Genomic DNA, 115,343 nt, shown 5'->3' on the forward strand with positions numbered 1-115,343 from the left:
AAAATCAATGCTAAATTTTTCTTTTTTATACATAAAAAATGCCCCTAAAAAGTGTCTAACTTTTTGGGGGCAGTCTATTCCGGAGACAGCGCCATTGAAATATCCGAAAGAAGGAAAATTAAAAAATAAGGTAGCATTAATTACTGGAGGAGACAGTGGGATAGGAAAGGCGGTAGCTTTGTTATTTGCAAAAGAAGGAGCTGATATCATTATTGCTTATCTAAGTGAAACAAAAGATGCCAAGCAGACCCAAAAAGAAGTTGAAGCATTCTCCAGAACATGTACTTTGATTAAAGGTGATTTAGGAAAAGAAAACCATTGCAAAAAAGTAATTCAAACTGGTATTAAAATCCATAAGAAAATTGATATCATAGTCAATAATGCAGGGCTTCATTGGGAAGCGGAATCTATTGAAAAAATTACCACAGAACAATTGCTAACGACTTTTCAAAATAATTTTTTCTCCTATTTCTGGATTACAAAATATGCAATGCCTTATCTTAAAAAAGGAGCAAGCATCATTAACACTTCTTCGGTTACTGCTTACAGAGGAAGTCCTAAACTGATCGATTATTCCGCAACCAAAGGAGCAATCATTTCTTTCACCCGAAGTTTATCTGCAAACCTTATTGAAAAAGGAATCAGGGTAAATGCTGTGGCACCCGGACCGGTTTGGACCCCATTAATTGCTTCCTCATTTAAACCTAAAAAAAATTCTGAGTTCGGAAGTGATTCACCCATGAAACGAGCAGGAATGCCCAACGAAATTGCACCTTGTTTTTTGTTTTTGGCCTGCGATGATTCACGTTTTATCAGTGGTCAGGTTCTGCATCCTAATGGTGGAGAAATTGTAAACGGCTAAATTGTTAAAGCAAAGTTTTCAGGTAAAATAGTAAGTATACTCTTTCTTTTAAGATAAAAGCTTGGGAATATAACTTATGATTGTAATCATAAATTTTGATATTGTCTTTATCTATTTTTGAAGCTCAATAAAGAAACGTTATTGTTGAATTAGTCAACGTTTGCATAACTATCCAGAATGCAATTCTAATGTTTTCGTTTTATATAATTAATAATAAAACTTTTAGCCTTCAAAAAATGATATTTAATGAAGAACTTTTGCTTTCATTAGGAGCAGAAATGCAGACTTATAAAGCAAATGAGGTAATATTCAGAGAAGGTGGACAGCCTAATTATTTTTATCAAATAATACATGGAAGCGTAAAACTGAATAATTACCATGAAGATGGCAGAGAATTTATTCATAGTGTTCCCTTCAAGGGGCATTGTTTTGGAGAAACGTTTTTATTTTCAGAAGTTCCATATCCCATCAATGCTATTGCTTTGGAAGATTCAGGCATCCTGAGATTTCCCAAACTGAAATTTCTAGATTTTTTAAAAAAATGTCCCAAGTCTTTATGGGAATTGTATAAATATACCGCGGAGAGAATGTATTATAGATATATTATGCTTAATAATCTTTCGGTAAGCAATCCCTTGTATCGGGTGAGACAGGTGATGGATTGTTTGAAAACCTATCATCAATATGAAGAACCTTTTTCTTATCAGATTCCGTTTACAAGACAACAATTGGCTTCATTAACCGGGCTAAGAATCGAGACTGTAATACGGGTGGTAAAAAAAATGAAAAAGCAAAAAATGGTAAAAATAGAATTGGGCAAAATATTCTATTAGCTTTTCAGGATTATGGTTTTTTAGATTTTAATATCGTTATTTTTAATGCTGTTTTTATGATCAGGATCATAAGATAAATGGAAAATAATGAATTAAATTTGTAAATCACACCGCAAAATTTATTATTATGAAATCAGTATTGTTTCAGCCTTACTTTTAAGTATGCTGCTAAGTCTTACATCCTAACCTTTATTTTATTTACGTTTTATAACTTGATCTAATTTGTTGAATTATATTAAGTTATATAACTTGTTGATTTTAGTGTTTTGATAAACTGTATTAATGATAAGCTGACAACAATATACTTTTTATGTTTTTCCTTTTTTAATGATTTAACTTTAATTAACAGCATGAAGGTTTAATATTTGTACTCATATCTATAAGTTTCCGGTAATATTTTTTATTAAACGTCAGAAAACATTAAAAAAAATAATTATGGTTATTAAAGAAAATCTGTTGTATGCAATGGGAGCCAGTACTTATATGTATTCAGCTGGAGAAACGATTTTTTCAGAAGGAGCCTGGCCTGCATTTTATTACCAGATTATAAAAGGAGAAGCAAAACTGAATAATTATAATGAAGAGGGAAAAGAAACCATACAGATTATCATAGAAGATGGTCAGAGTATCGGAGAATCTTTATTGTTTATGGAAAAGCCGTATCCTATGAATGCGGTTGCGATCACTGAATGTGAAATCGTAAAACTTCCGCGAAAGGCATTTGTCAATTTATTGAGAGAAGATGCTGAAATTTCTTACGAAATGAATAAATGTCTGTCTCAAAGGCTTTATTTTAAACTGATTATGACTCAGAATCTTTCCTCCCAAAGCCCTATGCTGAAACTTATGGCACTTATGGATTATCTGAAAAGCTTTGCAATAGATCAGAAACAATATTCCTTTAAAGTTCCCCTTACAAGACAACAAATGGCGGGTCTTACAGGGCTTTGCGTAGAAACTACAATACGAACCATCAAAGGAATGGAAAGAGCAATGATGCTGAGGATAAAAGATCGTAAAATCATGTATTAATACTTTTTCATAGCCAAAAAACCTTATTTTAAACTAGAAACCATGAAGACAACAAGTTGTATGAACGTAGACGAGTCGCTTTTGTATTCATTGGGCGCAGAGTTGAAAACCTTTAAAAAAGGAGAAATGGTCTTTAGAGAAAGAGATCAGGTTTTATATTACTTTCAGATTGTGGAAGGAAAAATGAAGCTTAATACTTATAATGAAGAAGGCAAAGAGTTTATTCACAATATTCTTGGGAAAAAGCAGAGTTTTGGCGATTCCCTTCTTTTTTTGGATAAGCAATATCCTATGAATGCGATCTGCTTATCTCCAACAGAAATAATAAGACTTCCAAAAAATAACTTTATGAAAATGCTGGAAAAGTATCCGCATATTTCAATGGAAATGAATCATTGTTTGTCCCAGCGGTTATATTATAAGCTGGTGATGATTCAGAATATGGCTTCACTAAACCCTTCCGTAAGATTAAAAGGCCTATTAGATTATCTCAGAAGTTTTCATGATGATGACTGTGAGCATTGCTTCCCTGTAGAACTTACCAGACAACAGATTGCCAATTTGGTAGGTCTCCGCGTAGAGACGGTGATCAGAGCCTTGAAAAAAATGGAACAGGAAGGTAAAATTAAAATAGAAAACAGAAAAATTCTATACTAATAATCATTCAATATGACTGGAGTCATAAATAAGTGAACTATTAAGCTGTACATTTGAATTACAAATTATTCTAAACCCTGTTTGAGGGATCATTTTACGAAGCAATGCTTCGGTTTTCAATATCAAAAAAAACTCAACTGATTGCTGTCTAATACTAGTCACGGCCAGCAATAGCCATCACTAAATATTAATTATAAAAATTCAGTTATGAACACTAGAAATTCAAAAAATCGAAGTTCAAGAGGACGCTCATCCAGTAATCTTGAAGAAGTATATCAATTAGGGTATGACCATGGATATAACGATGCATCAAGAGATGAAGATTATGATGATGATTTTGCAGAATATGAAGATTATTTTGACGAAGATGATGATGACGATGACAATTATCATAATAGCTATGACAATGATTATGACGACGATGATTATGATGATGACGAGGATGACGATTACGACGATAATAGACGCCGTGGCAGAGGAAATAGCGGAAACCAACAAAGAGACAGCCAAGGAAGATTTACTTCTGGCGGAGGAGGTAATTCCCGAGGACGTTCTAATTCCGGTTCGGGATCAGGATCAGATAATAGAGGCCGTTCTTCCGGTAATTCAAATTCCTATTCTGGTTCAGGAAGATCAGGAAATGGAAGAAATTCTAATTCAAGATCAGGCAGTAGTAATAGTTCCAGTCGTAGTTCAAATTCCAACTCAGGAAGATCAGAAGGAAACAGTAGTTCCGGCTCAAGCACATCAAAAAGAGGATTTGCTTCAATGAGTAAAGCAGAACGTACAAGAATCGCAAGAATGGGCGGACAGGCATCCCACGGGGGTGGAAGAAGCTCAGGCCGTTCAGGATTCGGAGGCAGACGTAATTCATAATTCTTTTTCCTGGATTACCTCTTTAAACATATATAAAGGGGTAATCTTTTTCAATATAAACACCATTCACACCATGCCCAATAAAATATTAGAAACGGACAGTACTGTTCCTGCGAAGAAAGGAACGGGAGATAAGCCAACCATCAACAAAGATGAGATGAAGAATGCCCCGCTCCACAAATTCTTCGTGAGTGCCCTGAAAGACATTTACTATGCGGAAAATGCCATTCTTGAAGCATTGGAAAAGATGCAGGAAGCCGCTACAACAGAAGAACTGAAGGATGCTTTTGAAGATCATCATCTTCAGACCCAAAAACACGTTAAGCGTCTGGAAAAAGTCTTCCAACTCGTTGACGAAAAGCCTGAAAAGAAGGAATGCAAGGCGATTAAAGGAATCATCGAAGAAAGTGAAGAAGTGATCAAAGCCACAGAAGATGGTTCTGCAACAAGAGACGTAGCATTAATTATTGCCGCACAAAAAGTAGAACATTACGAAATTGCCACGTACGGCGGGTTGGCTCAGCTAGCCATTACCATGGGACATGACAAGGCGGCGGATCTTCTTGAAAGAACCCTTCAGGAAGAAGAAGATACAGATTCTCATCTTACGGATATTGCGGAGACATCCATCAATTTTGATGCAGAACAAGAAGACTAAACTATATAATGAGCCATGTAGTCTTTTCTACGTGGCTTATTTTAATCATGAAATCAAAATATATGGACTGTCAGAAGATTATAAGAACACTGAAACACAAAAATTTTGTAAAAGTAGCCCATACGGGAAAGTGTTTCGAAGATGGAGCTGCAATTTATGCCAAAGAGATCAGAGAGAATATCTTCCTTTTATTTATTATTCTGAAAGATATTGATATCGAAAATATACAGGCGTTAATTGCTCATTTCGACTGTTTCGGCAGTATTGGATTAAAAGAACCGGAACAGATCATGTTTTATTTATCCATAAAAGATAAAAATGACCTTCATTATTTTGAACAATATCTGAGAGCTTCCCATAACTAATACCATTTTTTGAATATGACATTTGAAAACGACACTTTGCAACATTCCGGTTTAAATGATAAAAATAATGCAATAGAGAATCAGTCTCTATTTCCGCCTATCATCAACTCTTACGGAGTTACAGCTTTTCTGATCAAATCATTGGAAAAGATTAAAAACAATGCTACCTGTGAAGTTCTGAAAGGAGTAATAGATACTTATCTGGAAGAATATATACTTAATATCCGTGAGTTTCATTCTAAAAATACAACAGAAACTACAGATATGGATGCTGAAATAAGATTTGAATCTCCAGCCTTTACTTTGTATGCTAAAACAGCTTATTATAAAGTTTTGAAAGAAGAGGAGTATATCAACAGGCTTCTAAAAATTCTGGAGAGCAAAGCAGATTAGTTCCGCAGTATTGCTTTATTAACTGCTTTAACAATACACCAACCACAAAAAGATTATGAATATGAAAACCAATGAACCTAATCAAAAAGCAGAGCAGCTGGATGTACACACTACTTCCAATGAAAATGAAAAGCTCACCACTAATCAGGGATTAAAAATTAATAACAATCAGGATTCTTTAAAAGCAGGAGAGCGTGGACCTTCATTGCTGGAAGACTTTATTCTGAGAGAAAAGATTACCCATTTTGATCATGAAAGAATTCCTGAAAGAGTAGTTCATGCAAGAGGTTCCGGAGCTCATGGTGTTTTTAAACTTAACAAAAGTCTTGCAGGCTACACCAAAGCCAGATTTTTAACAGAACTTGGAAAAGAAACTCCGGTTTTCGTGAGATTTTCAACCGTTGCGGGAAGTAAAGGAAGTACGGACCTGGCAAGAGATGTAAGAGGTTTCGCAGTAAAATTTTATACTGAAGAAGGAAACTATGATCTTGTAGCCAATAACATGCCTGTATTTTTTATTCAGGATGCCATCAAATTTCCTGATCTGATACACGCTGTAAAACCCGAACCTGATAATGAAATTCCACAGGCTGCTTCCGCCCACGATACATTTTGGGATTTTATTTCACTCATGCCCGAAAGTATGCACATGATTATGTGGGTAATGAGTGACAGAGCTATTCCTAGAAGCCTCAGAATGATGGAAGGTTTTGGTGTACACTCTTTTAAATTCATCAATGAAGAAGGAAAAGTTCATTTTGTGAAATTTCATTTTAAACCCAGATTGGGAGTGCACTCCGTAGCCTGGAATGAAGCCCAGATTCTTTCAGGAGTAGATTCTGATTTTCATAAAAGAGACCTATGGGAAGCCATCGAAAATGGTGATTATCCTGAATGGGATTTCGGAGTACAGCTGATCCCTGAAGAAGATGAACATCAATTTGATTTTGACCTTCTTGATCCTACCAAATTGATTCCTGAAGAAGAAGTTCCTGTAGAAATCGTTGGAACTTTAACGCTTAACAGAAATCCGGATAATTTCTTTACAGAAACAGAACAGGTTGCTTTTCATCCGGGACATATTATTCCGGGAATTGATTTTACCAATGATCCACTGCTGCAGGGAAGATTGTTTTCATATACAGATACTCAGCTTTCGAGACTAGGATCTCCCAATTTTCATGAAATACCCATCAACAGATCCATCAATACCATTCATAACAACCAGCGAGATGGTCACATGAGGCAGCAGATTGTCAAAGGAAAAAGCAGTTATGAGCCTAATTCTATCGGCGGAGGCTGCCCTTTCCAGGCCATGATGTCCGAAGGTGGATTTACTTCCCAGCAGGAAAGAATTTCTGGAGAGAAAGTGAGGGAAAGAAGTAAAAGTTTTGTAGATCATTATTCACAGGCTAAACTATTTTATAACAGCCAGTCAACCCCAGAAAAATTACACTTGCAGAATGCTCTGATTTTTGAATTGTCTAAAGTCACACGTCCCGAAATCAGAGAAAGAATGGTAGGGCAATTGGGTTACGTTGATATGTTCCTTGCATGGAGAGTAGCAGAGAAAGTAGGCGTGGAAGTTAAAAAACTGGAATGGCCTAATCAGAGCCTGCTGGCAGACAGCAATATTATTGAGCTTCAGAGTGAGGAAAGAGAACCTAAAATAAAAATTTCCGAAGCTCTGAGTATGCAGAATACGGTTAAAAATACGATTCAAAGCAGAAAGATTGGGTTTATCATTGCTGGAGGTGTAGAGGCAGGAGCGACTAATGATTTGAAAGTAAAACTAGAAGAAAAAGGAGCAAGGGTGGAACTTATTGCTCCGAGTTTAGCACCGGTGCTAACCAATGATGGCTCAACTTTACTTCCGAAACATTCGCTGACAAGTACGGCAAGTGTTTGCTTTGATGCTTTATACATTGCAGGGGGAGAAGACGCTGTTAAAGAATTATTAATCCCGGAAAACAGACACTTAGTATTACATTTTATTAATGAAGCCTATAAACATTGTAAAGCCATTTATTTCGGGACAGATACTCAGGTTCTTTATAATAATTCCAATGTATCAGCGAAACAGCATGACGATCCGGGAATTATAACATGGGAAGATGGGGAGCAGACAGATAAATTCATTACCGCCATAGCCAAACATAGAGTTTGGGACCTTGAAATGGAAAGAAACGCTTAAATCATACACATCCTTCATACCACACACAATCACTTTAAGTATTTTAATATGAAAGCAATGCTGTAATCTATTCATTCAGCAGCTTTTTTAAGCTTTCTTTTTTTAACCTCATTAAAAATATACTATTATGGATTTTCAACAGAATCTTCTTGAATATATAAGTCAGTCACTTATGACCATCGGTGAGAGCATTTCCATTGCAGAAAGTGTTACGTCAGGATGTTTGCAGCTGGCTTTTTCACAGATGCCCAATGCATCAATGTTCTATAAAGGAGGAATGACAGCCTATTCCTTACCTGAAAAAGTGAGACTGTTAAAGGTCAACAGGAGGGAAGCAGAAGAATGCGACTGTGTTTCTGGAAATATTGCAGAAACAATGGCATTGAATGTAGCAAAACTGTATGAATCTGACTGGGCTATTGCCACAACGGGCTATTGTACACCCAGCAGGAATTCCGATTATAAAATTTTCGCTTATTTCTCATTTTCCTATAAAGGTGAGATTATTCTGACTAAAAAACTGGAACTGCATCCTAAAACGCAGGCCCTAAATGCTCAGCTATACTATACGGAATTCATTCTGGGATGTTTTAAAAGTGAGTTAAACAGGCTTTTAATCTTAAAATAAAATTTGTGAACGAAACAATCAATTTAGTATGGACTGCTCCTAGAATGACATAAATACCGAAATCTACACACAGAAAAAGAATAAAAAGAGTTTGAAATGGGAAAATTAGATACCAGATCTGTTTTGATTACCGGGGCCGACAGCGGAATCGGTAAAGCTGTAGCACTTCTTTTTGCATTGGAAGGAGCAGATATTGCCATTATTTATCATTCAAGTGATAAGGATGCTGAAAAAACAAAAAGAGAAATTGAACATCTGAATAGAAAATGTATCATCTTTCAAGGAGATATCAATGATTATGATTTTTGTGAAAAAACGGTAAAAGAAGTTATTTCAGGCTTTGGAAAAATTGATATTCTCATTAATAATGCTGGGGTTCAGTTTCCTTCAGCTAGTATTGAACAGCTTGAAGAAAAAAACATCAGACAGACCTTTGATTCTAATATTGTGGGAATGATTCTATTAACAAAAGTCGTATTTCCTTATCTGAAAGAAGGAAATTGCGTGATCAATACCACATCGGTTTCTGCATATCAGGGTCATCCTGAACTCCTTGATTATTCTGCCACAAAAGGAGCTATTGTTTCATTCACCCGTTCATTGGCATTACAGGCTAAGCCAAAAGGAATCCGTATTAATGCCGTTGCTCCGGGGCCTGTGGCTACACCACTTACTGAAGAAACATTTGATGAAAAAGAAGAAAACCCTAACATACCTCCTCTGGAAAGAAATGCAACTCCGGAAGAAATAGTCTCCAGCTTTCTGTTTTTGGCAGGTTCAGATGCCTCACAAATAACAGGACAGGTACTTCATCCCAATGGTGGATTAATTATAAATGGTTAAAAGGTAACCCATCAAAATATTTAAAATATGAAAACAACAGCATTTATTTTAGGAGTACTCAGCTTATTTGCTTTTGCTTCGTGCAGATTTAATATTGATGAAGAGGAAAACAAAAAAGGGGACCAAAAGAACAACCAGCCTAGTGCCGGTAGAACAGGTCTTTCTGAAAATGATACATTGAGTATCAGATAAATTAACAATTAAAACATTCTTATTATGTACAGAGACGGTGCAAGAAAAAGTATATGGCAGGAAGAGGTCAGGAAATTTTCTACAGAAACTAATCTCGACTCATTATTTGATGTGGCCATAATAGGGGGTGGAATTACAGGAGTTTCAACAGCGCTGAAACTTCAGGAATCCGGAAAAAAATGTATTATTCTGGAAGCTGCCAACATTGGTTTTGGAACAACTGGTGGAACAACTGCTCATTTAAATGATTTCTTTGATACTCCCTTTACACAGGCTATCAGTAATTTTGGTTTGGATAATGCTAAACTCTATGCAGAATCCGGAAGAGAGGCTATTGAAATAATTGAAGATCATATTGACAGATACAAGATTAGTTGTGATTTTACAAGAAAATCAGCCTACCTCTTTGCATTGGATGAAAATCAGGAAGAGCGATTGAAAAGTATCGTTGAAGGAGCTGAAAACGTTGGTCATGAAATGAGTTATGTCAATGAAATTCCTTTTCCGATTCCCTTCAGAGAAGCAGTACTTATTCCCGGACAAGGACATTTTCATCCCATAAAATATATCAAAGGACTTTGTGATGCTTTTATCAGACTGGGTGGTTTCATTCAGGAAAATTGTCTTTGTGAAGGTCATGATGAACAGGAAGATCATGTTATTTTAAAAACTTCAAAAGGAGAAATAAAAGCACAAAATCTTGTTTATGCCACTCACATTCCTCCCGGAGTCAATCTTTTGCACTTTACCAATGCACCTTACAGAAGCTATGTTATGGCATTTACCTTGAAAAATGATAAATATCCTTGGGAGTTAGGTTATGATCTCTGTGAACCTTATCATTATTACCGTATTCAGAATATTGATGGCGAAAATTTATTGATTGCAGGAGGTGAAGATCACAAAACAGGACATGCGGAAGATACCGGAGAATGTTTTTCAAGACTTGAAAATTATGTAAGGAAATACTTTGACGTTGAAACCGTATTTTACAGCTGGTCCAGTCAATATTATGAACCTGTGGACGGTCTTCCTTATATTGGAAAACTACCGGGAGCTAAAGAAAGAATTTTTGTGGCTACAGGCTTCAGAGGAAACGGAATGATCTTCGGGACACTTTCATCGCAAATAATACATGATCTGATCATTACCGGGAAAAGTAAATATGGAGACTTATTTAATCCTTCAAGAATCAAACCCGTTGCAGGATTTTCAGATTTTGTGAAGGAAGCAGCAACTGTGGCCTTTGATTTTGTGAAAGACAAAGTTTTCAAAGATACAATTGAATCCTTTTCAGAAGTTGGAGAAGGTGAAGCAAAAGTAATCCGCTACGATTCAGGATCCTATGCTCTTTACAAAGAAATTGACGGGACTTTACATTTGCTTCGGAGTACATGTCCACATGCAGGATGTGAAGTTCGGTGGAATAGTGCGGAACTAAGCTGGGACTGCCCATGTCATGGCTCCCGATTCAATGTCAACGGAAAAATCCTTACCGGACCTACCATAAAGAATCTGGAGAAAGTATTTCCTTATCAAAAACGCGATTCGTAAGTATTTAACTGTCAATTTTAAACCCGAAAATATGTTACGCCCAAGTTTCTTTTATCGCAACAGCTTAAGTATTGTCTTGCTCACTCTGATGATCATTTTTCTTACAGGGCAGTTTTTTACAGGCTTGAAAACTGAAAACAAAGAATTGATGGAAAACGGGCAATCAGTTTTAAAAATCAGTGAATACATTCATAGCGGACATTTTATACAGGCTACTTTTGAAAACTGGGAAAGTGAATTTCTTCAGATGATGCTGTATATTTTATTAACGGTTTCTCTCAGGCAAAAAGGTTCCAGTGAGTCAAAATCTATGACAGATAAAGAAAAGGTTGACGAAGAGCCTGTGGCACATTCCAGAGCACCATGGCCTGTGAAGAAAGGAGGAATTTGGCTGAAACTCTATAAACATTCCTTATCACTTGCTTTTGCAATCCTGTTTCTGGCAAGCTTTGTTTTCCATTTCTATGGCAGTTTTACAGCTTTTAACGATGAACAGATGATAAAAAGCAAGCCGGCTGTAACAGCATTACAGTATATTTCAGAATCAAGGTTCTGGTTTGAATCTTTTCAGAACTGGCAGAGTGAATTTTTAGCTGTGGCATCCATAGTGATTTTATCGATATGGCTCAGGGAAAAAGGTTCTCCGGAATCTAAACCGGTTGATACGCCTTATGACGAAAATTAAAAATGATACCTATGAAACCTAAAGAAATGTTCGGTGTTCCCATTCAGAAGAAAGGAAGTTACCACGACACAGAATCTAAGAAAAAGTATGTTGCCCCTGAGCGTGTTGATCAGGTTTTTAACACACTGAGAGAAAGACTCATGTTAATCAATAATTGGAAAAGCTACTGTGGTGAGGGGTTTGCAGATTTTAAACTTTTCGACCCGGATGGTGAAATGATCAATAGATACCCTTTAATCGGGGATTATATCAGGATAGATATTCCGGGGCCGGGAACCGTAGAAGCCAGGGGTTTCGACTGGGTTGAAATTGTAGATCTGTTTGAAGAGCAGACCCATGGTATTTGTCTTGATTTTGTAATGATGACTTGCAGGCCTTCGAAAAGCCCTCAGGAGAAAACATCTGAACATATAGTACATTTTTATTCTGATCAGGCAACCTCTACTTTTGGAATATTTAAAGGAAGAGACTTTATTCAGGCAGGAATATACGGGAGAAATGAAACACCTAATATGGATGCCCAGTTTTTGGACAAAGCCAGAAACCTGTTGATTGCAGCCGGTGGAATGATTGGGGTTTCAAAAATTGAATGGAAAACACTTGTGAATGGTTTGCTGGATTTTTAATTATTTGAAAATAAGGATGTTAAATTACTTATAAAAATATCCCAATAAATATTATTTACATCAATTTGGAAAAGGTTTTGTACTCTAACAGCTAAAAACAAAAAATATGAGAGCGATCTGGAATGGAGCAATAGGTTTTGGATTGGTAAATATACCGATCAAGCTGTACTCGGCCAGTGAATCGAGTACATTAGATCTGGATATGCTGGATAAAAAAGATCTCAGCAATATCAAATACAAAAGGGTAAATGAAAATACCCACAAAGAAGTAGCCTGGGAAAATATAGTAAAAGGGTATAAAATAGAAGATAAATACATTGTATTGGAAGATGAGGATTTTCAGGCGGTAAGTCCTGAAAAATCAAAAATTCTCAGTATTTTACAGTTTGTAAAAGAAGAAGAAGTGGATCCCGCTCTTTTTGAAACCCCTTATTTTTTAGAACCTCAAAAAAATGGAGAAGCTGCCTATAAATTATTGCTGAAAGCCTTAATGAAAACAAAAATGGCAGGAATAGGTTCCCTTATTTTAAGAGAACGAGAAATTCTTTGCATGATTCGTCCTTATCAGGATGAAATTCTCATGGTAAACCGAATGCGGTATCCGGAAGAAATGAGAATGTATGAAGACCTGAAAATTCCATCAGGAAAAGCACCGAAAGCTGAAGAACTTAAAATGGCGGAAACATTAATTAAATCTTTAGCAGAGACTTTCGACCCTTCGAAGTACAGGGATACATACAATGAAGACCTTCTGAAAATTATAAAACAGAAAGCAAAAGGTAAAATAAAGAAAGTTAAAGAAACAAAACAGCCTGCGGGAAAAGCAACTGACCTTATGGCAATGTTGAAAGCCAGTCTGGAATCCGGAAAAAGAAAAGCAGGATAAGCGTTTAATCAGATAATAATTTTTCGTTCAACTTTAAATTTTTGTATGATGCCATTAGAAGAATATCATAAAAAGAGAGATTTTAAGATAACTTCCGAACCGGAAGGCAAAGAAAAAGAAAGTAAAGCAAAACTGAGATTTGTGATTCAGCGTCATGCAGCAACACGTTTGCATTATGATTTTCGACTGGAAATGGATGGAGTTCTTAAAAGCTGGGCCGTTCCAAAAGGACCTTCTCTTAATCCTTCAGATAAAAGACTGGCAATGATGGTGGAAGATCATCCTTATGAATATCGCACATTCGAAGGAAGTATTCCCAAAGGAAATTATGGTGCCGGTGAAGTTGAAATCTGGGATGAGGGAAGCTATGAACCTTTAGAAAAAATAGACGGAAAAAGCGATGATCTGATAATGCGTTCAGAACTGCATAAGCAATCCCTTAAGTTTATTTTGCATGGTAAAAAATTGAAAGGCGAGTTTGCTTTGGTGAAAATTAAAAATTCAACAGAGGAAAACGCATGGCTTCTTATCAAACATAAAGACCGCTATGCTGTTGCAGAAGATTATGATGCTGAAGAACATACTTCAAAAAATTCTAAAGTCACAGCTTATCTCCAGGAGAAAAGCAGTAAAAAAAAAATGACACCGCCGAAAGCTTAAAACATTACAAAAATTATACGCCGGCACTTTCAGGAGAGAGAAAACTTCCCGATTTTATAAAGCCCATGCTTTGTAAAACAAACGAAAAACCGTTTGACGACAAAGATTGGGCTTTTGAAATAAAATGGGATGGATATAGAGCGATTGCCGATACCAGAAAGGGTGAAATCCGGCTGTATTCCAGAAACGGACTGGATTTTTCAAAATCATTTAAAAAAGTTGCAGATGCACTCAAAATTCAAAGTCACGAAATGGTTCTGGATGGTGAAATCGTTGCATATGATGATAAAGGAAAACCTAATTTCCAATGGCTGCAGAGAATAGCGGAACAAAATACAGACCTGGTTCTCATCTATCAGGTATTCGATTTGCTATGGCTGAACGGACATTCCACAGAAAACCTTTCTTATCTGCAGCGAAAAGAACTGCTTAAAGATGCTCTGATTGAGGATGATGTCATCAAGTATCACGACCATGTTCTTCAAAACGGAAGGGATTTCTTTCAGGCCGCCGAAAATATGGGACTGGAAGGAATTATTGCTAAAAAAGCTGACAGTGAATACAAAGAAAACATCAGAAGCTCCGAATGGCTGAAAATAAAGATCCATAAAAGTGACGAAGCACTGATCTGTGGTTTTACTGCTCCAAAAGGCTCAAGAAAATACTTCGGATCACTTATTTTAGGAAAATATCTCAATGGGGAACTCATATTTTGCGGACATACAGGAACAGGATTTACAGAGCGAAGTCTTAAAGAGATTTACCAGAAATTACAACCTCTCGTGGTGAAGCAATCGGCATTTAAAATTACCCCTAAAACCAATTCCAAAGCAACATGGCTTCAACCTGAATTAGTAGCTGAGATAAAATATACAGAACTTACGAAAGATCATATCTATCGGCATCCGGTTTTTTTAAGACTAAGAGAAGATATTGATAATAGAGATGTAAAATTTGGTATGGATTCACCTCAAAAACAGCCTGAAATGAAAACTAAAGCAACGACAAAAAAAACAACAGATAAAGTCAAGAAAATCGGAAAACAGCAGGTTACCCTTACCAATCAGAATAAAATATATTTTCCTGATGACGGAATTACAAAAGGTAACATTATAGACTATTATCAGAGTGTTTCCAGATTTATTTTGCCCCATCTGAAAAACCGTCCCCAATCACTCAACCGTTTTCCAAATGGGATCGAAGGGCTAAGCTTCTATCAGAAAGATGCGGATGAGCATACGCCGGACTGGGTGAATCTGCAAAAAATATTTTCTGAAAGTAATTACAAATACATCAATTATATCATTTGTAATGATAAAGAAACGTTGGCCTATCTGAATAATCTAGGCTGTATTGAACTGAATGTCTGGACAAGCTGTGTACCAAAGGTCGATTTTCCGGATTATTTGGTACTTGACCTTGATCCTTCTGAAAAAAATACATTTGAAGAGGTGATAGAAACTGCATTGGCTGTTAAAGAAGTTCTGGATAAGGCAGGTATTACCGGCTATCCGAAAACCTCAGGAAGTTCTGGTATACATGTATATATTCCAATGGGAGCGAAATATACCTATGATCAGGTGAAAGATTTTGGACATGTGCTTATGCAACTGGTTCATCAGGAGCTTCCAGAGCTTACGACACTGGAAAGAAGCCTTCAAAAAAGAGATAAAAATAAAATTTATCTGGATTATTTACAGAACAGACGAGCGCAGACCTTGGCAAGTGTATACAGTGTACGTCCAAAGCCCGGAGCCCCTGTTTCCGCACCATTAGAATGGAAAGAAGTTAAAAAAGGCCTTCACCCAACCGATTTTACAATCCACAACATGGCAGAACGTTTACAGGAAAAGGGAGATCTCTTCAAATCAATTTTAGGAAAAGGAATAGATCTTTTAAAGGCTATAAATGGATTAGGAAATATATAGAGATAATTCAAGGTTTAGAAGGTGAGAGTATTTTAACTTTAACATCAATCAGGTATGAAAAAACATATTGTCATTGTAGGTGGAGGATTCGCGGGGATTAATCTTATAAAATCTTTGGTAAATGATAACAGGTTTATAATAACATTGGTAGATAAGAACAATTACCATTTTTTTCCGCCGCTTATCTACCAGGTTGCCACTTCTTTTATTGAAGCGTCTAATATTAGTTATCCGTTCAGAAAGTTATTTTCAAACTATAAAAATGTACGGTTTTACATGGGGAGTTTAGTGAGGGTGATTCCTGAAACCAAAAGGATAGAAACGGAGAATGGAGAGCTTCAATATGATGAACTCGTTTTAGCGATGGGAACAGAATCTAACTTCTTTGGAATGGAAAATGTGCAGAAATGTGCCCTGCCTATGAAAACTATTGATGAAGCAATTTATGTAAGAAATTATATGCTTTTGACCATGGAAGAAGCAGCAAGAAATAAGAACGTGAAAGACTCCCCGAAGTTACAGAATATCGTGATCGCAGGAGGTGGTCCCACAGGAGTAGAACTAGCGGGAATGATTGCTGAAATGGGACAATATATAGCAGAGAAAGAATATCCAGAAATTAATCGGAGTTTTTCTCATATTTACCTTATCGATGCACTTCCTTCTTTACTTTCTCCCATGAGTAAGATGGCTCAGGAAGCAGCTTATGATAAATTAAATAAGCTTGGGGTTAAAATTATTTTAAATGTTGCAGTGAAAGATTATATAGATTCAAAAGTCATGCTGGCAGATGGAAAATCTATTGAAACAGAAACATTAATATGGACATCCGGAGTCATTGGCCGGGAAGTAAAAGGGTTACCCCAGGAAAGTATAGGAAAAGGGAGAAGGATTTTAGTAGATGAATATAATAGAGTTAAAGAAACAGATCATATTTATGCTTTGGGAGACATATGCTTGCAGACAACGGAAGAAAAATACCCCAAAGGCCATCCTCAATTAGCACAGGTTGCTATTCAACAAGGTAAAAATTTAGGAAAGAATTTTAAAAGAATTGAAGATGAGAAAATCTTATCTCCATTTATATATAAAGATAAAGGAACAATGGCCATCATTTCAAAATTCAATGCAGTAGTAGATCTTCCAGGATTTTCATTTAAGGGAGTTACAGCTTGGCTGACCTGGTTGTTTATTCATATTATTCCTTTGGTAGGTTTTCGAAATAAGCTCCGTTTAGCGCTGGATTGGTTAAGATTATTTATTACAAATAATCCTTCAATAAGGCTGATCCTTCGACCCAAAAAATAATTGGCAGAGCAATAGTAAATGATTGTATTCTGTGTGATACTAAAAACCCCTCTAAAAGGGGATAAATAATGCTGGAAATAAATATGGATGATGGTTGTGTAAAGCTAATTAAAGAATAGAATTCTGTTTATGACCTGAGTCATAAATAAAACATTTTTAAAGAGATACCTTTGGGTAGATGAGGTCCCAAGAGATGGGCAATGAGACTATTTTTATTGTATAACTTTAATTTTTTTGTTATGAGAAGTTTATTATGGTTAGTAGCAGTTATCTGTATTGTGGTATGGCTTTTAGGGATTTTAGGAATCATACCGGGGATTAGTACAGGATATTTAGTACATGTTCTATTGGTAATCGCAATTATTGTGGTTCTTTATAATATTATTACCGGAAAGAAACCACTTGATTAGATTCACAGGGATTCAAAAATCACTTAAAATGTAATTATATGAAAAATTTAATGTTAACCCTTTTGTCAGTTTTTGCCGTCATGGCCTGCACAAAAAAGGAAAAAATAATAGAGCGCCAATCTACAGACACTACGGTAGTAGCAGTGCCTGCAGACTCTCAAATGACAGTTACTGATTCTATAACAGTGTCCAATACAAAAGATGTCCAAAAATTAGTTAATGATCAAGATCGGAAATTTGCAGAAAATGCAGCGAGAGGAGGTATTATGGAAGTGATGATGGGTAAACTTGCTATCGATAATGGCGGAAATGCCGCTGTAAAAGCATTAGGAATAATGATGGTTACTGATCATACGAATGCTAATAAAGAACTTATGAAATGGGCTTCAGAAATAGGACTTACACTGCCCACAAATTTAGATGCTGAAAAGCAAAAAAAATATGATGAGCTGAAGTTAAAAAAAGGGGCAGAGTTCGATAAAATGTACACAGATTTTATGGTGAATGATCATAAGGAAGATATAAAAGAATTTAAAAAAGAAGCTTCAGAAGGGTCTAACTCTGCATTGAAGTCATTTGCAGAGAAGACAATTCCTACTTTAGAGCATCATTTGAAAGAATCTGAAAAAGCAAAAGGTATAGTAAAATAATATCCTTATAAATTATCATCATATTCTAAGTTATATTCGGGAAAAAAGATATTTAAAAAAAGTATGTTTTTCCCGAATTCTTTTTTTAATAAAGCATTAATTAATTTGTTGTAAATAAAAATGGCACCCTGGGTTTTAAAAAGGATGCGGTTAGGTTGTATGGGCCTCAGCGAGTTCATCTTTAAATACTTTTATCGATGATTTGGCGTTTGAGCCAAATTAAACAAGAATTAGTTATCCCAAATCTGGCATTAACTTTATGGTAGTTGTAAGGTTTTTGCAATATAGTTTTAAATATTTGAACCAATAGAAGTTGGAATCGTTTGATTTTATTTTACTTCGATTGGCGTCTGCCTTTTTATAAAGATTTTATGAATTACATTTAATTTATATTTAGTTAATAGGATTTGTCTAAAGGATTTGCTCACTTTGTTAGAGCACAATTATGCAACGCCAAATTCCTGAGATGGTGCATACCTTTGATATTTGCAAAGCGTAAATTAAAATATTTCCTTAACGGCACCATTTTTATCTTTCAAACTGAATTTTTCTTTGAAATCTACATCGTTTTCAAGATAAGTGACTGGTATTCTCAGTTGTCTTTCAAATTTTATCCATGTATTTGATGATGTTATTTGGCCTTCCAGCTTAAAAAAGCGGTAGGCATACTCTCTCCAATAATGTACTAAAATATCAGAATATATTATATCCCAATTATGTGATATGTTTAAATGAAGAGAAATAAATGGGAAGTGGTTAATAAAAATTAATATTAAATCTAATTAATGTGAAAATTACAGCTACTAAATAGTTTTAAATTCGGACCATCTTACATTCAAGATCAATAAAACTATATATAACATGAAAAACCTCTACATGAGTGCATTTACCTTATGCATAGGCTTGAGTCTCTCAGCACAAAATATAGTCTGGGAAAAGAATATTAAATCCAGTAGCCAGGATTTTCTAAGCCAAATCACGATAACCATTGACCAACAATATCTGATCACCGGGAGTTCTATCAAGGCAGGAAGCGGGAAGACGGAGGCTGGAAGTAAGCAGAACAACGGTTACGATTTCCATCTGGTCAAATTGAACCAGCAGGGAGAAGAAGTCTGGGAAAAATACTTCTATGGACAAAATCATGATTATTTATCAGCAACAGTGACTACGCAGGATGGTGGATTCCTTTTAGCCGGAACTTCTTATTCAGGAAAAGGACTGGATAAAAAAGAGGATTCGAAAGGTGGATCAGACATATGGCTGATCAGAATCAATGAATTTGGGGATGAATTGTGGCAGAAAACATTGGGAAGTTCTTCAGATGAAGAAGCAAGAGCTGTCATTCAGACTACAGATTTAGGGTTCTTTGTTGCGGGTAATGTCCAGAATGCTGCAAAAGGTTACGGTTCCAAAGATGTTCTAATTACCAGACTTGATAAGGACGGAAAAGAACTCTCCCAATTAATTGTAGGCGGAAAAGGTCTGGATGAAGTTAAGAAAATGATTCCAACAGGAGACGGCGGTGTCCTGCTGGGAATATATTCCAGAAGCTCCGAGGTTCGTGTTTCGGGATCTGGAAGCACTCAAGCCAACAACCAACGATCTGCAATCTCAACAGCCATTAGCCAGGTGCCCAAAGGCAGCAGCAATTTCGGTGAAGGCGACTATTGGATCGTTAAACTTGATAAAAACGGAAAAGTAGAATGGGAAAAGAATTTTGGTGGTAAAGGAGATGATCATATCAGAACTCTGGCGTTAACTTCAAATGGATTTATCATTGGTGGCGAATCAAGATCGGAAAGATCAGGGAACAAAACTGTAGGCATTGAAGAAGGCACAGACCTTTGGCTGATTTCTTTAAACGAAAGAGGAGATGAACAATGGCAAAAATCTTACAATTTCAAAAACAGAGACATTTTAATGGGAATGAGCGTTGTAAGCGGGAAGATGGAAGATGGAAGCGAGAAGTCTAAAGGCATTCTGCTGGGAGGTTATACTCAGGCTGAAGGAAGAATTCAAACGGATGATGAAACGTTCTGGATGCTCTATCTTGATCAAAATGGAAATGAAAAATGGAGAAAGCACGTCAAAGGAGAATCCAGACAAAAAGAAGAAAGGCTTTCTGATTTAAAACTCAACAGAGACGGCTCTATTGTCTTAGCCGGAACCAGCGCGGAAGAATTAGGAAAAGAGAACTGGAAGATTGTAAAGCTTGGAGACAAACAGGTTGATCAGTTAATTGAAAAATACGACATCAAAATCTATCCAAACCCAGTCTCAGATTACGCTTACGTGGAAATTGGCTTTGACTTTAAGGATGCTGATATTCTTCTGTATGATATGTCCGGAAGACAGCTTCAAAGTATAAAAACTAAGAACAGAGTGACCAAGCTTAATACCCAATCACTTATAAAGGGCGCTTATCTAGTTTCTGTAAAAACAAATGAAGGTAAAACGACATCTGCTAAACTCATTAAACAATAAATATAATGAAAAAGATATATAAAAACTTTTTTATCCTGCTGTTCTTTTTACTATTGGGATTAAGGCAAGGATATGCACAGAGTGGTATGGCATTAGAAAAATCCATTGCCTCGTTATCCAGTTATATAGATGCTCCTGTTAATGAAGCTACGGGACTTCCTAGTATTAGTATTCCTATTTTAAATGTTCCTATGCCGGATCATAGTGTAGATTATCCTATCAGTTTAAGATATAACGTCAGAAATTCTGAAAATACATTCAATGTTAGTGATGTAGGCCAGGGATGGTCATTATTCGGAACAAGTGTTATTTACAGGGAAGAGCGGGGAAATGTAGGAGAATGTGATAGGGTGAATTATCCTTCTGTTTCCCAGGAAGATACTTATTATTATAATGTGCTTGACTTATCTGGAAAACTTGCCATCAAAAAGACAGCCGGTGTTTATAAAGTGGTCAATCTAACACCTACTAACAACATTAAAATAGAAGTTAATAATTCTAATGCGATCCCGGGATTATTTACTCCTATCGACTTTACCATTATCACTGATAATGGTTATAAGTATAACTTTACTAAAATTGATACTTACCAATTTAGATGTTACGCATATGATTATCCAATCACTAGTGGAATAACATCTTCCTATTATCTTACCAAAATTGTGAGCCCATCCAATGTTGAAATCGCAAACCTTGATTATCAGTTACAAAGTAAGACTTTGCCGAACCTAGAAATCAAAAAATATTGCAAGATAAAATCAATAAAGACTTCAAAAGGAGAAGTTAACTTTGATTTTGCTTATGATGATGGTTTGGTAAATACCGTAAATGACCCTCTGCGACTGAATAAAGTAAGTCTTAAAAATCCTGCAGGAGAAGTCTTATATTCCTTTTTAATTAACACATATATTTCCTCTTTTCCTTCCAATGATCAGATGAAAAGAAAACGTATACTCAATTTTATAAGAAAAAATGATAAAATTGATCTGAAAATAGAACAAACCGTTTTTGATTATGAAAATAGCGCACAGTCTGGGCAGCAGGAAGGCATTTTAAAGAAGGTAACATTACCTGCCGGAGGAGTTGTGGAGTATAATTATGAAGATCATGTGTATCCTAATCATATTTCTCCCGTTGCAAATCTGGCGAAAAGAATTAAAAACATCAACTATTACAAAAATAGTATTGATACTACTCCTGAAAGAACGATTAATTATAATTATAATTTCTTTGGCACCACATCTTCATCAGGATATAAATATTTTGGTGAACTGGATGAGTATTCTGACCAGAAAAATGTTGCTTATATTCTTTATAAAAATGTTAAGATATGGGAAGCAGGTAAAGGATATATACAAAAAACATTTGTTACTCCTAATGATTATCCGAAATACCTGACTTCACAGTTATATGTCAATTATTACTATTTCTGGCCCAATTATAATATTACAAGATGGGGGTTACTGTCCAAAGAAGAAATATATAATGAAGAGAGTGCATTGCTTTCTCAAAAAGAATATAAATATTTCTTCGATCAATATCAGGACAGCCAGTATGATTTCAAAATTACACCGGAATATTCAGTATTTATTTCAGAACATATTTCCAGTAAGATCGCTTACATTCTGAAAACAAACCAAACAGAGAAGGTATTTGATCCTTTTAATAAAAGTATAACTAAAGAATCAGAGGTTAGTATCAATGCCATGAATCTCAAGCCTGGTTATTTAAAATCTATTGTTAACGGAAATATAAAAGAAAAATTCATTGCATATCCTATTAATTTACCGGGTTATTCTCATTTGGAAAATGCAAATATGAAAGGAATTCCAGTAATTACCGAAGAAAAGGAAAATGGAAAACTGCTCTCAAGATCAAAAGTATTATTTAATAATGGTTCTTTGTTACCCACTTCTATTCTTACTACCAATATCGTAGATGAGAGCACAAAAGAAAGTGTAAATATGAATTTGTATGACAACAAGGACAACCTTCTACAGTTTTCCAATGTTTCAGGAGTACCAACTGCCATGATATATGGATATAACCAATCTTCTTTAATCGCTAAAATTGAAGGAGCCACTTATAATCAGGTTCAGAATTTGGCACAAGCTATCATTGCTGCTTCAGACGTGGATAATAGTACAGGAACTCAGGCATCAGAAGATGCATTGCTCTCAGCACTAAATACTTTCAGAAATAATCCTGCTTTATCACAATATCAGATTACTACTTATACACATGACCCGCTAGTTGGAGTGAGAAGCACAACACTTCCATCCGGAGTGAAACAATATTATATGTATGACAATGCGGGCAGACTCCAATTTATTAAAGATAAAAACGGATATATCCTGGAGGATTATCAATACAGATATAAAAACTATAAAGATTAAACTATGAAAAAAACATATTCTAGTATACTGATATTGGTTGGGCTTTTGCATTACGCCCAGACTGTTCCTCCAATATATAATGGACAAAATTCAGATCTTTCAGGAGTTAATGAGAATTACATCTATGTTCGTAACTATCTGGAGCCAACAAGTGTTAGTAATCCTAAAGCGAAACAGATTCAGAATATCCTTTTTTTTGACGGATTAGGAAAACCGAATCAAAATGTAACAATTCATGCTTCTCCCACAGGTAATGATCTGGTTACTCATATTCCTTATGATAATTTCGGAAGACAGGCTGAAGATTGGCTTCCTGTACCAATGAGCAGTCAAAATGGTAATATCCAGGTTCCACCTTCCACTTCAGGATATTATAAAACCTCTTCCGGCAGTGTGGATGCACTGATATATGGCAAAAAGAATTTAGAAAATTCTCCTTTAGATCGTTTGCGGTCTTATGCGGGTCCAGGAACTGACTGGTCTGATAAGCAGTCTATTTATAATTATTATACTAATAATGACGCAGAAGTCTACAAATTTACTACCACCTCAACATTGAATAACGGAGTCATTTCGTCTGTTTTGAATTCTCAACTCATAAATTATCCTGAAGGCGCGTTATATAAAACCGTTATTAACGATGAAGATGGACATGAGGTTACAGAATTTAAAAATGAGCAGGGACAAACCTTATTGACACGTAAAAAGCAAGGTTTTTCTTACCTTAGTACTTATTATGTTTATAACGAATATAATCAATTAGCTTTTGTTATACCTCCCTTAGCAAGCCAGAAGATTGCAGCAGCTAATAGTGTTACCCCAGATATTCTCGCAGGCTTAATTTACCAATACAGATATGATGGCTGGAATCGTTTGACAGAAAGTAAAACTCCAGGAATAGACTGGAAATATATGGTGTATGATCAGATGGATAGATTAGTCATGTCGCAGGATATTAATCTCCGTTCTCAGGGAAAATGGCTCTTTACAAAATATGATGCTTTGGGTCGTATTGCTTATACGGGGCTTCTCAATAGCTCAGGCGACAGGCAGGCTCAACAGGCTGCAATCAATACAAATCCTGGTGAAACGAGGAGTAGCAGTGGCTTTACTGATTTAGAAGGTTCCACGATTTATTACACTAACGGGAATACTTATCCACAAAGTAATATGACGGTTTTAAGTGTTAACTATTATGATACGTATCCTCCGGGAAGTCCTTCAAACAGTTCAGGAGTGGTTACCCAATCTTATCTTTTGGCTTCCTTTGTAAAAAATATAGAGAACAATAGCTGGACAAAAAACTACATATATTATGATGAGAAAGGAAGAGCAATAGCAGACCATTCGATCAACCATTTGAATGGCTATACCAAAAAAGAATCTACGCTTACCTTTTCCGGAGTACCTTCAAATATTTTGACGCATCATAAAAAAGATGCAAACAGTCAGGAAGTAACAATCAGTGAGTCTTTTACTTATGATCATCAAGACAGATTAATAAAACATACTCATCAAATAAATGGTGGAGCAGAAGAAACTCTCGCTGAATATATTTACAATGAGTTGGGACAGCTTCAGAATAAAAATGTAGGTAATGGTATACAGTCACTGGCTTACCGGTACAATACACGTGGGGCTTTAACTCATATTAATGATCCTAACAGTTTAAATAATAAGCTTTTCGGATATGAACTTAAATACACGAATCCTCAAAGCAATAATGCAATCTATAGCGGAAATATCGCAGAGATCGACTGGGCCACTCAAAGTGATGGCATATTGAGAAGATATGATTATAGCTATGATGGAGTTAACCGACTATCAGGCGGACTTTACATAGAACCTAATGCCACAAATCCAAATGTTTATTACTTCAACGAAAGTGCTGAATACGATGGCAATGGGAACATATTGTATCTATCCAGATCTAGAAAGTCGCAAAACAGTACATTTGCTGAGTATGCTGATGGATTAAGCTATACCTATGATAATAACAGCAACAGGCTTGTAAAAGTAAAAGATACCTCTAGTAATGGAGCAGGCTATCCCATTGGAGGAAATGCAATTACTTATGATGACAGTGGGAATATGAAAAATCATTTAGATAAAGGAATAAATACAATAAATTATAATTTCCTAAATCTTCCTAATAACATAAGTGTAAATCCTGGAACAAAAAAACAGGGAACTATTCAATATATTTATAGAGCAGACGGTACTAAGGTTGCTAAAACATATACAGGTACTTTAAACTCAATAACTACCACAGAGTATATTGATGGATTTCAATATTCTTCTTATGCAGGTTTTTTAACTCCAATTACACCATCAGGGCTTCAATTTGTACCAACAAGTGAAGGATATTATGATTTTACAAAAAGTAAGTATATTTACAACTATACAGATCACCTTGGAAATGTAAGGGTAAGTTACCTTAAAGGAACCAGTGGAGCAGCAGAGATCATTGAAGAAAACAACTATTATCCTTTTGGATTAAAGCATGAAGGATATAATAATATAGGATTAGGTAATTCTAATTATAAATATGGCTATCTGGAGAATGAATTGCAGGAAACAGGAATGTATGATATGAATGCTCGTTCTTATATGCCTGATCTGGGAAGATTCGTACAGCATGATCCTTTAAGTTCTCTGTCATTAGATGCTTATGGATATGCTTTTAATAATCCTATAGCTATTAAAGATCCCACAGGGCTGTTTGGAGAAAGTGCAAACTGTCCTCCGGATTGTTCAATTCCTCCTAATTCTCCGGGTGGCGCCAATAATCCACGCCTTATCGAAGAGGTGGTAGTGGGTAATAATCCTGGCGGAGGTTATCTGCCTGCCGGCTTTTATTATTATCCTTGGGGTGGCTATGGCTATGGCGATTATAGCGGAGGATCCAACAGCGTGGGACCTGTATATAACATTACAAATGCACCAGGGGAAGATCCGCTTGCATGGTTGCGCACGAGGAATATGCCTAGTTTCCAGGATACGTATACCTGGGGAAGTAGGGGAAATTGGTTTTTTGGAGCAGCAGCTGCTTTATCAGTAATAAAAGGAGGTTTGAATGCTGAAAGAATGTATGGACAGGGAATCAGAAGAGGCATAACTGCCAATTATCAATTAACAGGAAGAAATCTGAGCCAATTTGGAAGCATGGCACCTACAAAAGCATCTTTTCCAACTTCTTCTTTAGCAAAATGGGGAGGAATTGCTGGAAAAGTAAGCGTTGGAATTGGTATTGTGTTAGATTATAGAGCACTCCAAAAAGGAGAAATTTCTGAAAGTAAATTTTATTTCAATTCAGGAGTGGGACTTTATGGGTTAACCGCTGTAGGAGCTGTTCCATCCATATTGTATTTTGGTGTAGACGCTTTTTATCCGGGAGGTTGGACAGGTAATGCAGAACATCCGGGAGCATTTAATGATCAATCCCGATTGAATCAGGAAAATAGTTTTAATCCATATTGGCAAATTTGGCCAGGAGCAATGAAACAATAAACAAATTCTATGAACAAAATAAAAAGAGCATATTATTACTTTTTCTATAAAATGTATAAGGCAATGATATGGACATCATTTCCATTTAGAAATTTTTTGAACGGGTTTAGAGCGGGCTTGGTAATGATAGTTCTTGAATTCTGGATTGCATTTTCTATCCAAAATTATTATTATATAATCAATAATATAAATCCAAAATCCATTTCAGATTTATCATTGTATATTGTAGGTGTTATTATAATAATATTCAATTATGTAACACTTGATCATAATAATAATGTTTGGAAAAAATATAATTTGGAATTTGACAATCTGCCTAAAAGAAAGAATCTAATAGGCGGCATAATTGTTTGGTCAATAGTTTTATTTATAATTATTAATTTTTTTGCATCTATCCATTATTCCCAAAAAAAGTTTTCTATTCGCTATACTCCAGAATTTATTGCAAAAGAAAGAAGAATAGATTCTTTACAGAAAGCTCAGCAAATTGAAAAACTAAAAAAAATCTATGGAGAAGATAAAAAAAAAGACAATGAATAAACCTGCTGCAATAAGAATCCCTTCATATAGGATCTTATTAAATTACTTTTCTATCCTAGCGTGAGCGCAATACCCGTATCTAGAACAAGATTAACAAAGTCGATAAATAAATCCGAGAAGATAGTAGCTTCTCGGATTTTTATGTATAGAATTTAAATGTTAAATGGAATCTGAAAGTATTTTTTTTGTTAGAACCTGATTACTGAATCATTACTTGTGACCTAAGGTTTCAAGAACGTAGTAAGTAAACAATTGGAGTTGCTAACATTATGAGTATGCTAGTCAGGTATTTTCAATAGGGGTTTAGATCATATAATTGATCCGGAATTTATTAAAAAAAATGGCGCCAACTGTCTTTAGTTGGTGCCATTTGGCTGTTTGTGACCTCAACGAGCGTATCTTCAAACACTTTTATCGATGATTTGGTTCGTTTGAGCCAAATTAGACAAGAATTACAAATTCATTTTTAAGGTAATTTTCATGTAGGCTACACTTCGTGCAATTTAGTTTTAAGCATTTGAAACAATCAAAGTTGACACAGTTGGACCTCTATTTACTTTGATTGTTTTTTATATCAGAGCTGTCATTATGTGCTGTTTATTTTACATTTATAGTTATTAACTACTTTTTCTAAATTTCTTCTGTTTCCATTAAAGCTGATATTTGTCAATATGTATACCCCTATATTTTGTTTAGGATAAATCATAAACCAATTTTGTATTCCGTATACCACCGTGATATCTATAATTAATTCATTACCATTTTCTACGATATACCAATGATAATCTTCCCAAAAATCACAACTTTCTTTATATAATTTTTATGAGATTCATTTACAAGAAGGTTTGACTTGTTGAGTTGCAATTTTATATATTTCACTAGATCTGTAGTCGTAGAATGCAATCCTGAAATTCAACCCCATAAAGTACTATTGAAGTTGGGCATTATCTCATTTCTATCGTTATAGCCTTTTACCAATATTATAGGCTATTTCTAATATATCTGCTTATCACTACGTATTATCTTAAATATGAATAATTGTAAAAGATTAGAAGAGGCTTTCATACATTTACTTTACGATCAAAAGATATTCTTTTATACTTTAAAAGGCATAGTTGGTTTGAGTAATTAATTCCTACTATATCTTCATATTTTTCATTTTAATAAAATAACTTGTGTCTATATGACTTAAGTCATAAGCTAGATTTTTATGGAGTTGTAATTTTGAAATACACCATAAAATGAAAGATGAAATGAGCACAGTTACAATAATATTATTTATGTAGGTCATCTTTTCTGATTTATTTTTTACAATATATTTTTAAAAGATAGAACGATATTCACTTTATTTTAATATTTGTAAAGTTCACTTAAATTATTCTGTTTTTGTTCTTATGGAAACTAGAATTCAGAATAGGAAATAACCGATTAATACATATCATTAAACAATGCTGTTGTATCTCAATCCATTTTACATCATCACATTAGATCAACTTCAATAACATATTTATCAAATACTAATAATTTATATTATGGAAAATGAAAATTTAGGATCAAACTCGAAACGTGATCAACTTCAAGATCATACAACGGATAACAGCAACGAAAAACTGACCACTAATCAGGGATTAAAGATCAATAACAATCAAGATTCACTGAAAGCAGATGAAAGGGGGGCATCTCTTCTTGAAGATTTTATTCTCAGAGAAAAAATCACTCATTTTGACCACGAACGAATTCCGGAAAGAGTTGTTCATGCAAGAGGTTCCGGTGCTCACGGTGTTTTTAAATTAAATAAAAGTCTGGCAAAATATACGAAAGCTAAATTTTTAAACAATATAGATGAAGAGACTCCTGTATTTGTGCGTTTTTCTACCGTTGCGGGAAGTAGAGGAAGTACAGATTTGGCTCGTGATGTAAGAGGATTTGCGGTAAAATTTTATACGGAAGAAGGCGTTTATGACTTGGTAGGTAATAATATGCCTGTATTTTTTATTCAGGACGCTATAAAATTTCCAGATCTGGTCCATGCGGTAAAACCTGAGCCTGATAATGAGATTCCACAAGCTGCTTCGGCTCACAACACTTTTTGGGATTTCATTTCATTAATGCCAGAAAGTACACACATGATCATGTGGTTGATGAGTGATCGTGCGATCCCGAGAAGTTTCCGTATGATGGAAGGTTTTGGCGTGCATTCCTTTAAATTTATCAATGAACAGGGTGATGTACACTTTGTAAAATTTCATTTTAAACCCAAATTGGGAGTTCATTCGGTCGCATGGCCGGAAGCACAGAAAATTTCAGGAAATGATCCTGATTTTCATCGTCGTGACCTTTGGGAAGCTATTGAGAACGGAGCTTTCCCTGAATGGGATTTGGGGGTGCAGGTCGTTCCTGAAAAAGATGAACACAAATTTGATTTTGATCTCCTTGATCCTACAAAAATTATCCCGGAAGAGCTTGTTCCTGTGGAACTTGTAGGAACTTTAACATTAAACCGAAATCCGGATAATTTCTTTGCAGAAACAGAGCAGGTAGCATTTCATCCCGGTCATATTGTTCCCGGCATAGATTTTACCAATGATCCTCTTTTACAGGGAAGACTTTTCTCATACACCGATACTCAGCTTACCAGATTAGGCTCTCCGAATTTTCATGAAATTCCGATCAACAGGTCCATTACAACCATTCACAATAATCAGCGTGACGGACACATGCGTCAGCAGATCGTTAAAGGAAAAGTAAGTTACGAACCCAATTCAATGGGTGGGGGGTGTCCGTTTCAGGCTATGATGAAAGAAGGAGGTTTTGTCTCCCAGGGGGAGCGGGTAGAAGGACATAAAGTAAGGGCAAGAAGCTCAAGCTTTGTAGACCATTATTCTCAAGCAAAATTATTTTACAACAGTCAGTCTGCTTTTGAAAAAACGCATCTGCAAAATGCATTGGTTTTTGAGCTTTCAAAAGTAACGCTTCCTGCCATCAGAGAACGAATGGTTGGTCAGTTAGCTTTTGTAAACAAAGATTTGGCACAGGAAGTGGCATCCAGATTAGGTGTTGAGGTTAAAATTCTCGATCAGCCCAATCAAAGTATTCCTGCAGATGCCGATCCAGCAAGCCTCCAAAGTGCAGAAACTGAACCTTCCTTAAAATTTTCAGAAGCGCTGAGTATGGCCAATACCGTTAAAGATACCATTGAGAGCCGTGTAATTGGCTTTATGATGACTGATGGGTTTGATGCTACTTCTACCGATCATTTAATAGAAAAATTAGAAGGGCAAGGTGCAGTTGTACAATATATTGCTGATTCCGTAGCGCCGGTAAAATCTTCGGACGGACAGACGTACATTCCAGATCATTCATTATCTACAACTTCAAGTGTTTGTTTTGATGCCCTGTATATCTGCAGCGGTGCAAAATCTGCAGAAGGCTTTGTAAAGCCTGGAAATAAAAATATGACGGTTGATTTTATTAATGAAGCATTCCGTCACTGTAAAGCCATTTATTTTGGATATGATACTGAAGTAATCAAAAACCTTACGGATGTGGCATCGATCAAACATGATGATCCTGGAGTAATTTCTGCTAAGGATGCTGATTCTGATGACTTATTTGTTGAGGCTATAGCTAATCACAGGGTATGGCAGTTTGAAAAAGAAAGAAACGGATTAATATAAAAAATGAGTAGAAACTACTTGACATTCATATCAACACCAACAAATTAAAATATTATGAAAAAGACAATTCTAATCATTGTAGCCATTGCTGCAATAACGGCATGTAACAAAAAAGAAACTACTACTGTTGATCATTCAGCTGATCACAGCGAAATGTCTGCTCCCGTGGATTCGGGTGCAATGCCTGGAGATTCTCTTTCAACTTCCCAAACGTCTTCTGAAGCAACATCATTAAATGATCAGGATCGAAAATTTGCTAATGCAGCAGCAAAAGGAGGAATGATGGAAGTGATGGCGGGAAAACTTGCATCTCAAAATGCGACCAACTCAGCGGTTAAAAAACTGGGTGAAATGATGGTAGAGGATCACACCAAAGCCAACGAAGAATTAAAGCAGTGGGCCTCTAAAACCGCTTACACTTTGCCTACCAGTTTAGATAAAGACCAACAGAAGACATACGATGATCTGAAGGCAAAAAAAGGAGCTGATTTTGATCGCATGTACACCGATATAATGGTTAAGGATCATGAAAAAACAATAGCTGATTTTAAACAGGAAGTCACTGACGGTTCCGAATCTTCTCTGAAAAATTTTGCTACAAAGACGCTTCCCACGTTAGATCATCATTTAATGGAGTCTAAAAAAGTAAAAGATGTTGTAAAATAATGTCGAATAAATATCCGGTAATCAACTTCTGATAAGCTATTGGATATTATTTAAATTCCTATTTGTTAATTCCGAAAAATCAAATGCATGCCTATTTGAGGATTAAAAATTATGATTTGTAAGCTGGTAAACGAAATTGAGAGGGATAAAATGCAAAATAAAAATATCATCTTTATTCATGGCGATGCCAAATATGTAATTTTTGATTCAGTGAATTCTGTGATATGATAAAGTGTAAATTTTGGATACGCTTCACAGCTCAATTTTTTTTAACGATCCAAACTGCATTCCATTCATGTGCGAAGGGAATAAAAAAATAGCGGTTGCGTATTTATTATATCAGTGTAGTATGGTAAAGAATATTGAATTTTGTATTCAACGATTTTCTACCCAAAAGAAAGGAGAGAATTTTATTGGATAATGGATGGAAAAAGGGTTTTTACAGTTAATACATTGGTAAGATAAATGATTATTATAATGCAGGCCTTATATATGAGAAAAATGAATCAATTAAAATCAGATACAAATGAGTAAACATAATTTTTTTTATCGTAACAGTTTAAGTATCGTTCTTTTTACATTGATGTTTATTAGTCTGTACGGACAGATCCTGACAGGATTGAAAACTGAAAACAAAGAATTGGCTGAAGGAGGGCAACGTCTTGTAAGTATGAAAGAATACCTTCATAGCGGCCATTTTATTCAGGCAACTTTTGAAAATTGGGAAAGTGAATTTCTTCAGATGATGCTGTATGTTTTATTAACGGTTTCTCTCAGGCAAAAAGGTTCCAGCGAGTCAAAATCTATGAAAGATAAAGAAGAGGTTGATAAAGAGCCTGTGGCACATTCCAAAGCGCCATGGCCTGTGAAAAAAGGAGGGGTTTGGCTGAAATTTTATAAACATTCCTTATCAATTGCTTTCGCAACCCTATTTCTGATAAGTTTTATTTTACATTTTTATGGCAGTCTTTCTGATTTTAATGATGAACAGATTATGAAAAGTAAATCGGCTGTAACAGCATTACAGTATATTTCAGAGTCAAGATTCTGGTTTGAATCCTTTCAGAATTGGCAGAGTGAATTTTTAGCGGTAGTTTCTCTTGTCCTTTTATCTATTTGGCTGCGTGAAAAAGGTTCTCCTGAATCTAAACCGGTAGATATGCCCTACGACGAAAATTAAAAATGATACATGAAACCTAAGGAAATCTTCGGTTTCCCCAATACTTTGAGAGAAGGGCTCATGTTGATAAACAATTGGAAAAGGTATTGTGGTGAAAGTTTTGCAGATTTTAAACTTTTCGCTTCAGAAGGGAAAATGGTGGAGCGGTATCCGCTAATCGGGGATTATATAAAAATAGACGTTCTGCAACCGGGAGTGGCTGAAGCAAAAGGCTTCGATTGGGTACAGATTACCTATTTGTTTGAAAAACACACGCATGGCATTTGTCTTGATTTTGTGAAGATGACGTGCAGACATTCGCCCTTGCCTCCCACAAGACAAATCAATTTGGTGAGCATTTTGTATTCTAACTTAAAAAATAGAAAATATGAGAGCGATCTGGAACGGAGCAATAGGTTTTGGGTTGGTAAAATATACCAATCAAGCTGTACTCGGCCAGTGAATCGAGTACATTAGATTTGGATATGCTGGATAAAAAGGATCTAAGCAATATCAGGTACAAAAGGATAAACGAAAATACCAATAAAGAGGTAGCTTGGGAAAATACAGTAAAAGGTTACAAAATAGAAGATAAGTATATCGTATTGGATGCTGAGGGTTTTCAAGCGGTAAGTCCTGAAAAATCAAAAATTCTAAGCATTATTCAGTTTGTAAAAGAAGAGGAAGTTGATCCAGCTCTTTTTGAAACGCCCTATTTTCTGGAACCTCAAAAAAATGGTGAAGCGGCTTATAAATTATTAATGAAAGCTTTAGTGAAAACCAAAATGGCCGGAATAGGTTCCTTTATTCTAAGGAAAAGTGAAATTCTGTGCATGATTCGCCCTTACCAAGATGAAATCCTAATGGTAAACAGGATGCGCTACCCTGAAGAAATGAGAAATTATAGAGAATTGAAAATTCCATCAGGAAAAGCTCCAAAAGCTAAGGAATTGAAAATGGCTGAAACCTTGATTAAATCATTAGCCGAGAGTTTTGATCCTACAAAATACAAAGATGCTTACAATGATGATCTTCTGAAAATTATAAAGCAGAATGCAAAAGGTAAAAGAATAAAAACTAAAGAAACTAAAGAACCGGCCGGAAAGGCAACGGACCTTATGACAATGCTGAAAGCCAGTCTCGAGTCGGGAAAAAGAAAAGCACGATAAATTGTTGACCAGGTCATTAATTAGCAGCTGTAAAAACTTTAAATTTTTTTTAAATGGCATTGGAAGAATATCATAAAAAAAGAGACTTTAAGGCAACCTCCGAACCGGAAGGCAAACAGAAAGAAAGTAAAGCGAAATTGAAATTTGTGATCCAGCGCCATGCAGCAACGCGTTTGCACTATGATTTCCGATTGGAAATGGATGGGGTTCTTAAAAGCTGGGCTGTTCCAAAAGGTCCTTCTCTTAATTCCTCAGATAAAAGATTGGCAATGATGGTGGAAGATCATTCATATGAATATCGAACATTTGAGGGAAGGATTCCTGAAGGAAATTATGGCGCAGGAGAAGTCGAAATCTGGGATGAAGGAACATATGAACCATTAGAAAAAGTAGAAGGAAAAACTGATGATTTAATAATGCGTGCAGAACTGCATAAGCAAGCTCTGAAATTTATTTTACATGGCAAAAAGCTGAAAGGAGAGTTTAGATTGGTGAAAATAAAAAATGCTGCAGAAGAGAATGCATGGTTGCTCATTAAACATAAAGATTGTTATGCGGTTTCAGAAGAATATAATGCCGAAGCGCATACCTCAAAAAATTCTAAAGTAACAGCTTATCTTAAGACAAAGAGCATTAAAAAAAAATCATACCACCGAAAGCCTGAAGCATTATAACAATTATGCAAAAGTATTTATAAGGGAAAAGAAACTGCCCGATTTCATCAGACCTATGCTCTGTAAAACAAGTGAAAAACCTTTTGATGACAAAGACTGGGCCTTTGAAATAAAATGGGATGGATACAGAGCTATTACAGATATCAAAAACGCCGGGATTCGATTTTATTCCAGAAATGGATTAGACCTTTCAAAATCCTTTAAAAAAATTGCTGATGCACTCAGAATTCAAAGACATGAAATGGTAGTGGACGGTGAAATTGTTGCATATGATGATAAAGGAAAGCCAAATTTCCAATGGTTGCAGAGAATTGCAGAACAACAGACGGATGTTCCAATTTCCCATAGTTCTTTTAAAGAATCCATAAATTTCATTTTCAACAAAAATATAAAATTAGTTAGTATCTGTATGACCGTACTGGAGATTCTACTTAAAGGTGATTGTTCATACGATTGGTATCTAGGCTTTGATCTTCACATAAAATCTTGAAACAGGCTAGAATACCTTTAATTTTTCCATGAGAATATTCAGATGTGTTATTCTGCATGAGAATAAACTTATGATACAGGACTATTCAATAAGCTGCCGGACATCTAATGCGACATGATGATAATCACTTAAAATCTTTAGAAAACTAGTCTTAGGAGCTTTTATAATGCTACATTTCGAAATGGCTATAACATTACCGGATATGTTTTTTTAATGAAGATAATAGCTCATAAACACTTTGTCTGTCTGTTAATACGTTTGAATGAGTTTTTTATCTTCTTCTTCTTCTTCTTCTTCTTCTTCTTTGGTATGACCTAGCTTTACAGTGCGGTAATGATCTGATAGTAAAACTGAGGTTCATCACCTTCTTCAAAAATAACATAAGATGGACTGTAAGTTTCAGTAAATCCACCATATAAGGATAGTGAATTAATATCAATAAGCATAGCAAATTATTATGTTACAGTATCGTCTGGTTATGTTCCAAACAATACCATATATGAATATATTGTAATAAATATTTTGTTTTTTATTATTCTATTTTTATCAGATGATTCCAGCAACCATATTCAAATCAGTTCTTTTCCGAATAAAAAGCAGAAAAGATTCTGAAACTGATGTACATACATACAGTTTATATTATTTCCGTAAAGTTTCAATCCGGTCATGGAGTGCTTATGACGAAGATCAATATCGTATTTTAAAAATTCTTGCCCTCTTTCAAATCTTATGATATACTCTGAATCATAGGTTTTGACAAAACCGAATTTCATAAGCCAGGATTCATCTATTTTTACTGGTTTTATTGATTTTGCTGGTACAGATAAACGGTTTTTCGACTCTTCTATTTTGACCCAATATTCTTCATTTTCATTTTGAAATACCTCTGTAAGCGTATATACTTTGTTTTTGTATCTGACGAAATTCTGGATTTTTAACTCTGTGACTTTCATATTTTGACGATTAGTTAATTTCGATTTTTCGTGTGTCATAGTAATTTAATAGAAATTTATTAAGTAGTATGGCAATGTAACTTATTTGTATTGTTACAGGAAAATAGGTCAGTTTGCTCCGACGACTCATATCAAAGGTAAAAGATCAACAATTAGTTATATATGATTAAGGTCATATAAGAGAATGCTATTGAGACCGAGAATGTAACAGGAGTTGTTGCCTTTAAAAGCAATGAATACCACAATTTAAACATAGAATATATCAGGTAAATGGTAAAAAAATATTGTTTGTGATTTCACTCATAAACTACAGTAGATTATGTGAATATTTTTGGCAATAGATATATAAAACTTATTATCCTAAACTAAATTATATTTATATGAAAAATTCATTGCTATTGATGCTTGGTATATCTGTATGTATGCTCAGCTGTAAAAAACAAAACATTGAGAACGAGACACGGGCTGACTCCACAGTAAACCCCGACACTTTTGACTCAGCAAATGTGGCTCCTGCCACACCTTCAAATCCCCCAACAGATACAGCCGCTTACCGAAGTGGCCCAGATACATTGCAACAATCGAAAAAACAGAACGATTCCATAACACGCTAACACTTTTTTTAGACTCCATATATTCTTGGCCTTCCTGTTTTCAGGGAGGCTTCTTTTATGAATTATTGATTATAAGCAGGCTGTGTATAAAATTCATGATTAATATTTAAATCTAATGCTTATTGGTGTGATCCCTTCTGAATTGCAGAAAAGGTTTCTAACAATAGAGAACTGTGAGTAGTAATTTATGATATAAGTCATAATTTTATTAGTGCTACCATTATAAACTGTAAATGATGCATTATAATTCATTATTAATAGTTTAAATATGTTTTTTAAGAAATATAAATAGCATTTTATAATAATATGATAAAATTTTATTTTTATGATATCAATCATAAAATGTTCATTATCAGTCTTCATACTTTTGTAGTACACACACCACAAAATTTAATATTATGAAGTCATTCGTATTAATAGCCTTAATTTTAGGCTGCTCTGCTATGAGTTGTAAGAAGGAGGCTCAGCCTCAACCGAGATCTATTGACAGTATCAATACCGGAGACAGTATGGTTACCGGTACAGCACAGGTGACACCGGATTCCGGTGATACTACGCTTCCTATGGACAGTACAGCTTACGATGTAGATTCTATTAAAAATAGTAAGTAACCTCACTGTAAGCTACTTTTCCACCCACAGAATCAAATTCTGGAGATTTCTATACTGATCATTTCCATTGTATTTCACAGGAACCTTTTACGCTATATAAAACCCTAAATTTTTATTATGGGAGAATCGTCATTATTTAATCAGACGGGTATTCAGATAACATTATTACTGATGTTGATCGTTATTATTGCCGTGCTGGTGGTTCTTATTTTCAAGTTTTTATCCATTTATGCAAGGATATTAAGGCATAGGGAGCTTCTGGAAGTTCAGAAAAAGATTGAAAATATGTCCGCAGAGGAGCTTAAAGAATACGAACAGAAAGAAAGAGAATTTAATTTTCAGCCTGAAGAAAACCAGCTTTCGGGCAGTCTGCCACCTTCTGATGAAAAGGGAATTATTCAGAATATCAATTCTGTCGAAGAATTGCGGGTATTTCCAACGAAAAGAAGGACATCATCATTTTTACAATATATAAGCCCGGAGCTCAGCAGACTTATTCTTTACTTTTTAGGAACCGCCATCCTGTGGCTGATCATAGGGACAACTTTTGGGCTTTATGCCGGTATCAAATACGTTGCACCTGATGTTGAGCATACCAGCTGGCTGAGCTTTGGCAGATTGAGGCCAGCCCATACCAATGCTGTATTTTGGGGATGGGCATCTTTAGCCATGGTGGGGCTTTCATACTATGTTGTTACAAGAGTAAGTAACGTTGAAAATTACAATATCAGGCAGGGTTATATTTCTTTAATTCTGATCAATATTGCAGTGCTGGCCGGAACGATATCTTTATTGGCCGGAGTCAATAACGGAGGTGGCGAATACAGGGAATATATATGGCCTATTATGATTACGTTCGGAGCAGGGGTGGCACTTTCCTCACATAATCTGTTTAAGCCTGTTGTCAAAAGAATTGTTAAAGAAATCTATATCTCAAACTGGTATATTATTTCGGGATTTATGTTTATTGTTATTGTCATTATAGTAGGCTATATCCCTATATGGCAGGACGGAGTAGGAGAAACAATTACCCAGGGATATTATATGCATCAGGCGATTGGAATGTGGTTTATGATGATTAACCTCGGGCTTATGTATTACTTTTTGCCACAGCAGCTTAATAAACCCATTTATTCCTACAGCCTGGGTGCCCTGGCTTTCTGGACCCACATATTATTTTATACCCTGATCGGAACCCATCATTTTATTTTCAGTGCTATTCCCTGGAGGCTGCAGACCACAGCAATTGTTGCCAGCGTCGGCATGCTGATTCCGGTGGCGGCAGGCACAACTAATTTTCTTTTGACATTTAGAGGTGCATGGTACCAGCTTAAAAATAGCTATACCCTTCCTTTTTATTTCATGGCGATTATTTTTTATTTTACCGGATCTTTTCAGGGTACCGTAGAAGCTTTCAGATATACCAACTTGCTCTGGCATTTTACAGATTTTACAGTTTCCCATTCTCACCTCACCATGTATGGGATTATCACTTTTATGCTTTGGGCGTTTTCATATACCTTAATTCCTCGTCTCACCGGCAATGAGCCACCGAAACTGCTGGTAGGCATACATTTTTGGCTGGCTCTAATCGGTTTACTTTTTTATGTAATAGCATTAATGATTGGCGGAACACAAACAGGGTTGATGTGGATGAAGAAAAAGCCGTTCATAGATGGCGTTATCAACATGTTTCCTTTCTGGCTGTGGAGAGCAATAGGGGGAACTATGATGTGGGTGTCCCATCTTATTTTTGCATACAATTTTTACAGAATGGTCACCAAAGACAGCAATGTGAGGATTCCGCAGACCCCTGCTGAAATACTGGCAGCAAAGAGGCAGCATAGCCGTACAGAGTTTAACCCTTAAAAAGAAAATTATGATATTGCTAAATAACCATAAAATACTTTTCGGCTCGGCACTTTGTCTCTTTATATTTCTTACACTTTATATAGCGGTTCTTCCTGCTCTTGATAACCAAAGGATTAATAAGCCTTTACCCCGGCAGGCAAAAATACTGACAAAAGAGCAAAGAGCCGGTAAAATGGTATATATTGAAAATGGATGTGTGGCATGCCACACCCAGCAGGTAAGAAATGTTGAGATGGATAATGTTTTTGGCAAAAGGCCGAGTATTCCTGCTGATTTTGCTGTCAACAGAAGAACGGATTTCTGGAGAAATACAGCCAATCTGATGGGAACACAGAGAGCCGGTCCCGATCTTACCAGTGTAGGAGAGCGGCAGCCAAGTGCTGAATGGCATCTGATTCATCTTTACCAGCCAAGAGCTGCTGTAGAAGCATCCATAATGCCTTCCTATGAATTTCTTTTTATAGAAAGGGATTACCTGCAGCCTGGTGACGTTGAAGTTAAAGTACCGGAGAAATTTATTAAAAATAAAAGAAAGAAAATAGTAGCTACACAAAAGGCTCTTCAGCTGGTAGCCTATCTGAAATCACTTAAACAGACCGATTACACCGATAAATCTATTGTTCCGCCATTTCTTTACAAGCAGGTAAAAAAAGAGGGTGAGGGAGCTGCCGGTTCATCCAATCTTCCTGATGGAGGAGAGCTTTTTACCGCAAACTGTGCTTCCTGCCATCAGGCAAGCGGAGAAGGAGTTCCCGGGGCATTTCCTCCGCTGAAAGGCAGTCCGGTAGTGACAGGTGGTGATCTGGAACTCTATGTAACAATTATTATGAAAGGATATGATCCGAGGCCCGAATTCGCAACAATGCCGCCGGTGGGGACCAATGCCAATTTTACCGCTGAAGATGTTACCGCTATCATGAACCATGAAAGAACGAGCTGGGGGAATAATGCAAAAAAAGTGACCCTGGAAGAAGTAAAAGTAATCTATGATAAAATAAAGCAACAATGAAAAAATTAATAGTAAATGCACTGAATGTAATTTTGATTTTATGGAGTAGCTATGCATTGGCATGTGATGCATGCCAGCTGCGTCAGCCCGAAATTACTAAGGATCTCACACATGGGGCCGGTCCCGAGAGCAGCTGGGACTGGTTTATTGTAGGGATTGTTATCCTGATAACGGTTTTAGCTTTTATATTTTCAGTTAAATATCTTATAAAACCGGGTGAAAAAGATGAAAAACATATTAAGTATTCGGTTTTCTCAGATGAAAATATCACGTTATGACAAAAGACAGAAGTAAAGTGTTTCTCTTTATAGATAGTGATCCGCATCCTATTGCAGAGCTGGAAACTCCTATTGTTTTCGATCTGGATACCCAAAAGCTTCCTGATGGTGACCATGTTCTGAAAATCGTCAGCCGGTCTCCATCAGGAAAAGAGGGAATCAAAAAAATAAATTTTACCATTTCCAACGGTCCTGCTATTAAAATTGAAGGTCTGAAAAATAAAGATGTCGTAGATGGTACATTATCATTAATGATTAATGCTTATGATAAAGGAAACCAGAAAAGTTTCCTCATCACCGGTAGTGAAACCCCGCAAACGATACCTTTTTGGATATGGGTTATTATTATTCTGTTTGCAGGATGGGCTGCTTATTACGAAATAACGAGCTCAGCGGTGCAATAGAAGTTAGTTACCTTAAAGACTGACATTAAACGAAACAAAATATATAAATTAAAAAATTATGGTTATTAATGAAAAGTTTTTGCTTTCAGCGGGAGCTGAAGTAAAAGAATATAATTCCGGTGATATTATTTTTCATGACGGAGCAACTCCTCATTATTATTATCAAATCATTAAAGGGAATGTAAAACTCAATAATTATAATAAAGAAGGGAAAGAACTTATCCAGAAAATAATATCAGAAGGAGAAAGTGTTGGTGAATCACTATTGTTCACTGAAAAACCTTATCCCATGGATGCTATAGCTTTAGAGCCTTGCTCGGTTTTGCGCTTATGCCGGAACAATTTTTTTAGTATGCTCAACATATATCCTCAGTTATATTTTGATTTGTGTAAAGGTTTATCGGATTGTCTGTATTATCAGTATGTAATGCTTGAAGCCAATTCATCGCAAAACCCTTCCGAACGGATCATGGGAGTGTTGGGTTATCTTAAGGACTCAAAAAAGGATCAGTCGCAATTTTCTTTTAGAATACCATTTACACGACAGCAGCTTGCGGGTTTTACGGGTCTTTGTGTAGAGACAGCTATCAGGGTTATTAAGGATATGGAAAAGAAAAAAATAGTAAGAATTAAAAACCGAAAAATTTATTTTTAGTCTATTGTATCGGTAAAAGTTGGCAATAAAAAAGACATGACTTTAGTCATATTATAAATTTTCTTTTTTATTAATTTCAGCAATTCAGCAATTCAGCAATAATAATTTAACATAATTCGTTTATGTATAAATAGATTTATTACAAGTCAAAAAATAATACCCCAAAATTTAATATTATGAAGTCTATTACATTATTTCCATATTATGCAGCAGATGTATTTGTCGTCACATGTAGATATTATCTCATTGCCGACTTACAAAAAATATCACATTCAGAGAATTTTCAGACGTTACAGATTCGCTCATAAACCGGGATCTCCGGAGCAGCACTTCATGCTATTGCAGCTGAAGCTACTTATGCAATTTTAAACAGCAGATTATCTTTTGATAGAGTAATGAATTCGTAATTACGAATTTAATAATGCTGTTAAATTATATTTTAAAGACCAATCCAATTTTAATAAAATGCTGATAGCGGATGATCTGTGAATGAAGCATTTCATACATTTTATTTTACCTAATAAGTTTTTATTAAGATGAATATTAAAATTTATTAACAGTAAAAAAAAAAAATTATGGTTATTAACGAAGAAATTTTAAACTCAGCAGGTGCTAGGTTAAAAAGATACAACCCTGAAGAAATTATTTTTCACGAAGAAGATATACCATTATACTATTATCAAATAGTAAGTGGTGAAGTCAAACTGAATAATTGTAATGCGGAAGGAAAAGAGTTTATCCAGAATATTCTATTTGACGGGCAAAGTTTTGGCGAGTCATTGCTTTTTGGTGATAAACCATATCCAATGAATGCCATCGCTATCACTCCGTGTGCAATTCTAAGATTAGGTAAAGATGCTTTTTTAGCTATGCTGAAAAAGCATCCTTATCTGTTTTTTGATTTTTGTAAGGAGCTATCAGACAGGCTTTATTATAAATATATTATGCTTCAGAAAAATTCTCTGGAAAGTCCGGAGGAAAGACTTATCGGCGTTATGGATTATTTGAAAAGTTTTCAAAAAGAGCAGGCTATGTTCTCTTTTCAGGTACCTCTTACCAGGCAGCAACTGGCCAGTCTTACAGGGATTCGTGTGGAAACTGCGATTAAAACCATCAAACGTATGGAAAAAGAAAAAATTGTAAAAATCATTAACAGAAAAATTTTATATTAATTATTACCAATATGATATGAGTCATAAAAGACAGAATTATTCTGTTGTAAATTTGATCTAACAATCTGATTAAAGATTTACAGTCTTCCTTTTATGGAAGTTACATAAGCTTTCAGCTTAATAAAAATATCACCAAAAAACCAAACCATTGCTTTTCTGATACTAGTTAAGATTGGCAATACATCACTTACATATTAATTTTAAAAACATTCAGTTATGAACACTAGAAATTCAAGCAATCGTAGCTTAAGAAGTAATTCTTCAAATAGTGAAAAATCTACTTTGGAGGAAGTTTATCAATTAGGTTATGACCATGGTTATAACGATGCATCTGAAGATGAAGATTATGATGATGATTTCTCTGATTATGAGGATTATTATGATGATTATGAAAATAGTTATGACGATGACGACGAAGATTATGATGATGACGATTACGATAATGATGAAGATTATGATGATGAAGATTACGATGAAGATTACGATGATGAAGAAGATAACAGGGGAAGAAGCTCCAGAGGCAGAGGAGGTTCGCGTGATGGTAACCAGCAAAGAGACAGTCAGGGAAGATTCACCTCAGGAGGAAGAGGGGGATCAAGATCCAGCTCATCAGGAAGAGGAAGATCTTCTTCAGGTTCTGGAAACGGTACTTCAAGAAGAGGTTTTGCTTCCATGAGTAAGGCAGAACGTACGAGAATTGCCCGTATGGGAGGTGAAGCTTCTCATGGTGGAGGAAGATCTTCTGGGTCTGGAAGATCAGGATCCAACAGTGGTTCAAGAGGATCTGGCTCAAGATTAGGAAATAACAGTAATTCAGGTTCAGGTCGTGGCCCTAGCTCAGGAAATGGAACTTCAAGAAGAGGTTTTGCATCAATGAGTAAAGCAGAGCGTACGAGAATTGCCCGTATGGGAGGCCAGGCTTCCCATGGCGGCAGAAGATCTTCAGGATCAGGGAGATCAGGATTTGGCGGAAGACGTAATAATTCATAATTTTTTTAGATTACCTCTTTACATGTTCTAAAGAGGTAATCTTTTAACTCAATTCAAACATCATATCATGACAACAAAAACAACAGAAAACAGCAATACAACTGCATCAGCAACAGCTTCAACATCTGGAGGAAATGTTGCAGCAGATAAAAAAATGAAAGTAGGTAATGCTTCGGTAGATAAAGAAGAAATGGCAAACTCTTCCCTGCATAAATTTTTTGTAAGCGCTCTTAAGGATATTTATTTCGCAGAAAATTCCATTATAGAGGCTTTGGAGAAAATGCAGGAAGCAGCAACAACGGAAGAATTGAAAGATGCTTTTGAGGACCATCAGCTTCAGACCAAAAAACATGTGAGCCGCCTTGAAAAAATATTCAAACAGGAAATTGAGAAATACCTGAAATAAAAGTCCAACGCTTGCATTTTTGAGTAGTAATCCCGCCCCCAAAGCTAAAAAAGACATTTTCCGCCGACGCTCGCCCGAAGCTTGTCCGACGCTTTAATGCCACAGCAAATTACATAATCGAAATTATACGCAAATTGCCCACGCAAACCGTTGCCTTCCACTCCGCTGAAGCTTCGTTACAGGCAAACCAGCACCATCTTTGCCTATAATTTGAGATTATGTAAAATGCTTTCCTTTGCTTCATACAAAGTATTCCGCAGCCCGCGCTCTGCGGTTTTTTCATGGAATTTTAGCCAACAAAACCACTGAATCGCCGTAGAAATGACAGTCGGTAAAAGAATGTGGATTTGTGGATAAAGCCAAAGCGCGGGCCCGCAGCAATTTTTCCCACAAGTCCACATTAACAACAACACCGACAACAATAGAAATCTTAGTCTAAAAATCTTCTTAAAATTACCATCTTATGCAAGATGTGCTTTTGTACGGACAAAACTATTCCTGCCCAGAAGCTGGGAGTCTTATTTTTTTCAATTGAAAGAAAAATCTATTCGGAAAAACAATGGAATTTATTTTTTCAACTGAATAAATTTTTATCTTTGGAAGAAGCGACAGAAGAGTGATCAAAAAGTAAACAGTCGCGTGAAGAAAAATGAAGCAGGCAAATCCTAAAAAATGAAGTAGACTACGGAGTGTATGATTATGGAGCAAGGATGTATATGCCCGATTTGGGAAGATGGGGTGTTGTGGATCCCTTGGCGGAGAAGTATCAAGATTTATCTCCATTCCGATATAGTTTTAATAATCCAGTTAACTTCGTTGATCCTGTTGGCTTGACAGAAGAAGATCCTCCTAATAAGAAAGGAATAAGAGTAACAGCAATTGAGGAAGTTGTAATTACAGTAAAAAAGACAAATAATTGGGTACAAAGAAATGTAATCAATCCTATTGCTGGATTTATTAGAAATGATGAGCATAAAAGACAACCTCAAGTTCTCCCTCCAATTAATACTTTTTGGTCACGTTTTTATCAAAGAGAATGGTCAGATCAAGGACTTACATATATTGTAGCTAGAGACGGTAGAATATCTCATATTAAACCTATAGGTGGCGCGGGACCTCTCGAATACATTAGTGGAGCTGGAGAATTGAAATATTTGTTAGCAAGTAAAGAAGCTTTAGAAACTTTTAAATCAACTGAAATAGCTGCTCAAAGCACAGAAAAAGTACAAAAACTAGCAAAGTTAATGAGAGAAGGAGATATAAGTATTTATGGAGAAAAAATTGTTGTTTATTTAAAAGAAGGGGAAAGGTATATATTAGATGGACACCATAGAATACAAGCTGCAATACAAGAAAATAAAACGTTAGAAGTTATTGAAGTTACAGGGCAAAAAGCAATGCAAATGTTTAAAGATAAAGTAAAACAAATTGATAGTGGATTATTCAAATAAAGATATAAGTATAAAAAAGTTACTAGAAGAATATTTAATTTTTATAGTAAATTTTGAAAGCGTACTAAAAAAAGAGTATGATATTCCAAATGATAAAAATATTTGGAGTCATATGGTTGAAAAAAAATATGAAAAAGGAATTGCTGGCACATATAATTATGTACGTCATGGCTCAGGATTTACAGTAGAAAAAAATGGAATTATTTGTGAATATGATAAAGCTCCTTTAAATGAATATGACATAAAATTTTCTTTTTGGAAATTTAAAAATTTTATTGAAACTGCTCACATACAGGTAATTATAGAGGATGTTGTATTAAAAAAAGATTTATCCGATTTGATTACTGCTAATATTTTGAGTTGGCTGATTACAGATGGAATTAATTGGAATATTTATCAAACAAATTTCACAATTTTGCATAGTTTGTAACTTCAGAACAGATAAATATAAAAACCTCACAAAGTGAGGTTTTTATATTTATCTAATACTGCAATATTTTTAATTTTATTCTTATTTTAGATAAGTTATTATGTAATACAAGTACAAACATCACCTTGAAAATGTAAGGGTAAGCTTTGGTAGAAACAGCGCAGGCGCTCTTGAAATTGTAGATGCCAATGATTACTATCCTTTTGGGATGAACCACCTAAAAACGGGTAATGCATTTTTTGGAGTGGGCAGTTATAAGAATTATAAGTACAACGGTAAAGAATTGCAAGAGACGGGAATGTATGCAATGGACTTCCGTCATTATATGCCAGATATTGGAAGATTTACAGGAATGGATAGGCTTTCCGACATAATGCCTGATTGGACACCTTACCGTTTTGCATTTAATAATCCTTCCTATTTTTCTGATCCTACTGGATTGTTCGAAAAAGGAGGAAATGCTCTTGCAACTTGTCCTACCTGTCCAAATACGAAGGAATTTCAGCCATACATCAATGACCCAAACAAAGTGTATGTTTATAATCCTGAGACAAATCCTGCTGAAAGAGAAATACAGATTGAAGAAGTTGTCGTTACAGGTAAAGCAAAGCAACAAAATACTAATTATCACGATTGGTCACAAACATTGAGAAAAAGTTCAGGATATGCTTTTTCAGCAAATAAAATTTTATTTCAACCTGCATTTGAACGAGCTTCTCAATATGGAATTCCGAAAATATATACCACAACTACTTTAACTTACGAGAAAGCACTACCTAAAATTCTTGGGGGACGAAGAATTATTTATCAACCATTAATGGCAATGAATGCTCTAAAGGCAGGAAGAATAGCTAAAGGGCTTAAAGTAACAGGTAGAGTTCTAGGAGTAGCAGGTGTTGGTCTTGCCGCCTATGATATTTCCCAGAATGGAGTTAATATCTCTAATAGTCTGGATATTACTATGTCAGTGTTAGCTTTGACTCCAAGTGGTGTTGGGCAAGGTATAGCTGCTACTTATTTTATTGCCAATGGACTTTCTGTTTGGTTTACTGGGCAAGATATAGGACAACATATACAAGGGGCAATAGATGATTATAATACAGGTGTTGTAAATGAAAGGCAGCAAAAATACGATAATGCTGTTGGTGGAAACTAAATAAAAAGAATATGTTTTTTTTAGATTATTTATATTATCAATTTACTAATTTTTATTATTATTTTGAGAAAGACGGAACACATAAAGCATCAGGAATTATATTAACTTGTGGAATGTTATCTTGGAATTTAATATTTTTAATGATTGTTTTTGATAGATTTTATGCTAAAAATCTCATTCCTGATAATAAATACGCAATGTTATTATATTGCTTGCCAATAATATTATTAATAGGATTAAGATATTGGAAATTTACGTCTTATGAAGAAATACGAGAAAAAGTAAAAAGCTTTAGTAATACAACAAAAATCATAGCAGATATTTTACTCATATTGTATGTAATAATTTCTTTGCCAGTATTTATATATATTGCTGCATATATAGGAAATCATAAATAACAAAAACCCACCGCAATGCGGTGGGTTTTGTGTTTACATCTCTGCAATATTTTTAAGTTTAACGGCTTTAATAAAGTTGTCGAGAACGTGCAGGATATGCGTTTTATCTTCGTTCTGCATATTTTCCAAATCGGATAATCTCTGGAGTATTGCAGGGTCTTTAAAAAGATTAGCATTATCAGTTTCCCCCCGCTTCGCAAAGTCTGTGACTTTGAGCTGATAACAATAAACCCTCGCAATTTGCGAGGGTTTATTGTTTTATAGCGCAGCTACATTTTTATTAAAGAAGTCTTCAGAATCTTCCTATTATTGAAGACTTCCCTTTTTTCAAACAGTTAAGTCTATTTTAACTTGCTTGCAGTGATAAGATAGGATAAGAAAATTGAAATCAAATTGTTTTTAGATACAATTCTTGCAATTCCTGGGCTGTAAACGCTTTAGATGGTAGATTCTGAACCAGTTCCCCTTGTTTCATAATACCAATAGTAGTGGCTACACTTGCAGCATTAAAAATATCATGGGTGGCCATTAAGATGGTTCTTCCTTCTTTTCCCAGCTGGCGCACAATCTCTGTGAATTCTGCTGTAGCTATAGGATCAAGTCCACTGGTAGGCTCGTCCAAAAGAAGTACTTTAGCATCTTTTGCAAGGGCGATGGCAATACCAACCTTTTGACGCATTCCTTTAGAATACCCACCTAATGGCTTTTGATGCGCTGTTTCCTGTAATCCGGTGCGCAGTAGTAAAGAAGATAACATCTCTTTATTATAGTTAAATCCTGCAATTTTAGAGAAAAAATCAAGGTTTTCTATTCCTGTAAGATTGGGATATAATAATACGGTTTCGGGGATATAAGCCAAATGCTTTTTTATTTTTTGCTGATCATCCTTTACCGATATATCATTAATAAATGCATCTCCGGAAGTCGCTTTAATAAGCCCCAGAAGAATATTGATCGTGGTGCTTTTGCCTGCTCCATTTTGTCCGAGAAGAGCAAAAACCTCTCCTTTTCCTACTTCAAGGTTAAGAGATTGAAGCGCTGTGAAATCGTTGTATTTTTTATGTAGATTAATTATTTTTAACATAGTTTTTTGTATTTGTTTTGTGAAAGAATAATGAACAGCCCAATGAATATCAAATAGGGTAAGAAAAGTTGTAATGTGCTTACATTTTCAGAAGAATTAAAAATCTTTACAGTTTGTGCGTTCCAATCAACGGATTCTGCATCTTTTCCTGAAAAAATAAGAGGGTAGAAGAATATTCGTTTTTTTTCATGAAAATCTTTCAGTGCTGAAGCATATTGTAAATGATTGGTCACGTCAGTTTTTGCTATTTGACTTTCTATAAGCTGAGTATGGATGTTTGGAAAAAAATATCCTAAATATATAGCAGCTTCATTCCGTTTTTTCATTTTTTTAATATACTGTTTTGAAGACTCTGAAGACTCCATATCTCCCATGTGCTGCATGGCATAATACCATGTCCAGGTAAAGGTGTCATTTTCTTCTACTTTGAACTTTCTGTATTGAGGATAAACTTTATAAAATTTTTCCATGGTTGGAACTTTGGCCTCATCCCACTTATTATGATACCCTTCTCTTTGTTCCATCACTGCTTTAAGGGATTCATGAGTTGGATATAATTTCTGAATCAGCATATTGCCGCTCATCGGAATAATGAAATTCATACCTACCCAGACAATGAGAAGCGTTAATGCATTTTGTGCAGAAGATGTACGGAATGAAATAACCCACCTGCATAATGCAAACCAAAATATAATGTATAACCATCCGCTTATAAGAAAGAAGATATAATATGTATCAAGAGGGATTTTTATCCATATCGAGGCTATAATCGCTAAAATTATATAGACTAATGAGACTGCGATGAATCGTATGGCCATTTTATGATCCAGTAGCTTTTTTAGATTATTGCTTTGTACAGACAACAGTTTCCAGGTTCCTCTTTCTTCTTCCTCAGAAATCAGATTATAACAAAATGCAATAATAACCAGTGGAAAGAGAAAAACTAAAACAAAACTGAAGTCAAAATTTCCAACGGCTGTATTAGCCGGATTATAAAAGTCAGAATTATAGCGCTGTTCCTCAAGATTTCTTATAGTTACGCCCTGGATAGAGGGATTTAGATCTCTCATGCCTATATTTAATGCTGCCAGTTTTGGGGTTTCATTAGCTAGGTTGAATTTAATGTAATACAGAATCAGGCCTAGATCATCTTTATGAAACTTTGTATTTCTTTCAATACTCTCTTTCTGGAATACACCACTTTTGGCGATAATATCTTCATTACGATCAAGGAATTTTTTCCCGGTGTAAATTGCCATGAGCCCGGCCAGAAATAAAAATAGCAAGGCAACAATGTAAGCTTTGTTACGATAAAATTGGGTAAATAAATAACGATTCATTTAGATTAATTTTAATTTTCTACCACTTATTTCAATGGCGATTATACATATAGTGAACCAGATAATTAAAGCAGCAGCAGATATCCACTGGGCCTTGAAACTTTCAACTACAGAAGTGTACTGGTAATTGAAGTCTGGAAATTTTTTCCAATTATCTTTATTAATAACAGCGGGAGGACCTCCTTTTTCAGGGGTTGTATTACTGATATACTCAATCTGTAGATTATTGAGATACTGAGCCATCTGATAACGATAATCTTCAGCTTGTTTTTGAAATTGAGTATACGAGAAAAAATCAGTTCCAGTGGAAATCATTGAGAAATTTTTAATAGCCATCGTAGGATTGATAAATCCAGAAAGATCAGATAGGTTCTGCTGCCTGTTGTAAATATCTTGTAATTCATTCAGGTGTCTGGTGTATACCTGAGAACTTATCTTTTCCCCCTCTTTCATAACGAAACCACTATAGTTAAAAGGCAGCTGATCAGTAGTTTTTACCTTATAATGAGCCAGTAGGGAGTCTTTTATGTTTTTAAAATGAGGATCATCAGGATTATGGCTGTCTCCGGATTTTAAAATGTCCTTTTCCAGTTGTGTTTCAAACGCTATACGGGAAGGAGTGGGATATAGGTTTTGTGCTGCAAACTGAATCCCCTTAGGTAAAACAATAATAAAAAGAAGCCAGAACCCAATAAGACTGATAAGTGCTCCCGATGTATTTTTGCTGATTGCGGAAATAACAACCGTTAACGTACTGATGAAAAAATAGTACATCATGTAGGAGGGGAGTAAAATCAATACCCTTGTTAGAATATCTGCTCCTGTGGTGGTTCCTGAAATTAATGCAGCCAGGAACGCAACAGGAAATACAGGAAGTAGAAAGAATAATGAAAATTGCCATAAGCCAAGAATTTTCCCCAACAGAATGTCTCTACCCGAAGTGCCCTGTACACTCATTATTTTTAAGGTAGAATTTTCCCGTTCCTGAACGATTAATCCAAACCCTAAAAATAGAATAATAAGAGGAACAATGCACTGTAGAATAAATGCACTGCTGAATGTTCCGAAACGAACTAAAATTCCTGAACTGCCAGCCTCTGAAAGATTGGCGGTATTCTGTTTATGAGCTTCCAGAAATATGACATTACCCAGATAATCATCCAGACCATTATCAAAAATATTCAATGGATGCCCAATTCTAAAGACAAGATAGCCGTAGTGAGCCATTCGGTGAGGGTGTTTATCCGGTCTATGTTCCCAGTGTTCACGCACTTCAGTCCGGTATTCCTTTACCTTTGAAAAAGTGTCCTTGTATTTTGTAAATCCTATACCAATACTCAGCATACAGAATAAAAATACGATGACAATGATGAGTAGGTTTTGCTTTCCTTTGATCAGGTCCTGCCTGGTCTTTCTTACGATCAGTTGTAAGTTTGAAATCGCCATAATTTAAAATTTATAAGTAGCAGTTAATACATAATTTATCGGTGCCCCGGGGAATAGCCTTAGATAGTTTTGTGCCCCGATCCAATAAGTTTTATTTGTGATATTATTGATGTTTAATGCCAGCTGAAAATTAGATTGTGCAGGAGCAAAATATAATGCTGCATCTATTGTAGTATAGGCCGGAAGTTCAAAGCTTCTGGTAAACCAGGGTACTTTTGAACTCTGTTGGAGCATTCCGATACCGATTCCAAAGTCTTTTATTGCCTGAATGGCTGAAAAGTTGTAACGGGTCCAGATGTTGATTGAATTTTTAGAGGTATTTTCTTTTCTTTGCCCAATAAAATTACTATTCGTATCCTCTAATATTTTAGCATCAATATAGCTGTACCCTCCGTATACATGCCATTGGGGCAGAATATGTCCGGTAAATTCTGCTTCAAAACCACGGCTCCTGTCCGCACCCCTTTGTGTCAGCTCATCTGGCTCTGCAGGGTTATTGGCATTGATTAAAATATTTCTCTGATTAATTTCATAAACGGCGATATTCACAGCTATCTTTCCGAAAAGTTTAGCTTTTATCCCTACCTCTTTAAGGTCAGAGGTTAAAGGCTTAAACCTTGCTGCAGATTCTGGACCTGTAAGACTGGATGTGTTAGGCATTAATGTTACTGTATTAGATTGCGGTTGATATCCTGTCAGGTAAGTTCCATACACATTGATATTATCGGTTAGGCTGTATGTAATTCCGAACCTGTATAACAGCTTGTTGTTCTGAAAAGAAGACTTATTGGGCTCTTTAAAGTTGGTGGTATCTTGAAACCACTCCTGACGGATGCCGGATAATATTTTAAATTTTTTCCAGGTAAAAAGATGCTGAATGTATGCGGCATGTGTAGTCGTTAATGCGGAAGGCAGTGGGGTGATGATATTCAATGTATTAAAATCAACACCCTGATGGTTAGCTGCACCGGGGCTCAGATCAAACGGATTCACATTCGGCTTGGGTATTAATGTTCCATTGTAATTGGCTGTTTGATAGTTGTCTGCATTGGCAGGATTGTAAGAAGAAACTACTGAGCCATCCTTTAAAAGGAAGCCTCTTGCCGCATTTTGTTGACCACCTTTACGTTTCTCCCATATTTGGCTGTCATATCCTATTAACCCCTGATGCTGAACCGAGCCCGTTTTAAAATTGAAATTAAAATAAGCATTGATATTATCTACTGCCCATTTTTGTTCTCTTTGTACGAACTGCATCATAGCCAGATTAGAAACCGGCTTATTATCCATATCGGGAACAAAAGTATTGGTAGTCCTGTGTTCCTGCAGGTTTTCTCTCCAGTACTGCTTCATATAAGAGGCATTAAAACTGACGAATTTGTTAAAATGATGAGTTAAACTTCCCATAATGATGAGGTCTCTGGTTTTAAAAAAATCATCAGGGGCACCAAGATTTAATGTTCTGGGGGTGCTTTTAAGATCTGTTTTTCCCGCAACAGCTCCGAAAATAGGCTGCCCTCTGTCCAAATTTCCATAGAGATCATTAAAAATCATTTCTACGTTCACAGATGTCTTTTCATTGGGAATAAATGTCAAAGAAGGGGATATTAGAATACCACTGTTTTTGACATGATCCCTGAATGACTGGGCATTTTGATACGCTCCGTTGAAACGATAAAGAAGGGTTTTACTCTTATTTAAAGGACCTGTAAGATCAGTAGTGATACGGTAGGTATCATAACTGCCTCCTGATAAACTGACTTCATGACGGGGTATTGATATGGGTTTTTTAGTTACCATATTAATTGTTCCTCCTGGATCAACACTGGACATGGTAATGCTTGCAGGGCCTTTGAATACTTCTACACGCTCTATATTGGATGTCATGGGCTGTAAAAAATAATACTGTCTTGTCCGCATCCCATTGATAATCTGCCCCTCTTCGTTTTGACTGATTCCCCTGATATTATATTGATTATAATAACTTGAAGGAGATACACCATTTACATTTTTCATGACATCTCCAAGCTGGAATGCCTGACGATCAGTAATAAGTTCCTTTGTAACCGTATTAAGAGTTAAGGGGAGGTCCTTATTTTTCATCGCAATTTTAGTGGCTGCAAAAGAATAATCGGAAGTGTAATCTTTAGACTTCCTTCCTATAATTTCAACAGTTTGTACAACGGAAGATAAAGTATCCTGATGATGGGACTGAGCATGAAGAATTGATGATGCTATAATGAAACTTAAGCTCAAAAACCTGACAGGGACTGGGGAAATAAAATGAATTATTCCCGAATAATAAAAATTATTGGTAATCATAAATAAGATCAAATAGGCATTGAATATGCCTCATTAATAAAAAGATATGGGTGAGTGGATGAAAACACGAGTATCCACAGAGTATACATACAGACTCAAGAATCTGCATATGTAAAATGAAGGCAGCGTAACTTAGGCTACCACGGAAGAAATAGATGGGGGAGCTCTCGAACTAAAAAAGTCGAGTAGACAACGGTAAGAAATGGCTTTGGGTTGAGGCATTTCGCTGTCATTAGAAGCATTGATTGCAAAATCCATTTGCAAAGGTTCAGGGAGAAGAATATTATTCATATGCATATGAAGTGCACACTGGCATTCATCATCCTGAGAAAAAGTAGGAATTTTCTCTTCTTTGGATCCTTTTTTATAAATCACCTTCGTCTTTGTGTGTTGAGCATGATCAAGACATGTACTTATTCCGCTGACATTCGAAATAAATATCAGGAATAAACAGGAAACAAAAAAGACTCTGAGAAATTTTTGCATAATTAGAATAACAAAAGTACAATTTAATTTTAAAAATAGATGAAAGATGAATAGAAAGTAATCTGGAAACAACTGTTTTTTTGCTATTATGCTGTTTTTCTCTGCGAAAAATTAAATGCCTATTCCTATATATTTCATCCTAAGCTTTTTGTATTTTTGAACAAAATCCATAAAAATCTAATGAAATTAAATATTTTGGGAGTATCCTTATTCCTGCTAATTTCTTCATGTAAAACGAATAATACATACAAGAATCAATACTCCCCTTCATCATCAATAATTGATAGTATAGCGATAAATAACCATTTCAACGGGGTTATTTTAGTAGCAAAAGATTCAACTATCCAATACGAAAAAGCATTTGGATATTCTGATATTGATAGTAAAACAAAATTAAAAACAAAAGATCAGTTTTATATCGGATCTATCAGTAAACAAATTACTGCAGTTTTAATTCTTAGAGAATATGAAAAAGGAAATTTACAGTTAACCGATAAACTGGATAAATATTTTCCTGAAATTAAGCAACCCTGGTCCAATCAGGTCACCATTCATCATTTGCTTACCCATACCCATGGAATTTTAGAAATCGACCAGCCCCTAGAATTTGAAGTGGGAACCCAATTTCATTATTCTCAAATAGGATTTGGGCTACTAGCTCAAATACTTGAAAAAATAAACCATAAGTCTTTTGAAAAAATAGCAACAGAATTATTTACCCAATATGCACTGAAGAATACTTTTCATCCCGATCATAAAAAATACAACCGTCTTGTAAAAGGATATGAAGAAGATGAAAATGGTAAACTTGTATATGCCACGGGCAATCCCGTCAAATATATAGCGGGAGGAGGCTTCATCTCCAATGCTGAAGATGTATTAAAATGGTATCGTCTCTTATACTCGGGGAGACTTGTAAAGAATACTACCCTGGATATGATGAAAACACGATATGCCACCAGAAATCACCCTGTTCTCGACAAAATAGAATACGGATATGGATTATTATTTCTAGATGGTGAACAGAATACGCAGATTGGGGCATTTGGATATGCTCCGGGTTTTCCTTCAGCGGCTTATTATTATCCTAAGACAGATATGAATTTAATCGTTTTAGAAAATATTGGATATAATTTGAATGATTTCAAGAAAACGTTTAAAACCCATACAGATTTAATGAAAATGATTAAAAACGAGAAATAAAAATCTATGTTTTGCAAGATTGGGTGCTCAACGCAGAAATAGTAATTAACCAAAGTAAATATATTAGTTCAATAAATTAACAGTATTTTTATAAAATCATATGATCAGATATCGTTTACTGAATAGATTATATGATGGTGTGAATTTTTTAAAGCTATAACTTTTCAACCATGAAACTTTTTCAACACAACAATTTCCCAAATGTAACAGGCAGCAGAGTATCATTAAGACAGATTCTTGATACCGATCTGGGTGACCTCATTGAAATTTCATTTTACGATGCTGTTCAGGCAAAAACCGTTCAGCAGGCTGCTGAAATGCAGACAAAAATCAATCAGGATTATAAGGATGGGAATTCCATTCACTGGGGAATTGTAGATAATACATCTGGTAAAATCGTTGGGACCTGTGGCTACTATCGTGGATTGGATAAAGGGGAGGGCGAATTAGGCTGTGTCTTATTATCAAAATATTATGGACAAGGATATATGACCGATGGAATGTTGTTGGCTATTGATTTTGGGCTTAATCATATGGGATTAAAACGAATTTGGGCGGCAACAAGTAAACAAAATGATCCGGCCATTAAGCTTTTGGAACGACTTAACTTTGTGAAAATTGCAGAGACAGATCACGATGAAATTGAATATGAGCTAAGAAACCTCTAGGAAAACTAATTTAAAGTATATTTTATCCTGAATGAAATACACATTGGTGTGTTTTTTGTAGAAAGTGATCCTGTTAAAACTATAATAAATTATGAAAATTACTTATCTAGGAACAGGATTTTTAGCAATGGCATTGGTACTTACGGTGGGATCTAATTCTGTTTTTGCCAAAAGACCAACTATTCAGATTGAGAAAGCATCTGGAAATTCTGATTCATTGAAAGTTGAGAATCTGGCTAAGGATTTAAAGAAAATAAAGCCTATTACTGTAGGTGAGTTCAAGGCTAAATTTAAGAAAGAGGTGGCTGGATTTAAGTTGACAGAAGTTGATGCTTTTGAGGATAAAGATACCGGTTCATTTGCAACTGCCAATTATAAGAAAGGGGATCAAAATATTTATCTGATGGTGGCCGATGGAGCAGGTCCGGGCGCAGATCAGGTGAAGTCTAGTTTGCTTAATTATTTAGAAATTAAAGCAATAGAAGAACCTGGTGATAAGCTTATCATTAAGAGTTACAAAGGGTGGCAGGCCTTATTTGATTCAAGTATGTATGAAAGTGATGGAATGGCAAACATTCAGTATCTGGAAGGAAACAGATATTCTATTGTAGCCTCTGGAAATAAAATTTCTTTAGAAGAAGTAAAGGCTCTTTTAGACAATATCAGCCTATAGAGAGTATTACTTAATAAGATATGGCTCCAGTTTTTTAAGCTGGGGCTTTTTTATTTAAAGATCCTCAGGCGCTGGATTAAGGTAAAATAAGCGCAATTTATATTGAAAACCCTGTAAAATAATACGTGATGACAGCAAAGGAATTTATAACGAAGGAGATAGGTAGATTAAGTAAGTTAATAAGCAAGAATATACATAAAGAATCTAATTTGCAACTGAAAAAAGAGCTGTCGGAAATCATTTACTTAGTAAGCCTTTTTGAGAAGCATCAAATTAATAAAAAAAACATTAAAGCCATTCTGGAATTACCTGATTCTGATACAGGCTATTCTGACTATAGAATAATAAACGATGGTGAATCGGATAATCCTGATCATTGGATTGAGGTAAGTATTCATAATGAGAAACTTACATTAGCAGAGGGAGATGTTATCATCAAAAAGAAATGACATGATGAGGCTGATGATATGCACTAAAGCAGGTTGTTACCTTGAAAAATTAATTGTTTTGACGATCTTCCCTTTTTAATTCTCTTTCAATTTCATTAATTTCTGGTAAAGGAAAGAGAAAACTGTCTTCAATATAACTCAAAATGTTTTCATCTGTTTTTTTATTTACTTTTCTAATAAAAAGCTGATTGCTGGATTTCAAAGATTCAATGTAGGTTAGTATATTCTGTTTATTTTGGAAAAATGACTTACCAAATATGGCTCTTTTATCATCATTAACGATAATATCATTGAATGATGTGTTCATAAGAACAGTCTGGAAAAACGATTCTGCAGGTAAAAAAGTATGAAGATAGTAATCCTCAAAATCCATTACCCTTTTATTGTTTGTTAAGAATTGGCAGGTCTCTTTTGTAAACATAAACCATTTCCCCCCGATGTAAGGGGTTACTCCTTTCATAAAATCTCTTTTATAAATGAATGAAGAAATCATATATGCCAATTCCGTAAAATGATTCTGTATTCTTTGCAGGGTATCTGGTCTGTAAAACTCCTGGTCGTAATAAAAAAGATAATTTCGGCCCTTATTAGCCGTCAGAAATTTACGGATGATACTTTGAGATCTGAGAGGATAGTCTTCACCGCTTAGATTAATAAAATAATCCCATCCCTGGTTTACATTCAGAAGGAATTCCATAGCATTAAGTTCTGCCTGAATCATACTAAAGCCACCTGATACAATGTTCAGACTCTCTAAAATATAAGCGTTAGGAAATTGAACAATATACAATTGGATCTCTTCCGTGAACTTCGGATTCGACTTTCTGTCAATATGAATAAGATAAAATTGATCCCTTGTATAGATTTTTTGAAACATGGCTTTAAATGCTTCAGGTTTATGATGTACCATGATAAAATAAGCAATTTTGATATGGGGTACAGCATGTGATTCTAAAGTACAGGGGGAAAGATCTGTTATAGGAAAGGATGTTTGCATACTTCGGAGCTTAAAATCATCCGCACCAGCAAATAATTAGGTTAACGTGCGAAAGCTACGAATATATTTTTGATAATCAACTAATTAAATATGGTTTTATTGTTTTTCTTTGTTGTAAGTTTGTAAAGCATTTATAAAATAGGTCACTGCCTTTGCTATTCTGTAAGAGTTTAAAATCACAATCTTTTCTTTCAGTTTTGCTTTTTCAGCTACCAATTTATAGTCTTTATTTCAAATGTGAAAGTAGTAGATTATAAAATCCTATTGTGAATAGGAGCGATATGTTATTGCAAGATAATCAATAATGTTTTAATATTATTGTTATGGCGAAAGCAAGCAAAATGATAAGCCGAAAGAGTATTCCTTAATTTGTTTTATCCTAATACACCAAATCAAATTCTGATAAACAGATTTGCTTACAAACTACCGGAAGACCGGAATTTATAATGAATTTTAAAAATTTAAATCTAATCAATCCAATTATCCGTGCTGTTACAGAAGCTGGCTATTCCAGACCTACTGAAATACAGGAAATTGCAATTCCGCATATTTTGGAGGGAAAAGATATAATTGGATGTGCTAAAACCGGTTCCGGAAAGACAGCTGCGTTTGCAATGCCAATTCTACAACTACTTAAAAGACACACTCCCGAACATAAAGAAATAAGAACATTAATACTTACCCCAACCCGGGAACTGGCTATGCAGATAGAAGAAGACTTGGGAATTTATAGTAAGTATTTGCCTCTCTCTCAACTTTCTATTTATGAAGGTATTTCAACGGGAAGTTTACTCGCGGCACTAAGAAAAAGAGTGGATATTCTTGTAGCAACTCCCGGAAAACTTTTGGAGTTGGATAATCAAAGACATATTGATCTTTCTAAAATTGAAATACTTGTTTTGGATGAAGCAGATAAGATGCTTGATCTTGGATTGCTAAATGATATAAAAAAGATTTTAAAACAGACTCCTCAGAAAAGACAAGCATTATTCTTTTCCGGGACAATGCCGATAAGCCTAAAGAAATTTGCTGAAACAACCCTGAATAATCCTATAAATATTACAATAAACCCAGGGTCTCCAACAGAACAGGCAGTTAAACAATCAGTGTATTTTGTACAGAAAGAAAACAAAGCTGACTTACTTATTGAGATACTGCGTAAAAAAGACAGCATAAAGTCGTTGGTTTTTACACGTACGAAGCAGGTTGCCAATAAACTTGTTCAGCAGCTGGAAAGTGTAGGGATTTTTGCAGCAGCTATTCATGGGAACAAATCTCAGGAGGCAAAACAGATCGCCCTTGATGATTTTAAAAACAGCAGAATTAACGTGTTGGTTGCTACTGACACTGCTGCAAAAGGAATGGATATAGAGGATTTTCCCTATGTCGTCAATTATGAACTTCCAAATGTTCCGGAAACCTATGTTTATCGAATTGGAAAAACAGGAAGATCCGGTACAGAAAGAACCGCTATTTCTTTTTGTGATACCGAGGAATGTCTGGATCTAAAAAATATTCAACAACTGATAGGGTTTACAATGCCTGTTAGTTTATTTCAGAAATAAAATCTGTAAAGTCTACAGATCATAATACATACAATTTTTAATAATAATTACAATGCAAGAAGGCACAGTAAAATTTTTCAACGAAGCAAAAGGCTTCGGATTTATTTCTCCATCAGACGGGAGTAAAGACATATTTGTACATTCTTCAGGATTAAACACAAGTTCAATCCGTGAAAATGATAAAGTAGTTTTTGATGTACAAAAAAGCGATAAAGGTTTAAATGCTGTTAACGTAAAGTTAGCATAATTAAATCTTGATTAGAAATACAAGGGTATTAAAAATAATATCCTTGTAATTTCAGTCTTATATTTTTTACAACGCAAAATCCATACACTTTTAGTATGTGGATATATTGTTTGAAAGAACATTAATGCAGGTTAATTTACTTTTTATTTTCATTATATGTTCATTTACCTCTTGCTTTCTGTAAGAGGTTTTAAGATTTTTCAGAAGATGAAAAATTAATTTGAGTAGCCAATTTTCATAATAATCAATTTGTTATGACATGATTTCTTTAGTTTATTCTTAAATTACAGCTTGCTGATAGGGTAAATATTACAAATAAATAAAAGAAAATGATCAACAAGGTAACTCGATACACAATTGTTTTTTTCTTGGCTGCCATCCTTTTTTCCTGTTCAACAACAAAAAAGGCTGTTGATATCGGATATTTAGACAAGAAGACAGATTCACTTTACACAGAAATTCAACGTATAGGCCTAGAAGCCACCAAAAAGAATAATGTTCCCGGTGTAGCCATTGCAGTGATCCAAAATGGAAAAATTGCATGGGTTCAATGCATTGGGTTTGCCAATATAGAAACCAAGAAACCAATAACTACGCATACAATCTTTAATGTTGGCTCTATTTCCAAAATGGTATCCGCATGGGGGTTGATGCAGCTGACAGAAAAAGGGCTTGTAACGTTGGATGAACCTGTGAATAAATCCTTAGTTCGTTGGAAGTTACCTGTATCCCAATATGATGTATCAAAGGTTACATTGCAACGTATTCTCAGTCACACGGCGGGGCTTTCGGTACACGGGTATGGAGGCTCAGAACAAGGAGTATCATTGCTAAGTTTAGAAGAGTCTCTTTCAGGAAAGACCAAAAGAAATGGAGAAAGTGTATATCTGATAAGTGAACCAGGAACAAAATGGGAGTATTCAGGTAGAGGTTATACCCTTGCCCAATTAATTCTTGAAGAAAAAACAAATGAGAAGTTTGCAGACTATATGAAAAAAAATGTTTTTAAACCTTTAGGATTCAATCGCACAAGTTATGAATGGACATCAGAGATGATGGCCAGTTCAGCAACAGCGTATGATGCCTCAGGAAATCCCATAAAAAATAGGATATTTACAGAACAGGCTGCAGCAGGATTACAAACAACAGTGTTAGATCTGGCTCACTTTGCAGAGTTGTCTATTACTCAAGATCCGGATAAATTGCATAACGTGTTGAGACCATCCACCATACAATTAATGGAGCGTCCTGTTTTACCATTTTCAGATCAGGGAAAAAGTGGTCTTGGTTATCGATTTATGAATTATGATGACCTTAAAACAATAGGACATACTGGAGAAAATGAAGGCTGGAGTGCTGCCACATTTATTCATTTACCAACAAAAAATGGTATTGTAATACTTTGCAATGGCTCCAATGGAGATAAAGTCTGGTTTCCTGTCTATCAGAGTTGGGCAAGAAGAATAAAAACAATGCAAAAATGATGAATAATATTCCTTATTTTGATTAATGTTATCTGTAAATTTACCTATGTAACATCTGGTGTTGCTGGTATTTGTATTACTTTTTAACCTGTTACTGAAAATATTAGTTTTTTTGTAAGTTAGCGAACGAAAACTAATCAAAAATAATAACCAAAAAACTTTAAGTGAATGAAGGAAAAAGAACTCAATGAGCTAACAGATCAAGAATTACTAGACAAGAAAAAAAAATCCAAGTCTGAAAATATAATCAATGGAGCTATTCTTGGCTTTCTGATTGGTATTGCCACATACAGTGGTGTGAGAAATGGGATCGGTTTTTTTACTTTTTTACCACTTATTTTTGCATTTTATGCAGCTAATCAATGGAAAAAGAATAAGCAGGCATTAGAAAAAGAACTGGAATCCAGAAATTTGAAATAAAATACAGCAAATTTTATTTGGCTGATGATAGCAAACAAGCGGCCCATTGCTTTTAGCAATGGGCCGCTTGTTTGTAAAAGGTGACTATGGAATAGATACGAGTGAATTTCCAAATTAAGCCGGAATGTTACGACTGATTATTTTGAAAAGTATTAATTTTCAGGAAAAATTACGGCTCATGAATATCATAAAAATCTATATAGATAAAGCGCTTGCACTGGTAGAAAGTAATAAAGAATATCTTATGTACGAAAAAGAAGTTCATCCTGAAATGAAAAGTGAAATGAACTGGCTTACTTTCAAACAAAAACCTGCAAAAGTGAATCTGGAGCAAAAAGGAGCAGCCACAGCATTGTTAAGTTTGATTTCTGAGGAGGATAAGATCTGGAAAGTAATAGATGCCACCATTGCTGATAACGACATCGAAAAACTAGAATTTGATCTGAAAATTACTTTCCCTGATTCTTACAAAGAATACTTAAGATATAAACATTTTTATACAATTTTTCTGGACAATGACATCAGGCTCTACCCAAAACCTATCGGGTTATGGAATCAAATCTTAAAAGAGAATAATGAAAATATGAAAGAGATTCTTTTAGACCGGGGGTATCTTGGGATTGGAAACTTTTCTGATTATGGAGAAGTATGCTTTGACTTTAATGAATCTACGGACAATCCGCCAATTGTAATGGTAGATTACGAAACAGGTGAAGCAGAAAGGCTAGCCAATAATTTTACAGCCTTACTGGAAAAAATTATGACAAAACCTGAACCCATGGTCACCGAATTGAAAGCTTGGGAAAAGAAAATGTATGGTGTATCATAGTTGTCTTTACATTCAAAAATCGATTGTAAAATACTAATGGAAACTTTATAAAAATGCTAAAAACAGAAAAAAAACTATTATCTCTATTGTTGATTCTTATATTCGGTTTCAGCAATACGGCTTTCTCTCAGGAGTTTTATCCTATGAATATAAGGCATATGTTTACAGACGAAAGCATTGAAATTGGAAACAATACAATTGTCATTCTGAATGAGGATTATCTTTCCAAAAAAAGATTTCAGAAAATCAGCGATTCGTTGTATGTACAGCCTGATTCAAAGGAAACCGTTTTTCTTTCTACCCTCAGGACCTCAAAAACAAATCAGTTAATTGTTAATTACCTTACCACCAGCAATCTGAATACTTTTAAAAAACGATTGCAGGATAAAGAGCTGAAGCTTGAAAAAGTTAATGATAATCTTTATCAGATGAAATTTAAGGATGTGAATAATCAGTTTCTAATAGACAAAGATTCATTGGTGGGAAATACTAAGTTTCACCATCTTAAATTTATTCTGACTTATGATAAGGAAACTCAATTTGGATCTTCCACAAACCAATACAATTTTCCAAAATCAAATATATATCCTTTTCAAAATACATCCTGGTATTTTACCGTAGACTATTCTAAATCTGTTTCTTATTCGGATGAAAATGAGCTGAAAATAAAGCTTACCAAGGAAAGCACACCTAATAGGATAGAATTTACAGATGATATTCACTATACCATTACCTATACGGACAAAAACAAGAAGCCTAAAATATTCAAAGGAACCTATGATAATGGAAGCAGTATAGGATTTGATTACGATTTTGAAGGGCATGAAAGAACAATTAAAAATAAAAACGGGACAAGCACCAAGATTTCAGAAATGCGCTCAATGCCTCCATCATATAATACACAGACTGAGCTAAGTCAAGCAAAAAATACGACCCCTTATTTTCAGTTTATATTTTCCAGATCATATGATATAATTTATAATTCAGAAAATGATATCCACTTAATGGGGATAATCCGCAGCGGATATCCCATAACCGAAGCCCCGCCATCACTTCCACCAGCGAAAGAAAAGAAATAAGATCAACAAAAGAAACTTATTGCATGTTCATTACTAAAGGCTTCCATTTGAAGAGTTTTTTATCAATAGATGAGCAAACTTAATCATGAATTAAGTTCACTTGTTTAGCATTTTTTTTATGGTTCCGGTCAGTTTTGTAGGACTTACTTTTGTTAACAGCAGAGTCGTGCAGCCATTAAATTTGGCAAACTGTTTTACTGATTCTATAAAAGGTTCCAGCCACAATTCGATACCTATATCTATATTTTCAATATGCAGATGAATGAGTTCAAACTGTTTGTTCTTTCGGTGTGCTTTACAATCAACTCTTCCGATAAATGTATTTCCAAATAGAATAGGCAGACAGAAATAACCATACTGTCTCTTTTCCTTGGGAACATAGCATTCAAGACGAAAATCAAAGTTGAAGATCTGCTGGATGCGGTCACGATGAATAATAGAATTGTCAAAAGGAGATAAAAGCTGAACACGTGGAGACCCATCAAATGCTTTTTCCATTATATTAATTTCTGTAAAAATAGGAGCCATCCCATCAATGTTAATCTGTTGTATGGCCTTTTCCTGAAGCATTGATTGTAAGACCTCATTGACATCTTTTTTCAAAATTCCTCCTGTTTTGAGGTGTGTTATTTGCTTCAAAGTTGTGAAACCATAGGCACGGAGGTAGGTTCTTACCAGATATTCAGCAAACTCAAATGGGGTAGGTTCTGTTAGATCAATATGGTCCGGGAGAACTCTTTCACGGAGGTCATACGTTTTTTCCATTCCCTTGCGTTTGGAAATCATTAAATCTCCTTGCATAAATAACCTTTCAAGAGCCAGTTTGGTAGGTTTCCAGCTCCACCAGCTTCCAGCCTTTTTACTATCATTCTCAAAGTCCCTTGCTTTTTTAGGACCCTCATTTCGAATGACATCAAGCACATGTTGCATTACTTTTGGATCTGCATTATAATAATGAGCCTGATTCTGTTGAACACCTCGCATTTGAGGTAAGACAAAACGGAAATCCCTCATGGGAAGATAGGACGCAGCATGAAACCAATATTCAAATATATTACGTTCTTCCACCAGCTCTTCTAAGTAGATTGGCTGATAGTCCGGAACTCTTGTCCAAAGGGTATGGTGATGGGCACGTTCAACAATTGATAAGGTATCAATTTGTATATAGCCAAGATGCTCTAAAGCTTTCAGTACAGCATTTTTTCCTGTTCCAAATGAAGAACTCTTTAGTAATCCCTGACTTTCTAGTGTAGCAAGCTGTAATTGTAATATTAGTCCCTTTTCTATATTCATATTATCACAAATTTATTGAATTAAATGAGGATAAACAATCAGAATTATTGGTCTTTTTATACTGTTTTATTCATAATGTTATTCGGGTTATTGAAAAATATAAATCTGCGTGAATTTGTTTTTTTTTAATGGAAAAAGCAATGTATCTTTAAGAAAATGAGCTTGATAGTCTTTCGCTAAAGGGATGGTGGGTAAGATGTTAAATAATCAACTGAATGTCAAGTCGTAGTTTTACTACAATTTTTCAAATAATCTCTAATTCATTTTGCTGTGATTTTTATAGGTGATATATTGGTACTACCAAATCACAGTAAAATTTTATGAAAATGAATTCACATTACGGTAAAAAAAGATTACCTAAAAGCGCATAAACACGAACTTTTTTAAGTTCATTCTCTATTCCGAACCAATCAAACCAGTCAAAAAGTAAACTTGCGAAAGGAGACCAAGGCAATTACTGACTGTGATTTGAGCAAACGGTCTCTTCTTTCTGAGGAAGAAATTCCAATCTACATTAGACAACAGAAAAAATTATGTCATGTTTCAAGAAGAAGAAAAAAATCTTTCCAAGAACGGGAAAGCATCAAACACAAAAAACAGTAACAAACCTAAGGACTTAGCCGAAACTTCTGATACATCCTCTTTAGAAAATAAGAGTGATAAGGGAACCTATTTTATGAATCAGCCATTGGTGCCCAATGATCCAACGATAAGTAATGATAAAGTATGGTCAAAACAACCCACTTCAAAGATCTTCAATGCTCAGGGAATTCCGGAAAATGCCATTGCAGGAATTAATAGGGTTGTACGGCTTGAGATTTTCGTAGAAGGAGATCCTGTCAGGTTTTTCAAACATTTTAAACTTACACAAAGCGCAGTCAGACATCATGAATTTGACCTCACTCTAGCTTATGATACTTTAGGACATGCAGAAAATCACAATCTGGAGCAAGCTCAAAAGTTTCTTGGCAAGCGTATTACCGTTGTTTTCAAATACAAGGATATTGAAGAAGGCCCTGAAAGAAATTTTGTAGGAGTGATTACCGAAGTAGGATTCAGTCAGGAGAAAGGGAGTCTTGGGAACCTTGTATTGACAGGATATAGTCCAACCATTTTACTAGATGCAGCTCCTCATATCCAAAGTTTTGGCGGAGCACAACCTATAAGTTTGAATAGTATTGCACAGGACGTCATAAAAGAGGGACTTGGACAAGGAAAATATGACGTAAGGGTAGATGCCCGTTACGGAAATGTATCCTATAGCTCGCAGTATGGAGAAACACACTACAATTTCCTTGCAAGGTTAGCAGAAGCCTATGGAGAACAATTCTTCTATGACGGAGAGGTGCTGCATTTCGGACAGCTGCCCCCACAGGAACAACCAGTAAAACTCACCTATGGAAGTAATCTGAGCGATGTTAAAATAAGAATGAAGGCGCAGCATGTGAATCCTACATTTTATGGCTATAACAGTAGCAAGAATGAAAAATTGAAAGGAGCCGGCTCAAAGATCAGTCACACCTCTGATATTGCCCGGCGTGCCTACGAAATATCAGAAAAAACTTTTTCTACCCCATCATTACGGGTAGCTCCTATAAAAGCATCTTCATTCATGGATATTGATGTCTCCCAAAAAGGTACAGCAGGAAGTAAGGCTTCAGAAGTATTCATCACATCCGGATGCACTACTGTTCCATTTCTTTATCCTGGCTGTATTGCAGACATTGAGATGCGAAAAACAGATACCAATGATACTTCCTACTTTACTAAACTGATGCTTACAGAAGTAACCCATGAGGTAGATGCAAGAGGATATTATATGGGAACTTTTGAGGCCATAGCTTCAGATACAGGCTTTATCCCAAGACCTGAATTTGCTGTTCCGATAGCAGAACCTCAGTTTGGGAAAGTGGTATCCAATACAGACCCGCTCAATCAGGGACGTGTTCAGGTTCAGTTTGACTGGCAAAGTGGACAAGATATAACAGAGTTCATCCGGGTAATGTCACCTGATGCAGGAAGCAGTGATAAAGTAGGTAAAAACAGAGGGTTCATGTCCGTTCCGGAGGTTGGAGATCAGGTTATTGTAAATTTTGTGCATCTTCATCCTGATCGTCCTTTCGTTATGGGGGGAATGTATCACGGCGGAATTGGTACAGGAGGTGGCTCAGGGAACAATGTGATGAGCTTCAGCGGCCGTAGCGGTGCCGAACTGAAATATGACAATGGTGCCGGATCCATGAACTTGAAAGATCAGGGAGGAGCCAACATGTTCTTTGATGGCAGCGGAAATGCAATCGTGAATGCCAATACAGACCACACCACAAATACAGGAAGCAATAATACAATTAATGCCGGAAGTACTACGGTTATTAATGTGGGAGGAGAAAAAGGAGCTCCACCGCAATCGATGTTGAAGATGGATTCGGCGGGTAATGTGGTTATTGATGCCAAATCTTCGATTACCCTAAAAGTAGGGGATAATCTATTGTCGATTGATAAACAGGGATTAATTAAACTGAATGGAAAGAACCTTGAGCAAAAAGCTGACAATAATTTTGACCTTAATGCAAAACGGGTCAGCCAAACCGCAAAAGGGTCTAATTTTAAAATCAATAGCGATCAAAACGTTATTGTGACCGGAGGAAATGAAGTTAAAATGAAATAAAGAATAAAGTCATGCAATATCTTAAAAACAATGCTATTTTAAAGTGTGACAAAGGCTTGATTCCGTCACTTTTAAATATTACAAGCAATAACAAAATAAAGAATAGAGAAGGTTTATTTGCCACAGATAAGGATAATATTGCAGGAGTAAATATTACCCATTTTACACTCTGTAGTGTTGCAGGAATCTGCAGATTAAACCTAAATCTGAGCGGTCAGAAGCTCAATTGGATTAACACGGTGCCTAAGGTGAAAATAAAAGATACAAAGGCTCTGTTTGAGGCATCTAAATGTATTTGTCCTCTGGGTGGAATTATTACTAGTATTAACTCTGGACAAATATAATCTATTATGCCCGCATTAGTAATAGGAGCAGGAATAGCAGCCTTGGCTGCAGCGATCATTGAGGCCCTGATTTTGGCAATTATTATTGTTGCTGTCATACTTATTGTTGCCTATATCATCTATAAAATTGTTGAATTTGTACAGGGACAGATCAATGAAACAGCAGATGATGTTTGGGATGATACCGCACCGCCTGTGGCGGAACCCATTCCGGTTCCGGAAACAGAACCCATAGAAATCCCTATACCTATACCCATTCCACTGAGTGTACCTATTGATACAGATGTTCCATCAGAAGCCGGACCATTTAATGTATATGACGTACATGTTAATCTTCCGGGTAATTATGGAGATTATCAAAGAGGAGTTACAGATCCGGATTCTGTATTTTTAAGTGCCGGTGAGATCTATAAATATGGGATTACCAAATATGGATCCGTACTTCGGAGATATGAGGCATTTTCATGGACAAGTCCTAAAGAATTAATGATTTTGCGAAATTTACAAAACGGCAGTTTTGGACCTTATGAATGGTATGCCTTTAGGAGAAGCTATGCATATGCAAGATTCATTGAGAATGGCCTTATAGCTGCATACTTTGCCATTCGAGGGAAATTACCTCCGGGAAATACCGGATTTTATTAATGTAAGAAAATAAAGATAAAAAAAATGAACGAAAAAGAAGTTAAGAAACATCTTTCAGACGCAAAAAAGTATAGAAATAATGGTGAATTTGCAGAATCTCTGGCGATCCTGCATCAAGTGAACAATGAGTTTCCCGATAATGTAACCTACCGATATTTATTGGCCTCTACCTATTATGAAAGCTTGAGTACAGATCCGGCTAAACGCTATGTAGAAGAAGCAATAGCCTTGGATGCTCATTTCAAGGAAAATTATGAATTGCTTGGAGATATTTATCAGAAAGAAGGAGATTTGGAGAATGCCCAAATCAATTATGAAAAGGCTTATGATCTGGATTCTCAATACTTAACAGTAGGTGAGAAATTGATCCAGTTATATCTTAAAATTAAAAACTATGAAGGAGTTGTCAAAGTTTGTGATAATATGATGAGCTACATCCCTGTAGATGCATCTACTGCAAAATCAAGGGCTTTGACATCTGTTCATTTAGCTTGTATTTTGTATAAGAGTTGGGCATTGGTTTATTTAAAGGACTATAGCAATGCCGCTAAAGAAATCGAAAATATAAAAGCAATGGATAAGCAAGTGGGGTTGCCAACATATCCAGATATGTATAGAAATGAAGATGAAGCCCTTTTCAAAATCTACTATAAACTTAAGAATAGTGAAAAAACAGAGGAATATAGGAACTTATTGACCGGAACATACAAATATGGTGAAGAAGCCATCCATAAACTGGAAGCAGAAGCAGATCAGGATATTATTTTATTCAGACAACGCCCTGAAGTAATGATGCACTTAGGGTTAAGCTAATAGGAGATGAACGTTCGTTGTAAGCAGTAAGAGATTTAGATTTATAAATGCAGCAATATGAAAAAAGACCTTAATGCAATCCATCGTATCGAGCGGCTTACCCAGCAATATTTTAATGAGGGAGAGATTCGTTCCGGGCTTAAAACATACCGTTCTTTACTGGAGGACTACCCTAAAGACCGGAACTATTATCTCAATTATATTAATTTTTTGCTGGACGAATCGGTAATAGCAGAGCTATTGTGGCCTGCTTATGATGAAGCTGTTGCCTGCTGTGATAGAGCTATTGCTCAACTTTCGGAGGAAGAGAAGTTGTTTTTCTATGTTAAAAAAGCAGAAGTATATGTTATTATGATGGATGGAGATCATCAATGGTATATGGATCATCAAACTGAGGCAAATCACTTTATCGAAACTGCGGTTGAAAGATATCCTACCAATGTTCCATTGCTGAAAAGTGCAATGGCTTTCTATCGAATGAATGGCAACCAGAATAAATTTGATGAAATTCTTGATAAAGTTTATCAAATTATTCCTCATGATTTTATGATTGTTTTAGAAAAAGTAACAAACCTGGAGCAGCGTGGAAATATTGAAGAAGGTATTGATATTCTGGAAAAATGGATCAATATTAATCCTGAATCATCTTATTTATCAACAAGTTACAATAAGATAATACTGATGTGTAAGAAAGTTGATAACCAGGATATGGCAGATGTATACCAAGATTTATTAGATAACCAATAGATGATGTTGATCAATATTAAACCAGACTCACAGGAGCTTTACAAGTCAGAGTATTCAAAAAATACCCTTTATAAAAATAATAAGCTTTCTGAACTAAAATCCCGTAATACTTTTTCACTTAATCTGAATCAAGGTGAAAATCTACAGATGATCTTCACAAATAAAGACCTTACAGATGATACATCTTGCAATCTGATCTTTTCTCCGGTACAATTTGATCTGAACGAAAAGAAAAACCTTTTTGAAATTACAAACAAGAAACTGCTAAAGGTACAATGGAATAAATTCAAGGAAAAAAACCGTAGTAGTAAGAATAATACCTTTCTGTTTCTCTATGAAAGGCTGTATTTCAAGATGCCGTTTGGGATGGAGTATGACTTGCTTTCCAATGGTTCCCATTTGCCTTTTTTTGTCAATATTTATAACAAAGAGCTTGAAGTAGGAACAGTGATTGATGGAATGTCCTGGGTACATGCCCCTCTTGGCTTGCCCCTAAAAATTGAATATGTAGTTGAACTTATAAACGACATAGATCTTACCTTAAGAGGTACGATCTCTCTGGATGAGGAAACTCTTACAAAATTAATAGCCGATAAACAATTCCAGCAGAAAGCAAAACCTTACCACTATACCAAGAACTTTACAATCATTTCAGATATTAAGTCCGTTTATGATGTAAGAACCGGATATTTGAAATATTCCACGCTTTCCCTAAAAATAGCCGGGGCTGAAGAGGAAGTCAACGAATCCCTAAACTCTTCTGTTTCATTTCTCTAGCCTTTTATATTATGAGTAATTTGTGTTCCCATCTAAAAAAGAGAAAAAATAATTTGCTTTTTGCACAGAATTACCTACTTTTATCATAACCAAGTAAATAACTCGTTTTGAGAACAACTCTTAAACTTATTATAGCTTAGTATTAGCCTTCACAACCACAGGCTAATCATTCTTTCGTTTGGGTAATTCTACCCGAACAGGTTTTCATTTAATCATATTATTTATCGCATTGTTGCAAAGGCAAAGGCTTATGCAATTCAGGATTTTGACAGTTTACTGATCAGAAATCTTGCTATTTGGAGATAACATCTTTTAACCTGTTTTTCTGCCTTGTAATGCGTGAATAATATGAAAAACTTAACAAAGAATATTAAGCACCATTATAATAATGAGTATAGAGTATATCTGGGAGGTAAAAGCCAAAAATACACCCCTTTTAAAAAAGAAATGCAGCCATTGTGATAGCGAAAGGTTTCATTGCAGTGATAAATTCAGATTGAATGCACAAAAAAAGAATATTGATATCTGGTTAATTTACAGATGTGTAAAGTGTAATAATCGATATAATATGACTCTTTTTTCAAGAATCAGAACGGAATCTATAAGTAAAGATTTATTCAATAAACTTTCAGAGAATAATACGGATTTAGCTTGGGAATATGCATTTTCCCACGAATTAAGAAGAAGAAATAATGCAGAAGCCGATATTGATAGTGTAGAATATGAAATTCAGTATACTGATATTTCGATAGAGGAATTAGCAAATTCGGACAATGAAATAATTACCTTTAAAATCAATTGTCCTTTTGATTTTAATCTCAGAATGTCAACAGTTATCAGAAGTTGTTTACAAATTTCATCCAGCAAATTGAACCAACTAATTGAGTCACAATCTATTCTTGTTCATGAAAGGCCTTTACAAAAGAAACATAAAATTAGAAACGGAGACCTTGTCCGGATAAGCAGAGAAAAATTGATTCATATAAAATTGGTGGAGAATGATATAAGCCATCTTGAGAAATAACTTCTATTCTATAACCTGAACAAGCAACCTCCAAATCAGCACATTGGAGGTTGTTGTTTTTGATTATTTATCTTATACTTAGACTTAATCCCATTTGTTATTGGTAGAAACTGCATATTGGCCGGCACCGCTAAAGAAGAAACTTAAACCAATGATCAGATAAATAAACAGGAGCTCCAGTGCCCAGCCTCCAAAATCATTAAGCTTAAATATATTGCTGGTTTGGGCAAGAATGTTAGCCGTAAAGCAATTGGCGGCAAAGATTAATCCTGCCAGACGTGCTCTGAATCCTATAATCAACATAATAGGCGCGATAATTTCACCTGCAAATACGCCATAAGCAAAGAATGATGGTAAGCCGTGCATGGTCATCATATCTTCAATAAATCCAACGCCGTGGATCAGTTTATTAATTCCATAAACTGACATTGGAAAACCAATAGCTATTCTGCTGATTAACATTCCTAAATTAATGTTCTTTTTCATTTCTTATATTTATTTAAAAGTTATATTTTACAAATGCTCCGATATTTTCAAGGGTCTTTTTTGCATTGTTGAATTGGTCAAAATTAGAGGCTACTCCATACATCATTTTATCCTGCTTTACGCCCAGCCGGATAAACTGTAATCCTCTAGGATACCCGCCATCATCCAGATTTCCGATAGCCAGCACACTGAAATACCCCTGTAGGTTTTCCTTGAGATAAGGGGTGTATTCAAAAGAAACAGATTGTTCCAGTGTAAATCCTTTCTGGTAGGTGGTCCCAATAGAATAAGAAAGAGAGTAGGTGGGTTTTGCCATTCGATACTGTACATAGGCACTGAAGAATGCTCCAGGATTCTTCATTCCAAATGCTGCATTTACACTGAATTTCTTATTAAGATGGTAGGCAAGGGTATTTCTTATGAAAAATATATTCTCATGATCCTTGGTATATTCAGTGTCAAATAAAGTAAGGTTGTTGAGCTTCAGTCGATCATTAAAATAATAATTGACATTGTGCATATAGGTATAGGAACGATGTCCTAAAACAAGATCCGGGGTATAGGTAAGTTTCTGTGCATTCAGATTCAGATAGGCTGATGCAAGAGCTGTTATGGCGATGATTTTGGCCTTCATATTTCACTCGTTAAATTCTGTGAGCAAAATTATTCAGGCCGGAACGGAATAAACTTAAGATATCTTAAGAAGCGCCTGACAGATGTTTTTTTCTCAAGTAACTAAGGTATTCTACTGTGATTCCAAGATAGGAAGCAATCATGTACTGAGGAAAACGCTGCTCGATATTACGATAGGCAGATACAAAATTTCTGTATTTTGTATAGGCATCTACTCTTGAGTGTTCAAACGTTCTTTCCTGTAAAGTAACATAGGCTGACTGCATCTTCAGGCGCCAGAATTCTGATATGGCAGGGACTTCTTTATACAATAATTCCAGATTAGTTTTACTGATCTGTATAATGATCGAATCTTCATTAGCCTGAATAAACATTCTTGACGGAAGTTCGCTCAGATAGCTGTATAAATCATTAACCCACCAGCTTTCAATGCCAAGCTGGGTGATGTTTTCCTTTCCTTTTTCATCTATATGATAGGCGTACAGACTTCCTTGAGCAATGAAGCGCATATGCCTAGATATTTGTCCCTCACGAAGCAGATAATCTTTTTTTTTAAGCTGAATAAACTCTAATTTTTGAATGACAAGATCAATCTCCGTATCCTTTAAAGGAACGATTTCTTGAAAATGCTCTGTCAGTTGTGAAATAATGATATCTGTATCCATGGGAATTACTTGAGTTTTTGTCCATAAAGGACCAGAAGACAAATGTAAGGAAATAATAAAAACAGCTTGTGGCAAAGTAATGAGGAAATGAAATGCAGCCACAAATATATCTTAGATTAGAAAACCTTCACCTGTTTATTGCTTTAGTAATGTATTTATATGATTTAAAAAAAATGGTAGATTTATTTGTAGTTTTGTGATAATCAAAATAGAAATATGGCATTCATAAATGATTTAGGTAAAATTATTGTTTTCTTGTTTTTGCTATTGAGTGTTTTTCTGATCACTGCAAAACCTAAGAGAAAATTACCCAATTATTTGTTTGCTGCATTTCTTTTGATTTCTGTTGTAGATCTTTCAGGTTTTTTTCTGAACACGCCGGATCATGGCCTTATTAAAGCATTTAAACGATCCAGTATCCTGCTTCAGATGCCTTTATACTATCTGTACGTTAATGCAGCCTGTTATTATAACTTTACACTCAATAAAAATCAGCTTTTGCATGGAGTGCCTTTTTTATTCTTTTTCGGTTTATTAAGCATCATGGGAGTTTCTGAACAAAATCAAAAGATATTTGATATTGTTTCTGTCATTCAGTATTACTATTATATCATTGCCGTATTTTGGACATTGAGAACTTTTAAAAAGATATACCAGGAGAATTATTCAAGCAATCATCATCTTACTTATAAATGGTTGCTTCAGACTACTGTTCTTTTTTTAATTGGAAATGTCTTTGTGTTGATCAGAGGCTTTGTAAAGGATAATAATGCTGTTTTCCTTGGGCTGTATGCATTTTCCTCGCTATTTGTTTTATTTGTTGTCAGTTGGTTTGTACTTAATGCCCTATATCAGCCAAGCCTATTTACAGGAATTGATAAAGACCTGGTTCCTGTAGAAGCAGAAAAAGAATCTAAGGAAGAGCCAGAACAGCTTAAAGACCTTCTAAAATTTATGGATATGGAAAAACCCTATCTAGATGATAAACTTACCTTGCAAAAATTGGCTGAGCAGATAGGTATGGCGGAAAAACAACTGTCATTGTTAATCAATCAGTATATGGGTAAACATTTTTTCGACTTTATTAATGAGTTTAGAATCAATTATGCAAAAGTGTTGCTTAAGAATCAACCGCAGTTAACTGTGCAGGAAGTTTTGTATGAAGTTGGATTTAATTCTAAATCTTCATTTTATACGGCCTTTAAAAAAGAGACTGGTGTTACTCCCACAGATTACAGAAAATCAATTATTTAGACGGTGTCCGATTTTAAGTCGGACTAATTTTCTATAATAAAAAGAGTCCGATTTCCGATAGTCGGATGTTTACTCTGTTATAAAACTTCAGATTTGCTTCATTATTAAAAATCAAATACAATGAAGTCATTAATTAAAACCATTATTCTACTCTTGTTTTCTGTTCTATCCATTGAAATTTGTTTTGGACAATCCAATCAAAAAGATGAACTTCGGAAAGCAGACTCCATCATTAACAATTATTCTCAGGCAGATGCTCCAGGGATGGCTGTAGGGATTATAAGAGACGGAAAAGTCATTGAAAAGAAAATATACGGACTGGCAAATCTTGAAAACCGGATTCCTGTGACAGATTCTACAGCATTTAATATTGCATCAGTCTCTAAACAGTTTACAGCTTTTGTAGTCCTTTTAGCAGAGCAGGAGGGAAAGTTGTCATTGAATGATGATATCAGAATCTATTTGCCGGAACTAAAGCACTTGCCCTATAAAATCACCATCAGACAACTGGCCAATCATACCCATGGGCTACCGGAATTTGCAAATATCAAAAGACTGCAGGGGTTTGGAATTGAGTCTCGGGTAACCAATACGGAAGCTGTAGAGACTGTTTTGGCCATTAAAAGTATAAATTTTCCTTCCGGTGAACAATACAAATATAATAATACAGGCTTTATCCTTCTTGCTGAAATTCTTCACAGAATATACAAAAAAGATTTTGTTGACTTACTCAGGGAATATATTTTCAATCCTCTTCACATGAATTATACGAATGTCGTGGATGATCCCGAGAAAATTATTCCCAATAAATCTGAATCATACAGAGAAAACAAGAGGAACTTTACCAAATATACCTTAGGACAAATGGGAAACGGTGCTTCCAACATTTTTACAACTTTGGATGATCTCTGTAAGTGGGCTGTCAATTTTCAGAACCCAACAGTGGGCAGTCGTGAAATCTATCAAAAAATGCAGCAAAATACTTTTCTGAGTACAGGCGAAAAGATAGAATATGGTCTTGGACTGCAAACCGGAAAATATAAAGGACTGGATATTGTCTTTCATGGTGGTGGTACAGCAGGGTACAGATCTTATATACTCCATGTTCCTGCCCATCATTTATCAATTGTGTTAATGAGTAATAAAGCTGCTTTTGATGGATTATTTATTGCCTATAAACTGGTTGATCTATTCCTTGAAGATCATGAGGTTTTGGCCTCTCCACCTAGGAAAATAGCCTATACTTCTACTGAACTAAAAAAGTTTGAGGGTACCTATGAAATAGATCCTGGAAATTATATGGAAATAACCACGGATGGTAAAAAACTATATGCGTGGGGAAGTAAAACCCCTTTGGAATCTGTGGGAGACCATATATTTGCCATTCCTTTTATTCCAACCGCTCATGTTACATTTTATACCGGAAAGCTTACATTCAGCATTGGGGACTTTGTATTTACCTGCGAAAAGGTAATATTGAATCCACTGGATGAGAGCAAAATGGATCTCAATCAATTTGTTGGGCATTATAAGAATGAAGAATTCAATACAATCTATGAGTTGATTGTTAAGGATAATAAACTTGTTGCAAGACATGCCATTAATCCCGAAGCTATTTTACATCCTTTAAGTCCGGAAAACTTTTATTCCCGGGAGCCATTTTTTGGACGAATTCATTTTAAGTATGATGAAAATAATAAGATGAAAGGATTTATACTATCAGGATCCAATATGTTCAACATAGAGTTTAATAAAATTAAATAAAATATTTTAAGTTGAACGTCCGAAAAAGTTGTAAATTATTATCTTTAAAATAATATTTCCATAGAATTGGAATACTATTTGTAATGCAATACAAAACAACAAATGAATCGAATTTTCAGCATAAATTATCTTTGACTAATTAAAAATCATGTTCCTGTCTCAATAAAGTGGATTATTTTATTCAGGTAACTCTCCTTATTCAGTATAGTAAAAAAAATGTCCCATAAATTTTAAACATATGAAAAACGCAAAACTATTAATTACAGCAATTACAGTTGTAATGTTCGCTTCAAGTGCTTCTGCACAGCTTGTTCCAAAAGGAGCCGGTTCCGATAAAGATAAACATGGATGCAAAGGATCCGCAGGATATACTTTCTCTGTGATAAAAAACGACTGTGTGAGGCTTTTTGATGAAAAAATTCTTTTAAAAGAAGTAAATACTAAAAAATCATACACCTCTCAAGCGGCCATAATTCTTAGCCAGGACGAACAACAGGCAGAGTTGTTTTTACCGTCTTCAGACGGAAGTCTCATACTTGAGAAAGTAGCATCTAAAAAGGCTGTTGTTTATAAAAAAGGACAATATACTTTAACGAAAGGTAAAAAGAATAGCTATGTATTGAAACTGGCGAATAAAACAGTTTTCAAGAGTTAAGAATACCATCAAAAAATGAGCGCATTTTGTTTCATACTTGTGCTGAGAAGCTGCTTCAAAACTGAGGCAGCTTTTTTGTTTTGTATTCAGAATTTCTGGTGACTTTCTATAACAGAGAAAACCACAGATTATCATAATAACCTATGGTTTTCAATAACTAAGAACTATTTAACTATGATTCTGTTTTAAGGTAGCCATAATGTAAAGACGGATCCTTACCAAACAGGCATGAAAAAATGTTTTGAAATTCATGGATATACTTACATTTTATAGCATTTCCATAGATTTTTAATCCCTCCAGTATTTTTCTGGAACTCAGATCAATATCATACTTTATAAAAGCTTCCGGTCTCTCGTATCGGATGCTTTGATCTGAACTGAATGTTCTTGAAAATCCCAGCCTCTCCAGCCATTCTTCCGTTATTTTAATTGGCTTAATGGAATCTGCCGGAACCGAAATACGTTGAATATCATTTTCAATGTGAACAAAATATTCCTTTTCTACACTCTGAAAGATTTCAGTGATCGTATAAATCTGATTTTTGTACTCGACTAAGTTTTTGATTTTAAGATCTGCTACATTCATAATATTTTGATTTTTGTGATGATGTTGGTATAGGGTATAACTATCAAATATTAAGCCATGCATAGTATTGTAAGGCAGTGTTTTAGTGAAGATTAGGTTAAATTTTTCGTTAAAAAATTAATATTATGTTAAAATAATAGAATTATAATTGGGTTTCAAAAAATTGGATGTAGTAGGTCTTTGAGATCAGTGAATTTTTTTCTCCTGTGAAGACTTATTAGCTGTAGCCAAAAGAAGAGCAATGACAATAGAGCAGATAAGAAATGCTATAAAAACATTCCAGGAATAGGAGTGGAGAAGATATCCGGTGCCACTTCCCAGAATACTTGATCCGAAATAATAGAATAACCAATAAATAGAAGTAGCAGAGGACTTTCCTCGTTTCGCATAAAGTGCAGTCATTTGGCTAGCCATGGTATGAGAGGCAAAAAAAGAAAGCGTAAAAAGAGCAAGTCCAAAAATGAGAACATAAAGATTTTCTGATAGAAGCAACAGCGCTCCCACAATCATAAACAGGATAGATGCCTTTAGAATAGTATTGGCAGGAAATCTTTTGGATAGACGGCCAACGATCATAGTTCCAAAGACACCAAAAACGTACATCAGGAATATAAATGCAATGATAAAATGACTCAGGGAGAAAGGAGCATCCTCCAATCTGAAAGTCAGATAATTGTATACACTTACAAAAACACCCATTACCAAAGCTGCAATGAAGTATAAACGAAGCATATAAGGATTAGTGAGAAAAAACTTCATCTGCTTCATCTTGAGATGGTAATCTGTTTTTTGGGGATTGAAAAATTTTGATTTTGGGAAAAGTTTCCAAAATATAATGCCCAGGATTAAACTCTCTATTCCAATCACCAAAACAGCATTGCGCCATCCAAATTCCCCGGCAATAAGAGTAGCCAATATTCTGCCACTCATCCCACCAATTGTATTTCCGCTTAGGTACATGCTGATGGCAGCGCCTATTACAGCAGTATTTACTTCCTCTGTAAGATAGGCGAGGGCTACTGCTGAAACTCCTGAAACAACAAATCCTTTGAAAATCCCGATGGCAATCAGAAGACTGAGGCTTGGTATCCATGTTGAAAGGATGGTAAGTAAAGCTGAAGAAATTAGGGAGAAAGTCATGAGCCCCTTTCTGGAATAGCTGTCTGCCTTAAAGGCGAAAAATAATAAGCCTAACGCCATTCCTATGGTAGACGATGATACAAGCAGGGAAGTGTCGCCCACAGACACGTTGAAATGTTCTGCCGCCATGGGCAGCATCGGCTGAAAAAGATAAAGCTGCGCAAATACAGAAAGTCCGGAAAAAAAAATACAAAGTTTTATAAATCGGAAATGCTGGCTTCCCTGATCTGCTTTTTCAAATGGATTCATCATTTCTTGCCGTTAAAATGCAATAGGTTCATAGAAATAAGGTCCAGTAAAGTTCCTGATTATTTTTTAATTGTAAAAATCATTATCTCAATGATCACGATAGGTGCTGAATATAGAAGAGGTGCTGCTACTCAAGTTTAATTATTTTCTCTCTTTGACAAAATTGGAGTAATAGTAAGCACGGATGTTTATTCCAAACCATCTTTTACTACTTTCTGGACAAAACATTAATGCATCATTTCATATACTTTGATTAATTCTGCAATGTTACCTACATCAAGTTTTTGGAAGATTCTTTTTTTATAGGTACTTACCGTAGACATCTGAATGTTAAGCTGATTAGCAATTTCCAGATTTCCATTTCCATCGGCCAAGAGTTTAAAAATCTCGTATTCACGGGAAGAAAGTTTTTCAGCAGGGTTATTTCTTTTATTCTGAATGATAAGCCCAATTAATTCAGCAGGGTAGAAGTAGCCTTTTTCAAGCACTGTTTTTACTGCATTCTTGATTTCTTCTTCACTGCTTTGCTTATTCAGATAGCCCTCAGCCCCTTCTCTTATGTATTGTATGGCAACATCTTTATCATACCCGGAAAATACAAGGATCTTTATATTTTTCTGAATGTCTTTAAGCTCAGAAATCATTTTTTTATATTGAGTTCCGGGCATGTCAATATCTAAAATAAGAAGATCATACTGCTGGGTTCCCAACATCTTTTTTACCTGTTCATAGTTCTCTGCGAAATCTATATTCAGACTAGGAAAGGCAGTCTCTAAAACCAGTGCTGTTCCTGCTCTGACTACATAGTGATCATCAGCAATTAAAATTCTTTCATTCATATAAATTAGTTTTTATTGAGCATTATTTCTACAACAATTCCCTTGGGGTGATTCTGCCTAAAGTTTATTTCAGCATTAATTTTTTTGACTAAATGAATCACCATATGCAGCCCTAATCCTTTTCCTTTAAAGCTAGGCGTCTCCCGTTTAGGGTTTTTAAAAAGGTTCATATAGACAGCTATTTGTTCTGCGGACATTCCTGCCCCGGTATCGGCTATTGTTATGGTAGATTTTTGTTTGTTTTCTGTAATATTCATGGCTATCTGGCCATCAAACGTATTCTTTACAGCATTATCCAGAATATTATGAATGATTGCCATTAAAATACTTTCGTTCACATGGGAAAAAATGTTGGTTTCAGCCATGTTGATAATCATGGTGCCTCTTTCCTTGGCGATCTCACAGAATAATTTTTTCTTGATCTCCAAAATCCTGTTAATAGGGTATTCTTCCTCTTCAAAGATATTTTCAGCCTTATAAAGTTCAGTATATTCCTTTAAATTTAAGGTAAACTGATAAAGTTGTTCCGAAGATTTGTAAATGCTGTCAAAATACTTTTTTTGCAACTCTACATCATCCGATTCATATAATTTCTGTGAAAGCATGGCAATAAACCTGATAGGAGTGGTAATATCATGGCTGATGGTTTCTACCAGTTTTTTCTGATATTCAGTTTCTTTTTGCAGGTCACTTTTTACTACTTCAAGAGTAAGGGCAGTTTCTTTCAATTCAGAATTTTTGTTGTGAACAATCTGCTTTAATGCTTTATTTTTTATTCTTAAAAAGTTAGTAGTGAGCTGAACAATTACAGTGATGATAATCAAAATAATAATAGAAACAGAAACTCTGAACAGCATGGTTTGATAAAAAAACGGCTGGATCTTAAACTGGATGTTTTTTTCTTCATATTTCCCATCCGGAGAGATCAGCATTCTCACGCTCAGTATGTATTCACCTGGAGCAAGATTGCTGAGGGTATATTTTAGTTCTTTTCCGGTGGCAATCTGTTCCCAGTCGGTATTTTCCGTACCTGATATCTTGGCCTCTATATAAAGATTTTCCAAATTGGAAAAATAAGGGATGTCAATGAAAATATCTGCGGTTTTATAGTCTTTTTTTAAATCAAGAAGATGGTGGAAATGTTGAGGTTCAGAATTTCCAATCTTTACCCTTTCAATATAAATTTTACTTTTGTCTGGATAGTAAGTTTTGATACTGTCCGGATTAAAAAATATAAACCCATCCATAGACGGGAATACAAAATCTCCGCTCTCCAGCGCATAGGCATTGGGTTGTGAACTTCCATTAAATTCATTTGTCAGGAATCCGTCCTTTTTGGTGAAACGATAATAAAAAACAGGATTTTTTTGATCTTCCGCATACTGTAGAAGTTGTTTTTTAGGAACCTTAAACAAACCATTATTGGAAGATATCCAATAAAAACCTTTTCGATCCTCAAGAATATAATGCGCAGACTGAAGATGGTTATTCCTGTCATTGGGCATTTTAATAAGCTTTCGGTTTCTGAAAAGATAAAAGCCATTTTTATTGGTCATAACCCAGATAAGGTTATCCTTTGTCTGGATTATGCTTTTAACGTGGATGTTTTTCAGAATAGGAGTAATCGTTTCACTTCCCAGAGTTATAGAGTAGAGTCCATCACTATTGCCTACCAATACTTCATCCTTGTTGTATTGGGCAAAATTATTGACAAAGCTTTTAAAGTGATAAACAAAATCCGGTTTTGAAAATATATCTTTTGTCGAGAGATGCAGCTGGCTTTTAGAGAAATCTGAAAATGAAGAGCCATACAGGTTTCCACTTTTCAAAAACATTTCAAATCCTTTCTTTATAAAGGTAGAGTCTTTCCTTTTGTAACCGGAATCCTTATAAAATCGAATGATACTGTTTCTTTTCCGGATAAGGATATTCCCGGATTTGTCATACATCATAAGATAATTATCATTGTTTCCAAATGAGTACTTATTGACAATTCCATGTTTTCCAAACTCTGTTCCGTCGTCTGCAATGATTGTATTCTTACTGAATGGGAGAGAAGCATAATATACATTGTTAGAAAAATCAGCTTCTTTTTTGGCAACATAAAAATCTGAAAGTCTAAGAACATTTAGTCCATTATTCAGAGTTCCAAGATAAAGTTTATTAAAATCCTTATCGTAGAACATAGAATAATAGGAATGGCTACCTATCTCATTGTATTTTACAAGAAATTTCAGTGTTATTTCACGTCCTTTTCCTTCTACAAGATAAATATTATTATGATTGATGATAAAGGTTTGATTGGTGATTTGCTGCCAGTAAACCTTTGTATTTGGATCATTAAAAAGACTTTCCTTTTCATGAACAGAAAGCCTTCCCTTATCAATAGAATAGGTTTTCCTTGCCTTGAGATTATTAATAAAAAGAACCTCATTAAATACAAAAATATTGTTCAGATCCTTGTTTGAAAACGGAAAAGCTATTTTCGTTTCTTTCCCATTCTCATCCTTGTAGATAATAGTGTTTTTTGTGGTAAAGTTGTAGGTTGAATTCTTAAGCTGTATAAAATAATGAATGTCATTATAAAAATTACATGCAATAATATTATTTGCAATCCTGTTTATAAACGTTCCTTCCTTTAAAAAACCTTTTTTATCACTATTATGAAGACTGGTGACTTTAGGAAATCTATTTTTTATAATGATCTTGTTTTCCTGGAAATTATTGAGAACCGTAATGCTGTCCAAAAGGGTATCCCCAATAAATTCTCCAAAGTGCAAATTATTTATTTTGAAATTATTGAAAGTAATAAAAGAACTACCATCATAACGTACAAGACCATTTTCTGTAGAGATCCATATAAAACCATGTTTATCCTTAACAAGGGCCTTTGCACTGCTTTGTGGAAGTCCATTGTCAATATTGTACCATGTTGAAGTATGGCGCTGTCCGTAAATGTTGAAATATAAGCAAGTAAAAAACAATGCCCAAACTCTCATATGTGCACAACTGATCTATGTTTTATGCATCAATGCATAAAACGGTTAATAATAGTTTTTGTACAAGTCGAAGTTTTTTTAATGGGTAGGAACGATTGAGAATAAATTTTTATCATTAATTTTTTTAGTCGTTTGTGTTTTATGTGTTAAACAGATTTGTTTGATGCTGTAAAAATAATGAAATTATACAGATAAATCAGTATTTTTTGATGGGTATTACGATGAGTTTTGTGTATATTTATTGATAATGAAGCAGATATTTGTCGGTTTTTTTGTAGTAATATTTCTACAGATAGTGAAAATTTATTTTATTTAAACAGTTCTATTGCAGAAACCATAATTTTTAATTTACAATTTTTAAAAGATTTCATGCGGAGAAGATGCAAATGCCTCAAAAAATATTTGAATTTTAATGTGATTCATCGAATGAGGTTTGTTCATTTAAATGGATTGAACATCAGAGAAGTACCTGTGATATTCTTAGTTGGTTTTTATGTTTTTTTGCGAATTTTATTTATATTTTTCATTTATTGTCTTTTTGTAGTAAAAGTTTTACAACGATATTGTGTTAATTCTACATGTTTTTTTTGATCAGGCTGGATGGCTTTCCTACTTTTGCAAACGATTCCCACCAAGATGAAAGAAGCTTTTAATTAATTAAATGATTCTAAAAACACAAACGGTTTTTACCTCAAAAATAAAAGATCTCTTGAAAGAGATCTTTTTTCTTTTTATACAATTGCATATTTGAGTTGGAGTGGGTGTTTTGCATCTAAAAAAAATCAGTATTTTCAAAAGGCAAATTTTTTCTGCATCAATATAATTGTTGAATAAACAGTTCTTTTCATTTATGACCCGAAAAGTTCACCATATGATTTTTAATTCTTAACTTTAAATTTATGGTTTAAATCAGTATAAAACCAAAAATGCGATGAAAAGAAGTAAAGAGATTGTTAATCAATATTTTGTGTTTTTAGAAAAACATGTTCAGGATGTGATTTCAGGAAGCATTTCCGAATTTATGGAAGTTAATGAAATTGCTGGACAGTTAGCTGTTTCTCATAAGCATCTTACCGACACCATCAAGAAAGAAACAGGGCAGCATCCTTGTTATTTTTATGATGAAAAAATCATTCATGAAGCTAAATGGATGCTTACCAATTCTGATAAATCCGTAGCAGAGATTGCACGTATTTTTACTTATGATCCATCCAATTTTTCAAAATTTTTTAAGAAAATGACAGGATTTACTCCGGGTAGGTTCAGGACATTTTATGAAATTTGATATTTTTATTTTATTTCTCTCAGACGGCTTTGATATTATATTTTATAGATTTCAGTTCTCCTTTATGGGATTTAATAATGTTAAAATACCGCTGAAAATAGTTTTTTACCAGATAATAATAAAAGAATGAATGAAAATAATCTTTTATAAATGAGGAGGTTGTGAGAAATAAAGGTCTTTTTTTATTATTTCTTTACCAATATTACTTTATTGATTGCTTTTTTTACTAATTTTCCATTACTAAAAACTAACTAATTCAATAAAAAATATGTTCAAAGTTGCATTTATATAATGGAGTCGTTTGGTTTGCAGAGCAAGAGAATAAAAATGTTAAGTCTTTAATAATATTTAATCTTTTATGTGAATCAAAGCCCTTTAAATAGTCATATATTTGTTTCTTCGAACCACAACAAACAAGATTAAGGATGAGCATCAATTTCACAACAGCAACTATTAAAGACTTTGAGAATATACCAGATAATGATATGGCTCAAAGAGCTGAAATATTTTATGAATACCTAGACTTTGTGAAGTCTAACGGGCATATGAATTACAGACTGAAGAATACTTCAGGGACTAATGCAGTATTGAATGTAAATATAGCAAACCAAAACAGAGAATTTGTTAGTTTTGTTTCCAGTGATTATTTAGGGTTTACACAGCATCCAAAAGTAAAGCAGGCCGCTATTGAGGGAATAGAGAAGTATGGTACAGGAACAGGGGCGACCCCTCTTATTGGTGGTTATTTTGATTACCATAATGCCCTAGAGAAAAAAATATCAAGCTTTTTTAAAAGAACTGAAGATGAAGCTGTTGTTTTTACGACTGGGTATACAGCAAACAGTGCTACCTTACAATGCCTGATGCAGAAAGAGGATCTGGCAATTTTAGACATGGCAGTACATGCCAGTGTACATGAAGGATGTGCCTTTACCAATAAAAAAACATTTCCTCACAATAATTTGGAATCTTTGGAACACATTTTGAAGGTATCTGAAAATCTGTACCGTACGAAACTCGTTATTGTGGATGGAGTGTATTCCCAAGATGGTGATACCTCGCATATTAATGAGATCTATAATCTAGTGAAGAAATACAACGCCTTTCTAATGGTAGACGACGTACATGGTGTCGGTATCCTTGGAGAAACAGGAAGAGGTACTTTGGAACAAGCTGGATTACTTGATAAAGTGGATATCATTACAGGAACATTCAGTAAAACGTTTGGTAATCTGGGTGGATATGTTATCGCCGATAAAAAATTGGCAGCATTTATCAGATTCCAATCCCGTCAGCAGATCTTCTCAGCAACTGCCCCACCATCATCCGCAGGAATCGTTAAAGCCATTGATTTGATAGACGAAGAACCGATCTGGAGAGAAAGACTCTGGAACAATATCAACTATTTCAAAAAAGGACTTGATGACTTAGGATTGGATACGGGAATTACCTGCTCAGCAATTGTTCCGGTAAAAATAGGAGATCCATACTTGACAGGGGATGTCGGAAAATTATTAATAGAAAAAGGAATTTATACGAATCCTATTCTTTATCCGGCAGTGCCAAGAAAAGACGCACGTATTAGAATGAGTGTAACAGCCAGGCATGAAAAGGAACACCTGGATAAAACGCTTAACGCATTTGATGATATTAATAAAAAATTGCATATTGCAAAAAAATAATAAATTATGCCTAGAAAAGTAGTGCAAGGCCCAATTAGGGACAAAGAAAAAACAAAACAAAAACTGCTTGCTGCAGTTGGTAAAATTTTAAGAGTAAAAGGATACTCAGGATTAAAAGTAAGTAAGATAGCAGCAGTTGCCGGTTTTGATAAAAAATTGATTTATGAGTACTTTGGAAGCACTGATAAGCTAATCGATGAATATATTAAGTCTCAGGATTACTGGAGTCAGGTAAATAAAGATGTAGAGGTAGATTACTCCGACGGAGGGCATGAGCTTACCAAATTTGTCGTGCTTAACCAGTTTGAGAACCTTAAGAAAAATAAAGAACTTCAAAAGATCATCCTTTGGGAGCTTTCAGAAAATAAACCTATCCTTAAAAAGCTGGTTGAACAACGTGAAGAAGTAGGAGAGGTTTTGTTTGGAAATATCTCAGATCCGTATTTTGGAGAAGGTGCTGCAACGAGACATAGAGCAATTATGGCGCTAATTGTTTCAGGAGCATATTACCTTAACCTTTATACAGGATATAATGCAAGTGTTTTCTGCGGGATTGATTTGAAAACAGAAGATGGAAGAAAAGAGATTGAGCAGGCTATTGTTGAATTGATTGACTTTGCATATAGTAAAAAGAAGTAATCATTAAAAGTTTTCCAATTTGAACAGAAATATATTTTTGTTGATAATTTGAAAACTTTTAATTTTCAAATTAGAACTATATTTCTTATTTTTGACCAATGGAAAATTTTATAGTATCTGCAAGAAAATATCGTCCTCAAGAGTTTGATACAGTTGTAGGACAATCCCATATTACGGATACTTTAGAACATGCAATTGAAGAAAGTCAACTAGCTCAGGCATTGCTTTTTTGTGGACCTCGTGGTGTAGGTAAAACTACCTGTGCCAGAATTCTTGCAAGAAAGATCAATGAGAAAGATGGCTCGGTTTCAGAAGACGGCTTTGCTTATAATATCTATGAATTGGATGCTGCATCCAATAACTCTGTAGATGATATCAGAGAACTGATAGATCAGGTACGCTTTGCTCCTCAGGTTGGTAAATACAAAGTATATATCATTGATGAGGTTCATATGCTGTCTTCTGCCGCTTTCAATGCTTTTCTGAAGACACTTGAAGAGCCGCCAGCTCATGCTATCTTTATTTTGGCGACTACAGAAAAACATAAAATTATTCCAACTATTCTATCTCGTTGTCAAATTTATGACTTCAAGAGAATTACCATTGAAGATATTCAGGGACACCTGAAAAATATTGCTCAAAAAGAAAATATACAATACGAAGATGACGCTCTATACCTGATTGCTCAAAAGGCAGATGGTGCATTAAGAGACGCCCTTTCAATCTTCGACAGGCTTTCCACATTCTCCCAGAAAAACATTACACTGGCAAAAGCTGCAGAAGTCCTAAATATTCTAGACTATGATCAGTATCTTAATATTGTAGATCTGGCCAAGGAAAACAAAATTCCTGAAGTGCTGTCTGCTTTTAATGATATTGTTAAAAAGGGTTTTGATCCTCATATTTTTGTCGCCGGACTGGGAAGCCATTTCAGAGACTTGATGATGGCACAGAATACCTCTACAATTGATCTCATTGAAGTAGGAGAGAAGACAAAGTCTAAGTTTATAGAACAAGGACAAAAATGGGCCGCCCAGCAACTGATTGATGGTATTGAAATCTGTAACCATGCAGATATTAATTATAAGAATTCCAAGAATCCAAGACTTACCGTTGAAATTGCACTGATGCAGCTATCTTCTCTGACAGCTAATTCAGGTGATACTAAAAAAAAAAGTTCTTAATACTAGCCCCATTTCTCAATGAGAAGCAGGAAGTAAAAATTCCTGAAAAAGCTCCGGAGAAAAAAGAGTCCGTTAAGACAGTACAGGCTATACAGTCTGAGGAGGTTCAGAATACGACAATCAATAAAACAACAAAGCCTTTATCCAGACCTGGAATTTCTTCAGGCTTTAGCATCAATTCTTTTTTGAATAAAGAAGATAAAGTAGAAACAACAGAAAATGTTGTTGTCAAAACTGAAAATCTTCCCCAGCACCATTTTACAGATACAGATCTGCAGATGGAATGGAAAATAATGCTTAAACAACTGCAGGTAAAAAATAATTTTGTCTTTAATGCAGTGAAGACCTTTAAGCTGGAGAAAAAAGAAGAGAATAAGATCAGGGTTTTATTTCCTTCAGATTCTGCCAAAGTAGAATTTGACAAGATAAGTGGAGAATTTTTTAATCATTTCAGAAAAAAAGTTCAGAACCATGCAATTGAGGTAGAATACGAGAGAGACACTGAAAATCTGAAGATTGAAGTAGTCACCAAAAAGAAAATATTTGAAAAATTTATAGAAAAAAATCCACTTTTAAGAGATCTTGATGATTTAATGAAGTTTGATTTGACATAATTTTTATATATTTGTCAAAGTTTTCTGTGAAAAATAACTTTTTGACAAAAACAAATTGTAACTAGAAACGCTAAAACAAAGACATTTCCAGAAGAAAAATGGAAAAACTATCTAATACATATCTGTCTTTCTTTGCACCCGCTAATTATTTTAGCGGTTATTTTAGCTTTTCTGCTTCTTATTATAGAAATTTCAGAACCTATTACCGATTTTATTGGTATTGTTAACTGAATTTCTTTCCAAAAAATACAGGAGAAGTAGAGCCTTATTATTTTCCTGATTCCTTTAAACAATTTTGAACGGCATTTTTTGAAAAGAATTATAAATTAAATTTTATAATCAAAGGGCTATTGCTGTGAACTAAAAAAATATAAAAAAACAATAAAATTTAGAATATGAATTTAAAAGATTTAAAAAACGAGTGGATCAACGAGCTTACACAACCATTAATGATTGCGGGGCCGTGTAGCGCAGAAAGTGAAGCTCAGATGCTTGAAACAGCCAGAAGAATTAAAGAATCCAATGCTAATGTATCGGTTTTCCGTGCAGGAATCTGGAAACCACGTACAAAGCCAAATGGATTTGAGGGAGTAGGAGTAATTGGTTTGAACTGGCTAAAGAAAGTAAAGGAAGAATACGGATTCAAAACAGCTACAGAGGTTGCTAATGCACACCATGTATTTGCTGCTTTAGAGGCTGATGTAGATGTTCTTTGGATTGGAGCACGTTCTACGGTAAACCCATTTACAGTACAGGAAATTGCAATGGCATTAAGAGGAACGGATAAGCCGGTATTTGTTAAAAACCCTGTAAACCCGGATCTTGCATTATGGATTGGTGCTCTTGAAAGACTTTTAGGTCAGGATATTAAAAACCTAGGGGTAATTCACAGAGGATTCTCAACATACCAGAAAACAAAATACAGAAATAACCCTAACTGGCAGATTGCTCTTGACTTCAAAAGCCAGTTCCCGGATATTCCAATGTTGATTGACCCGTCTCACATTTGTGGAAATAGAACAGGTTTGGCAGATATTACTCAGGAAGCGCTTAACGTTGGTTACCAAGGGGCAATTATTGAATCGCACTGTAATCCCGATGAAGCGTGGAGTGATGCTTCTCAACAGATTACGCCTGAAGTACTTGCTGAACTTATCGGTAACTTAAAAGTAAGAAACTCTAATCTTGCAGGTTTTGAAGGGGAAATGGGAAGACACAGAACATTGATTTCTGATCTTGATTTCCAGTTAATCGAGCTTCTTTCTCAAAGAATGAAGATTTCAGAAAAAATTGGTAAGCTTAAACAAGAAAATGATATTGCCATCTTCCAGCCTGAACGTTGGAAAGTAATTACAGAATACGCTACACAAAAAGCGAAAGAAACAGGAATGTCTCAGGAGTTTATTGAGAAAGTCTTCAAAGCGATTCACGAAGAGTCTATTGAAGTACAGAATAACATTATGATTGACAAGAAATAACTTGCTGAGAATATATAATAGCTAGTAGGGCTTAGGGTGTCAGATTTAGAATAAACTATTTCCTTACCCTAAGCCCTAATTTCTTATATTTGCACCATATTATCTATGAAAGGAAAAATCATTAAATCTACAGGCAGTTGGTACCAGGTTTTGGAATTGGAAACAAATAAAATTTTCGAGGCCAGAATCAGAGGTAAATTCAAATTGATCAAAACAAGACTTACCAATCCGCTTGCTGTAGGAGATTTTGTTGAGTTTCAGTTGGAGCAGGATGATATTGCATGGATCACGAAGATAGAACCACGCAGAAATTACCTGATCAGAAAATCTGTTAATCTTTCAAAAGAAGCACATATCATTGCTTCCAATATAGATCTGGCATGCTTTATTTTCACCTTAAAGCATCCGGAAACTTCTTTAGGATTTCTGGATAGATTTTTAGCTTGCTGTGAGGCATATAATATTACACCGTTGATTCTTTTCAACAAGATTGATGTGTTGCATGAAGAAGAAATTGAAATTGTAAAAGATGTTGAATTTATTTATCAGGAAATAGGGTATAATACCCTGGAAATCTCATCTTATTCAGGATTGAACCTGGATCAGCTTCAGGAGCTCCTTAAAGATAGAACCTCCGTGTTTTTCGGGCACTCAGGGTGCGGAAAGTCTACATTAGTTAATGCTTTACAGCCCGGATTAAATTTGAAAACTTCAGAAATTTCAGATACCCATTTAAAAGGAAAGCACACCACAACCTTTGCTCAGATGCATTTCTGGCATTTTGGTGGAAACGTTATTGATACTCCCGGAGTTCGTGAATTTGCAATGATCGACATTGAAAAAGAAGAAGTTCAACACTATTTTCCTGAAATATTTAAGAAAAGGGAAGGGTGTAAATTCCATAACTGTCTTCACATTAATGAGCCTAAATGTGCTGTTCTTGATGCCCTTGAAGCAGGAGAAATTCAACATTCTCGTTACGCTAATTACATCAAACTGATGGATGAAGCCGAGGAAGCTTCTCAAAAATAATAGACCATTTTCATATCATAATAATACCTCAGATTAATATAAAATAATCTGAAAGAATACTTTTGTTCGTATATTCAAGTAAAATCCATTCTGTATATCCTGAACCAAATTTCGTAGATAGAACAAAAAAAGTAGAAACTTAATACATTAGACCTTAATAAAATAAATTTTAAAAAAAAGTAAAGACGGTTTTTAGTAACTGAATTTTTTAAAGTAAAAAAAAATTAAGATAATTCTACTTTTTGTCATGCATATTTTGTCACATAACTCTACTTTTCAATACCTGAATTCTAACTGACTAAAAAAAAATAAAAATTTTCGATTATTTCATTGATTGCATAAGAAGCAATAATGTGTTAATATACTTTTATAAGGTTTTTAATTTTATTAAATCGATAACAAAATAGCTGTTTTGTTGCAAATAAAAAACCCAGCCGAAGCTGGGTAAAAACTAATAACCATGAAAACTCAAATTAAACATGAGAATCGCAATAGAATAAACAATTACTGTGCCAAAGTTGAGTTCATAATTTCTTAATAAAAGTTATTTTTATGTTAAAAAAAAATTAAAATAAAAATCAAAGATATTTTTTGTAATTTTGCGCCATTAAAAAAATATACATTTATGTCTAACATTACATTCACTATGATTAAGCCTGATGCTGTTGCTGACGGACATATCGGTGCAATATTGGGTAAGATTGCTGAAGGAGGTTTTAAAATCAAAGCTTTAAAATTAACTCAGCTTACAGTTGCTGATGCAAAAAAATTCTATGAAGTACACGCTGAAAGACCATTTTATGGTGAGTTAGTAGAATTCATGAGTTCTGGTCCTATCGTAGCTGCTGTTTTAGAAAAAGACAATGCAGTTGAAGATTTCAGAACATTGATTGGTGCTACTAACCCTGCAGAAGCTGCAGAAGGTACAATCAGAAAAATGTTTGCAAGAAGCATCGGAGAAAATGCAGTTCACGGTTCAGATTCTGACGAGAATGCATTAATCGAGGCTCAGTTCCATTTTTCAGGAAGAGAGATTTTCTAAGAAAATTACCTTACAAAATAAAAGATCCGGAGAATATTCTTCGGATTTTGTTTTTTATAGTGACAAATACTTTTACTCAATATTGAAATTGTATCCCTGCTGTCACAATAACTGCCATTTCAGCTGCTTTTAGATAGCAGTGAGGTCTTGATTTTCTGATAGGATCTAAAAATTAAAATATTCAATAATAAATTGTTGTATTTTAGACTTGAAATAAATGGAACGTTTATTGCAAATTTCCTCTAAAAAAGCGATTATGAAAATTCCAACATTATTAATGGCCAGTTTATTAGCGGTAGGTGTATCTGCACAAACTACCCAATCTTCCGGTAAAACGAAAAAACCGGTAAAGAAAGTTAGAAAAGCAGCCGCTTCCGACACAACTAAAAAACCGAAGCCTACCACACCTCCTAAAGTAATTGTTAAAAAAGATACAGTTCGACATGACCCTCGTAATTGCCCTGCCTGCGGGATGGGATAGGAGATGGGAAAGCCACTGCTAGGATTATCAATGATGGCAGAAGCGGAGTTTATTTCTGCTGTTTTGCCTTTGCTGCAGAGTAATTCTGTTGATGTATTGGAATGGTCATTTGATACCCTTTATCATACAGAAGAACCGACCTGGCTTGGGGATTTGTTAGATTTTTACTCCGAAAATAATCGCCTGATCGGTCATGGAGTTTATTATTCATTATTTGATGCCAGATGGACGGAACGGCAGAATGTATGGTTGGATAGATTAAAGGGAGAGGTTAAACAAAGAAATTACAACCATATTACGGAGCATTTTGGCTTCATGAATACTGAGAACTTCCATCAGGGCGTACCATTGCCGGTTTCTTTGCATTCTAAAGTACTACAAATAGGAAAGGACAGGCTTTTCAGACTTCAGGAAGCATTAGAAATTCCTGTGGGGATAGAGAATCTGGCATTTTCATTCTCTGTAGATGATGTTAGAGAGCAAGGGCTTTTTCTGGACAAACTTATTGAAGATACCCACGGATTTCTGATTCTTGATCTTCACAATATTTACTGTCAATCCTGTAATTTTGAAATAGAGATGCAGGAAATTATCAATTCATATCCCTTGGATAAAGTAAAAGAAATTCATCTTTCAGGAGGAAGCTGGCAGGATAGTGTTTATGGAAAAAAGCACATTCGAAGGGATACCCATGATGATATTATTCCTGAGGATATTTTATCTGTACTGCCATGGGTTTTATCCCAATGTCACAATCTGGAATATGTAATTATAGAAAGACTTGGTCACTCCATTCAGCAAGAAAGTGAAAAAAATGATTTTCTAGAAGATTTTGCTAAGGTTAAAAAGCTTATTTCAGAATCGGATTGGAAGAATCAACAGAAATTTCATTGGAATAAAAAGGAACTAAAACTTTTAGAAAATCCATTGGAAGATATCCTTTTGCATCAGGAACAAACTATGCTTACGAGATTATTGTTTGATAATGCCGATGTCTCATTAATTAAAAATCAGGAATTTTATTATTTTAAAACAGAGAACTGGGATTCTGAAATGATACTCACCGCTCAGAATATCATTAAAAAATGGAATCCTTATTAAAAAAACTCTGTAATCTATGATCATCACAAATCAAAATATATGAAAATGATAACGGTATTATTAATTATCACCGCAGTGCTTACCGCTCTTATTGCCGGACTTTTTTATGCCTATTCCTGCTCTGTTGTGCTTGGGTTGGGAAAGCTTTCTGATCTGGAATATCTGAAAGCGATGCAAAATATTAACCGGGAAATTCTAAATCCTGTGTTTTTTATGAGTTTTATGGGAACAGCAATTCTTCTTCCTATATCCGCCTTTTTATTTAGATCTGAACAGCCTGTTTTTATTTTTCTTTTATTGGCAACATTCTCTTACTTGATAGGTGTTTTTGGAGTTACTGTAGTTGGAAATGTACCCATGAATGACTTATTGGATCAATTTGATATTTCTAATTCTACGACAGATGCTATCAAGCAAATGCGGGATAACTTTGAAAACAGATGGAATTTTCTGAACAATATAAGAACTGTTTTTTCTGTCATCACGATTGTTCTGGTGGTGTGTGCCTGTATTTGGAATAAGGAAGTATAAAAAGTTTTATATAAGTAAAAATACTCAAATGAAAATACCGTATTTCTACGGATGTTTATGTGATATTTTATTCAGACCTTTGGGTTGTTAGTAAGAAGAATTTAGACATTTAAAGAATCTTGAAAGAAAATTCATAACCACGACGACTCAAATTTCAGCGAAAAGGCAGCTCTATAAGAACTGCCTTTTTGTGTATTTATAATCTGTTTATTTTTAGATTTTTAAAAGCTCAATGGTTCTTTCCGGGCTTTCTGTAGAGAATACTGCGTTTCCTGCAACTAGAACATCTGCTCCGGCTTCAAAAAGTTTTGATGCATTGTCAAGATTTACTCCTCCGTCTACTTCAATAAGAGCCGTAGAGTTGTTGCTTAAAATAAGATCCTTAGTTTCGGCGATCTTTTTATAGGTGTTTTCAATGAATTTCTGTCCTCCAAATCCTGGATTTACACTCATTAATAATACCAAATCCACATCAGCAATAATATCCTCCAACATTAAAACTGGAGTGGAAGGATTTAAAACAACTCCGGCTTTTACGCCTTTGCTCTGAATGTGGTGGATGATTCTGTGAAGATGCGTACATGCTTCATAATGTACAGAAATCAGATCCGCACCATGATTGATAAATTCATCAACATAATTTTCAGGTTCCACAATCATTAAGTGAACATCCACGAATTTTTTAGCATGTTGCTGAACAGTTTTCATTACAGGAAAACCAAATGAAATGTTAGGTACAAATCTCCCGTCCATTACATCAATATGGAACCAGTCGGCCTGGGAGTTGTTGAGCATTTCAATGTCTCTTTGCAGATTCCCAAAGTCTGCAGATAAAAGGGATGGAGCAATAAGCTTCGTTTTCATTTTTACTTTATATTAGATATTTAGAGTCAAAAATCAAGAGCCGGATATATTGAAAACAGGTGTTTTATATTTTAGTCTCTTGAATCTTGTGTCTTTCATCTTGATTCTATTAATGATACTTCAGTTTCATTTCTGGTGTAATCTTCAGAACGGTTTCGTAGATAAGCTTGATGACGTTTCCTACATCCTCTTTAGATACCATTTCCACTGTTGTATGCATGTAGCGCAAAGGTAAGGAAATTAATGCACTTGGTACTCCGCCGTTGGAGTGGGCAAAAGCATCAGTGTCTGTTCCTGTTGATCTGCTTGCTGCAGCTCTTTGATAAGGGATTTTTTCGGTTTTTGCAGTGTCAATAATCAATTCTCTGATGGTATGATGAACACTTGGAGCAAAGAATACTACTGGCCCATCACCACATTTCTGGTTCCCCTCTTTTTCTTTTTCAATCATCGGGGTTGTCGTGTCGTGGGTAACATCTGTTACAATCGCAATATTAGGCTTGATGGTATCAGCAATCATATCTGCACCATATAATCCAACTTCTTCCTGTACAGAATTGGTAATGTAAAGCCCAAATGGAATAGATTTTTTATTTTCCTTTAAAAGTCGTGCTACTTCAGCAATCATAAAGCCTCCAATTCTGTTGTCTAAGGCTCTGCAGACGAAATATCTGTCATTCATTTCGAAGAATTCATCAGGATAAGTGATCATGCATCCTACATAGATTCCCATTTCTTCCACTTCTTTTTTGGAAATAGCTCCACAATCGATGAAGATATTTTCAATTTTGGGAGTAGGTTCATTCTGATTGCTTCTGGTATGAATGGCGGGCCATCCGAATACCCCTTTTACGATCCCTTTTTCTCCGTGAATGTTAACTACTTTAGATGGAGCAATCGTCTGATCTGAACCTCCATTTCTGATCACATAGATCAACCCGTCATCAGTGATATAATTAACGTACCATGAAATTTCATCAGCATGGGCTTCAATCACTACTTTAAATTCGGCTTCAGGATTTATGATACCATAACATGTTCCGTAATGATCTACTTCAATTTTATCTACATACGGTCTGATGTAGTCCATCCAGACCTCTTGTCCCTTGTGTTCATAACCGGTTGGTGATGAAGTGTTTAAATATTTCTCTAAAAATTTCAAAGATTTCTTTTCAAATTTCATAAAAAGGAATGATTTTTGCGTTTAATTTTTGTTCTTATAAGTGTAAAAATAATGAATTTTAGTAAGATTATCTGCCTTTTTATTTTCTTTTTGGGAGTCAGTGTTTTTGGTCAAAAGGATTCTGTGGTAGCAAAACCTCTCAACCAATATCCACCCGAGTCTCTGAAGGTAGATGAATTCGGCAATAAATATTATTACGACGAACAGCAGAAAGTGAAGATCTATGAAGTGAACGGAGAGCCTGTAGTCGTAATGGATGAGTTGGTTTTGGTTAATAAACCGAGGTTTAATAATCAGCTGGATAAAAATTATTATTATTTCCTTAATAAGAAATTGTACAGGGTATATCCATTATTTGTAACTGCCTTGCAACAGTACAGAGATATTCAGGTGGATATGAATGATATGGATAGTAAGGCTAAAAGAAAGTTTGTAAGAGAGAGACAAAATATGCTTGCAGATCAGTATGAAAAGCAACTGAGAGACCTTACCACCACTGAAGGACAGGTTTTTGCCAAGTTGATGAATAGAGCTACCGGTAAAAACGTATATGAAATCATTAAGGAACTTAGAGGTGGATTCAGTGCTTTTTGGTGGAATCTAAAAGGGAAGATGGCTGATATTGATCTTAAAGAGAGATATAACCCCCATACCAACAGAACCGATGAGTTTGTGGAATCATTACTTCAGTCCAATTGGAATTCAGGGTACCTGAAGCCTTATCCTGGAGCAAGTGACTTCAAGGTAAAGAAATAAATAAAAAATTCCTGTAAGATTGCTTACAGGAATTTTTCTTTTAATTTATCAAATACAATCTTGTCTATAGGTAAAGGAAAGGGATTATCTGGTCTGTCAATCTCCATCCATTCAGTTTTTTCGATGCATGGATCCATAATAAGGAATTCATTTTCATCTACAATGTTCACTATATAATAGATGGTAAGCAGTTGTTCATTCTCTCTGAAGCGGGAAACCAGAAAATCTTCCTGTGTATAAAAATGTTCTGCAATATCGATCTTTACATTAAGTTCTTCATCAAATTCACGATGCAAACAATCTAATGTTCCTTCTCCGTATTCCAATCCGCCGCCAGGAAATTTCACTAAAGGTTCACCGGCATATTCCTCAAACAGGGTGAGAACTTTTTTATCTTTTACCGCACAGCCATACACCCTAATGTTGATCTTGTCTATCATATATATAATGTAAAATAATTTGTATAGCTAATGTAAGGAATTTTTATGAGCAGTATAAGGATGAAAAGATGAAATAGCAAAAAAAACAACACTGCAATTAACCTATTTTAAGGATTGTTCCCATTTCCCATCTTATAGTTTCACGGCATTAATCATCTCCCTTTTTCCTGGTGGGCCTTGTTTCTTCTCTACATTAAAATTAAGTTCCTGTAGGATTCTTCTTACGCTCCCTTTGGAAGAGTATGTTGTTAATAATCCGTTAATGGCCATTTTGTCAGAAACCATTTCAAATAAAGGTTTTTCCCAAAGGTCAGGTTGTACTCTTGCCCCAAAACAATCAAAGTAAACAAGATTGATTTTAGGCAGATCGATGTTCTTTAGATCAAAAAAGTCACATTCTATCTTTTTTAAGTTGAATCCACTAATGATTTCAACTGGCTTTTCCCAATCTGCTAGATGAATTTTCTGATAAATATTTTTTAACTCTGGGTTATCAAAAAGTTCAAAATAGGCTAAATCCTTAACTTCTGATTCATTTATGGGGTATTTTTCCAGGGAAAAATAATTGATGACATGATTTTTGTCAGTTTTTAAATATTCATTAATTGTCACTAAAACATTCAAACCTGTTCCAAAACCTAGTTCTAAAATATTAATTTCGCAATCATTTATTAAGTTTAATCCATTTTTGATAAACACGTGTTCTGCTTCCTGAAGAGCTCCGTGGTGAGAATGGTAGTTTTCATTTAAATCACTGATAAACAATGTTTTACTTCCGTCGTTTGTGGTCTTAATCTCTCTTTTCAAGCTATTTTTTTGTCAAATTTACTCTAAAATTTTTATATTTAGAAAATTATGTTAAATTTGTAGAACATCGTAAAAATTTTAAAAAATGATAATTCAAAAAACTGAAAACTCCAGAATTTCTACATTTGACCCAAACAACTTTTCATTTGGTGGTACATTCATAGATCATATGATTATATGTGAGTACGAAAATGGAAAATGGGGTGATGTAAAATTAGTTCCTTACGGTCCCATTCCATTTACACCTGCTATGATGGGGGTAAACTATGGACAAGCTTGTTTTGAAGGGATGAAAGCCTATAAAGACAAAGATGGGCAGGTTTTCCTTTTCAGGCCTGAAAAGAATTTTGAACGTATCAACAAGTCAGCGAAGCGTCTTGCTATGCCTGAGGTGACTGAGGAAATGTTTTTAGACGGATTAAAAGCATTAGTAGATATTGATAGAGACTGGATTCCTCAAGGAGAAGGAATGTCATTATATATCAGACCTTTGATTTTTGCTACAGAAGAAGCTTTGAAAGCTAGAGTTTCTGAAAAATATATGTTTGCTATTGTTGCTACACCAGCGAAAAGTTATTATGCAGAACCAGTTTCTGTAAAAATTTCTGATCACTATTCAAGAGCAGCAAACGGTGGAGTAGGTTCTGCTAAAGCAGCAGGAAACTATGCCGCTTCTTTCTACCCAACTCAATTGGCTATTGAAGAAGGATATGAACAAATTATCTGGACTGACGATGCTACTCACGAGTATTTTGAAGAGAGTGGTACAATGAACGTATTTGTAAGAATTAACGATACAATTTATACGCCCCCAACTTCTGAGAAAATTCTTGACGGAGTTACAAGAGACAGCTTCCTTCAATTAGCTAAGAAAAGAGGAATTGAAGTGAAAGTAGAACCAATTCCTGTGAAAACAGTAATTGAAGCTTTAAAGAGTGGTAACCTTAAAGAAGTATGGGGAGTAGGTACAGCGGTTGTAACAACTCAATTCCAGGCTTTAGGATACCAAGGCGAGAAATTGGCTCTTCCAAGATTATCTGATGAAGAAAGCTATGCAGCTATACTTAAGAAAGACTTGGTAGACCTACAAAACAATCTTGCTGAAGATCCATTCGGATGGAGAGTGGTAGTAGATCACGCTTTAGAAACAGTTTAATCTTAACTGAATAATAATATTGAAGCCGGGAAATTCCCGGCTTTTTTTATTTATATTAAATTGTTATGGTAAATCCTAGGATAAGTTTTGTAATTAATTCATGAAATGTGTATTTTCGCATAAGTTTATGAAAAAATTACTCTTCATATCAGCCATAAGCCTGTTAGGTTGCAATAGAAATGCACAGACGGCTCATCCTCCGGTAGGAGGTGTTTTAAGCCAAAAAGACCTGGATGTTTCTAAGAATAGGATGAAAAATCTGAATGCTATAGAGAGAGGCCAAATCCAGGATTGGATTAACGGACAATCGGTAAAGTATTATCCTACACAGCTTAACTATTGGGTTACGGTGGATGGCTATGATCGTAGAGAAAGGAGAACAGATAATACTCTTATCTCTTACTCGTATGAATTGTACGATTTTGATCAGACAAAGATCTATGATCAACCTTTTGAAAGAAGAGATGCCAAATTCGGGCACTTTGATGAACTGAAAGCGGTAGAGAATGCTTTGCGTTTTATACATGATGGAGAGGAAGTAACGCTTTTGGTGCCGTCTTCTTTGGCTTACGGAACTTTTGGAGACGAAAAGAAAATAGACAACGATATCCCATTAATCATAAAATTAAAAGCTTTATAATACATGAAATTGTTTAACAAAAATATAATTCTGGCAGCGGCAAGTATTTCGCTGATGAGTTGTACCCCAATTTATAAAAAAATGAACGTAGACAAAGAAACTTACGAAGGTCTTAATGACGGACTTTATGCTAATCTTCAAACCACAAAAGGTAACTTAATTGTTAAGTTTGAGGACAAGAAAGCACCAGTAACTGTAGCCAACTTTATCGGTCTTGCAGAAGGGAAAATCGATAACAAAGCTAAGGCTAAGGGAGTTCCTTACTATGACGGAACTATTTTCCACAGAGTGATCAAAGATTTCATGATTCAGGGAGGTGATCCTCAGGGAACAGGAATGGGAGATCCTGGATATAAATTCGAGGATGAAAGAAATGACCTTAAACATACAGGAAAAGGGATTCTTTCTATGGCGAACTCCGGACCAAACACAAACGGGTCTCAGTTTTTCATCACTGAAGTAGCTACCCCTTGGTTAGACGGAAGACACACGATCTTCGGAAAAGTGGTAAAAGGTAATGATGTAATTGATGCTATTGCCAATGTTGAAAAAGGAGCTCAGGATAAGCCTAAAACAGATATCGTTCTAGAGAAAGTTTCTGTTTTCGGAAAAGGTGACGAGTACAAAAATTACGATGCAGCTAAAACTTTCAACGAAGGAAAAGCTAAAATTGCAGAAAACAATAAAGCTTTCATCGCTAAAGAAGAAGCTGAAAAAAAGAAAAAAGAAGAAGAATTTAAAGCAAACCAGGAAAAATTAGTTGAAAACCTAAAAGCCGGAATGCAAAAAACTGAATCAGGTCTTTACTATAAAATCACTAAAACAGCGGATGGTAAAGCTCCAAAATCTGGTGATAACGTATCTGTACACTATGCTGGAAAGTTAGTAGACGGTACTGAGTTCGATTCTTCATTCAAGAGAAACGAGCCGATCGAAATTCCAATCGGAATGGGAAGAGTGATCAAAGGATGGGATGAAGGTATCCTATTGTTAAAAGAGGGAGAAACTGCTACTTTATTGATTCCGCCAGCAATGGGTTACGGAGAGAGAGGAGCAGGAGGAGTTATTCCACCAAACTCTTGGTTAGTTTTCGATGTTGAGCTTGTAAAAGTAAAATAATTGAATCTTTTTTAAGATATGAAAGCCGTTCCGAAAAGAGCGGCTTTTTTGTTTTTATAAAAGTACCGTAGAAATCCGGATTTCTGTAAACGAAAAATATTTCTATCTTTATCAATCACCAATGAAATAAAAATAGAAAATATGTTTGATCTGAATTACGATTTAATAAAGCAGGAAATTGAATCAGAAACTTGTAAAGAACATGGATTGCATCCGGAATTTGTGAAAACTGACGACGGATTTGGAATTAAAGCCTGTTGTCAGCCTTTTCATGCAGAGCTAGTTGCAAAATCTGAAAAAATTATTGAAGAAGAAACGACAAAGTTCCTTGATAAGATGATGAAGGATATCTTTAATGAATAAATTTTGAAAGAATAATTTATCAAAAAACCGCCCCAAAAGGGCGGTTTTTCAGTAAAAGAAAGATTAAAAAGTTATATGTTTCTGCTTGATCTTTTCTTCATTCCTGTTCCGGCTAGGGAACTGATGAATACAAGGCCAAAGCCGATATAGGCAGCAAATGCTGTCAGATATATAATTAAGCTGTTAAAGCTTGGTTTCGAGGTGTATACCAATACAGAAAAAGCGGCAAAACTCAAGACCAATAATAGGCTCCAGATATGCATTTTCGCTGCGTCTTCATTTCTCTTAAAAATCATTTCAAAAAAGGCTCTCATCATTACTAACATTTTAAGGGTTATACATTAATTAATTAGAATAAAGCAACACAATCATCACGGTAAAAAGAATGGCATATTCTCTTACTGGGCTAAGGTTCACGATGACTTTGCCGTTTATTTATATCGTTATACCGGGCTTAAAGTCCGGGATTTATAGTTTTTTTGAATCAATAGATGATTCATGGAGTTTTAAATGATACCAGTCAGATACGGGGCATAATACTGCTGTGAAAAATTAACCAGAGGTTAATCTATCACGTTCCCGTATCTTTTACGGCATCGTAGAAAAAAAAGGATTCATATACATCAATATGAACTTTGAATCAGTGGAAAACTGAAAATCCACAGAAAACCTTTTTTCTCATCCTTAGTGTTTTTTTAATTTTTTCTCGAAAAAGTAAATGCCAATTTCATGCCAAAGTGATAACTCTACTATTAACAGTTTGAGTTATTTTGCTGTAACTTGTTGTTTATAAGTTTATCCAGTGTCATATTTCCTTAAACGAAGAAAAAAGAAATTTGTAATGAATGAAAGCCAAGAACAGATGTTACTTTTCTCAGACCAGTAAAGAAAAGCATATAACTTATCGCAAATTTTGAAATTAAGGAATTATCTAAAAAATCACTACAATCTAAATAAGGTATAGTATAAATGTAAAAAAAGAGCGGAAACAGTTAGGTTTTGGTTAAAGCCATTGGAATAGACTTGTAAAATAAACAGTCTAATGCTTGTTACTATTGATTTTCAATAGTATTATTCTGAAAATATTTTTAAATCTTATGTTTGAGTTTCTGCATCAATTCAAGATGTGAGTTAAAAGTAAAAGTCCATATAAATCTTAGCTATTAAGATTTACATGGACTCTTTTATAGTACTAACCGGTACTTTTTACCAGTTTTTATCAATCATATAAATAATCTGCGTCATTGTTATGGCTCCAAGGAGTAATTCCCGACGGTTTACTTTTTCAAAAGTATCTTCTTCTGTATGATGAATATCAAAATAACGTTGAGAATCCGGCATTAATTCTGCAGCAGGAATTCCCATGTCATGAAGGGGGTAAAGGTCTGTTCCTGAAAATCTTTCTTCAAAATTATAGACTCCGTAGGGTAGGAATAATTTTGACCAGCCCTGGATTTGTTTTCTTTTAGTATCATCCATGTCAAGAGCAATTCCTCTCGGGGCAAAACCTCCTGCATCGGATTCTATGGCAAAAAGATGTTTTTCATTGCTTTCTTTTACTGTTTTTCCATATTGGATACCTCCTTTTACTCCATTTTCTTCATTGGCAAAGCAAACAACCCTGATGGTATGATTGTTTTGTATTCCTAGTTTTTTGAATGTTCTTACTACTTCAATGCTTTGAACAATTCCTGCACCGTCGTCATGAGCTCCTTCGCCCACGTCCCATGAATCAAGATGTCCACCCACTACAATTACGCTTTGATCTTTTTTTCCTGTAATTTCACCAATAACGGAGTGGGAGAGTTTCTCACCTTTCATTCCGCAATTGGAATTGAGTTTTGCAGTGATTTTTTGACTTTTTAATAAGGCTTCAAGTTCGTCTGCGGTGGTACTTCCAATAGCTACAGCGGGTATTTTGGAAACGCTTTCGTCATAGCGCATGGCTCCTGTGTGTGGAATATCATCAAATGCAGAGGAAAGTGATCGGACAATGGCAAATTTTCCTCCTTTTTTGGCTGTTAAAGAAGCAGCCGTTGATCTGTATTTTGAAGCATCACTGTATCCTTTAAAGGTTTCAATGAATGATTGTTTGAAAGGGTAGTTAAAGAATACAATTTTATCCTTTACCTTTTCGGCCGGGAGTTGGTTGTATTCGTCCATAGATTTTACCATGATAATTTCTCCTGAAACATCCTTACCGCCTGTTCCTTCGGAATTGCCTAAGGATAACATTTTAAGGTTTTTCCAGCTACCATTGATGGTTTTGATGTGAAGGGATTCTTTTCCTCTTACCCATACAGGGATCATGACTTCCTGAAGCCATACTTTATCTGCTCCTGCATCACGAAGTTTCTGTTCTGCCCATTTTACGGATTTTTCGTAGGCTTCGGAACCGCTTAAACGGTGGCCGATATTTTTTGTAAGTTCTCGCAGATCATTGTATCCTTTTCCATTGTTTAAAACTTCCAGAGAGATTTTACTGAACTGTAGAGAATCTTCTTTAGACTGACCAAAAACAGTCATTCCCAAAAGTAATAATGAGGTTCCTAGTATCTTTTTCATTGTTTACCAATTTTTATCAATCATATAAATAAGTTGGGTCATAACCGTTGCTCCAAGGAGTAATTCCCGACGGTTTACTTTTTCAAAAGTATCTTCTGCGGTATGGTGAATATCAAAATAACGTTGCGGATCAGGAACGAGCTCTGCTGTTGGAACACCCATTTCGTGAAGCGGAGCAATATCTGAACCTGAATATTTTCCTTCAAAATTATAAACGCCATAAGGTAGAAATAATTTTACCCAGCTTTTGATTTGGTTTCTTTTGGCGTCATCCATTTCCAGTGAAATTCCTCTGGGAGAAAAACCTCCGGCATCGGATTCTATGGCAAAAAGATGCTTTTCATTGCTTTCCTTAGCTGTTTTCCCGTATTGTTTTCCGCCTTTTGTTCCGTTTTCTTCATTGGCAAAGCAAACAACCCTGATGGTATGGTTATTTTGTATTCCTAATTTTTTGAATGTTCTTACTACTTCAATGCTTTGAACAATTCCTGCACCGTCGTCATGAGCTCCTTCGCCCACGTCCCATGAATCAAGATGTCCACCCACTACAATTACGCTTTGATCTTTTTTTCCTGTAATTTCACCAATAACGGAGTGGGAGAGTTTCTCACCTTTCATTCCGCAATTGGAATTGAGTTTTGCAGTGATTTTTTGACTTTTTAATAAGGCTTCAAGTTCGTCTGCTGTTGTATTTCCGATTGTTACAGCGGGAACCTTTGAAATATTGTCCTCATATCTCATATTTCCGGTATGAGGAACGTCGTCAAAAGCCGAAGATAGTGATCGGATAATAGCGAATTTTCCACCTTTTTTAGCTGTTAATGAAGCTGCAGTTCTTCTATAGGCTCCTGCTTCCCGGTAGGCGATAAAAGTTTGCACATGTCCTTGACTAAAGGGATAATTAAAGAAAACAATCTTGTCTTTTACTTTTTCAGCAGGTAACAAATCATATTCTTCCAAAGATTTGACCATGATGATCTCTCCTGAAACATCCTTGCCACCAGTTCCTTCAGAATTTCCTAGGGATAACATTTTAAGACCTTTCCAGTTTCCATTGGAGGTCTTGATGTGCAGGGATTCTTTTCCTCTTACCCAGACAGGGATCATGACTTCCTGAAGCCATACTTTGTCTGCTCCTGCATCACGAAGTTTTTGTTCTGCCCATTTTACGGCCTTTTCATAGGCTTCGGAACCGCTTAAACGATGGCCAATGGTTTTGGTGAGTTCGTGCAGTTCATTGTATCCTTTTCCATTGTTTAGGATTTCTGCGGAGATTTTATTGAACTGTATAGAGTCTTCTTTAGTTTGTCCTGATAAAAAGGTTACTCCTAAAGTGATTAATGATAGGTTTATAATTTTTTTCATGTTACCAGTTTTTATCAATCATAAAAATCAACTGCGTCATGGCTGCTGCACCCAAGAGAAGTTCTCTTTTATTTACCTTGTCAAAAGTATCTTCTGCAGAGTGATGGTAATCAAAGTAACGCTGTGTGTCTACAACCAGTTCTGCCAATGGAATATCCAGTTTCTTCAAAGGGGAAATATCCTGTATGGCATAGGTTTGATCAAAGTCATAAATTCCGTAAGGGAGGAAATAGTTTTTCCATTCAAAAATTTGCTTTCGTCTTTGTGGAGGCATATCTAATGAGAATCCTCTTGGTGAATAGCCTCCCGCATCTGTTCCTAAGGCGAATACGTGTTTTTCTTCTTTCTTTTTCACATACGCGGCATACATTTCACGACCTTGGCCTCCATTTTCACTGTTGGCGTACAGGACTACACGGATGGTGTGATTATTTTCATACCCAAGTGCTTTTAAGGTTCTTAAAACTTCAATGCACTGTGCAACTCCTGTTCCATCATCAATGGCTCCTTCGCCAATATCCCAAGAATCAAGCTGAGCGCCTAAAACAATTACTTTAGAATCTTTTTTACCCTGAATTTCAGCAATGATATTTGGATTTGTCGTACTGCCTTTTGATTCGGCAGTCATATTGATTTTGGCATTAACCTTTTGCTTTTTTAATGTTTTCTCCAATTCATCTGCTGATTTTACCCCTATTGATAAAGCTGGAATTTTTACTTTATCATCTGGTTCGTAGTAAATCATTTTAGCATGGGGAGTATCGTCATTAGCTGTTGTTAATGATCTTATAATTAATGCTTTTGCACCTGTTTTAGCAATTACAGAAGCAGAAATTAGTTTTGATTTTGCGGTCTGTAAATAGGAATCGCTTGTATTTACAATGGTGGGGTCCATAGGAACATTCACGAAAACAATTTTGTCTTTTAGCTGACCTATTGACATGGTATTAAGTTCTGAAGTGGAGTTGATTAAAATAATTTCTCCCGTCAAGTCTTTTCCTCCTGTTCCTTCAGAGTTTCCGAACGATAGCATTCTGATATTTTTCCAATCTCCGTTTCCTGTTTTTATCTGTAAAGACTCTTTCCCCCTGATCCAGACGGGAGCTTTGGCTTCTTGTCGCCAGATCATATTGATACCAATTTCCTTGAACTTTCTTTCTGCCCATTCGGTTGCTTTTGTGTATCCCGGAGTCGCGCTGAAACGGGGCCCAATTCCTTTTGTAAGTTCTGCAAGGTTTTCATAGGCTGTACCGTTGGTTAAAATTTCATCGGAGATCTTTTTGAACTCATCGTGATAATTGAACTTGACTGTGGTGCTTTTTTTTGCCGGATTTTTATGTGGCTTTTTCTGAGAAAATAAAAATCCACTCAAAAAGAGTGGAAGTATAATGAATATTTTTTTCATTTTTTATTTACCTTTCTTTTTCCAATGATAAAAGTAGGGAAAAAATAGGAATTTATTAAGGTTTCATGTCGTACATTAACAGGGCTGTAATCAATTTTGGCTCGATGAATGTACATTTTGGAGGCATGCTTAATTTTAAATCCGAAATTTTAATCATATCATTAAAACTTACAGGATAAATACCGAAACCGACCTTACCTTCATTGTTGTCTACCTTTTCTTTTAAAAGATTAATTCCGCTAAGGTTAGAGGTACCTTTTACATAGGAAATCAATTCAGAGCTATCCGGATCTTCTATTTTTAAAATACCCTTGAATATGTATTTATCTAATAAATGGTGATCCAGGTTATCCAATGACATTTCCTTTGAACGAAGATCATGCTTCACATGAAGAGAATAGAACTTACCATCCAAATACATTGAAATATGGAATTTCTGAGATGGAAAATAGGATGTTTCTCCTTTTTCGTGGATCAAGAAGTATTCTTCAAGCTGCTTTAAGAAATCTTCTTTTGAAACCCCGTTCAGATCATGCAAGATTCTATTGTAGTCGTGAATCTTAATGGATTGGTTGGAAACAATAAAACTGTATACAAAGTTGTAAAGTTCTGTACCGTTATGTCTTTTGTTCTTATCCTTGTGACGTTTTGCATTTATGGCTGTAGAACCAATTCTATGGTGTCCGTCAGCAATATAAAATGAATCAATCTGGTCGATTACTTCTTTAAATTGTTGCAGCTTTAAGCGGTTATCTATTCTCCAGATTTTATGTCTGATCCCAATGGTGTCTACATGATTAAAGATAGGGACATTTTTTTCCTCGTGGTTCATCAGCAACTCAATTTTTGAGTTGGCAGGGTAGGTAAGAAGTACAGGTTCTGCCTGCAGATTTACTTTTTCAAGATAATGAGCCAGTTTTTCTTTTTTCTGTGGAATGGTACTTTCATGTCTTTTGATTTTTCCATTCCAGAAATCTTCAATACTTGCCAGTCCCAAGAGTCCTCTGAAAATTTGCTTATTAGGATATATCTGCTCATAAAGATAGTATGCAGAATTATCCTGGACCAATTTCTTTTCGTCCAGCAGTTCTTCAAAGGTAGAACGGATTTTCCTCAGGTTCCGGTCAATATCCTTGGATTTACTTACAACATATGGCTTAATCATATTGATGTAGGTATTTTCAACCTGAGCTTTCTCAGCGATTTCTTCCTGGGTAAAATTATCCAGTGGATGAGTAGGGAAAGTATCCTCAAAGTCTCTGTGAGGTCTTATTCCACGGAAAGGTTTAAAAACAGGCATATTTATCTTATAGTTTCTTTTTGTAGCTTAATAATTTGTTCTGCAAGTTCGATACCGATTTTCTCTTGCGCATCTACCGTATTTCCTCCTACATGGGGAGAAAGTGATAGTGCCGGGTTCATTAATAAAGGAAGTTCCGGGCTGGGTTCATTTTCAAAGACATCCAATGCAGCTCCTGCAACTTTTCCTGAATCTATGAAATCAATCAGTGTTACTTCATTAATCACACCACCTCTTGCAGTATTTACAATATAGACTCCATCTTTCATTTTTTCAAATTGTGGGGTGTCTATAATGTATTCGTTTGTTTTAGGAGTATTGATGCTGATGAAGTCTGCTTCTTTAAGAAATGTATCCATGTCATTGGTGGAGGTGATTTCAAAATTTACGGACTGTCCATCAAAGAAATTCAACGTAAGAACTTCTGTTTTGGGGCTTCTTGTAAGGACCTGGATTTTCATTCCCAAGGCAATTCCTATTTTGATAACTTCCTGGCCAATACTTCCAAAGCCTATTACTCCTAATGTTTTTCCTGAAAGTTCATAGGCATTACTGAACGACTTCTTCATGGCATTGAAGTGGGTTTCTCCCTCCAAAGGCATTAGTCTGTTTGATTCGTGAAGGAATCTTGCCAATGAAAGGAAATGTCCAAATACCAATTCTGCTACAGATTTTGAGGATGCAGTAGGTGTATTTATTATTTTTATACCCTTGCTTTTTGCATATTCAACATCAATATTATCCATTCCGATGCCTCCTCGCCCTATAATTTTAAGGTTTGGGCATGCATCAATCAGGTCTTGTCTCACTTTCGTTGCACTTCTTACAAGAAGAACATCCACATTATTATCGTTGATAAAATTAATAACGTGATCTTGAGCCACTCTATTGTCCAGAATTTCAATTCCGGCTTCTTTTAAAGCGCGTTCTCCTGCTTTTGAGATTCCATCGTTTGCTAAAACTTTCATGTGTTATTTTATTATAGATGCTAGATTTGAGAGGTCAAAATCCGGACTTTTCAAAATCTGAAATATGATATCTGCAGTCTATTAATCTTTTTAATTTTTTTGGTCGCCTAATATAAGTTATTTTATCGACTTCATTACATCTACCAATACCTGCACGCTTTCAATTGACAGGGCATTGTATAAGCTGGCTCTGTATCCTCCCAGGCTTCTGTGACCGTTCAATCCGCTGATACCTGCTGCTTTCCAGGCATTGTCAAATTCTTCTTTCTTGCTATCGTCTGTAATTTTGAAAGAAACATTCATGAATGAACGATCTTCTTCTACACAGAATGTTTCAAATAATGGATTACTGTCAATCTCACCATAAAGAAGTTTAGCTTTTGCTTCGTTTCTTTGTTCTGCAGCTGCAATACCTCCATTTTTTTCAAGATATTGAAGCGTTAATAAAGAAGCATAAATAGGGAATACCGGTGGGGTATTATACATGGATTCTTTAGATATATGTTGAGAATAATCCAGCATAGACAACATATTTTCTCTTCCGGTCTTACCAAGGATTTCTTTTTTGATCACTACTAATGTAACGCCTGCAGGTCCCATGTTTTTCTGAGCTCCGGCATAAATTAAATCAAATTTTGAAAAGTCAAGTTGTCTAGAGAAAATATCTGAACTCATGTCACACACCATCAGGGTATCCACTTCAGGGAAAGACTTCATCTGAGTTCCATAGATTGTATTGTTGGAGGTACAGTGGAAATAATCGTATTCTGAACCTACCGTATAATCTTTAGGAATGAAAGAGTAGTTTTCTTCTTTTGAAGAACCTACTACATCTACTGTTCCTAATTTTTTTGCTTCCTTGATGGCTCCGGCTGCCCATGTCCCTGTGTCCAGATAAGCTGCTTTTCCACCAATTTTCATCAGGTTATACGGTACCATAGCGAACTGCATGCTGGCTCCGCTTCCTAAATAAAGAACCTCATAATCATCACCAAGATTCATTAATCTTTTTACAATAGCACGTGCTTCGTCCATTACAGCAACGAAATCCTTGCTTCTGTGAGAAATTTCAAGAAGGGATAATCCTATACCGTTAAAGTCTAAGATTGCCTGTGCCGATTTTTCGAATACTTCTTGTGGTAAGATACAAGGTCCTGCGCTGAAGTTATGCTTTTTGTTCATATTTTTATTTTTTGGTTGTATCCAGAATTGGATTTCCTTAGCTTTATTTTTGGTTTTGTTGGATTCTTGGGTAAAAAAAGCCGCCTCACAAATTTATGAGACGGAATTTTTTTATTCGCCGTGTAAGAATGCTTTTTTGTTAAGCAGAGCCTCTTCAGATTCCACATGGTCCTCATCAGGAACACAACAGTCTACAGGGCATACAGCCGCACACTGTGGTTCTTCATGGAATCCTTTACATTCTGTACACTTGTCTGTTACAATAAAATATACATCATCACTTACAGGTTCCTGTGATGCATCAGCATCTACAGTAAGTCCTGATGGCAATGTGATAGTACCTTGAAGTGCAGTACCTTCCGAAGCTTTCCAGTCTACGGCTCCTTCATATATAGCATTATTTGGACATTCCGGTTCACAAGCCCCACAATTAATGCATTCATCAGTTATTTTAATAGCCATCGCTAATTTTTTTTAAATTTGCACAAAATTACAAAATATTCCCCAATTTTACAGTAATTATGAATACCGAAAATCAAGTTTTAGGACTTATTAAATTAAGTGGTTATATAAAAGCGTTTTTAGCGAAGAAACCGGAGGATCACAACGAAGATGATATTAATATTGAATTATTATTAAAAAAGTCTGAAATAGAAAACCCGTGGTTTACAATTGATAATCAGAAATTTGCTTTACGGCAATGGACTGATTTACTGACTGAAGAGGGTATAAAACACTGGCTTCAAAATTATTCAATCTCTAAAGTTTCAAAGAAAGTTGGACTTATTTTGGCCGGAAATATTCCTTTGGTAGGATTTCATGATGTAATTTCTGTGATTTTAAGCAATCATATTCCGCTTATTAAGTTGTCTTCAAAAGATAAGACGATGGTTCCGTTTTTATTAAAAAAATGGAAAGAATTTTCTAATGATGCTATCCAGTTTGAGTTTGTAGAGAGATTAGAGAATTTTGATGCTGTAATTGCTACAGGAAGTAACAATACGGCAAGATATCTTGAGTATTATTTTAAAAATCATTTAAGTATCATCCGTAAAAACAGAACTTCAATTGCTGTTTTAAAAGGAGATGAAACGAATGAAGAATTACAGCTTCTGGCTCATGATATTTTCCAATATTTTGGATTAGGATGCAGAAATGTAACGAGAATCTTTATTCCAAAGGATTTTGTTATTGATCGATTATTTGAAAACCTTGTTGGTTTCCAGGATATTATCAATCATAATAAATATGCGAACAATTATGATTACAACAGAGCTGTGTATCTTTTGAATCAGGATAAATTCTGGGACAATAACTTTGTGATGCTGAAAGAGGATGATAAGCTGTTTAGCCCGCTTTCTGTTATTAATTTCAGCAGATATGAGTCCCTGGATGCTGTTAAAAACTTCATTGCTGAAAATGCTGAAAATATCCAGTGCATTGTAGCTAAGGATGAATTGGGATTGAATTCAATTTCTTTTGGAGAAGCACAAAGCCCAAGCCTTGATACCTACGCGGATAACGTGGATACCATGAAATTTTTAGAAGTGGTCTGATTTTCGTATCTTCCATGACCTATATCACCAAATAACAAAATGAACAGTATGAGAAAATTATTTTTAGGTCTTGCGATTGTGGGCGGACAGCTAATGTTTGCACAAAAAGTTGTAGGGTTGAAGGTTGATAAAAACCAGAAAAAAGAGATCCCGGCAACAATAAGCAAGGATAAAATAAATCTATATAACAGTAATCTATTTAAATTCCTCAACGCTTTGCAAGCTTCTGACCAAAAGACTGTTGATGAGCTGATCTCAGATAAGGTAAAAGAGATTGTTACAGAAGATGTCCTTAAGAAAGTTAAGGATGGAATTGATCCCAATAAAAAACTTGAAGTTCTAAAGGTTGGTTATTATTCCACAATGGATGGGTTAAATCATCCTAACATCAAGTACAAATATGCAGAAGATTCTTCTTCAAAGGAGGTTTTGAGTGCAATATTTGAAGAGAATGGCAAAATTCTTGGAGTGATGCCGGTTGGAAATGATAAATAGATTTATTTTCGATTAAATTAAAAAATATTAACTATGATGACAGATGTTTTAGTTGCTCATTCTTCGGATGTGGAGAAAGCGAGTTTTTACAAGAAGACCTATTTGCATGTCGCATTATCAATTCTTGCATTTATTGGGGTTGAAACTATTTTGTTGAAGACTGTGCCTGTAGAGATCATTGCAATGATGTTTGGCCAGAGATATACTTGGTTATTAATCATTGGTGTGTTTTGGCTGGCTTCTATTTTGGCTTCCAAATGGTCACTTTCACAAAGTAAATCAACGCAGTATTTAGGATTAGGATTTTACATTCTATTGGAGGCGATCATTTTTATGCCTTTGCTTTTTATTGCTACTAATATGGTGGGTGGAGCTAATATAATTTTCCAGGCTGCTACTTTAACTGTTGCAATGTTTGCAGGTATTTCTGCAGTTGCATTTACTTCCAAGAGAGACTTTTCTTTTCTAAGAAATATTATTGTAATCGGGGGATTTATTTCGATTGGATTAATCGTTGGTGGAATGGCGTTTGGTTTCAACCTGGGATTGTGGTTCTCTGTGGGAATGGTGATCCTGGCTTCGGCTACTATTTTATATCAAACAAGTAAGCTAAAGGATTCTTATGGAACAAATCAGTATGTAGGAGCGGCATTGCAGCTTTTTGCATCTATTATGCTTTTGTTCTGGTATATTCTGAATATTTTAATGAGCAAGAGAAGTTAATTCAATATTGAATTTCTTAATAATAGTCCTGATGAAATATCATCAGGATTTTTTTATTCTTAAATAGCTGTCTTAACACAAGAGTCACGAATGTTTTCACGAATAACACAATGTTATTTGTATTGATGATATTAGTGTAAAGAATATTTGGTGTTATGATTTAGGACGATATTGAACCAAAAAATCCTGATGATATTTCATCGGGATTTTTTGAGATATTCTTTAATTGATGCCCATGTAACTCCTGACCTCATAGGGTAAAAAACCTTTTGAAGTAAGATGCAGATGGATCATAAAGAATAAAGAAAAAGTATAGTAATGAGGAAAACCTCAGGTATTTTGTGTTTTTATAATCTTTAGTAAGTAAAAGATTATTTATCGATGGAGCCTAAAACCTTTTGTGCAAATGAGTTTAAGGCATCTTTTTCGCTCATTCCGTTTTGTACATTAGCATGAACTTCCAAAGCTCCGCAAATGTTTGTAATAAGCTCTCCTGCAACATTTAAGTCTTCTTCGCTTGTTCCTCTGAATTCGCAGAAGCTTTCCAGAACTTCTAATGTTTTCTCAAGGTTCTCAGGAGTCTGATTCTGATAGAATTGTCTGATTACTGGTAATTTCATTATGATAATTCGTTAAAAAGATTAATTAAACTTTCAGCCTGGTTAGATTGAACCTGGTTGACCAATTCACCATTTTTAAAGATTGCGAATGTAGGCAGGTTGTCTACTTTTGCTAGTTTTCTGCTTTCAGGAAGCTTTTCGGCATCTACATATAAGAAAGGAATTGCGTCATTCTCAGATGCTAATTTTTTGAATTTTGGCTTCATGATTCTGCAGTTTCCGCACCATGTTGCGCCATATTGAACAACTACTTTTTCGTTGTCATTTACAATATTCTGTAATGTATCTTCTGTTAATTCTGTGTACATAAGTTTATTTTTAAAAAAAAATAAACAATGTAACAATCTAAAAATTTACCAATCTAACAATTCAAAAAAAAATTAAAATTGTTATACTGTTAGATTGTTACATTGTTATATTAAAATTAAGTTATTAATTTTTTGCTAAGTATTCTGCTGTAGAAGTTCTGTCAGCTTTCATAGCATCTTTCCCTTCTTCCCAGTTTGCAGGACATACTTCACCATGTTTTTGAACGTGAGTGTAAGCGTCGATTAATCTTAAGAATTCTTTTACGTTTCTTCCTAGAGGCATATCGTTTACCGCTTCGTGGAAAATTTTTCCAGTTTCGTCGATAAGGTAAGTTGCTCTGTAAGTTACGTTAGAACCTGTGAAAACTTCTTCTCCATCTTCGTTATATTCGAAATCCTGATCTACGATTCCTAAAGTGTTTGCTAATTGTCTGTGAGTATCAGCTAAAAGTGGGTAAGTTACTCCTTCAATACCTCCGTTATCTTTTGGAGTGTTTAGCCATGCGAAGTGTACTTCGTTAGTATCACAAGATGCACCGATTACTTTAGTGTTTCTTTTTTCGAATTCACCTAAAGCCTCCTGGAAAGCGTGAAGCTCAGTAGGGCATACAAAAGTGAAATCTTTAGGGTACCAGAATAAAAGTACTTTCTGTTGGTTTTTTGTTGCTTCTTCAAGGATGTTGATTTTTAAGTCGTCACCCATTTCAGACATTGCGTCGATTGTTAAATTCGGGAATTTTTTTCCTACTAAAGACATAATTTTCTGTTTTTATATTTAAATTTCTAATGCAAATATAGAGAAGTTTTATCTATCGAACAAACGAATATTGATAAATAAAATCTATAATTGTTTTTGACATGTTATTATATAAAAAGGCCCTGAAATCAGGACCTTTTGTTGATTTAGTAACCAAATACTTCCGTTAGATTGAGTTTTTTTACCTCGCCTAATTTCTGCATATCGGCTTCATTTACTTTATCTTGTGCGGCAACAAGGCAGTAAGTGTAGTTCTTGTTTTTCATTTCCTTGTCATGGAAAGCATTGATGTCTGTGAAAGATAATTTTGGCGCTTGTTCATAGACATTCTTTCTCATATCGAAGTTGTTTCCAAGTCTTTGGGCTGTTAGATAAGAGAAGATAATGCCATCCTGAGAAATTCTTTCAGAGGCTATCGATTT

Annotated in this window: 116 protein-coding genes (1 of these 116 running past the window's edge); 84 read left to right on the forward strand and 32 right to left on the reverse strand. The window is 35.1% G+C overall.

Annotated features, from left to right (window positions below):
• The 32 genes from SCA31_RS11705 to SCA31_RS11860 all read left to right on the forward strand — a co-directional run.
• On the forward strand, window positions 1-862 hold an 862-nt coding region (locus SCA31_RS11705; protein WP_410697177.1), incomplete at its 5' end, for an SDR family oxidoreductase.
• A 236-nt stretch (window positions 863-1,098) separates the two neighbouring features.
• A complete protein-coding gene (locus tag SCA31_RS11710; RefSeq protein WP_276875630.1) occupies window positions 1,099-1,695 on the forward strand; it encodes a Crp/Fnr family transcriptional regulator in 597 nt (198 codons plus the stop codon).
• Between the two features lie 435 nt (window positions 1,696-2,130).
• Entirely contained in the window at window positions 2,131-2,727 is a 597-nt protein-coding gene (locus SCA31_RS11715) for a Crp/Fnr family transcriptional regulator (RefSeq protein WP_410697178.1), read from the forward strand.
• Between the two features lie 42 nt (window positions 2,728-2,769).
• Window positions 2,770-3,384, forward strand: coding sequence for a Crp/Fnr family transcriptional regulator (locus SCA31_RS11720; protein ID WP_410697180.1), 615 nt, complete (start codon window positions 2,770-2,772; stop codon window positions 3,382-3,384).
• A 207-nt stretch (window positions 3,385-3,591) separates the two neighbouring features.
• Window positions 3,592-4,260 carry a stress-induced protein gene (locus SCA31_RS11725; protein WP_410697181.1) on the forward strand — a complete coding sequence of 223 codons (669 nt, stop codon included), beginning with the start codon at window positions 3,592-3,594 and terminating at the stop codon, window positions 4,258-4,260.
• A 73-nt stretch (window positions 4,261-4,333) separates the two neighbouring features.
• On the forward strand, window positions 4,334-4,918 hold the full coding sequence (locus SCA31_RS11730; protein ID WP_410697182.1) for a ferritin-like domain-containing protein: 585 nt from the start codon (window positions 4,334-4,336) through the stop codon (window positions 4,916-4,918).
• Between the two features lie 62 nt (window positions 4,919-4,980).
• Complete coding sequence (locus SCA31_RS11735; RefSeq protein WP_276875617.1) at window positions 4,981-5,283, forward strand: hypothetical protein; 303 nt, start codon at window positions 4,981-4,983, stop codon at window positions 5,281-5,283.
• A gap of 15 nt (window positions 5,284-5,298) precedes the next feature.
• Window positions 5,299-5,676 (forward strand): hypothetical protein, encoded by a 378-nt coding sequence (locus SCA31_RS11740; RefSeq protein WP_276875616.1) that lies wholly within the window; start codon window positions 5,299-5,301, stop codon window positions 5,674-5,676.
• Window positions 5,677-5,731: 55 nt separating this feature from the next.
• Complete coding sequence (locus SCA31_RS11745) at window positions 5,732-7,870, forward strand: catalase (protein WP_410697183.1); 2,139 nt, start codon at window positions 5,732-5,734, stop codon at window positions 7,868-7,870.
• 127 nt (window positions 7,871-7,997) lie between these two features.
• Complete coding sequence (locus tag SCA31_RS11750; protein WP_276875612.1) at window positions 7,998-8,498, forward strand: CinA family protein; 501 nt, start codon at window positions 7,998-8,000, stop codon at window positions 8,496-8,498.
• A 96-nt stretch (window positions 8,499-8,594) separates the two neighbouring features.
• Entirely contained in the window at window positions 8,595-9,341 is a 747-nt protein-coding gene (locus tag SCA31_RS11755; protein WP_410697184.1) for an SDR family oxidoreductase, read from the forward strand.
• Window positions 9,342-9,368: 27 nt separating this feature from the next.
• Window positions 9,369-9,533: a hypothetical protein gene (locus tag SCA31_RS11760; protein WP_410697185.1), complete on the forward strand. Its 165-nt coding sequence runs from the start codon at window positions 9,369-9,371 to the stop codon at window positions 9,531-9,533.
• 24 nt (window positions 9,534-9,557) lie between these two features.
• Complete coding sequence (locus tag SCA31_RS11765) at window positions 9,558-11,087, forward strand: FAD-dependent oxidoreductase (protein WP_410697186.1); 1,530 nt, start codon at window positions 9,558-9,560, stop codon at window positions 11,085-11,087.
• A 31-nt stretch (window positions 11,088-11,118) separates the two neighbouring features.
• Window positions 11,119-11,772, forward strand: a complete 654-nt coding sequence (locus SCA31_RS11770) for a DUF6766 family protein (protein WP_410697187.1) — start codon at window positions 11,119-11,121, stop codon at window positions 11,770-11,772.
• Between the two features lie 11 nt (window positions 11,773-11,783).
• Window positions 11,784-12,398, forward strand: coding sequence for a hypothetical protein (locus tag SCA31_RS11775; protein ID WP_276875605.1), 615 nt, complete (start codon window positions 11,784-11,786; stop codon window positions 12,396-12,398).
• 106 nt (window positions 12,399-12,504) lie between these two features.
• Complete coding sequence (locus SCA31_RS11780) at window positions 12,505-13,284, forward strand: Ku protein (protein WP_410697188.1); 780 nt, start codon at window positions 12,505-12,507, stop codon at window positions 13,282-13,284.
• Window positions 13,285-13,329: 45 nt separating this feature from the next.
• A complete protein-coding gene (locus SCA31_RS11785; RefSeq protein ID WP_410697189.1) occupies window positions 13,330-13,944 on the forward strand; it encodes a DNA polymerase ligase N-terminal domain-containing protein in 615 nt (204 codons plus the stop codon).
• Between the two features lie 65 nt (window positions 13,945-14,009).
• Window positions 14,010-15,872: a DNA ligase D gene (gene ligD, locus SCA31_RS11790; protein WP_410697190.1), complete on the forward strand. Its 1,863-nt coding sequence runs from the start codon at window positions 14,010-14,012 to the stop codon at window positions 15,870-15,872.
• Window positions 15,873-15,926: 54 nt separating this feature from the next.
• On the forward strand, window positions 15,927-17,180 hold the full coding sequence (locus SCA31_RS11795; RefSeq protein WP_276876978.1) for an NAD(P)/FAD-dependent oxidoreductase: 1,254 nt from the start codon (window positions 15,927-15,929) through the stop codon (window positions 17,178-17,180).
• Between the two features lie 239 nt (window positions 17,181-17,419).
• Window positions 17,420-17,590: a lmo0937 family membrane protein gene (locus SCA31_RS11800; protein ID WP_129056831.1), complete on the forward strand. Its 171-nt coding sequence runs from the start codon at window positions 17,420-17,422 to the stop codon at window positions 17,588-17,590.
• A gap of 38 nt (window positions 17,591-17,628) precedes the next feature.
• On the forward strand, window positions 17,629-18,240 hold the full coding sequence (locus SCA31_RS11805) for a DUF4142 domain-containing protein (protein ID WP_410697191.1): 612 nt from the start codon (window positions 17,629-17,631) through the stop codon (window positions 18,238-18,240).
• An 861-nt stretch (window positions 18,241-19,101) separates the two neighbouring features.
• Window positions 19,102-20,727: a T9SS type A sorting domain-containing protein gene (locus SCA31_RS11810; protein WP_410697193.1), complete on the forward strand. Its 1,626-nt coding sequence runs from the start codon at window positions 19,102-19,104 to the stop codon at window positions 20,725-20,727.
• A gap of 5 nt (window positions 20,728-20,732) precedes the next feature.
• On the forward strand, window positions 20,733-23,123 hold the full coding sequence (locus SCA31_RS11815; protein ID WP_410697194.1) for a hypothetical protein: 2,391 nt from the start codon (window positions 20,733-20,735) through the stop codon (window positions 23,121-23,123).
• Between the two features lie 3 nt (window positions 23,124-23,126).
• Entirely contained in the window at window positions 23,127-26,633 is a 3,507-nt protein-coding gene (locus SCA31_RS11820; RefSeq protein WP_410697195.1) for a DUF6443 domain-containing protein, read from the forward strand.
• Window positions 26,634-26,642: 9 nt separating this feature from the next.
• A complete protein-coding gene (locus SCA31_RS11825) occupies window positions 26,643-27,173 on the forward strand; it encodes a hypothetical protein (protein ID WP_410697196.1) in 531 nt (176 codons plus the stop codon).
• Window positions 27,174-28,705: 1,532 nt separating this feature from the next.
• Complete coding sequence (locus SCA31_RS11830; RefSeq protein WP_410697198.1) at window positions 28,706-30,850, forward strand: catalase; 2,145 nt, start codon at window positions 28,706-28,708, stop codon at window positions 30,848-30,850.
• A gap of 54 nt (window positions 30,851-30,904) precedes the next feature.
• Window positions 30,905-31,516 carry a DUF4142 domain-containing protein gene (locus SCA31_RS11835; RefSeq protein ID WP_410697199.1) on the forward strand — a complete coding sequence of 204 codons (612 nt, stop codon included), beginning with the start codon at window positions 30,905-30,907 and terminating at the stop codon, window positions 31,514-31,516.
• Window positions 31,517-32,042: 526 nt separating this feature from the next.
• On the forward strand, window positions 32,043-32,696 hold the full coding sequence (locus SCA31_RS11840) for a DUF6766 family protein (RefSeq protein WP_276876982.1): 654 nt from the start codon (window positions 32,043-32,045) through the stop codon (window positions 32,694-32,696).
• 9 nt (window positions 32,697-32,705) lie between these two features.
• Entirely contained in the window at window positions 32,706-33,152 is a 447-nt protein-coding gene (locus SCA31_RS11845) for a hypothetical protein (RefSeq protein ID WP_410697201.1), read from the forward strand.
• 8 nt (window positions 33,153-33,160) lie between these two features.
• The gene (locus SCA31_RS11850; RefSeq protein WP_410697203.1) at window positions 33,161-33,844 is read left to right on the forward strand and encodes a Ku protein; all 684 of its coding nucleotides are present in this window, start codon (window positions 33,161-33,163) and stop codon (window positions 33,842-33,844) included.
• 53 nt (window positions 33,845-33,897) lie between these two features.
• Window positions 33,898-34,518: a DNA polymerase ligase N-terminal domain-containing protein gene (locus SCA31_RS11855; RefSeq protein WP_410697205.1), complete on the forward strand. Its 621-nt coding sequence runs from the start codon at window positions 33,898-33,900 to the stop codon at window positions 34,516-34,518.
• Window positions 34,519-34,573: 55 nt separating this feature from the next.
• Complete coding sequence (locus SCA31_RS11860; RefSeq protein WP_410697207.1) at window positions 34,574-35,008, forward strand: hypothetical protein; 435 nt, start codon at window positions 34,574-34,576, stop codon at window positions 35,006-35,008.
• Between the two features lie 320 nt (window positions 35,009-35,328).
• Here SCA31_RS11860 and SCA31_RS11865 read toward each other — a convergent pair whose 3' ends face one another.
• Both SCA31_RS11865 and SCA31_RS11870 read right to left on the reverse strand, forming a co-directional pair.
• Window positions 35,329-35,454 carry a hypothetical protein gene (locus tag SCA31_RS11865; protein ID WP_410697209.1) on the reverse strand — a complete coding sequence of 42 codons (126 nt, stop codon included), beginning with the start codon at window positions 35,452-35,454 and terminating at the stop codon, window positions 35,329-35,331.
• 123 nt (window positions 35,455-35,577) lie between these two features.
• Complete coding sequence (locus tag SCA31_RS11870) at window positions 35,578-35,961, reverse strand: hypothetical protein (RefSeq protein WP_410697210.1); 384 nt, start codon at window positions 35,959-35,961, stop codon at window positions 35,578-35,580.
• 1,012 nt (window positions 35,962-36,973) lie between these two features.
• On the opposite strand from SCA31_RS11870, the gene SCA31_RS11875 reads away from it, so the two are divergent.
• The 13 genes from SCA31_RS11875 to SCA31_RS11935 all read left to right on the forward strand — a co-directional run bounded on the left by SCA31_RS11875 (window position 36,974) and on the right by SCA31_RS11935 (window position 47,407).
• Complete coding sequence (locus SCA31_RS11875) at window positions 36,974-37,186, forward strand: hypothetical protein (protein WP_307263055.1); 213 nt, start codon at window positions 36,974-36,976, stop codon at window positions 37,184-37,186.
• A 117-nt stretch (window positions 37,187-37,303) separates the two neighbouring features.
• Window positions 37,304-39,055 carry a cbb3-type cytochrome c oxidase subunit I gene (locus tag SCA31_RS11880; RefSeq protein ID WP_410697211.1) on the forward strand — a complete coding sequence of 584 codons (1,752 nt, stop codon included), beginning with the start codon at window positions 37,304-37,306 and terminating at the stop codon, window positions 39,053-39,055.
• A gap of 10 nt (window positions 39,056-39,065) precedes the next feature.
• Window positions 39,066-40,067: a cbb3-type cytochrome c oxidase subunit II gene (locus tag SCA31_RS11885; RefSeq protein ID WP_410697212.1), complete on the forward strand. Its 1,002-nt coding sequence runs from the start codon at window positions 39,066-39,068 to the stop codon at window positions 40,065-40,067.
• Window positions 40,064-40,345 carry a hypothetical protein gene (locus SCA31_RS11890; protein ID WP_276878171.1) on the forward strand — a complete coding sequence of 94 codons (282 nt, stop codon included), beginning with the start codon at window positions 40,064-40,066 and terminating at the stop codon, window positions 40,343-40,345. Before SCA31_RS11885 ends, SCA31_RS11890 begins: the two co-directional genes overlap by 4 nt.
• A complete protein-coding gene (locus tag SCA31_RS11895) occupies window positions 40,342-40,749 on the forward strand; it encodes a cytochrome C (RefSeq protein WP_276878170.1) in 408 nt (135 codons plus the stop codon). Before SCA31_RS11890 ends, SCA31_RS11895 begins: the two co-directional genes overlap by 4 nt.
• A gap of 58 nt (window positions 40,750-40,807) precedes the next feature.
• Complete coding sequence (locus SCA31_RS11900) at window positions 40,808-41,404, forward strand: Crp/Fnr family transcriptional regulator (RefSeq protein WP_410697213.1); 597 nt, start codon at window positions 40,808-40,810, stop codon at window positions 41,402-41,404.
• 575 nt (window positions 41,405-41,979) lie between these two features.
• The gene (locus SCA31_RS11905; RefSeq protein WP_410697214.1) at window positions 41,980-42,576 is read left to right on the forward strand and encodes a Crp/Fnr family transcriptional regulator; all 597 of its coding nucleotides are present in this window, start codon (window positions 41,980-41,982) and stop codon (window positions 42,574-42,576) included.
• Between the two features lie 216 nt (window positions 42,577-42,792).
• Entirely contained in the window at window positions 42,793-43,566 is a 774-nt protein-coding gene (locus SCA31_RS11910) for a KGG domain-containing protein (protein ID WP_410697215.1), read from the forward strand.
• Window positions 43,567-43,633: 67 nt separating this feature from the next.
• Window positions 43,634-43,972 carry a DUF892 family protein gene (locus SCA31_RS11915; protein WP_410697216.1) on the forward strand — a complete coding sequence of 113 codons (339 nt, stop codon included), beginning with the start codon at window positions 43,634-43,636 and terminating at the stop codon, window positions 43,970-43,972.
• A 689-nt stretch (window positions 43,973-44,661) separates the two neighbouring features.
• Window positions 44,662-45,423 (forward strand): RHS repeat-associated core domain-containing protein, encoded by a 762-nt coding sequence (locus tag SCA31_RS11920; RefSeq protein ID WP_410697217.1) that lies wholly within the window; start codon window positions 44,662-44,664, stop codon window positions 45,421-45,423.
• Window positions 45,407-45,853: a DUF6896 domain-containing protein gene (locus SCA31_RS11925; RefSeq protein ID WP_410697218.1), complete on the forward strand. Its 447-nt coding sequence runs from the start codon at window positions 45,407-45,409 to the stop codon at window positions 45,851-45,853. Before SCA31_RS11920 ends, SCA31_RS11925 begins: the two co-directional genes overlap by 17 nt.
• Before the next feature lie 175 nt (window positions 45,854-46,028).
• Complete coding sequence (locus SCA31_RS11930; protein ID WP_410697417.1) at window positions 46,029-47,009, forward strand: RHS repeat-associated core domain-containing protein; 981 nt, start codon at window positions 46,029-46,031, stop codon at window positions 47,007-47,009.
• Between the two features lie 11 nt (window positions 47,010-47,020).
• Window positions 47,021-47,407, forward strand: coding sequence for a hypothetical protein (locus SCA31_RS11935; RefSeq protein WP_410697219.1), 387 nt, complete (start codon window positions 47,021-47,023; stop codon window positions 47,405-47,407).
• Between the two features lie 388 nt (window positions 47,408-47,795).
• On the opposite strand, the gene SCA31_RS11940 is transcribed toward SCA31_RS11935, so the two are convergent.
• From SCA31_RS11940 to SCA31_RS11960, 5 genes are all read right to left on the reverse strand, one after another.
• Window positions 47,796-48,491 carry an ABC transporter ATP-binding protein gene (locus SCA31_RS11940; protein WP_410697220.1) on the reverse strand — a complete coding sequence of 232 codons (696 nt, stop codon included), beginning with the start codon at window positions 48,489-48,491 and terminating at the stop codon, window positions 47,796-47,798.
• Window positions 48,485-49,831, reverse strand: coding sequence for a DUF3526 domain-containing protein (locus tag SCA31_RS11945; RefSeq protein WP_410697221.1), 1,347 nt, complete (start codon window positions 49,829-49,831; stop codon window positions 48,485-48,487). Before SCA31_RS11945 ends, SCA31_RS11940 begins: the two co-directional genes overlap by 7 nt.
• On the reverse strand, window positions 49,832-51,277 hold the full coding sequence (locus SCA31_RS11950; protein WP_410697222.1) for an ABC transporter permease: 1,446 nt from the start codon (window positions 51,275-51,277) through the stop codon (window positions 49,832-49,834).
• Between the two features lie 3 nt (window positions 51,278-51,280).
• Window positions 51,281-53,533, reverse strand: coding sequence for a TonB-dependent siderophore receptor (locus SCA31_RS11955; protein WP_410697223.1), 2,253 nt, complete (start codon window positions 53,531-53,533; stop codon window positions 51,281-51,283).
• 198 nt (window positions 53,534-53,731) lie between these two features.
• A complete protein-coding gene (locus SCA31_RS11960; RefSeq protein WP_410697224.1) occupies window positions 53,732-53,974 on the reverse strand; it encodes a hypothetical protein in 243 nt (80 codons plus the stop codon).
• A 291-nt stretch (window positions 53,975-54,265) separates the two neighbouring features.
• On the opposite strand from SCA31_RS11960, the gene SCA31_RS11965 reads away from it, so the two are divergent.
• The 4 genes from SCA31_RS11965 to SCA31_RS11980 all read left to right on the forward strand — a co-directional run bounded on the left by SCA31_RS11965 (window position 54,266) and on the right by SCA31_RS11980 (window position 57,078).
• Window positions 54,266-55,288: a serine hydrolase domain-containing protein gene (locus SCA31_RS11965; protein ID WP_410697225.1), complete on the forward strand. Its 1,023-nt coding sequence runs from the start codon at window positions 54,266-54,268 to the stop codon at window positions 55,286-55,288.
• A 170-nt stretch (window positions 55,289-55,458) separates the two neighbouring features.
• On the forward strand, window positions 55,459-55,956 hold the full coding sequence (locus SCA31_RS11970; protein ID WP_410697226.1) for a GNAT family N-acetyltransferase: 498 nt from the start codon (window positions 55,459-55,461) through the stop codon (window positions 55,954-55,956).
• A gap of 91 nt (window positions 55,957-56,047) precedes the next feature.
• Window positions 56,048-56,629: a hypothetical protein gene (locus tag SCA31_RS11975; protein WP_410697227.1), complete on the forward strand. Its 582-nt coding sequence runs from the start codon at window positions 56,048-56,050 to the stop codon at window positions 56,627-56,629.
• 128 nt (window positions 56,630-56,757) lie between these two features.
• Complete coding sequence (locus SCA31_RS11980) at window positions 56,758-57,078, forward strand: hypothetical protein (protein WP_410697228.1); 321 nt, start codon at window positions 56,758-56,760, stop codon at window positions 57,076-57,078.
• Between the two features lie 49 nt (window positions 57,079-57,127).
• On the opposite strand, the gene SCA31_RS11985 is transcribed toward SCA31_RS11980, so the two are convergent.
• The gene (locus tag SCA31_RS11985; protein WP_410697229.1) at window positions 57,128-58,075 is read right to left on the reverse strand and encodes a beta-1,6-N-acetylglucosaminyltransferase; all 948 of its coding nucleotides are present in this window, start codon (window positions 58,073-58,075) and stop codon (window positions 57,128-57,130) included.
• A 446-nt stretch (window positions 58,076-58,521) separates the two neighbouring features.
• Here SCA31_RS11985 and SCA31_RS11990 point away from each other — a divergent pair, with 446 nt between their 5' ends.
• The 6 genes from SCA31_RS11990 (at window position 58,522) to SCA31_RS12015 (ending at window position 63,699) form a co-directional block, all read left to right on the forward strand.
• On the forward strand, window positions 58,522-59,640 hold the full coding sequence (locus SCA31_RS11990; protein ID WP_410697230.1) for a DEAD/DEAH box helicase: 1,119 nt from the start codon (window positions 58,522-58,524) through the stop codon (window positions 59,638-59,640).
• A gap of 52 nt (window positions 59,641-59,692) precedes the next feature.
• Window positions 59,693-59,887, forward strand: a complete 195-nt coding sequence (locus SCA31_RS11995) for a cold-shock protein (RefSeq protein ID WP_109619497.1) — start codon at window positions 59,693-59,695, stop codon at window positions 59,885-59,887.
• Between the two features lie 329 nt (window positions 59,888-60,216).
• Window positions 60,217-61,371: a serine hydrolase domain-containing protein gene (locus tag SCA31_RS12000; RefSeq protein ID WP_410697231.1), complete on the forward strand. Its 1,155-nt coding sequence runs from the start codon at window positions 60,217-60,219 to the stop codon at window positions 61,369-61,371.
• 168 nt (window positions 61,372-61,539) lie between these two features.
• The gene (locus tag SCA31_RS12005; RefSeq protein ID WP_410697232.1) at window positions 61,540-61,791 is read left to right on the forward strand and encodes a hypothetical protein; all 252 of its coding nucleotides are present in this window, start codon (window positions 61,540-61,542) and stop codon (window positions 61,789-61,791) included.
• Between the two features lie 178 nt (window positions 61,792-61,969).
• Window positions 61,970-62,620: an SMI1/KNR4 family protein gene (locus tag SCA31_RS12010; protein ID WP_410697233.1), complete on the forward strand. Its 651-nt coding sequence runs from the start codon at window positions 61,970-61,972 to the stop codon at window positions 62,618-62,620.
• A gap of 53 nt (window positions 62,621-62,673) precedes the next feature.
• Window positions 62,674-63,699 carry a hypothetical protein gene (locus SCA31_RS12015; protein WP_410697234.1) on the forward strand — a complete coding sequence of 342 codons (1,026 nt, stop codon included), beginning with the start codon at window positions 62,674-62,676 and terminating at the stop codon, window positions 63,697-63,699.
• Window positions 63,700-63,795: 96 nt separating this feature from the next.
• Here SCA31_RS12015 and SCA31_RS12020 read toward each other — a convergent pair whose 3' ends face one another.
• Entirely contained in the window at window positions 63,796-64,992 is a 1,197-nt protein-coding gene (locus tag SCA31_RS12020; protein WP_410697235.1) for a winged helix-turn-helix domain-containing protein, read from the reverse strand.
• 538 nt (window positions 64,993-65,530) lie between these two features.
• Here SCA31_RS12020 and SCA31_RS12025 point away from each other — a divergent pair.
• From SCA31_RS12025 to SCA31_RS12055, 7 genes are all read left to right on the forward strand, one after another.
• Entirely contained in the window at window positions 65,531-67,660 is a 2,130-nt protein-coding gene (locus tag SCA31_RS12025) for a type VI secretion system Vgr family protein (RefSeq protein ID WP_410697237.1), read from the forward strand.
• 11 nt (window positions 67,661-67,671) lie between these two features.
• Window positions 67,672-68,004 carry a DUF4280 domain-containing protein gene (locus tag SCA31_RS12030; RefSeq protein WP_106916016.1) on the forward strand — a complete coding sequence of 111 codons (333 nt, stop codon included), beginning with the start codon at window positions 67,672-67,674 and terminating at the stop codon, window positions 68,002-68,004.
• Between the two features lie 6 nt (window positions 68,005-68,010).
• Window positions 68,011-68,649, forward strand: coding sequence for a hypothetical protein (locus tag SCA31_RS12035; RefSeq protein ID WP_410697238.1), 639 nt, complete (start codon window positions 68,011-68,013; stop codon window positions 68,647-68,649).
• A gap of 24 nt (window positions 68,650-68,673) precedes the next feature.
• The gene (locus tag SCA31_RS12040) at window positions 68,674-69,462 is read left to right on the forward strand and encodes a tetratricopeptide repeat protein (protein WP_410697239.1); all 789 of its coding nucleotides are present in this window, start codon (window positions 68,674-68,676) and stop codon (window positions 69,460-69,462) included.
• A gap of 57 nt (window positions 69,463-69,519) precedes the next feature.
• Window positions 69,520-70,209: a tetratricopeptide repeat protein gene (locus SCA31_RS12045; protein WP_410697240.1), complete on the forward strand. Its 690-nt coding sequence runs from the start codon at window positions 69,520-69,522 to the stop codon at window positions 70,207-70,209.
• Between the two features lie 3 nt (window positions 70,210-70,212).
• Window positions 70,213-70,986 carry a hypothetical protein gene (locus SCA31_RS12050; protein ID WP_410697241.1) on the forward strand — a complete coding sequence of 258 codons (774 nt, stop codon included), beginning with the start codon at window positions 70,213-70,215 and terminating at the stop codon, window positions 70,984-70,986.
• 496 nt (window positions 70,987-71,482) lie between these two features.
• On the forward strand, window positions 71,483-72,010 hold the full coding sequence (locus tag SCA31_RS12055) for a DUF1062 domain-containing protein (RefSeq protein ID WP_410697418.1): 528 nt from the start codon (window positions 71,483-71,485) through the stop codon (window positions 72,008-72,010).
• Window positions 72,011-72,094: 84 nt separating this feature from the next.
• On the opposite strand, the gene SCA31_RS12060 is transcribed toward SCA31_RS12055, so the two are convergent.
• The 3 genes from SCA31_RS12060 to SCA31_RS12070 form a co-directional block, all read right to left on the reverse strand.
• Window positions 72,095-72,496, reverse strand: coding sequence for a DoxX family protein (locus SCA31_RS12060; protein WP_410697242.1), 402 nt, complete (start codon window positions 72,494-72,496; stop codon window positions 72,095-72,097).
• A 13-nt stretch (window positions 72,497-72,509) separates the two neighbouring features.
• A complete protein-coding gene (locus SCA31_RS12065; protein ID WP_410697244.1) occupies window positions 72,510-73,130 on the reverse strand; it encodes a hypothetical protein in 621 nt (206 codons plus the stop codon).
• A 64-nt stretch (window positions 73,131-73,194) separates the two neighbouring features.
• Complete coding sequence (locus SCA31_RS12070) at window positions 73,195-73,794, reverse strand: Crp/Fnr family transcriptional regulator (protein WP_410697245.1); 600 nt, start codon at window positions 73,792-73,794, stop codon at window positions 73,195-73,197.
• A gap of 216 nt (window positions 73,795-74,010) precedes the next feature.
• Here SCA31_RS12070 and SCA31_RS12075 point away from each other — a divergent pair, with 216 nt between their 5' ends.
• The 3 genes from SCA31_RS12075 (at window position 74,011) to SCA31_RS12085 (ending at window position 77,467) form a co-directional block, all read left to right on the forward strand.
• Window positions 74,011-75,048 carry a helix-turn-helix domain-containing protein gene (locus SCA31_RS12075; RefSeq protein WP_410697246.1) on the forward strand — a complete coding sequence of 346 codons (1,038 nt, stop codon included), beginning with the start codon at window positions 74,011-74,013 and terminating at the stop codon, window positions 75,046-75,048.
• Between the two features lie 120 nt (window positions 75,049-75,168).
• A complete protein-coding gene (locus SCA31_RS12080) occupies window positions 75,169-76,812 on the forward strand; it encodes a serine hydrolase domain-containing protein (RefSeq protein ID WP_410697247.1) in 1,644 nt (547 codons plus the stop codon).
• Between the two features lie 238 nt (window positions 76,813-77,050).
• Window positions 77,051-77,467 carry a hypothetical protein gene (locus SCA31_RS12085; RefSeq protein ID WP_410697248.1) on the forward strand — a complete coding sequence of 139 codons (417 nt, stop codon included), beginning with the start codon at window positions 77,051-77,053 and terminating at the stop codon, window positions 77,465-77,467.
• A gap of 172 nt (window positions 77,468-77,639) precedes the next feature.
• Here the strand turns inward: SCA31_RS12085 and SCA31_RS12090 are convergent, their stop codons facing one another.
• From SCA31_RS12090 to SCA31_RS12105, 4 genes are all read right to left on the reverse strand, one after another.
• The gene (locus SCA31_RS12090; RefSeq protein ID WP_410697249.1) at window positions 77,640-78,053 is read right to left on the reverse strand and encodes a hypothetical protein; all 414 of its coding nucleotides are present in this window, start codon (window positions 78,051-78,053) and stop codon (window positions 77,640-77,642) included.
• Window positions 78,054-78,239: 186 nt separating this feature from the next.
• Window positions 78,240-79,445 (reverse strand): MFS transporter, encoded by a 1,206-nt coding sequence (locus tag SCA31_RS12095; RefSeq protein WP_410697251.1) that lies wholly within the window; start codon window positions 79,443-79,445, stop codon window positions 78,240-78,242.
• 224 nt (window positions 79,446-79,669) lie between these two features.
• Complete coding sequence (locus tag SCA31_RS12100) at window positions 79,670-80,281, reverse strand: response regulator (RefSeq protein WP_410697252.1); 612 nt, start codon at window positions 80,279-80,281, stop codon at window positions 79,670-79,672.
• Between the two features lie 5 nt (window positions 80,282-80,286).
• On the reverse strand, window positions 80,287-83,280 hold the full coding sequence (locus SCA31_RS12105; RefSeq protein WP_410697253.1) for a sensor histidine kinase: 2,994 nt from the start codon (window positions 83,278-83,280) through the stop codon (window positions 80,287-80,289).
• A gap of 931 nt (window positions 83,281-84,211) precedes the next feature.
• On the opposite strand from SCA31_RS12105, the gene SCA31_RS12110 reads away from it, so the two are divergent.
• The 11 genes from SCA31_RS12110 to SCA31_RS12160 all read left to right on the forward strand — a co-directional run bounded on the left by SCA31_RS12110 (window position 84,212) and on the right by SCA31_RS12160 (window position 94,349).
• Window positions 84,212-84,565 carry a helix-turn-helix domain-containing protein gene (locus SCA31_RS12110; RefSeq protein ID WP_410697254.1) on the forward strand — a complete coding sequence of 118 codons (354 nt, stop codon included), beginning with the start codon at window positions 84,212-84,214 and terminating at the stop codon, window positions 84,563-84,565.
• Between the two features lie 425 nt (window positions 84,566-84,990).
• A complete protein-coding gene (locus SCA31_RS12115; protein WP_076355797.1) occupies window positions 84,991-86,247 on the forward strand; it encodes an aminotransferase class I/II-fold pyridoxal phosphate-dependent enzyme in 1,257 nt (418 codons plus the stop codon).
• A 6-nt stretch (window positions 86,248-86,253) separates the two neighbouring features.
• Entirely contained in the window at window positions 86,254-86,886 is a 633-nt protein-coding gene (locus SCA31_RS12120; RefSeq protein WP_410697255.1) for a TetR/AcrR family transcriptional regulator, read from the forward strand.
• A 98-nt stretch (window positions 86,887-86,984) separates the two neighbouring features.
• Entirely contained in the window at window positions 86,985-88,070 is a 1,086-nt protein-coding gene (gene dnaX, locus SCA31_RS12125; protein ID WP_410697256.1) for a DNA polymerase III subunit gamma/tau, read from the forward strand.
• 185 nt (window positions 88,071-88,255) lie between these two features.
• Entirely contained in the window at window positions 88,256-88,684 is a 429-nt protein-coding gene (locus SCA31_RS12130) for a hypothetical protein (RefSeq protein WP_410697257.1), read from the forward strand.
• A gap of 395 nt (window positions 88,685-89,079) precedes the next feature.
• Entirely contained in the window at window positions 89,080-90,162 is a 1,083-nt protein-coding gene (locus SCA31_RS12135) for a chorismate mutase (protein ID WP_410697258.1), read from the forward strand.
• Between the two features lie 105 nt (window positions 90,163-90,267).
• Window positions 90,268-91,194 carry a ribosome small subunit-dependent GTPase A gene (rsgA, locus tag SCA31_RS12140; protein ID WP_410697259.1) on the forward strand — a complete coding sequence of 309 codons (927 nt, stop codon included), beginning with the start codon at window positions 90,268-90,270 and terminating at the stop codon, window positions 91,192-91,194.
• Between the two features lie 625 nt (window positions 91,195-91,819).
• Entirely contained in the window at window positions 91,820-92,236 is a 417-nt protein-coding gene (locus SCA31_RS12145) for a nucleoside-diphosphate kinase (protein WP_034687444.1), read from the forward strand.
• 217 nt (window positions 92,237-92,453) lie between these two features.
• Entirely contained in the window at window positions 92,454-92,717 is a 264-nt protein-coding gene (locus SCA31_RS12150; protein WP_410697260.1) for a hypothetical protein, read from the forward strand.
• A gap of 3 nt (window positions 92,718-92,720) precedes the next feature.
• Entirely contained in the window at window positions 92,721-93,818 is a 1,098-nt protein-coding gene (locus SCA31_RS12155; RefSeq protein ID WP_410697261.1) for a DUF692 family multinuclear iron-containing protein, read from the forward strand.
• Between the two features lie 45 nt (window positions 93,819-93,863).
• Window positions 93,864-94,349, forward strand: coding sequence for a DUF1772 domain-containing protein (locus tag SCA31_RS12160; RefSeq protein WP_410697262.1), 486 nt, complete (start codon window positions 93,864-93,866; stop codon window positions 94,347-94,349).
• 213 nt (window positions 94,350-94,562) lie between these two features.
• Here the strand turns inward: SCA31_RS12160 and rpe are convergent, their stop codons facing one another.
• The gene (gene rpe, locus SCA31_RS12165; protein ID WP_109619448.1) at window positions 94,563-95,213 is read right to left on the reverse strand and encodes a ribulose-phosphate 3-epimerase; all 651 of its coding nucleotides are present in this window, start codon (window positions 95,211-95,213) and stop codon (window positions 94,563-94,565) included.
• A 109-nt stretch (window positions 95,214-95,322) separates the two neighbouring features.
• Complete coding sequence (locus tag SCA31_RS12170) at window positions 95,323-96,396, reverse strand: M28 family peptidase (RefSeq protein WP_410697263.1); 1,074 nt, start codon at window positions 96,394-96,396, stop codon at window positions 95,323-95,325.
• A gap of 51 nt (window positions 96,397-96,447) precedes the next feature.
• Between SCA31_RS12170 and SCA31_RS12175 the strand changes: the two genes are divergently transcribed.
• Window positions 96,448-97,152: a DUF4294 domain-containing protein gene (locus tag SCA31_RS12175; RefSeq protein ID WP_410697264.1), complete on the forward strand. Its 705-nt coding sequence runs from the start codon at window positions 96,448-96,450 to the stop codon at window positions 97,150-97,152.
• 23 nt (window positions 97,153-97,175) lie between these two features.
• Here SCA31_RS12175 and SCA31_RS12180 read toward each other — a convergent pair whose 3' ends face one another.
• Complete coding sequence (locus SCA31_RS12180) at window positions 97,176-97,592, reverse strand: NUDIX domain-containing protein (RefSeq protein WP_410697265.1); 417 nt, start codon at window positions 97,590-97,592, stop codon at window positions 97,176-97,178.
• A gap of 132 nt (window positions 97,593-97,724) precedes the next feature.
• Window positions 97,725-98,399 (reverse strand): tRNA (5-methylaminomethyl-2-thiouridine)(34)-methyltransferase MnmD, encoded by a 675-nt coding sequence (mnmD, locus tag SCA31_RS12185; protein ID WP_284464094.1) that lies wholly within the window; start codon window positions 98,397-98,399, stop codon window positions 97,725-97,727.
• 85 nt (window positions 98,400-98,484) lie between these two features.
• On the opposite strand from mnmD, the gene SCA31_RS12190 reads away from it, so the two are divergent.
• From SCA31_RS12190 to SCA31_RS12205, 4 genes are all read left to right on the forward strand, one after another.
• On the forward strand, window positions 98,485-99,555 hold the full coding sequence (locus SCA31_RS12190) for a branched-chain amino acid aminotransferase (RefSeq protein WP_410697266.1): 1,071 nt from the start codon (window positions 98,485-98,487) through the stop codon (window positions 99,553-99,555).
• Between the two features lie 127 nt (window positions 99,556-99,682).
• Window positions 99,683-100,195 (forward strand): FKBP-type peptidyl-prolyl cis-trans isomerase, encoded by a 513-nt coding sequence (locus SCA31_RS12195; protein WP_410697267.1) that lies wholly within the window; start codon window positions 99,683-99,685, stop codon window positions 100,193-100,195.
• An 81-nt stretch (window positions 100,196-100,276) separates the two neighbouring features.
• Window positions 100,277-101,314 (forward strand): peptidylprolyl isomerase, encoded by a 1,038-nt coding sequence (locus SCA31_RS12200; RefSeq protein ID WP_228422314.1) that lies wholly within the window; start codon window positions 100,277-100,279, stop codon window positions 101,312-101,314.
• Between the two features lie 141 nt (window positions 101,315-101,455).
• Window positions 101,456-101,677 (forward strand): hypothetical protein, encoded by a 222-nt coding sequence (locus tag SCA31_RS12205; RefSeq protein ID WP_410697268.1) that lies wholly within the window; start codon window positions 101,456-101,458, stop codon window positions 101,675-101,677.
• A gap of 71 nt (window positions 101,678-101,748) precedes the next feature.
• On the opposite strand, the gene SCA31_RS12210 is transcribed toward SCA31_RS12205, so the two are convergent.
• From SCA31_RS12210 to SCA31_RS12245, 8 genes are all read right to left on the reverse strand, one after another.
• Window positions 101,749-101,994: a hypothetical protein gene (locus tag SCA31_RS12210; RefSeq protein WP_410697269.1), complete on the reverse strand. Its 246-nt coding sequence runs from the start codon at window positions 101,992-101,994 to the stop codon at window positions 101,749-101,751.
• An 889-nt stretch (window positions 101,995-102,883) separates the two neighbouring features.
• Window positions 102,884-104,242: a M28 family peptidase gene (locus SCA31_RS12215; protein WP_410697271.1), complete on the reverse strand. Its 1,359-nt coding sequence runs from the start codon at window positions 104,240-104,242 to the stop codon at window positions 102,884-102,886.
• Window positions 104,243-104,245: 3 nt separating this feature from the next.
• Window positions 104,246-105,607 carry a M20/M25/M40 family metallo-hydrolase gene (locus SCA31_RS12220; protein ID WP_410697272.1) on the reverse strand — a complete coding sequence of 454 codons (1,362 nt, stop codon included), beginning with the start codon at window positions 105,605-105,607 and terminating at the stop codon, window positions 104,246-104,248.
• Window position 105,608: 1 nt separating this feature from the next.
• Window positions 105,609-107,012 (reverse strand): M28 family peptidase, encoded by a 1,404-nt coding sequence (locus SCA31_RS12225; RefSeq protein ID WP_410697273.1) that lies wholly within the window; start codon window positions 107,010-107,012, stop codon window positions 105,609-105,611.
• Window positions 107,013-107,067: 55 nt separating this feature from the next.
• Complete coding sequence (locus SCA31_RS12230; RefSeq protein WP_410697274.1) at window positions 107,068-108,312, reverse strand: DUF1015 domain-containing protein; 1,245 nt, start codon at window positions 108,310-108,312, stop codon at window positions 107,068-107,070.
• Between the two features lie 2 nt (window positions 108,313-108,314).
• Window positions 108,315-109,280, reverse strand: a complete 966-nt coding sequence (locus tag SCA31_RS12235) for a D-2-hydroxyacid dehydrogenase (RefSeq protein WP_410697275.1) — start codon at window positions 109,278-109,280, stop codon at window positions 108,315-108,317.
• A 117-nt stretch (window positions 109,281-109,397) separates the two neighbouring features.
• A complete protein-coding gene (serC, locus tag SCA31_RS12240; RefSeq protein ID WP_410697276.1) occupies window positions 109,398-110,462 on the reverse strand; it encodes a 3-phosphoserine/phosphohydroxythreonine transaminase in 1,065 nt (354 codons plus the stop codon).
• A 111-nt stretch (window positions 110,463-110,573) separates the two neighbouring features.
• Window positions 110,574-110,924 carry a 4Fe-4S binding protein gene (locus SCA31_RS12245; protein ID WP_076355745.1) on the reverse strand — a complete coding sequence of 117 codons (351 nt, stop codon included), beginning with the start codon at window positions 110,922-110,924 and terminating at the stop codon, window positions 110,574-110,576.
• Window positions 110,925-110,983: 59 nt separating this feature from the next.
• On the opposite strand from SCA31_RS12245, the gene SCA31_RS12250 reads away from it, so the two are divergent.
• From SCA31_RS12250 to SCA31_RS12260, 3 genes are read left to right on the forward strand one after another with little or no spacing between them, the layout of a single operon-like run.
• On the forward strand, window positions 110,984-112,018 hold the full coding sequence (locus tag SCA31_RS12250; protein WP_410697278.1) for an acyl-CoA reductase: 1,035 nt from the start codon (window positions 110,984-110,986) through the stop codon (window positions 112,016-112,018).
• Between the two features lie 48 nt (window positions 112,019-112,066).
• On the forward strand, window positions 112,067-112,513 hold the full coding sequence (locus SCA31_RS12255; RefSeq protein WP_410697279.1) for a peptidylprolyl isomerase: 447 nt from the start codon (window positions 112,067-112,069) through the stop codon (window positions 112,511-112,513).
• A gap of 33 nt (window positions 112,514-112,546) precedes the next feature.
• On the forward strand, window positions 112,547-113,236 hold the full coding sequence (locus tag SCA31_RS12260) for a Bax inhibitor-1 family protein (protein ID WP_410697280.1): 690 nt from the start codon (window positions 112,547-112,549) through the stop codon (window positions 113,234-113,236).
• 371 nt (window positions 113,237-113,607) lie between these two features.
• Here the strand turns inward: SCA31_RS12260 and SCA31_RS12265 are convergent, their stop codons facing one another.
• From SCA31_RS12265 to SCA31_RS12280, 4 genes are all read right to left on the reverse strand, one after another.
• Window positions 113,608-113,856 carry a DUF6952 family protein gene (locus SCA31_RS12265; RefSeq protein ID WP_002980002.1) on the reverse strand — a complete coding sequence of 83 codons (249 nt, stop codon included), beginning with the start codon at window positions 113,854-113,856 and terminating at the stop codon, window positions 113,608-113,610.
• Window positions 113,856-114,164 (reverse strand): thioredoxin family protein, encoded by a 309-nt coding sequence (locus SCA31_RS12270; RefSeq protein WP_076355737.1) that lies wholly within the window; start codon window positions 114,162-114,164, stop codon window positions 113,856-113,858. Before SCA31_RS12270 ends, SCA31_RS12265 begins: the two co-directional genes overlap by 1 nt.
• 124 nt (window positions 114,165-114,288) lie before the next feature.
• Window positions 114,289-114,921, reverse strand: coding sequence for a peroxiredoxin (locus tag SCA31_RS12275; RefSeq protein WP_106915972.1), 633 nt, complete (start codon window positions 114,919-114,921; stop codon window positions 114,289-114,291).
• Window positions 114,922-115,067: 146 nt separating this feature from the next.
• On the reverse strand, window positions 115,068-115,343 hold the 3' end of the coding sequence (locus tag SCA31_RS12280; protein ID WP_410697282.1) for an insulinase family protein. It continues 2,664 nt past the right edge of the window; the window shows 276 of its 2,940 coding nt (coding positions 2,665-2,940); its start codon lies off the right edge, out of view — the gene reads right to left on this strand; the stop codon is at window positions 115,068-115,070.

The organism is Chryseobacterium sp. SIMBA_028 (assembly GCF_046535285.1).
Classification (GTDB): Bacteria; Bacteroidota; Bacteroidia; order Flavobacteriales; family Weeksellaceae; genus Chryseobacterium.

Bases quoted from the DNA above. Each gene is read 5' to 3' on its own strand.
- SCA31_RS11710 (WP_276875630.1), top strand. From the start codon at position 1,099: ATGATATTTAATGAAGAACTTTTGCTTTCATTAGGAGCAGAAATGCAG.
- SCA31_RS11715 (WP_410697178.1), top strand. From the start codon at position 2,131: ATGGTTATTAAAGAAAATCTGTTGTATGCAATGGGAGCCAGTACTTAT.
- SCA31_RS11720 (WP_410697180.1), top strand. From the start codon at position 2,770: ATGAAGACAACAAGTTGTATGAACGTAGACGAGTCGCTTTTGTATTCA.
- SCA31_RS11725 (WP_410697181.1), top strand. From the start codon at position 3,592: ATGAACACTAGAAATTCAAAAAATCGAAGTTCAAGAGGACGCTCATCC.
- SCA31_RS11730 (WP_410697182.1), top strand. From the start codon at position 4,334: ATGCCCAATAAAATATTAGAAACGGACAGTACTGTTCCTGCGAAGAAA.
- SCA31_RS11735 (WP_276875617.1), top strand. From the start codon at position 4,981: ATGGACTGTCAGAAGATTATAAGAACACTGAAACACAAAAATTTTGTA.
- SCA31_RS11740 (WP_276875616.1), top strand. From the start codon at position 5,299: ATGACATTTGAAAACGACACTTTGCAACATTCCGGTTTAAATGATAAA.
- SCA31_RS11745 (WP_410697183.1), top strand. From the start codon at position 5,732: ATGAATATGAAAACCAATGAACCTAATCAAAAAGCAGAGCAGCTGGAT.
- SCA31_RS11750 (WP_276875612.1), top strand. From the start codon at position 7,998: ATGGATTTTCAACAGAATCTTCTTGAATATATAAGTCAGTCACTTATG.
- SCA31_RS11755 (WP_410697184.1), top strand. From the start codon at position 8,595: ATGGGAAAATTAGATACCAGATCTGTTTTGATTACCGGGGCCGACAGC.
- SCA31_RS11760 (WP_410697185.1), top strand. From the start codon at position 9,369: ATGAAAACAACAGCATTTATTTTAGGAGTACTCAGCTTATTTGCTTTT.
- SCA31_RS11765 (WP_410697186.1), top strand. From the start codon at position 9,558: ATGTACAGAGACGGTGCAAGAAAAAGTATATGGCAGGAAGAGGTCAGG.
- SCA31_RS11770 (WP_410697187.1), top strand. From the start codon at position 11,119: ATGTTACGCCCAAGTTTCTTTTATCGCAACAGCTTAAGTATTGTCTTG.
- SCA31_RS11775 (WP_276875605.1), top strand. From the start codon at position 11,784: ATGAAACCTAAAGAAATGTTCGGTGTTCCCATTCAGAAGAAAGGAAGT.
- SCA31_RS11780 (WP_410697188.1), top strand. From the start codon at position 12,505: ATGAGAGCGATCTGGAATGGAGCAATAGGTTTTGGATTGGTAAATATA.
- SCA31_RS11785 (WP_410697189.1), top strand. From the start codon at position 13,330: ATGATGCCATTAGAAGAATATCATAAAAAGAGAGATTTTAAGATAACT.
- ligD (WP_410697190.1), top strand. From the start codon at position 14,010: ATGCTTTGTAAAACAAACGAAAAACCGTTTGACGACAAAGATTGGGCT.
- SCA31_RS11795 (WP_276876978.1), top strand. From the start codon at position 15,927: ATGAAAAAACATATTGTCATTGTAGGTGGAGGATTCGCGGGGATTAAT.
- SCA31_RS11800 (WP_129056831.1), top strand. From the start codon at position 17,420: ATGAGAAGTTTATTATGGTTAGTAGCAGTTATCTGTATTGTGGTATGG.
- SCA31_RS11805 (WP_410697191.1), top strand. From the start codon at position 17,629: ATGAAAAATTTAATGTTAACCCTTTTGTCAGTTTTTGCCGTCATGGCC.
- SCA31_RS11810 (WP_410697193.1), top strand. From the start codon at position 19,102: ATGAAAAACCTCTACATGAGTGCATTTACCTTATGCATAGGCTTGAGT.
- SCA31_RS11815 (WP_410697194.1), top strand. From the start codon at position 20,733: ATGAAAAAGATATATAAAAACTTTTTTATCCTGCTGTTCTTTTTACTA.
- SCA31_RS11820 (WP_410697195.1), top strand. From the start codon at position 23,127: ATGAAAAAAACATATTCTAGTATACTGATATTGGTTGGGCTTTTGCAT.
- SCA31_RS11825 (WP_410697196.1), top strand. From the start codon at position 26,643: ATGAACAAAATAAAAAGAGCATATTATTACTTTTTCTATAAAATGTAT.
- SCA31_RS11830 (WP_410697198.1), top strand. From the start codon at position 28,706: ATGGAAAATGAAAATTTAGGATCAAACTCGAAACGTGATCAACTTCAA.
- SCA31_RS11835 (WP_410697199.1), top strand. From the start codon at position 30,905: ATGAAAAAGACAATTCTAATCATTGTAGCCATTGCTGCAATAACGGCA.
- SCA31_RS11840 (WP_276876982.1), top strand. From the start codon at position 32,043: ATGAGTAAACATAATTTTTTTTATCGTAACAGTTTAAGTATCGTTCTT.
- SCA31_RS11845 (WP_410697201.1), top strand. From the start codon at position 32,706: ATGAAACCTAAGGAAATCTTCGGTTTCCCCAATACTTTGAGAGAAGGG.
- SCA31_RS11850 (WP_410697203.1), top strand. From the start codon at position 33,161: ATGCTGGATAAAAAGGATCTAAGCAATATCAGGTACAAAAGGATAAAC.
- SCA31_RS11855 (WP_410697205.1), top strand. From the start codon at position 33,898: ATGGCATTGGAAGAATATCATAAAAAAAGAGACTTTAAGGCAACCTCC.
- SCA31_RS11860 (WP_410697207.1), top strand. From the start codon at position 34,574: ATGCTCTGTAAAACAAGTGAAAAACCTTTTGATGACAAAGACTGGGCC.
- SCA31_RS11865 (WP_410697209.1), bottom strand. From the start codon at position 35,454: ATGCTTATTGATATTAATTCACTATCCTTATATGGTGGATTTACTGAA.
- SCA31_RS11870 (WP_410697210.1), bottom strand. From the start codon at position 35,961: ATGAAAGTCACAGAGTTAAAAATCCAGAATTTCGTCAGATACAAAAAC.
- SCA31_RS11875 (WP_307263055.1), top strand. From the start codon at position 36,974: ATGAAGTCATTCGTATTAATAGCCTTAATTTTAGGCTGCTCTGCTATG.
- SCA31_RS11880 (WP_410697211.1), top strand. From the start codon at position 37,304: ATGGGAGAATCGTCATTATTTAATCAGACGGGTATTCAGATAACATTA.
- SCA31_RS11885 (WP_410697212.1), top strand. From the start codon at position 39,066: ATGATATTGCTAAATAACCATAAAATACTTTTCGGCTCGGCACTTTGT.
- SCA31_RS11890 (WP_276878171.1), top strand. From the start codon at position 40,064: ATGAAAAAATTAATAGTAAATGCACTGAATGTAATTTTGATTTTATGG.
- SCA31_RS11895 (WP_276878170.1), top strand. From the start codon at position 40,342: ATGACAAAAGACAGAAGTAAAGTGTTTCTCTTTATAGATAGTGATCCG.
- SCA31_RS11900 (WP_410697213.1), top strand. From the start codon at position 40,808: ATGGTTATTAATGAAAAGTTTTTGCTTTCAGCGGGAGCTGAAGTAAAA.
- SCA31_RS11905 (WP_410697214.1), top strand. From the start codon at position 41,980: ATGGTTATTAACGAAGAAATTTTAAACTCAGCAGGTGCTAGGTTAAAA.
- SCA31_RS11910 (WP_410697215.1), top strand. From the start codon at position 42,793: ATGAACACTAGAAATTCAAGCAATCGTAGCTTAAGAAGTAATTCTTCA.
- SCA31_RS11915 (WP_410697216.1), top strand. From the start codon at position 43,634: ATGACAACAAAAACAACAGAAAACAGCAATACAACTGCATCAGCAACA.
- SCA31_RS11935 (WP_410697219.1), top strand. From the start codon at position 47,021: ATGTTTTTTTTAGATTATTTATATTATCAATTTACTAATTTTTATTAT.
- SCA31_RS11940 (WP_410697220.1), bottom strand. From the start codon at position 48,491: ATGTTAAAAATAATTAATCTACATAAAAAATACAACGATTTCACAGCG.
- SCA31_RS11945 (WP_410697221.1), bottom strand. From the start codon at position 49,831: ATGAATCGTTATTTATTTACCCAATTTTATCGTAACAAAGCTTACATT.
- SCA31_RS11950 (WP_410697222.1), bottom strand. From the start codon at position 51,277: ATGGCGATTTCAAACTTACAACTGATCGTAAGAAAGACCAGGCAGGAC.
- SCA31_RS11965 (WP_410697225.1), top strand. From the start codon at position 54,266: ATGAAATTAAATATTTTGGGAGTATCCTTATTCCTGCTAATTTCTTCA.
- SCA31_RS11970 (WP_410697226.1), top strand. From the start codon at position 55,459: ATGAAACTTTTTCAACACAACAATTTCCCAAATGTAACAGGCAGCAGA.
- SCA31_RS11975 (WP_410697227.1), top strand. From the start codon at position 56,048: ATGAAAATTACTTATCTAGGAACAGGATTTTTAGCAATGGCATTGGTA.
- SCA31_RS11980 (WP_410697228.1), top strand. From the start codon at position 56,758: ATGACAGCAAAGGAATTTATAACGAAGGAGATAGGTAGATTAAGTAAG.
- SCA31_RS11985 (WP_410697229.1), bottom strand. From the start codon at position 58,075: ATGCAAACATCCTTTCCTATAACAGATCTTTCCCCCTGTACTTTAGAA.
- SCA31_RS11990 (WP_410697230.1), top strand. From the start codon at position 58,522: ATGAATTTTAAAAATTTAAATCTAATCAATCCAATTATCCGTGCTGTT.
- SCA31_RS11995 (WP_109619497.1), top strand. From the start codon at position 59,693: ATGCAAGAAGGCACAGTAAAATTTTTCAACGAAGCAAAAGGCTTCGGA.
- SCA31_RS12000 (WP_410697231.1), top strand. From the start codon at position 60,217: ATGATCAACAAGGTAACTCGATACACAATTGTTTTTTTCTTGGCTGCC.
- SCA31_RS12005 (WP_410697232.1), top strand. From the start codon at position 61,540: ATGAAGGAAAAAGAACTCAATGAGCTAACAGATCAAGAATTACTAGAC.
- SCA31_RS12010 (WP_410697233.1), top strand. From the start codon at position 61,970: ATGAATATCATAAAAATCTATATAGATAAAGCGCTTGCACTGGTAGAA.
- SCA31_RS12015 (WP_410697234.1), top strand. From the start codon at position 62,674: ATGCTAAAAACAGAAAAAAAACTATTATCTCTATTGTTGATTCTTATA.
- SCA31_RS12020 (WP_410697235.1), bottom strand. From the start codon at position 64,992: ATGAATATAGAAAAGGGACTAATATTACAATTACAGCTTGCTACACTA.
- SCA31_RS12025 (WP_410697237.1), top strand. From the start codon at position 65,531: ATGTTTCAAGAAGAAGAAAAAAATCTTTCCAAGAACGGGAAAGCATCA.
- SCA31_RS12030 (WP_106916016.1), top strand. From the start codon at position 67,672: ATGCAATATCTTAAAAACAATGCTATTTTAAAGTGTGACAAAGGCTTG.
- SCA31_RS12035 (WP_410697238.1), top strand. From the start codon at position 68,011: ATGCCCGCATTAGTAATAGGAGCAGGAATAGCAGCCTTGGCTGCAGCG.
- SCA31_RS12040 (WP_410697239.1), top strand. From the start codon at position 68,674: ATGAACGAAAAAGAAGTTAAGAAACATCTTTCAGACGCAAAAAAGTAT.
- SCA31_RS12045 (WP_410697240.1), top strand. From the start codon at position 69,520: ATGAAAAAAGACCTTAATGCAATCCATCGTATCGAGCGGCTTACCCAG.
- SCA31_RS12050 (WP_410697241.1), top strand. From the start codon at position 70,213: ATGTTGATCAATATTAAACCAGACTCACAGGAGCTTTACAAGTCAGAG.
- SCA31_RS12060 (WP_410697242.1), bottom strand. From the start codon at position 72,496: ATGAAAAAGAACATTAATTTAGGAATGTTAATCAGCAGAATAGCTATT.
- SCA31_RS12065 (WP_410697244.1), bottom strand. From the start codon at position 73,130: ATGAAGGCCAAAATCATCGCCATAACAGCTCTTGCATCAGCCTATCTG.
- SCA31_RS12070 (WP_410697245.1), bottom strand. From the start codon at position 73,794: ATGGATACAGATATCATTATTTCACAACTGACAGAGCATTTTCAAGAA.
- SCA31_RS12075 (WP_410697246.1), top strand. From the start codon at position 74,011: ATGGCATTCATAAATGATTTAGGTAAAATTATTGTTTTCTTGTTTTTG.
- SCA31_RS12080 (WP_410697247.1), top strand. From the start codon at position 75,169: ATGAAGTCATTAATTAAAACCATTATTCTACTCTTGTTTTCTGTTCTA.
- SCA31_RS12085 (WP_410697248.1), top strand. From the start codon at position 77,051: ATGAAAAACGCAAAACTATTAATTACAGCAATTACAGTTGTAATGTTC.
- SCA31_RS12090 (WP_410697249.1), bottom strand. From the start codon at position 78,053: ATGAATGTAGCAGATCTTAAAATCAAAAACTTAGTCGAGTACAAAAAT.
- SCA31_RS12095 (WP_410697251.1), bottom strand. From the start codon at position 79,445: ATGATGAATCCATTTGAAAAAGCAGATCAGGGAAGCCAGCATTTCCGA.
- SCA31_RS12100 (WP_410697252.1), bottom strand. From the start codon at position 80,281: ATGAATGAAAGAATTTTAATTGCTGATGATCACTATGTAGTCAGAGCA.
- SCA31_RS12105 (WP_410697253.1), bottom strand. From the start codon at position 83,280: ATGAGAGTTTGGGCATTGTTTTTTACTTGCTTATATTTCAACATTTAC.
- SCA31_RS12110 (WP_410697254.1), top strand. From the start codon at position 84,212: ATGAAAAGAAGTAAAGAGATTGTTAATCAATATTTTGTGTTTTTAGAA.
- SCA31_RS12115 (WP_076355797.1), top strand. From the start codon at position 84,991: ATGAGCATCAATTTCACAACAGCAACTATTAAAGACTTTGAGAATATA.
- SCA31_RS12120 (WP_410697255.1), top strand. From the start codon at position 86,254: ATGCCTAGAAAAGTAGTGCAAGGCCCAATTAGGGACAAAGAAAAAACA.
- dnaX (WP_410697256.1), top strand. From the start codon at position 86,985: ATGGAAAATTTTATAGTATCTGCAAGAAAATATCGTCCTCAAGAGTTT.
- SCA31_RS12135 (WP_410697258.1), top strand. From the start codon at position 89,080: ATGAATTTAAAAGATTTAAAAAACGAGTGGATCAACGAGCTTACACAA.
- rsgA (WP_410697259.1), top strand. From the start codon at position 90,268: ATGAAAGGAAAAATCATTAAATCTACAGGCAGTTGGTACCAGGTTTTG.
- SCA31_RS12145 (WP_034687444.1), top strand. From the start codon at position 91,820: ATGTCTAACATTACATTCACTATGATTAAGCCTGATGCTGTTGCTGAC.
- SCA31_RS12150 (WP_410697260.1), top strand. From the start codon at position 92,454: ATGGAACGTTTATTGCAAATTTCCTCTAAAAAAGCGATTATGAAAATT.
- SCA31_RS12155 (WP_410697261.1), top strand. From the start codon at position 92,721: ATGGGAAAGCCACTGCTAGGATTATCAATGATGGCAGAAGCGGAGTTT.
- SCA31_RS12160 (WP_410697262.1), top strand. From the start codon at position 93,864: ATGATAACGGTATTATTAATTATCACCGCAGTGCTTACCGCTCTTATT.
- rpe (WP_109619448.1), bottom strand. From the start codon at position 95,213: ATGAAAACGAAGCTTATTGCTCCATCCCTTTTATCTGCAGACTTTGGG.
- SCA31_RS12170 (WP_410697263.1), bottom strand. From the start codon at position 96,396: ATGAAATTTGAAAAGAAATCTTTGAAATTTTTAGAGAAATATTTAAAC.
- SCA31_RS12175 (WP_410697264.1), top strand. From the start codon at position 96,448: ATGAATTTTAGTAAGATTATCTGCCTTTTTATTTTCTTTTTGGGAGTC.
- SCA31_RS12180 (WP_410697265.1), bottom strand. From the start codon at position 97,592: ATGATAGACAAGATCAACATTAGGGTGTATGGCTGTGCGGTAAAAGAT.
- SCA31_RS12190 (WP_410697266.1), top strand. From the start codon at position 98,485: ATGATAATTCAAAAAACTGAAAACTCCAGAATTTCTACATTTGACCCA.
- SCA31_RS12195 (WP_410697267.1), top strand. From the start codon at position 99,683: ATGAAAAAATTACTCTTCATATCAGCCATAAGCCTGTTAGGTTGCAAT.
- SCA31_RS12200 (WP_228422314.1), top strand. From the start codon at position 100,277: ATGAACGTAGACAAAGAAACTTACGAAGGTCTTAATGACGGACTTTAT.
- SCA31_RS12205 (WP_410697268.1), top strand. From the start codon at position 101,456: ATGTTTGATCTGAATTACGATTTAATAAAGCAGGAAATTGAATCAGAA.
- SCA31_RS12210 (WP_410697269.1), bottom strand. From the start codon at position 101,994: ATGATGAGAGCCTTTTTTGAAATGATTTTTAAGAGAAATGAAGACGCA.
- SCA31_RS12215 (WP_410697271.1), bottom strand. From the start codon at position 104,242: ATGAAAAAGATACTAGGAACCTCATTATTACTTTTGGGAATGACTGTT.
- SCA31_RS12220 (WP_410697272.1), bottom strand. From the start codon at position 105,607: ATGAAAAAAATTATAAACCTATCATTAATCACTTTAGGAGTAACCTTT.
- SCA31_RS12225 (WP_410697273.1), bottom strand. From the start codon at position 107,012: ATGAAAAAAATATTCATTATACTTCCACTCTTTTTGAGTGGATTTTTA.
- SCA31_RS12230 (WP_410697274.1), bottom strand. From the start codon at position 108,312: ATGCCTGTTTTTAAACCTTTCCGTGGAATAAGACCTCACAGAGACTTT.
- SCA31_RS12235 (WP_410697275.1), bottom strand. From the start codon at position 109,280: ATGAAAGTTTTAGCAAACGATGGAATCTCAAAAGCAGGAGAACGCGCT.
- serC (WP_410697276.1), bottom strand. From the start codon at position 110,462: ATGAACAAAAAGCATAACTTCAGCGCAGGACCTTGTATCTTACCACAA.
- SCA31_RS12245 (WP_076355745.1), bottom strand. From the start codon at position 110,924: ATGGCTATTAAAATAACTGATGAATGCATTAATTGTGGGGCTTGTGAA.
- SCA31_RS12250 (WP_410697278.1), top strand. From the start codon at position 110,984: ATGAATACCGAAAATCAAGTTTTAGGACTTATTAAATTAAGTGGTTAT.
- SCA31_RS12255 (WP_410697279.1), top strand. From the start codon at position 112,067: ATGAGAAAATTATTTTTAGGTCTTGCGATTGTGGGCGGACAGCTAATG.
- SCA31_RS12260 (WP_410697280.1), top strand. From the start codon at position 112,547: ATGATGACAGATGTTTTAGTTGCTCATTCTTCGGATGTGGAGAAAGCG.
- SCA31_RS12265 (WP_002980002.1), bottom strand. From the start codon at position 113,856: ATGAAATTACCAGTAATCAGACAATTCTATCAGAATCAGACTCCTGAG.
- SCA31_RS12270 (WP_076355737.1), bottom strand. From the start codon at position 114,164: ATGTACACAGAATTAACAGAAGATACATTACAGAATATTGTAAATGAC.
- SCA31_RS12275 (WP_106915972.1), bottom strand. From the start codon at position 114,921: ATGTCTTTAGTAGGAAAAAAATTCCCGAATTTAACAATCGACGCAATG.